This is a genomic window from Bradyrhizobium sp. HKCCYLRH2060 (assembly GCF_051168135.1).
Lineage (GTDB): Bacteria > Pseudomonadota > Alphaproteobacteria > Rhizobiales > Xanthobacteraceae > Bradyrhizobium.
Genome location: NZ_JBNPUK010000001.1, coordinates 680,656 through 793,068, shown reverse-complemented (window position 1 = coordinate 793,068; position 112,413 = coordinate 680,656). Strand labels below are relative to the sequence as shown.

Sequence of the window (112,413 nt, the reverse complement as noted above, 5' to 3'; positions counted from 1 at the left end):
CGCCGGGACCAGCTTCAAGCCGTCGCACCTGACCGCCATCCTGGCCGAGGCGCCGCAGCGCGGCTTCTTCGAGGTCCATGCCGAGAACTACATGGGCGCCGGCGGGCCGCCGCATCGTCAGCTCGAGGCGATCCGCAGGGATCATCCGCTGTCGATCCACGGCGTCTGCATGTCGATCGGCGGCCCGCAGCCGCTCGATCGCGACCACCTCGCGCGCTTCCGCAAGCTCGTCGCCCGCTATCAGCCAAGCCTGGTCTCCGAGCATCTGGCGTGGTCGACGCACGATACGACGTTCTTCAACGACCTGCTGCCGTTGCCCTACACGACCGCCACGCTGGCACGGGTCTGCGACCATATCGACGAGGTGCAGAGCGCGATCCGGCGGCCGATCCTGCTGGAAAATCCGTCGACCTACGTCGCCTTTCACGACTCGACGATGAGCGAGACCGACTTCATCCGCGCCATCGTCCGCGGCACCGGCTGCGGGCTCCTGCTCGACCTCAACAACGTGTTCGTCTCCGCGATCAATCATGGCTTCTCGCCACAGCACTATCTGGCCGACTTTCCGCTCGTCGCTGTCGGCGAGATCCATCTCGCCGGTCACGCCGTGCAGGCCGACGATGAAGGCGAGCCGCTGCTGATCGACAGCCATGACGGCCCCGTCGCCTACGATGTGTGGGCCCTGTTCGCCAGCGTGATCGCGCGCAACGGTCCGATGCCGACGCTGATCGAATGGGACAGCAACATTCCGGACTGGCCGGTGCTGAAGGCAGAGGCCGCGGCCGCGCAGACGATTCTCGATGACCACGCTCCCGGCTGCTCGCAGGAGGTGCGCGATGCCGCAGCCTGAGCAGGTTTCCGGCTACGCCGCCCAGTTCGCCGCGGCGCTGCTGACGCCGGATCGCGCGACGCCTGTCGCCGTCAGGGGTCCGCTGGCCAAGGCGGCCGGGCGTCGGTTCAACGTCTACCGCAACAACGTCACGGTCAGCCTGATCGAGTCGCTCATCGCGATCTATCCGGCGGTGCAGCGCATCACCGGCCCCGACTTCTTCCGCGCGATGGCGCGGGCGCATGTGCGCGAAACGCCGCCGGCGTCGCCGCTGCTCTTTGACTATGGACGCGACTTCCCCGCCTTCATTGCAGCGTACGAGCACGCCCGGACGATGCCGTTCCTGACGGACGTCGCACAGATCGAGCGGGCCTGGCTCGACGCCTATCACGCGGCGGACGCCGCGCCGCTCGACGGCGCCACGCTGGCGACGGTGCCGCCCGAGCGGCTGCCGATGCTGCGCTTCGCCGCTCATCCCGCCACCCGCATCGTGCGCTCGGATTTCGCGGCGGTCACGATCTTCTCGGCCAACCGCGGCGATGCCCCGGTGCCGCGCATTGATGGCTCGGTTCCGGAGGACGCGCTGATCACGCGGCCCGCGCTCGACGTCGTCGTGCGTCACCTGCCACGAGGCGGCGCGATCTTCGCGAGCCTGCTGGTCGCGCGGCAGCCGCTCGACGTCGCTGCGGAAGCCGCGTTCGAGGCCGCGCCGGAGTTCGATCTCGCCGCCAACGTAGCCGGCCTGATCGAGGCCGGCGCCTTCACGGACATCACTTTCGAGGACGCATGATGACGACGGACCACTCCATGGCGCCGACCCCGACGCTGTCGCTGCCTTCCCTCGTCGGCCAGGCCGTGCGGCTGCTGCAGAGCGCGACCCCGCTCACCCTGGTCCAGCTCGTCACTCGCATTGCGCTCGCCGTGCCGTTCTGGCGCTCGGGCATTCTCAAATGGGACGGCTTTCTCAGGCTGAGCGACACCGCCGTGACCCTGTTCAGCGACGAGTTCATGCTGCATCTACCCGGCGGGCCATATCACTTTCCCATGCCGACGGTGATGGCGTTCCTGTCGGGCTGCGGCGAGGTCGGCTTCCCCGTCCTGCTCATTCTCGGCCTCGGCACCCGCTTCGCGGCGCTCGGCCTGCTGTTCATGACGTGCATCGTCGAGCTCACAGTGCCCGACGGCTGGCCGATCCATCTGACCTGGGCGGCGATGGCGCTGGGCCTCATCGCCCATGGCGGCGGAAAGATCTCGCTCGATCACGTTCTCGGCGGGCTGTTCGGCGGCGCGCACCAGGGCAGCGCCAGCCGTGGCATGTAGTAGCCGCGCCACTCGCAGACCTCCTCGGGCCCCCTGCGCTTGAGCGCCATCTTGACCGGCTCGGCCTGGCTGATGCCGACATGGAGCGCGAGCAGCGCCGCGCCGATCGGATAGGCGAAGCGGGAGAAGCGCAGGTCCGACAGACGATCGAGCAGGACCATGCCGGCGATGATGATCAGGGGATCGGTGAAGACGAAGTACTCGACCTTCAGCCCGCGGCGGACGCCGAGCGTGTCGATGCCGATGGCCGCCAGCATCAGGAGGACGGCCTGGATGGCCGCCTGCCGCTCACCGCGGCGCCAGGCGATGACGATGCCGGGGATGACCAGCCAGGTCAGGAACACCGCGGGGCGGGCCGACGATTGCAGCACGAAGGTGTAGCGCCGGATGACCCCCAGCACCCCCGATAGCAGCAGGCCGACTGCCCCGGCGAGGCTGCCGGCGGCCTCGGGCGCGTCGACATAGGTGATCATCTTCTCGAGAGGATTGAGCACGACCACGACATCGTTGATGTCGTAGCTCAGCTTCAGTGCCAGCACGCCGAGGCTTGTGCCGGCCACCGCCGCCAGCAGTGCCGCGACAGTCTCGGCCGCGCTCACCCGCCACCGCCACGCGAAGCCGACCATGCAGGCCGCGACCACGCCGAGCAGCGCGAACTGATAGATGCCGAAGCGGCCGAACAGTATCGGCTTGAGCCCGGCAGCCGTTGCATTGACAGGATCGAAGCCGGCGGCGATCAGCGGCCAGGCGGCGATCGCGGCGACGATTGCCGCCACGGCTGCAACCATGACGGCCGCCCACGCGCGCGAGCTTTGCCAGAACGCCACGCTTGCGCTCGCCGCCGTCCCGAACGGCAACACCAGCACAGGAATGGCGGCGATCAGCAGGATCGCATGCACCTTGTTCTCCAGGCCGAGCATGCAGAGCAGCGCGGCGAGTCCGACGGCGAGCGGCCGCGCCAGGCTGGCGCGGCGCGCCACAGCGATCAGGATCATCAGCGCGAGGATGCAGAACGACGCCGCGATCATCTCGCTGCGCAGGATGCGCAGATGCATCTGCACGCCGCCGGAGAAGGCGAAGGCGGTGACGGCGAGCATGGCGATGCGCCAATCGGACACCAGCCGGCGCGCGGCCCAGGCAAAGGCGAGGATGATGCCGGCGGCCGTCAGCAGCGCGGCGACGCGTCCGGCATGGACGGCGCTGGTCATCGCCGCGTCGAAAGCGGCGCGGTCGGCGGGGATCGCCGACAACGTCCAGGCGTCGAGCAGGCCGAGCCGGTGCAGCAGCGCGAACCAGGTCTCGACCGAGAGGATGGTGAGATAGGCCGGGTGGTCGAAGAACACCTGCGCGCCGCCGTCGTTCATGGCGAGCGCGTTGTAGATCACCATGAAGTCCATGTCGGCATTGCGCCAATAGACGGTGAAATAGCCGGCGGTCAGGAACGACACGAGCGAGAGCAGCAGCGCGACCGCAACGCCGCCGCGCCAGCCGAACGGGGTGAGGCGGTCGAGCGCGTCGCGGCGCGGCATGTCCTTTGTCGCACAGTTCTGGCCGGCATCTTGGGAAGGGCCGTCACCGCGGATCACAAGCAGCTCCGGCGGGAACTCCAATGAAGCGCATCGGCCCACCTCGCAGGCGTGGTCCGCGCGCGCACGCCATCCTCAGATCGCCTTGATCTTGAAGAACGCGAACACGACCATCTTCAGCAGCATCCAGCCGTGGCGAAAGCGGGAGATCTGGGTTTCGCCATAGCTGCGCGCGGCGTAGCGGATCGGCAGGTCGATCGATTTCAGGTTCAGCTTCGAGGCGCCGAAGATCAGGTCGAAATCGCCGAACGGATCGAAATCGCCGAAATAGGCCTTGCCGGCCTTGAGCCTGACATAGTCGCTGCGGCGGAGCACCTTGGTGCCGCAGAGCGTATCGGTGTAGCGCTGATTCAGGAGCCACGAGAACAGGTAGGAGAAGGTCTTGTTGGCGATGAGGTTGAGGAAGCGCATCGCGCCCTCGTCCATCGGATAGACCAGGCGCGAGCCGTTGATGAACTCGCCCTTGCCGGAACGCAGCGCCTCGAAGAATTTCGGCAATTGCTCCGGCGGCATGGTGAGGTCGGCATCGAGGATCATCAGCACGTCGCCGCGCGCGGCGTCGAACGCGGTGAACACCGCGTCGGCCTTGCCCTTGCCAGGCTGGCGCATCAGCTTGATGTCGTGATCCGGGAACGCCGCGCGCACCCGCTCCATCTCCTCATAGGTGCCGTCCTGGCTGTGGCCCTCGATGAAGATGATCTCGATGTCGTTGCAGAACGTGGCGATGCGCCGGACCGCCGGCTCGATGTTGCCGCGCTCGTTGCGCGCCGGGATCACCACCGTCGCCGAGCGGACGTCGTCGCTGACGCAGCACATCGATCGCGATACCAGATAATGTCGCAGCGCCAGCGCGCGCAGGCCCGGCAGCACGCTGAGGAAGCGATTGGCGAAGCGGCCGAGGCCGTAGAGCCGGAGCGGCGACAGCACGCGCTGCTCCGATTTGACGGGATCGAAATCGGCCAGGTGCGCCAGGCTGCGCAGGTCGGCCGGCGACAGCACGTTCTGCTCCGGCTGCGGCATCCGCAGGCCCAGTGCTTCCGCAGCCTTCAGCAGCGGATACCAGAGGTGCGAGAAGTAGCCGATGACGAGTCGCGTCTCGCGCGTGCACAACGGGTGCAACTGCGCGATGAACTGCTGGCAGTCGTCGAGCGAGCCGATGGTGTCGAGCACCAGGATGACATCGAACGGGCCGGTGGCGGCGGCGAGCGTGGCCGGATCCTCCGCGTCGCCCAGAATGAAGGTCAGCTCGGGATGCCGGCTGCGAGCGATCGCGATCTGCTTTTCGCTGAAGTCGATGCCGACGCCGTAGGACGGCGCGAGCGAGGCCAGCGTATCGCCGAGGCCGCAGCCGATCTCCAGCACGCGGCTGCCCGGCGGAATCAGGAAGCGCAGATAGCACGCATCCTCGCCGTGAAAGAACGCCGCCTTGTCGCGCCAGTCGGCGCGCGCATCGGCGAAATGGTTGGCATGGTCGAGGATGGCCGCCTTGCGCGGCGACAGCGCCTTCGTTGCCGGCGACAGGGTTGCGGCAACCTGCGGCCGCTCGCGTTCGTCCTGCCGGACCGCCTCGTCCAACTCCGCCACCTGATACCACCCCCGCTAGGAACTACGTCCTTCTAGGCCAGCCCGGTTGGGCGGAGTCAAGGCGCTGGCAGAGAAGTCCTCCGCTCTGTTGGCATCGTGACGCCCCGGCTCTGACGCGCGACGGAAACGAGCAGACATCCGCCGGCCACAATGAGGCCCGCGCGATCGTTCGCGCCGCATGCGTCCGATCTTTGCTTCTCATTCGCGCTCGCAACTAAGCGGGCGCGGGAAGACCGGCGACGCGGGACCGTCGTCGCGAGATTGGCGCCGGCGCCAGCGGCTGGAGCGCCGGCGCGCCGGCCTGCGCGGGGGCACGGAAGCACCTGACGAGTCCGCAGTCGCGGCTCCCCCCTCCTATCAACACAGCGATGCACCGCGATCGAGACATGCCGCCGCGCTCACCGCCCGCAGCAGAACTTGTATTTCTTGCCGCTACCGCACGGGCATGGATCATTGCGGCCGACCTTCGCGGTGGCAGCCGCCCGCTTCGGCTCCGTGACGGCGGCGCGCGCGTCACCCTCGACGAAGCGCCAGGCGCCGTCGTCGTCGCGGCGAAACTGTGAGACCTCGTGGTGCTCGATGATCTTGCCGTCTTCGCGATAGCTGGCGATGAAGCTGACGACGCCATCGGCGTCGCCGGGCTGGCCGCGGACCGACGAGACGATGCGCAGGCCGAGCCAGGTCGCGCGCGTCGCCCAATTCTTCGCCGCGACAGGGTCGAACGCAGCACGCCTGTCGGACGCGAGCGTCGCTTCGATGTAGCCGATGTCGCCGCGCGTATAGGCCGTGTAGCGCGAGCGCATCAGCGCCTCGGCGGTGGGCGGCATCGCGTCGCCAAGCAGATAGGGACCGCAACAGCGGTCGAAGGGAAGCTGTGATCCGCAGGGACATGGCATGAGGTGACGTGGGTGCTCCGATCCCGAAATGACATCATAGTGCGATCGAGAAGCGCCGGCACCTCTTCGTTCGATCAGTGAACAGAAGTATGCCTCACGCGGCGGTTGTGACTCCAAAGACGCAGGTCGCCAGCGTTCACCACTGCCGCTGCCGCCACACGCGCCGCGCGGTTTCGAAACCGGCGAATCCGTGTTAACCATTGGTTTAGAACATGGGTGTTGGGCGCACGGCTGACCGGCCCGGCCCCGCGCGGACCAGAACCTTCCGGGCGCCGCCTCATTACGTGGCGCTTGTGACCGCAAGCCCTCCGCATCATCGGCGGACCAGGGCGCGGGAGACGCCAACGATTTCTTCGCGCGACGCCAGCCCGGCCGCAAGAACGAAGGCCCGCTTCGAGGCGGGCCGCTGCCCGATTCCCCATCAGACGTGCACCCGATGCCGGCGCGGTCAGCGCTGCGTGCAAACGCAGCGTCGCGCCCATCACCACCGATTGGAGCAGCCCCGATGGCTGATGAGTCCGTAGTCGCATCCATCATTCCCTGGCGAGAGCCGAAGACGGCCAAGCCGCGTCCGAAGCGCGCCAAGGTCGTCAAGCCACGCCCGCGGCCCCGAGCCGACAAGGCCGAGAAAGCCAAGATGGCGGCGCTCGACGACGAGATGCTCGCGTCCGAGACGCTGATCATGCCGGACTTCCTGGACTACGTGAACGAGCCGGCGAAAGCTCCGGCCGTTGCCGAGGCGTCGCGCACGGGGGCGGCTGCCAGCGCGGCCGCCGCGGCGATCCCGGCCGCAGCGCCGCCGGCCACGATACCGCCGCGCGATGCGCCGGCCGCGACCGAGGCCGAGGTCGTGCAGGCCGCCGCGCCGATCACGCCGACGAAGCCCGCGCGCGCTGGCATCACCGCCTCGTCGGTCCTGCTGCAACTGGCCGCACTGGCGCTGGCCGCGGTCGGCATGGCCATGAACGGCTGGTTCGCCCACTCGCTCGGCTCGAACAGCACCGCGGGCTATATGTTCCTTGCTGTCGGCGTGACCGCCGACCTCGTCGCGCTGGTGATGCCGACCTGCGCCGCTCGGCTGTGGCAGGCGCGCCACCGCGCCTCGGCACTGACCGGCTGGGCGGTGTGGCTGATGACCTTCGTGTTCGCGGTCACCGCCGGCATCGGCTTCGCCTCCACCAACATCAGCGACGTCACCTTGGCGCGCGCCTCGCGCGTGACGCCCGCGGTGCAGGCGGCGCAGACCGCGCTCGCCGACGCCATGACCGCGCGCGACCGCGAGTGCAAGGGCGGCGTCGGCAAGTTCTGCCGCGAGCGCGAGGCCGCCGTTGCCGAGCGCCGGCTGGCGCTGGACGCGGCGATGTCCACGGTCAGCCAGACCGCCGATCCGCAGACCGAGGCCGCGATCAAGCTGGTGGCGTGGGTGTCGCGCGGCGTGGTGAAGCCCTCCGCCGACGACTTCGTCATGCTCCGCCTGATCCTGCTGGCGCTCCTGCCGCAGATCGGCGGCATCCTGCTGATGGTCGGGCGAAGGGTGTGAGAGTTCTTGTCGCCGCCGGCGATTGTTTCGCCGGGATCGGCTCAGCGCCTGCTGCGGCCGCGTGAACGCGGCGGACGATGCGCGGCGCGCCACGCGCTCTCGAGCACGCTGCGCAGGCGAGCGGCGTCGACGTCGGCGAGCGACACGGTGGTCCAGCCCTGATCACCCCATTTGTTGGGGACCCGGCGAAACACGCCGGGCTGCAGGCCGGCATGGTGCTCCTGCTCGTCGGGCGAGAGCAGGACATTGGCGGATGCGCCATCGGCGGCGAGGGTCGCGAAGGTCCGGTGCAGCTTGAACGCGGTGCGATCGAAGTGAGGCGCCTCGGTCGCTCCGGCGAACGACAGAGCGAGGCTGCGAAATTCGTCACCGGTCATCTCGACGCGCCTCTTGCGATCGTATTCGAAGGATATGACTAGCACCGGCCAGCGCGGTCCGCCATGCGGTGTCCCCGCCGCCCTGCACGCGAACGTGAAGACCGCCACCCCAAGCCCTTGATGCACGTCAAAACTAAACGCCATCGTTTCTATATGGCTTGTCGCAGGATGCGATCAAAGGAGAGCAAGACATGGCGGCACAGAGCACGATGCAGGTTTACTTGAACTGGGCCAGGGAGCGCCTCCATGAGATGGATGCAGCGCTGGAGTCGCTCGGCGTCAAGGCAGCCGAGGCCGAAGCAGCATCCAAAGTGACGACCGGCGAGATCATGGCGGACCTGAAGAAGCGCCGCAGCGATCTCGAGGCCCTGCTCAACACGCAAGCCGAGGCCGGCGAAGCCGCGCTGGCCAGCGCGAAGACGGAACTGGACGCGCACTGGGCCGGATTCGAGGCGCAGATGAGTGCCTATTTCGAAGCGGCCGGCAGGCAGGCCGCGCAGCAGCAGGCGACCTTCAAGGACATTGCCGCCGCCCAGGCCAAGGCTTGGCGCGAGTCGGCCGACAGGTTTCGCGAGGCCGCGACCAAGGTGACGACGGCCGGCACCACCGACCTCGACGCCGTGCTGAAGCAGCTCAAATCCGACGCGTCGGCGGCCGGCGCCCATCTCGAGAAGCTGAAACAGACGGGCAGCGAGTCCTGGTCGGTGCTCAGTGCCGCCCTGAGCGAATCCCGCAAGGCGTTCGATCAGGCCAATCAGGCGGCCTGGAATGCGTTGAAGGGGCCGGGCGCGAAGAGCTGAGGGCAAGCCCGCAACAGCGACAAGGCAACGACCGTTGGGGACTGAGTTCAGTTCCCGTTCGGTCGATTCCGTTGCGGGGCGCCGCTCACGCCCGGACTGATCGCGAGCGTGGTGCCGGCGGCACCTCCGGCCTCATAGGCGGCCGTCGACACCATCCGGCTCGTGCTGCGCGCCGACCGCAGCTTCAGGTCGAGCTTGTCGAACTCGGCATCGACCACCGAGGTCTTGAGCACGACCAGGCCGCGGCCGGTGGTTTCGTTGGCCTGATCGCGGCTCGCCTTCATTGCCACGAGGCGGTCGGCGATCGACACCACCATGCCGAGGGCGAAGGAGGCATTGGCGAGATGCCGGTCCTGATGCCGGAACCGGCGGTAGTCGGCCGAGGTCTTGTAGCGGCCGAGCTCGGCGCGCACGGCGTTGTCGATCAATTCCGCCAGATAATGCGCAACCTCGACATCCGCCGGGAGGCCGAAGAACACATAGCTCGCCTCGCCGGCCGGGTTCTTCTCGCGCCAGACCCGGCAATCGCAGAAATGCGCGATCGCGCCGATGCAGTCGTCCAGCGGAATGCGCTTCTTGCGATGGGTCTCGTAGACCTTGCGCTCGCACGCCGACGCCCGCAGCTCGAGGTCGGACAGCGACAGGTCGTGGCGATCGAGCAGTTCGGCGACCTTGGCGGCCGCGGACAGTGCCTCGTCCTCGGTGCAGCCATTGGCGATGGTTTTCGCGCGCAATGCCTGGATGCGGGCCTTGAGCCTGTCGAGGGCGACAGGATCAGCGGCGGGACGATCGAATGTCTGGCTCACCGGTCAGGCTCCAAAGAAGGCGCGGCAGGATTGCGCCGTGGACACGAGCACCCACCACAGACGCCGACGATCGACGTCGTGTGATCCCTCGTTCTCATCAATGCGCAAAGCGTCGTGCGTCCCAGGCCAGTGACATCGCAGGCGTCATTCATGGTGCTGGTGAGCCGTTGGAGGACCGCAATCGACTTGGCTCGTCATTGGCAGATGGAGCAACCGGGGACATTCGCAGACAGCACTCATCGACTGTATCTCACGGGCCTCGCGCCTTGAAAAGCCTGGCGGGGGGATGCCGAGGACCGGCGTTACGGCCGGGATTGCAGTGCGCGCAGCGCGAGCATCCGACGCAGCAAATTGAGACTGGTGGTGAAACGCGGGGTGGTTCCGGCGTGGCGGACGCGCCGGCCCGATGGCACTATTGGTCAGCGAGCACGCGCGCATCCACGGGAGAAGGGAGCATGCGATGAAGCAGATCAAGGGTCCCGCCATCTTTCTCGCCCAATTCGCCGGAGATACGGCGCCTTTCAATTCGCTGGATTCGATTTGCGGATGGGCGGCCTCGCTCGGCTATGAGGGGGTTCAGATCCCCAGTTGGGACGGCCGGCTCTTCGATCTCGAAATGGCGTCCGAGTCGCAGGACTATGCCGACGAGGTGAAGGGCATTGCGGCGCGCCACGGATTGGCGATCACCGAGCTCTCGACGCATCTCCAAGGCCAGCTCGTTGCCGTTCACCCGGCCTATGATGCGGCCTTCGACGGGTTCGCGGCGCCGGAGGTTCGCGGCAATCCGCAAGCGCGGACCGATTGGGCCATAGATCAGGTCAAGCGGGCGATCCAGGCTTCACGGCGGCTCGGGCTCACCGCGCATGCGACGTTTTCCGGCGCCTTGGCGTGGCCCTACATCTATCCATGGCCGCAGCGTCCACCTGGACTCGTCGAAGCTGCGTTCGACGAACTCGCGCGGCGCTGGCGCCCCATCCTCGACCATGCGGAGGAACATGGGGTCGATCTCGCCTATGAGATCCATCCTGGCGAGGACCTGCACGACGGCGTCTCCTACGAGATGTTCCTGCAGCGGGTGGGCAATCACAAGCGCGCCAATCTGCTGTACGATCCCTCGCACTTCGTTCTGCAGCAGCTCGATTATCTCGCCTACATCGATATCTATCACGAGCGCATCAAGGCGTTTCACGTCAAGGACGCCGAGTTCAATCCGACCGGACGCCAGGGCGTCTATGGCGGATTCCAGAGCTGGGCCGATCGGGCCGGCCGCTTCCGCTCGCTCGGCGACGGCCAGGTCGATTTCGGCGCGATCTTCTCGAAGCTGACGCAATACGGTTATGGCAGCTGGGCCGTGCTGGAATGGGAGTGCGCCATCAAGCATCCCGAACAGGGTGCGCGCGAGGGCGCCGAGTTCATCAGGAGCCATATCATCGAGGTCACAGAGAAGGCCTTTGATGATTTCGCCGGCTCCGGCGCGGACGACATGGCGAACCGCAAGATGCTGGGCCTGTCCTGAGGGAGGAACAGATGGCCATCGACGCAAGCCATGAAGCCGGTCGCCATGCGCGCATCCGGCTGGGAATGGTCGGCGGCGGACAAGGGGCCTTCATCGGCGCCGTCCACCGCATCGCCGCACGCATCGACGACCAGTTCGAGCTGGTGGCCGGCGCGCTCGCATCCGATTCCACCCGCGCCAAGGCCTCGGCCAAGGAGATCGGGCTTGCCGACGATCGCGCCTATGGCTCGTTCGAAGAGATGGCCAGGGCCGAAGCGGCGCGCACTGACGGCATCGAGGCGGTCGCGATCGTCACGCCGAACCACGTGCACGCCCCGGTCGCGAAAGCCTTCCTTCAGGCCGGCATCCATGTGATATGCGACAAGCCGCTGACGACGACCTTGGCCGAGGCCGAAGAGCTGGTGGCCCTAGTCCGATCGACGGGCAAGGTGTTCGTGGTGACGCACAACTACACCGGATATCCGATGGTGCGGCAGGCGCGGGCGATGGTCGCGAGCGGCGAGCTCGGCGACATCAGGCTGGTGCACGCCGAATATCTCCAGGACTGGCTGACCGAGCGGCTGGAGCAGAGCGATCACAAGCAGGCGGCGTGGCGCACCGACCCCGCCCGCTCCGGCCCGGGCGGCTGCATCGGCGACATCGGGACGCACGCCTACAACCTCGCCTGCTTCGTCAGCGGGCTCGAGCTCGATGAGCTGCTCGCGCAGCTGTCGACCTTCGTCCCGGGGCGTCGTCTCGACGACGACGTCCAGATCCTCCTCAGATGGAAAGGCGGCGCGAGGGGCATGCTGTGGGCGAGCCAGGTGGCGGTCGGTCATGAGAACGGCCTGACCTTGCGCGTCTCCGGCAGCAAGGGCGGCCTCGAATGGGCGCAGGAGAATCCAAACCAGCTCTGGTTCACGCCTTACGGACGGCCCAAGCAGCTCCTGACCCGCGGCGGGGCGGGCACGCTCGGCGCGGCCGCGCGCGTCACCCGCATCCCCTCCGGCCACCCCGAGGGCTATCTCGAAGGCTTTGCCACCATCTACGCCGAGGCCGCCCACGCCATCCGCGCGGCCAGGGTCGGCGAGAAGCCGGATCGCGACGTGCTCTTCCCGACCATCGAGGACGGCCTGGCCGGCGCGAAGTTCATCGATGCAGCCGTCAGATCATCGGCCGCCAAGGGCGCGTGGATCCGGATGAGTTGACGCCGACACGCCGTCCCGAAGCTTCTGGCGTTATAGGCGCTCGAACGCCAGCCGGAAGACTGCAACGGACATCTGCGAACGTTTTGCTGGCGGAGAGGGAGGGATTCGAACCCCCGATAGGCTTGCACCTATGCCGCATTTCGAGTGCGGTGCATTCAACCACTCTGCCACCTCTCCAGGCGCAAATCAGGGGCGAGCCCCCGGGTCGGGCGCCGTTCTAGGGCACGATGCGGGGAGTGACAAGGCAGCCGGTCGAAATTTTCCGGGGGCTCGCGCAGGCGCGCCATTGCGGTCCGCTCGGGGAAGCGGACCGCACGCGGCGGCTGAACGGCTGCACCGCTCGCCCCGCGCTGCGACGGCCCCAGACTGACGCGGGCCGTCGAACCCGATGGTCTGCGCAGCGCCCGTCAGCGGAACAGGTCGAAATGGTAGTTCAAGCCGACCCGCACGGAGTGGATCTTGGCCGCCCGCCAGTCCGGCAGGTCGTCGTGCTTGAGATCTGTGTAGAGATATTCGAGCTTCGCCGACCATTTCGGCTGGAACGCCCATTCGGCGCCAGCGCCCGCGGCCCAGCCCATCTTCATCTTGTGGATCGGCCCGTCCTTCAACTCGCCCGCCGCAAGACCCGCCGTACCATACAGCCACAGGCGCTGGTCGAGCACCGCGATGCCGGCGCGCGCGCGGCCGGAGGTGAGCCAGGGCATGCTGACGGCCGGATCGACGACGTCGCCCTTGCGCGAGAGGCCGGTGAATTCGAGATCGTTCTCGATGCCGACCACGAACATCGGCGAGATCTGGTAGTTGTAGCCGGCCTGCCCGCCGCCGATCACGCCGGACAGCTTGCCGCCATTGCCGCCGGCGGCGTTCGTGAAGGAGTCGTTTCCGGTGAAGGCGCCGCCGACATTGGCGCCGGCATAGAAGCCGGTCCAGGAGAACGGCGCCGGTGCGGCCGCATAGGCCGGCGCCTTGTAGGAAGTCGCCGCCAGGTCCGCCGCCTCCGCCCCGCCGCAGCCCAGCGCCGCCAGCGCCATGGCGGCCATTCCGTATCTCGCGCGTCCGATCATCATGTCCTCACACTCCACCCGGCGCGAGATTGCGCCGTCAAAATCCCACCGCATTTGGGATGTTGATTTATAAACCGTCTAGGCGGTTTGTAAATAGATCTGCGTGATACCGACGGCGATTTCTGCCTGCGGTCGGCGCGGCGGCCGGCGACGGGAGGTCAGGGACAAAGGTGGGACCGCCGTACGCTGACACATACCGGCGGTCCCGTGTCGCTACATCTTGGGGAAACCGACGGAAGAGACGGGGGTCAATCCGGCCGGCCTGAGCGACACCGGCGACCCTGGGCCATCTGCGCGTGCATCGCAATGCGAACCGTTCCTTAACCTAACCAGTCAAGGTTACCGGGTTCCATCCCATCCGACTGGTTGTACGGCGGTTTTCCGCATGTCCTGGCGCCGGGAGACACCCCTGCTGCAGCGCAACATTGTCCTCCCGTCAGGCCCTGGCAGACACGGTGCGGCCGCGTCAATGCTCAATCCTTCTTCTTCTTGGCCGCCTTCTTGTCGTCGGCCTTGTCCTCCTTGGCCTTGTCGTCCTTGTCCTTGCGGCCGTTCTCCTTGCGGCGGTTGGTGAAGCGGGCATTGCCCAGGCCGGTGCCGATGGTCAGCACGCCCCAGCGCTCGAACTCCTGCATGAACGGCACCTCGGAGAGCCCCTGCACGACGCCGTCATTGTGCATCAGCACCGCGGTGTCGTGGTCGCCGATCATCGGGATCGTCTCGACCAGGCTGGCCGGCAGGTTGAACTTGCTGCTCTCCCAATTGCCCGGCAGGTTCTGCGCGCCCTTTTCGATCGAGCCGTCCTCGTTGATGACGCCGGGACAGGCGATGCCGATGAAAGGCGCAAGCTTGAGGCCCTCGGTGTCAGCCTCCTCGATCAGCCCCTTCAGCATCTTGGCGAGCCGCTTGACCGCACCTTCCCGCGTGGGCTCGTCATCGGCATGGCGCCAGAGATCGGACTTCCACACCGACGCTTTCGACAGATCCGGCGACTTCTTCCAGGCGGTCTCGACGACGCCGCAGCGGATGTTGGTGCCGCCGATGTCGACGGCGAGGATGCTGTCATGGGCCTCGAAGATCCACGACGGCGCCAGATGCAGTGCGCCGATCAGGCCGGCATCGTCGGGATGATAGCGGATCGGCTCCAGCTCGACGCCAAAGCCCTCGTCCTTGAGGATAATCTCGGTGCGCGCGATCGCCAGCTCGCCGAGCCGGGAATCGCGAAAACCGCCGCCGACCACGATGCATTCGGTCTTGGCCCAGGCCTTGGTGCGCAGGAAGCGGCGGGTGACATGGGCAAGCTCCTGGGCGAACTCCTCGATCGCGGAATGCACGACGGCCGAGGCCTCGGTGTCGTCGCCGACCAGGATCGCATCCAGAGTCTTCTTGCTGATGGTCTCGCTGTCCTCGTCGCCGAACGGGTCCTTGCCGGACTTGCGCAACGGCTTGCGCCAGCGCTCCAGGATCTTGCGGAAGGCGCCCTTGGAGGCGCGGTCGCCGAGGAAGCCGTCCTCGTCCTTGAGCTCGATGTTGAAGCTGTCGATCTCGACCGACGGCAGCCGCGCGGCGCCGTGGCGGGCGATACCCGTGGTGATCATGACGTCGTCGGCCATATGATCCTGCCCTGTTGTGCGTTGGGCTCGGACAACGGCGGAGGGAACAGTTGGTTGCGGGTCCGGTGCGCCGGGTCGAGCGAATAGCGGCCGGGGGGCCGGGCATCCGTCCGGCCGGCAACCGTCCATTCACCTTGACTCGCCGGCTCACCCCGCTATAAGCGCCCGATCGACCGGCGCGGGCGTTCCTGCGCCGTTTGTCGTTGCGCTCTTTTCGGAGGCGTCAAAGCCTCGGGCGTAACTGCCGGCCCCGATCGGGCCGGACTCCATGAACCATAACGACTGAACAAGAAGCCGACCCGGGGCCATCGCGCTCTGAGGCCGGGATCGAACACGAAGGATGAGAACGATGTTCGCAGTCATCAAAACCGGCGGCAAGCAATACCGCGTCGCCCCGGATGATGTGCTCGAGATTGGCAAGATCGACGGTGAGCCCGGAACGATCGTGCAGCTGAACGAGGTGCTGGTGGTCGGCGGCGATACGCCGGTGCTGGGCATCCCTGCGGTGGCCGGCGCGTCCGTGGCCGTCGAGGTGCTGGACCACAAGCGCGGCCCCAAGGTGATCGCGTTCAAGAAGCGCCGCCGCAAGAATTCCCGCCGCAAGCGCGGCTACCGTGACGAGCTGACCTTGATCCGCGTCTCGGAGATCCTGACCGACAACGCCAAGCCGACCAAGGGCCCGCGCCCGAAGAAGGCCAAGGCGGAAGCCCCGGCGGCCGACGCCGCGGAGTAAGCGTGCCGGCGCGCGTCTCGCGCGCCGCACCGGCTTGAACCCTCATCGCGCGTGGATTTTTTGTCCGCGCAGGTTGCAAATGTGAATGATCCCTTAGCGGAATCGCGCTAAAGGTGATCGCAAGAGATCGGAGACGAGCGATGGCTCACAAAAAGGCAGGCGGTTCATCCCGCAACGGACGCGACTCCAAGGGCAAGCGCCTCGGCATCAAGGCGTTCGGCGGCGAGCGCGTGATTCCCGGCAACATCATTGCGCGTCAGCGCGGCACCACCTGGCATCCCGGCCTCAACGTCGGCATGGGCACGGATCACACGATCTTCGCGAAAATCGACGGCGTCGTCGAATTCCATGCCCGCGCCAACCGCACGTTCATTTCGGTGCGTCCGGTAGCCGCCGAGGCTGCTGAATAGAATACGGTGGAACGATACGCGTCCGCCGGGTCCTGATGAACCGGCGGAGCGCCAGATGGCTCCAGGGGAGGCGGGACAACCGGCCTCCCCTTTTCATTTTCGCTGATCCGAAACTGATCCCGAAGCGTCGATGGAGCCCGACATGCTGCAGGACATCACCACCCCCACCTTGCGCGAGGCGAGACCTTGCGTCCTCGAGACCCCACGGCTGACGCTGCGGGCGCCGGTGCTCGCGGACGTGACAGCCATCGCCCGGCTCGCCGACGACCGTGTTATCGCCGAGAATACCCGCCGCCTGCCGCATCCCTATTCGGAGGTCGATGCCGCTCGCTTCGTTCGCGGGCTGGAGCAGACGGGTGAGACCGCCTTCCTGATCGAGCACCTCGACACGCCGATCGGGATGGTCGGGATCAATCGACCAGCAACAGGCCGCGCCGAGCTCGGCTACTGGCTCGGCGTTGCGCATCGGGGCCGCGGCTTCGGCACCGAAGCCGCGCGCGCCGCGATCGACCATTTCTTCGAGACGAGCGAGGACAATGTGCTGATCGGGCACGCCCGCGTCAGCAACCCAGCCTCGCGCAACATCCTCGAAAAGTGCGGCTTCCAATGGACCGGCGTCGAGCTGCACCGCTTCGAGGTGATCGGCTCCTCGGCGCCCATCGACGCCTTCCGCCTGACCCGTGGGGTCTGGTCGTCGCTGAAAGCCTGGGCCAATGCGGGGCGGCGGATTTAGCCGAGGCGACCGCTCCATCACTCGTGTCGTCCCGGCCTCGAGCCGGGACCCATAGCCACCGAAATCGGTGGTGGGATCACGCTGGAGCCACAGCCTTCTCCACCACAGGCCGCACGGAGTCTGGGTCCCGGCTCAAGGCCGGGACGACGGCGGTGAACGCCGCTACACTGGGGGATTCACCGCACCCTGTCCCTGCCCCAGGCTGCGTTCGCGCAAGTAGATGTACAGCCCCGCGCCGATGATGATGATGGCGCCGATGATGGTCGCCGGGTGCGGCACATCGCCGAACACGACGAAGCCGAACAGCACGGCCCAGACGATCATCGTGTACTGATAAGGCACGACGACCGAAGCCGGGGCCAGCTTCAGCGAGCGGTTGACGCAGAAGAGAGCGGTCACCGAGATGAGACCGGCGGCGGCAAACAGCACCAGGCTGCCGGGTGTCGGCGTCACCCAGCCGAACGAGGACATCGCGGCGCCGAGCAGGAAGGTCCCGACGAACTGCGACGACGCCATCACGATGTCGGGCGTCGAGCGCAGCGAACGCGTGATCAGCATCAGCACCGCGAACGACAGACTGCCGCCGAGCGCGATCAAGGCCGGCAGGCTGAAGGTCTGCGCCGAGGGCCGCAGCGCGATCAGCACGCCGCAGAAGCCGATCAGGATCGCGGTCCAGCGCCGCCAGCCGACATGCTCGCGCAGCACCAGCGCAGACAGCGCGGTGACGAAGATGGGGCCGGCGAGATAGTAGGTGATGACGTCGGCGAGCGGCAGATAGACGGTGGCGAGGAAGAACGCCGCCACCTCCAACGTCGACAGGATCACGCGCACCAGCTGCAGCCAGGGACGCTCGAGCTGCAGGAACGCGGCGCGGTTGCGCCAGATGAACGGTGCGAGCAAGAGCAGGGCCGCACAGGCGCGCAGCCACAGCAGCTGGCCGACGGCATAGGTCGAGACCAGGAACTTGCCCAAGGCATCGCCGAACGAGAACATCGCGATCGACAGCAGCATCAGGCCGATGCCGGCCAGCCGCGCCGAGCGCTCATCGTTGGCGGTGGAGATTCGGGACAGCACGCTCATGACGAGGCTGCCTTATCAGCCCGACCGCGGTGGCTCCAGCCCTTCCGCCGAAAGCGTGACGCAGCCCTGCCGCAACCCCTGCGCAACGCTTGTCCAAGTCGTGCGCAGCGCGGCTTTACCGCTCGAAATTAAGGCTTCGGGCCGAATTAAACCCATTCCGCGGTTGCCGTGGGGACCCGCCTCGCCTACGTAGGGCGCATCATGAAATTCCTCGATGAAGCCAAGGTCTATGTGCGCTCCGGCGACGGCGGCAACGGTTGCGTTGCGTTCCGGCGCGAGAAGTTCATCGAGTTCGGTGGGCCGAACGGCGGCAATGGCGGCCGCGGCGGCGACGTGATCATCGAGGCTGTCGATGGACTCAACACCCTGATCGACTACCGCTACCAGCAGCATTTCAAGGCCCAGAAGGGCGAGAACGGCATGGGCAAGGACCGCCATGGCGCCGGCGGCAAGTCCGTGGTGCTCAAGGTTCCCGTCGGCACCCAGATCTTCGACGAGGACCGCGAGACGCTGATCCACGACTTTACCGCGGTCGGCGAACGGTTCGTGCTGGCCGAGGGCGGCAATGGCGGCTTCGGCAACGCGCACTTCAAGTCGCCGACCAACCGGGCGCCGCGCAACGCCAATCCCGGCCAGCCCGGCGAGGAGCGCTGGATCTGGCTGCGCATGAAGCTGATCGCCGATGCCGGCCTGGTCGGGCTGCCGAATGCCGGCAAGTCGACCTTCCTGTCCAAGGTCTCGGCCGCCAAGCCGAAGATCGCCGATTATCCGTTCACCACCCTGCATCCGCAGCTCGGCGTCGTGAATTCCGACGGCCGCGAATTCGTGCTGGCCGACATTCCCGGCCTGATCGAGGGCGCGCATGAGGGCGCGGGCCTCGGCGACCGTTTCCTCGGCCATGTCGAGCGCTGCCGTGTGCTGCTGCATCTGGTCGATGCCACCTGCGAGCACGCCGGCAAGGCCTACAAGACCGTGCGGCACGAGCTCGAGGCCTATGGCGGCGAGCTGACCGACAAGATCGAGATCGTCGCGCTGAACAAGATCGACGCAGTCAACCCGGACGAGCTGAAGAAGCAGAGAGACCGGCTGAAGCGCGCCGCCAAGAAGACGCCGCTGCTGATCTCCGGCGCCACGGGCGAAGGCGTCAAGGAAGCCCTGCGCAAGCTCGCCGACGTCGTTGGGGAGTCGCCGGTCTCCAACAAGGCCAAGAACGCGGTCGAGAATGCTGCGACCGAGGAGCCGTGGGCGGCCCCGGTGCCACCGCAGGGCTGAGGCTCGAACCGAACCTTGCGCTGCGGACTGAGCCCGGCGCATATGTCGCAGCACCAAATTCGTATCTTACCTCTGAAGGACTGCCGACCGGCATTCGCTCAAGGTTGTTTGCAAGCGATCGCCTAGAGATCGGTGCACTCCCTCCCCCCTTGTGGGGGAGGGTTGGGGAGGGGGGTGCCCCGGCGGCGGTCTTGCCGTGTGGACCCCCACCCCCGACCCCTCCCCGCAAAAGGGAGGGGAGCGCACCACCTTTCGTGGCGCCAGCTCCACTCGATCTTGAGAGTCCGCCCATGGCAGCTGACTTGACCGAATTCACCATGGCACCCCGTCTCGAAAATTTCCGCCGCATCGTCGTCAAGGTCGGCTCGTCGCTGCTGGTCGATTCTGAGGCCGGCGAAGTCCGCGCCTCCTGGCTGACGGCGCTGGCCGCCGACATCGCCCGGCTGCATGGCCGCGGCTGCGAGCTGCTGGTGGTGTCGTCGGGCTCGATCGCGCTCGGCCGCAGCCGGCTGAAGCTGCCGCGGGGACCATTGAAGCTGGAGGAGAGCCAGGCGGCGGCCGCGGTCGGCCAGATCGCGCTGGCGCGGATCTGGTCGGAGGTGCTCGGCGCCCATGGCATCGGCGCCGGCCAGATCCTGGTGACCCTGCAGGACACCGAGGAGCGCCGCCGCTATCTCAACGCGCGCTCGACCATCGCCAAGCTCCTGGAATGGCGCGCGGTGCCTGTCATCAACGAGAACGATACGGTCGCCACCGCCGAAATCCGCTACGGGGACAATGACCGTCTCGCCGCCCGCGTCGCCACCATGGCCAGCGCCGACCTGCTGGTGCTGCTGTCGGACATCGACGGCCTCTACACCGCGCCGCCCGCGCAGGATCCCAACGCCCGGCTGATCCCCGTGGTCGAGAGCATCACCGCCGACATCGAGGCGATGGCCGGCAGCGCGGCATCCGAACTGTCCCGCGGCGGCATGAAGACCAAGATCGAGGCCGCGAAGATCGCGACCACCGGCGGCACCCACATGCTGATCGCCTCCGGCAAGATCGAGCATCCGCTGGCGGCGATCGCCAATGGCGGCCGCTGCACCTGGTTCCTGACGCCGGCCAATCCGGTCACCTCGCGAAAACGCTGGATCGCCGGCTCGCTGGAGCCGAAGGGCACGCTGACGATCGACGCCGGTGCGGTCAACGCCCTGCGCGCCGGCAAGAGCCTGCTGCCGGCCGGCGTGATCAAGGTCGAGGGACAGTTTGCCCGCGGCGACGCGGTGGTGGTGCGCGGGCCCGACACCCACGAGATCGGCCGCGGCCTCATCGCCTACGACGCCGATGACGCCGAGCGCATCAAGGGCCGCTCCTCGCCTGACGTCGCAATCATTCTCGGCGTGTCGGGACGAGCGGAGATGATCCATCGCGACGATCTGGTGATCGGCCCGGCGGGCGTGGGGCCGGCCTAGAGCCCCGCCGCCGACGTTCGCAAATGGCCGCTTTCCGTGCTACTGGAGAGCCTTAATTCAAGGTTGAACCGCCCATGACCGCGCCTCTCAAGGCTATCGACGGCAGCGCCGATCTGCCCCAGCTGATGAACGATCTCGCCAAGCGCGCCCGTGCGGCGGCGCGTGTGCTGTCGCTGGCGCCGGCCGAGCAGAAGAACCGCGCGCTGGAGGCGATGGAGCGGCGGATCCGCGCCCGCGCCGACGCCATCATCGCCGCCAATGCCGAGGACGTCGCCGACGCCAAAGCGGCCGGCATGACCTCGTCCTTCCTTGATCGCCTGACATTGACCCCGGCCCGCGTCGCCGCGATGGCCGACGGCATCGCCGTGGTACGTGGCGTCGCCGATCCGGTCGGCGTGGTCACCGAGAGCTGGCAGCGGCCGAACGGCATGACCATCGAGCGCGTGCGGGTGCCGCTGGGCGTGATCGCCGTGATCTTCGAGAGCCGCCCCAACGTCGCGGCCGACGCCGGCGTGCTCTGCCTGAAGTCCGGCAATGCCGTGATCCTGCGCGGCGGCTCGGACTCGTTCCGCTCCTGCCGCGCCATCCATGAATGCCTGGTGGAGGGCCTGCGCGAGGCGGGCCTGCCGGAGGCCGCGATCACGCTGGTGCCGACGCGCGACCGCGCGGCCGTCGGGCTGCTGCTGTCGGGCCTGAACGGCGGTGTCGACGTGATCGTGCCGCGTGGCGGCAAGAGCCTGGTCGCGCGCGTCGAGGCCGAGGCGCGCGTGCCGGTGTTCGCGCATCTCGAAGGCGTGAACCACGTCTATGTCGATGGCGCCGCCGACCTGGAGATGGCCAAGTCGATCGTGCTGAACGCCAAGATGCGCCGCACCGGCGTGTGCGGCGCGGCCGAGACCTTGCTGATCGATCGCGCCTCGCAGGACAAGATCAAGCCGCTGGTCGACCTGCTGATCGGCGCCGGCTGCGAGGTGCGTGGCGACGATGCCGTGCGCGCGGCCGATGTGCGGGTGAAGCCGGCCAGCAACGAGGATTGGGACACCGAATATCTCGACGCCATCATCGCCGCGAGGGTCGTCGACGGCGTCGATGGCGCGATCGCTCACATCCACGCGCATGGCTCGCATCATACCGATGCGATCGTCACCGACGACAATGCGGCCGCCGACAAGTTCCTCAACGAGGTCGACTCGGCAATCGTGCTGCACAACGCCTCGACCCAGTTCGCCGACGGCGGCGAATTTGGTTTTGGCGCCGAGATCGGCATCGCCACGGGCAAATTCCATGCGCGCGGCCCAGTCGGCGTCGAGCAGCTCACCAGCTTCAAATACCGGATCCACGGCACCGGGCAGACGCGGCCATGACGGCCGCATCTTGTGGTTGAGTCGCACGAGCAGCAGGGGGCAGCCGTGACCGACACCACAGCCATGCGCCGTGCGATCCGCCAGGCGCTGCCGCCCTACAGTGACGGCATGCGCATCGGCCTGCTCGGCGGCTCGTTCAATCCGCCGCACCAGGCGCACCGCGCGATCAGCCTGTTCGCGCTGAAGCGGCTGCAGCTCGACCGTGTCTGGTGGCTGGTCACGCCGGGGAATCCGCTCAAGAACAATGGCGGGCTGCATGCGCTGGCCGAACGCGCCGAAGCGGCGCGCAAGGTCGCCGCCGATCCCCGCATCGAGATCAGCTGTCTCGAATCCGTCATCGGCACCCGCTACACTGCCGACACGATCGATTATCTGCGCCGGCGTGCTTCCCGCCTGCGCTTCGTGTGGATCATGGGCGCCGACAATCTCGCGCAGTTCCATCGCTGGCAGAAGTGGCAGCACATCGCGGCCCAGGTGCCGATGGCCGTGGTCGATCGTCCGCCCCGCAGCTTCCGCGCCCTGAACGCGCCCGCCGCACGCGCCCTGGCGCGGTATCGCATACCGGAAGCGCAAGCCAGCCGTCTGGCCGACCGCGCCGCTCCAGCCTGGGTCTACCTCACCGGTCTGAAGCTTAGCCTGTCCTCGACGGGGCTGAGGAACCCGGACGGCAGTTGGAAGTCGTTCTGAATGGCCACGCGTTCGCCATCACGCGGCATCGGATATGCATGGAACTTTCCGTCCCCGCTACGGTCCGAAGCGGGACGGCGTCGACGCTGTCGGGCCGGACGACCGGGGTACTGGATTGTTGAAACCATTAACCCCACATGCCTAGTATGGTCAGCAGGCCGGGTTGGATTCGGCCTGCGATACAGTGAAAGGAATGGTCCCTGACCACATCTGTATTGTCCCAGTCGGCCTTACCCAAGACGAAGGCAACGACTACCAAGTCGGCGACAGCCAAGTCAGCGCGTAAGACGTCGACCCAAGATGCGGCCTTGCAGGCGCAACCCGACGCCGACAAGACCCTGCGCACGATCCTCTCCCGCCTCGAAGACATGAAGGCGGAGGAGACGATCACGATCGATCTTCGCGGCAAATCGGCGTATTCGGACTACATGGTCATCACCACGGGCCGCTCGAACCGGCACGTCGGGTCGATCGCGGAAAACGTCGCCAAGGGCCTGAAGGAAGCCGGCACCAAGAAGCTCCACATCGAGGGCCTGCCCAATTGCGATTGGGTGCTGATCGATTCCGGCGACGTGATCGTGCACGTGTTCCGACCCGAGGTTCGCGAGTTCTACAATCTCGAGCGATTGTGGACTCAAGGGCCGAACCCGGCCAAGGCGGTCTAGGCGGCCCCACGCCGCAGCGGATGCGAATCGTGGCGCGCACGTGCTAGTCCGTGCGCATGCGCCTGATCGTGGTCGCCATCGGCCGGTTGAAGCAGGGTCCCGAGCGAGAGCTCGCGGAGCGCTACCGCGAGCGTTTCGACGACATCGGCCGAAAGCTCGGCTTTCGCGGCCTCGACATCCATGAAATCCCGGAAAGCCGCGCGCGCGATGCGGCGACACGCATGACCGAGGAGGCCGCCGCGATATCGGCGGCGGTCCCGGACAAGTCCGTGCTCGTCTGCCTCGACGAGCGTGGCCGGAATGTCGACAGCACAACCTTTGCGGGTTATCTTGGGCGCTGGCGGGACGAAGGCATTCCGGCTGCCGTCTTCGCAATCGGCGGCGCCGACGGACTTTCGCCCGATTTGCGGCGCAGAGCCAAGCTCGGGGTTGCGTTTGGCGCCGCCACTTGGCCGCACCAGATCGTCCGCGTCCTGCTGCTCGAGCAGATTTACCGTACTGCTACGATCCTTGCCGGTCACCCCTATCACCGCGCTTGAACAAGGGACGATGGGAGCACAATAAGGACCTCGATGTTCGCTGCGCGGCCCCTCTCCTGCTCCCCAAGACCTGTCCGCGGCGGCCAGTCCTGCCGTGCGTCGCTCATCGCGCTCGTTGTGGTGTTCTCCGGATGTCCGGCGCTGGCGCAGAGCGGACTCCGGCCATCCATCCCCGGTACGGCATCACCGACGCCGGCCACCCCGGAGCAGTTGAAGCAGCGCGAACAGGAGCTCGAGGCCGCCCGCGCGGCCCAGAAGGCCGCCGCTGAGGCCCAGGAGCGGCTGAAGGCCGACATCGCCGCGCTCGGCGAGGATCGCGGCAAGCTCAACCAGCAACTGATCGACGTCGCGGCGCAGGTGCGGAGCGTCGAAGTGCGCGTTGCCGAGGCCGAAACGCGGCTGCGCGGGCTCGACGGCCGCGAGCAGGATCTGCGGACGTCGCTGGAAACGCGGCGGACCGAGATCATCGAGGTTCTTGCCGCACTGCAGCGCGCCGGCCGCCGCACCCCGCCGGCCCTGCTCGTCCGTCCCGAGGATGCGCTGCAATCCCTGCGGACCGCGATGCTGCTGGGCTCGGTGATCCCCGAGATGCGAAGCCGAGCCGAAAAGCTCTCGACCGATCTCGGCGAGCTCGTCGCCATCCGCAAGACGATCGCCAGCGAACGCGACAAGCTCGCCGGCGACCGCGACAGGCTGCGCACCGATCAGACCCGTCTCGCGGCCCTGGTGGAGGAACGCCAGCGCAAGCAGAGCTCGGCCGAGAAGGACATGGAAGCCGAAAGCGCGCGCGCCGCCGTGCTGGCCCAGCAGATCGACTCGCTGCAGGGGCTGATCACGACGATGGAGCTGGACCTCAAGAGCGCGGCCAAGGCTGCCTCGACGGCGAGCCTGCAGGGGGTGCCGGTCAACAGCAAGCCGGACGCGAATGCGCTGCGCAACCCAGGCCGCAAGGCGCCCGCGATCGCGTTCGCCTCGACCAAGGGCATGCTGGCGTTTCCGGTCAACGGCACCAAGATCCGCGAATTTGGCGCATCGGACGGTGCCGGCGGCTCGGATAAAGGCATTTCTTTGGCAACCCGGCCAGGGGCTCAGGTCACAACCCCGTGTGATGGCTGGGTTGTGTATGCGGGTCCCTTCCGTAGCTACGGACAACTCTTGATCCTCAACGCCGGTGGCGGGTATCATGTCCTGATCGCCGGGATGGAGCGCATTTCCGTCAACATCGGGCAGTTTGTTCAGACGGGAGAGCCGGTCGCGATCATGGGTAACAGCTCCCAGGTTGCCTCCATTCTCGCTACCAACGCGAGTCAACCAGTGCTCTATGTCGAGTTCCGTAAGGACGGCACTCCAATCGATCCAGGCCCATGGTGGGCCGCAAATGAAGGCGAAAAGGTACGCGGATGATGCGTAAGACTTCGGTAATTCTCCTGAGCGCGGCCACCGGTGCGGCATTGACCCTGTTCGTCTCGCAACCGCGCGCGGTGTTGATGGGATCGACGGCGCGCGCCGCGACCGCCGATACCTATCGCCAGCTCAACCTGTTCGGCGACGTGTTCGAGCGGGTGCGCAGCGATTATGTCGAGAAGCCCGACGATTCGAAGCTGGTCGAGTCCGCGATCAGCGGCATGCTCTCGGGCCTCGATCCGCATTCGAGCTACATGGATGCGAAGAGCTTCCGCGACATGCAGGTGCAGACCCGCGGCGAGTTCGGCGGCCTCGGCATCGAGGTGACGATGGAAGACGGCCTGATCAAGGTGGTGTCGCCGATCGACGATACGCCGGCCTCGAAGGCAGGCATCCAGGCCAACGACATCATCACCAATCTCGACGACGAAGCCGTGCAGGGCCTGACCCTCAACCAGGCGGTCGAGAAGATGCGCGGCCCGGTCGGCACCAAGATCAAGCTGAAGGTCGTGCGCAAGGGCGCCGACAATCCGCTGGACGTGACGCTGACCCGCGACAACATCCGCGTCCGTTCGGTGCGCTCGCGCACCGAGAGCGACGACATCGCCTATATCCGCATCACCACCTTCAACGAGCAGACCACCGAGGGCCTGAAGAAGAGCATCGCCGACCTGCAGAACCAGATCGGTGACAAGCTGAAGGGCTACATCATCGACCTGCGCAACAACCCGGGCGGCCTGCTCGAGGAGGCGGTCACCGTCTCCGACGCGTTCCTGGAGCGCGGCGAGATCGTCTCGACCCGCGGCCGCAATGCCGAGGAGACGCAGCGCCGCGCGGCACATGCCGGCGACCTCACCAAGGGCAAGCCGGTCATCGTGCTGATCAATGGCGGCTCGGCGTCGGCGTCGGAGATCGTGGCCGGCGCGCTGCAGGACCACAAGCGCGCGACGCTGGTCGGCACCCGCTCGTTCGGCAAGGGCTCGGTGCAGACCATCATCCCGCTCGGCGCCGGCAACGGCGCGCTGCGGCTGACCACCGCGCGCTACTACACGCCGTCGGGCAAATCGATCCAGGCCAAGGGCATCGTGCCCGACATCGAGGTGCTGCAGGACGTGCCGGATGAGCTGAAATCGCGCACCGACACCAAGGGCGAGGCGTCGCTGCGCGGCCATCTCAAGAACGACGGCGACGAGAAGACCGGCTCGCAGTCCTACGTGCCGCCGGACACCAAGGACGACAAGGCGCTCAAAATGGCTGCCGACCTGCTCCATGGCATCAAGAACAGCGCCAACACCCCGGCGCCGACCGAAAAGGCCGCGGCCGACAAGCCGGCCAAGGCGGCGAACTGAGGCCGCCGCCGGAGCGGCAGCCGACAGACGCGAAGTGGGTTTGAAGGGCGGCCTCCAGGCCGCCCTTTGTTTTTTGGACGGCTTCTCGTTTGCGGCTCCGCCGATCTACGGGCTTTCGGACACTGGCCCTGCGTCCGAATCCTTGCCGTGGTATCGTCGACCCGATTGATTCGGGAATTTCGATGACAGAGACGGCCGACGAACTGAGCGCCCCGCTCGGACAGACGGAAAAGCGTCGCAGGCGCCGCGTTCGGCTTCCCTTCACGGCCCTGCAGGCCCTCGCGATGCTGCTGGGGCTGTTTCTGGTCGTGTTTGCCGGCTTTGCGATGTTCAACGACAATCCACTCGGTGGCGAGCCGGTCGCCCGCGTCGCGATCAACGAGGGCGCAAAGCCCGCCGACGACAAGGCTGCCGCCAAGCCGGATGGCAAGCCAGACGCAAAGGCCGACCACGGCGCGGCCCCCGCGGCCAAGCAGGAGGGCGGCGAGCGCAAGACGGTCACCATCATCGACGGCTCCAGCGGCGCCCGCCAGGAGGTCGCGATCGGTGCCGGTGGCGAGACGGCAGAGCCTGGATCGGCCACGCCGGCTGCGAGCCAGATGCCCGGCGTCGACCCGCGGCTGCTGGAGAAGTCGCGCTACGGCATGATCCCAGTGATGGCCGACGGGCTGAAGCCGTTCACCGCCTATGCGGCCGAGGCCGACCGCGCCAAGGCGGCGCGCATGCCGGCCGTCGCGATCGTGATCGGCGGCCTCGGCGTCGGCGCCGCCAAGACGGCGGACGCGATCATGAAGCTGCCGCCCGCGGTCACCCTGGCCTTCACGCCCTATGGCTCCGATCCGACCAAACTCGCCGAGCGCGCCCGGGCGCAGCGCCACGAGATCCTGCTGCAGGTCCCGATGGAGCCCTACGACTATCCCGACAACGATCCGGGTCCGCAGACGCTGCTCGCCACACTCGGACCGGACCAGAACATCGACCGGTTGTTCTGGCACATGAGCCGGCTGCAGGGTTACGTCGGCATCGGCAACTTCATGGGTGCGCGCTTCGTCGCAACGGAAGCGGCGATGCAGCCGATCGTGAACGAGGCCGCCAAGCGCGGCCTGGCCCTGTTCGACGATGGCGCAGCCCCGCGCAGCGTGGCGGCGTCACTCGCCACGGGGCTCGCGATGCCGTTCGCGAAGGGCGACGTCACCATCGACGCGGTGCCGACCCCGGTCGAGATCGACAATGCGCTCGCCAAGCTCGAAAGCCTGGCCAAGGAACGTGGCGTCGCCGTCGGGACCGCCTCGGCGCTGCCAGTCTCGATCGACCGCATCGCCACCTGGATCAAGGGGCTCGACCGCAAGGGCATTCTGCTGGTGCCATTGACAACCGCGATGCTGAAATCAAAATCGAACTGAACGAACGTGCGCCGGCCCGACTGGCGACGTGACAGCGTGAGGCCTGCGCAGCGAGGCGCAGGGTCCCCGCAGGAAGGCCGAGACCGGAATGACGCGCTACGAGGACCTGCCTTACCGCACCTGCGTCGGCATTATGCTGATCAATTCGGAGGGGCTGGTTTTCATCGGTCGCCGCGCCGGCGGGATCGAGCATGTCGACGACACCCATGTCTGGCAGATGCCGCAGGGCGGCGTCGATCCCGGCGAGGATGCCTGGGAGGCGGCCAAGCGCGAGCTGTATGAAGAGACCAGCGTGCGCTCCGTCGAGAAGCTGGCCGAGGTCGGCGACTGGCTGACCTACGACATTCCGCGCACGGTCGCGGGCCGCGCCTGGAAGGGGCGCTATCGCGGCCAGCGCCAGAAATGGTTCGCGCTGCGCTTCACCGGGTCCGATGCCGAGATCGACGTCGAGCGGCCCGGCGGCGGCCACCACAAGGCGGAATTCGTCAGCTGGCGCTGGGAGCCGATGAAGAACCTGCCGGGGCTGATCGTGCCCTTCAAGCGACCGGTCTATGAGCGCGTGGTCAAGGAATTCGCTCCGCTCGCCGGCGATTGAATCACGACCCGCGCCCTCGACGCGATACCCGACATCCGCTAGTCCGCATCTGCGCACGGGCTGCAGGGAATCTCTGCAGATGCGTCGCGACGATGCCGCCATGGTGCGCTGCTATGCGAACGACAGCTCATGGATTCGAGGATGACCGAGACCAGACCCTATCGTCCGAACGTCGGGATCGCCCTGCTCAATGCCGAAGGGCTCGTGTTCCTGGGGCGCCGATTCCGCGACGACGGACCGGAGATCGTCCTTCCCGGCCTCGAATGGCAAATGCCGCAGGGCGGCGTCGACCCCGGCGAGGATCTGCAGGCGGCGGCGCGGCGCGAGCTGTGGGAGGAGACCGGCATCCGCGACGCCGATATCCTGGCCGAGACCGACTGGCTGACCTACGAATTTCCGCCATTCGAGGATCCCAACCACCGGCTCGCGCGCTTTCGCGGCCAGCGCCAGAAGTGGTTCGCGATGCGCTTCACCGGCCGGGAGGCCGACATCGATCCGGTGACGCCGCGCAACGGCCAGCCGGCCGAGTTCGACGCCTGGCGCTGGGAGCAGCTCGCGCGCGTGCCGGACTTGGTGGTGCCGTTCCGCCGCGAGGTCTATCGTGCGGTGGCGGAGGCCTTTGCGCATCTCACTGAAGCTGGCGACTGATCCACGTCGAAGAGTGAGGCTCTGCGTCATTCCGATCTCGCGCTCAGCGCGCCTCGGAACAGCGATGTCGAGAGAGTTCGCCGGCTCAATTGTCCTCGACCGTGAACGGCCCGATCGCAATCACCCGGCAGTCGCTGTCGCGCGTGGCGCAGTCGGCCAGCGCGCCGCCGATCGCCGTCTCCTCACGGTCGCCATTGAGGCTGAAGCCGGGGTGGCCGGCCGTTCCGACCGCGACTGCATTCCAGCCCGACGTCGCGGCCTCAAGGCGCCGCGCCACCTCCTCGCGCGCCTCCGGGGCGATCGCCTGATGGATGGCCGCGTGGAAGAAGCCGGTGGCTTTCATCACGGTCGGTATCGGCACCACGAAGGCATCGTCGAGCGCAACGATGATGCAGGCGGTTCCCGCCTGAGCGCCGCAGGCTTCCAGATTGCGCCGAACCACGTCGTCGACGAGGTCGCCGCCGACGCTGTAGAAGAACTGGCCACCGGGCCCGAGCGCGATCGCCTTGGTCCGTCGCGCCGTCCCGTAGTTCGCTTCGAGCCGGGCGCGGCCGGTATCACGCACCAGCGGCATCTCGGCCGCGCTGAAGGCGCGTTCGGTCAGCGGGTCGTGGCGCACCCAGGGCTGCGGCGGCAACGGCGGCTTGCTGTGCACGTAGACGACATTGTCACCAACGGCGTAGAGCTCGCATTTGCGCGGTCCGTTCGCGTTGTCCGCGCGCTGCTGGCACTGCTCCAGCGCGGCCGACTTCGCCGCGTCGTCGCTCGCCTGCCCGGTGACGTAGGCGCTGACGCCGTTGATCGTGGTCGCGAACGCCTTGTGCTCGGGCGCCGGCACGTAGTCGCGCGCCAGCGCAATGCGAGTCCGCTCGCTCACGAACGGCACGGCTTCAGGTGCAAACTTCTCGGCAGCGACAGAGGATGAAGGCGAGGGCGACTGTTGCGGCTGCGGCGAGTCGGCCGGCTGCATGGCGACGGATGACTGCGTCGGCGCGGGGGATGGAGATGAAGACGGGACCGAGGACGGCGAAGCCGGCGTGGCCGACAGCCGGGCCAACGCTTCCGCCGCCGCCTTGGCGGCATCGCGCTGCGCGGGATGCGGATCGCGATAATCCAGGTAGAGCTCGGTCCCGACCCCGACCGCGCCGAGCGCAACCAGGGCGGCCGTAATTCGCCAGATCATGCGGAGCCCGCCGCCGCGGGCGGCTTTCTTTTCTTCCGGCGGCGCGTAGGTGCCGTCCTCGCGGCGCATCGCCACGCGAAAGGCGTGCACCGGGGTGGGGATGTTCTTGACCTCCCGCGCGCCCATGTCGGCGAACTGCACCGACAGCTTGTTGGCAACCTGCTCATGGACGGCGCGCGAGATGCAGATGCCGCCGACGTCGGCGAGGCCCTCGAGGCGCGCTGCAATGTTGACGCCGTCGCCGAGCAGATCGCCGTCGCGCTCGACGACGTCGCCGATGGTGATGCCGATGCGATAGCTCATCTGCCGGCTCGGCGGATAGGCCATGTTGCGCGTGCGCAGGCTCTCCTGGATGTCGATCGCGCAACGCACCGCTTCGACCGCGCTGGGGAATTCCGCGAGCACCGCATCGCCGGCGGTGTTGAAGATGCGGCCGCCGGCGCGCGCGATGAAGTCGTCAACGACCTCGCGATAGGTCGCCAGTCGCCGTAGCGTTTCTTCTTCATCCTCCGCGACCAGGCGCGAATAGCCGGCGATATCGGCGGCGAAAATCGCCGCGATCTTGCGTTTCAAGACGATCTGTCCTGCCATGTCACCGCGCCCGCTGGATCGGCCGGGAGCATGCCGTCAGATCGGTGAGCATGCAACCGGCCCCTTGAAGTAGTCATCGACCGGCGCACGTCGTTCGAGCCCCAAACGAAAATGGCCGGGCAGAGCCCGGCCATGAACGTTCATTCATACGTCGTGCGGTTGGATCAATGCAGCGCGGTCGTATTGAGCTGCTGCTGGATCGTCTTGAAGTGATCGAGCCGCTCGATCGCGCGATCGAGCTCGTTGCCCTGCTTCTCGTTCAGCTTGGATTCCATGCCGGCGATCTCGGCCGCGAAGGCGGTCTGGTCGAGCTCCTTCAGCGACGTGGCGACGTCGGCGAGAACCGTCAGACCTTTGTCCGAGATCTCGGCAAGACCGCCGAGCACGATGATCTTCTGCTGCGATCCGCCTGATGTCACTGTCAGGATGCCCGGCCGCAGCGTCGCCACGAACGGCGCGTGGCCCGCGAGCACGCCGAAATCACCCTCCTGGCCGGGAACGTCGACCTGGTCGACCTCACCCGAGAAGGCGATCTTTTCCGGCGAGACGAGATCGAAATGGAAAGTAGCCATGAGGAAACCTGCGAGTAGCGAATAGCGAATGGCGAGTAGTGAATGGAGAAGGGAGCAGCGGATAACCCTATTCGCTACTCCCTATTCGCCATTCGCCCTTAGGCGGCTTCCGCCGCCAGCTTCTTGCCCTTCTCGACCGCCTCGTCGATGTTGCCGACCATGTAGAAGGCGGCCTCCGGCAGGTGGTCGTACTTGCCTTCACACAGGCCCTTGAAGCCCTTGATGGTGTCGGCGAGGTCGACGAACTTGCCCGGCGATCCCGTGAAGATTTCGGCGACGTGGAACGGCTGCGACAGGAAGCGCTCGATCTTGCGGGCGCGGGCCACCGTCAGCTTGTCCTCTTCCGAGAGCTCGTCCATGCCCAGGATGGCGATGATGTCCTGCAGCGACTTGTAGCGCTGGAGGATCTGCTGGACCATGCGCGCGGTTTGATAGTGCTCCTCGCCGACGACCAGCGGGGACAGCATACGCGACGTGGAGTCGAGCGGGTCCACCGCCGGGTAGATGCCCTTTTCCGAGATCGCGCGGTTGAGCACGGTGGTCGCGTCCAAGTGCGCGAACGACGTCGCCGGCGCCGGGTCGGTCAAGTCGTCGGCCGGCACGTAGATCGCCTGCACCGAGGTGATCGAGCCCTTGTTGGTGGTGGTGATACGCTCCTGCAGCGCGCCCATGTCGGTGGCGAGCGTCGGCTGATAACCCACCGCCGACGGGATACGGCCGAGCAGCGCCGACACTTCCGAGCCCGCCTGCGTGAAGCGGAAGATGTTGTCGACGAAGAACAGCACGTCCTGGCCCTGGTCGCGGAAGTGCTCGGCGACGGTGAGGCCGGTCAGGCCGACGCGGGCGCGGGCGCCGGGCGGCTCGTTCATCTGACCGAACACCAGCGCGCACTTCGACTTGACGCTCGGATCCGGATTGTGCGGATCGGCGTTGACCTTGGACTCGATGAACTCGTGATAGAGGTCGTTGCCCTCTCGCGTACGCTCGCCGACGCCGGCGAACACCGAGTAACCGCCGTGCGCCTTGGCGACGTTGTTGATCAGCTCCTGGATCAGCACGGTCTTGCCGACGCCGGCGCCGCCGAACAGGCCGATCTTGCCGCCCTTGGCATAGGGCGCCAGGAGGTCGACGACCTTGATGCCGGTGACGAGAATTTCAGCTTCCGTCGACTGGTCGGTGTAGCTCGGCGCGTCCGCGTGGATCGGGCGCAGGCCTTCCGCCTTGACGGGGCCGGCTTCGTCGATCGGCTCGCCGATCACGTTCATGATGCGGCCGAGCGTGCCCTCGCCGACCGGCACCCGGATCGGCGAGCCGGTGTCGGTCACCTCCTGGCCGCGCACCAGACCTTCGGTGGTGTCCATCGCGATCGTGCGGACGGTGGATTCACCGAGATGCTGGGCGACCTCGAGCACAAGGCGGTTGCCGGCGTTCTTGGTTTCGAGCGAATTGAGAATGGCCGGCAGGTGACCTTCGAACTGCACGTCGACGACGGCGCCGATGACCTGGGTGATGCGACCGATCTGGTTGGCTGCGGTAGCCATTGAGTGTCTCTCCTTACGATCCGTATACGAAACCACGGTCGGCTCGACCGGGATATGTTCCTGGGTTGCGCTTCAAAGAGGCGCGACGCGATCTGGCTAGACCGCCTCGGCGCCCGAAATGATTTCGATCAGTTCCTTGGTGATCATCGCCTGACGCGTGCGGTTGTAGATCAGCGTCTGCTTGCGGATCATCTCGCCGGCGTTGCGCGTGGCATTGTCCATCGCCGACATCTGCGCACCGTAGAACGAGGCGTTGTTTTCGAGCAGCGCGCGGAAGATCTGCACGGCGAGATTGCGCGGCAGCAGCCCGGCGAGGATCTCGTCCTCCTCCGGCTCGTATTCGTAAGGCGCCAGCGGCGCAGCATTGGCAGGCCGCGCCTCGACCACCAGCGGAATGATCTGCTGTGCCGTCGGGATCTGCGCGATCACCGAGCGGAAGCGCGAATAGAACAGCGTGCAGACGTCGAACTCGCCGGCCTCGAAGCGGGCGATCACCTTCTTGGCGATCTCGTCGGCATTGGCAAAACCGATCTGGCGAACCGAGCGCAGATCCATGTGCTCGACGATCTGCTTGTCGAACTGACGGCGCAGTTGCTCGTAGCCCTTGCGGCCGACGCAGAAGAATTTCACTTCCTTGCCCTGGTTCATCAGGGCTAGCGCACGCTCGCGCGCCAGACGCACGATCGAGGAGTTGAACGCGCCGGACAGGCCGCGCTCGCCGGTGCAGACCAGCAGCAGATGCACCTGGTCGCGCCCGGTGCCCGCGAGCAGGCTCGGGCCGCCGGCGGAGGCGATGGTGGCGCTCGCGATGTTGGAGATCACGGCGTCCATCTTCTCGGCATAGGGACGCGCCGCTTCGGCCGCCTGCTGCGCGCGGCGCAGCTTGGAGGCGGCGACCATCTGCATGGCCTTGGTGATCTTCTGCGTCGCCTTGGTCGAGGCGATGCGGACCCGCATGTCTTTCAGTGACGCCATTGTTCGTCTAGCTCACCCCGGCGGCCGATCCCCTGGAGACCCGACCGCTCAACCCTGAGATTGGTCATGCCCGGCCTGATGCTGGGCATGAGATGTCACGTTGTCCACCCCGAAGGCGTGGATGGCCGGCCGGAGCCGGCCACGACCTCTAGCGATCAGGCGAAGGTCTTGGCGAAGCCTTCGACCACCGCCTTCAGCTTGGCGGCGCTGTCGTCGGACAGATCCTTGCTGTCGCGGATCGCGTTCAGGAGGTCGGCATTCTTGCCGCGCAGCAGCGACAGGAGGCCGTCCTCGAAGGCGCGCACCTTGCCGAGCGGAAGCGCGTCGAGATAGCCGTTGGTGCCGGCCCAGATCACGCAGACCTGCTCTTCCATCTTCAGCGGCGAGAACTGCGGCTGCTTCAGGAGCTCGGTCAGGCGCGAACCACGGTTCAGCAGGCGCTGGGTCGAGGCGTCGAGGTCGGAGCCGAACTGCGCGAACGCGGCCATCTCGCGGTACTGCGCCAGCTCGCCCTTGATCTTGCCGGCGACCTTCTTCATCGCCTTGGTCTGCGCCGAGGAGCCGACGCGCGACACCGACAGACCGACGTTCACCGCAGGACGAATGCCCTGGAAGAACAAATCGGTCTCCAGGAAGATCTGGCCGTCGGTGATCGAGATGACGTTGGTCGGAATGTAGGCCGACACGTCGTTGGCCTGCGTCTCGATGACCGGCAGCGCGGTCAGCGAGCCCAGACCATGGTCCTTGCCGAGCTTCGCAGCGCGCTCCAGCAGGCGGGAGTGCAGGTAGAACACGTCGCCCGGATAGGCTTCGCGGCCCGGCGGGCGGCGCAGCAGCAGCGACATCTGGCGGTAGGCGACGGCCTGCTTGGACAGGTCGTCATAGATGATGACGGCGTGCATGCCGTTGTCGCGGAAGTACTCGCCCATGGTGCAGCCGGTGAACGGCGCGAGATACTGCATCGGCGCCGGATCGGAGGCGGTCGCGGCGATGACGATCGAGTATTCCAGCGCGCCCTGCTCTTCGAGCACCTTGACGAACTGGGCGACGGTCGAACGCTTCTGGCCGACGGCGACGTAGACGCAGTACAGCTTCTGGCTCTCGGGAGCGCCGGCGACGTTCAGCGGCTTCTGGTTCAGGATGGTGTCGAGCGCGATCGCAGTCTTGCCTGTCTGGCGGTCACCGATGATCAGCTCACGCTGGCCGCGGCCGACCGGGATCAGGGCGTCGATCGCCTTCAGGCCGGTGGCCATCGGCTCGTTGACCGACTTGCGCGGAATGATGCCCGGCGCCTTGACGTCGACGCGCTTGCGCTCGGTGAACTGGATCGGACCCTTGCCGTCGATCGGGTTGCCGAGCGCGTCGACGACACGGCCGAGCAGGCCCTTGCCGACCGGCGCGTCCACGATGGCGCGGGTGCGCTTGACGGTCTGGCCTTCCTTGATCTCGCGGTCGGCGCCGAAGATGACGACGCCGACGTTGTCGGTCTCGAGGTTCAGCGCCATGCCGCGGGTGCCGTTCTCGAACTCGACCATCTCACCGGCCTGGACGTTGTCGAGACCGTAGACGCGGGCGATACCGTCGCCGACGGACAGCACCTGTCCGACTTCGGTGACTTCGGCTTCCTGCCCGAAATTCTTGATCTGGTCCTTGAGGATCGCGGAAATTTCCGCGGCGCGGATGTCCATCAGCCTGCCTCTTTCATCGCGTGCTTGATCGAGTTGAGTTTGGTGCGAAGCGAACTATCGATCATGCGGCTGCCGAGCTTGACGACGAGCCCGCCGATAATCGCTGGATCGACTTTCACGTTGAGCGCGACGTCCTTGCCGGTCACCGTCTTCAGTGAGGCCTTCAAGGCGTCGAGATTCTTGTCCGAGAGCGGCTCGGCGACGACGACGTCGGCCGTGGCCTCTCCCTTATACTTGGCGACCAGCGCGTTGAAGGCGCGGATCACGTCGGCGACCGCGAACAGGCGGCGGTTGGTGGTCAGCACACGCAGCACGTTGGCGGCGACGCCGGCGATGCCGGCCTTGTCCAGCACCGCATTGAGCGCCTTGAGCTGCACGTCCGCGCCGAACACCGGGCTGCGGACCAGGCGCTTGAGGTCGGCGCTCTCATCGAGAAGGGCATTGAACTTGTCGAGATCGGCCTTGACCGCATCGACGGACTTTTCGTCACGGGCCAGTTCAAACAGGGCCGTCGCGTAACGACCGGACACACCGGATACGGAGGGATCTTCAGCAGCCACAGACGTGCTCTTTTTATATGCGCCCAACCCACAAGAGGAACACCGGCGCGCCGCTGCGGCGCAAACCAGTTAAGCCCTTGGAATTCAAGCAGGACTTTGATTTTCGATCGCCGCAAGAGCAGCTTGATCACGAAAAGCGGCGCTTTGCTAACATAGCGTACGCGCAGCCGCAACAAGCGGTGGCCCGCTATTCGGCACCTTGTTGCCGCGCTGCGGTCGGAGCCCGGGACGGACCCGGAAGCGGCGCGATCGCCGCCGGCGGTGCACCCCGAACCCAGTACCGACGATCCGCGTATTCGTTCCGCCTGTTGCTGCATGGCCGCTATGTCCGTTTGGCCTTGACTGCCGCCTTGGCGGCTCCAGCGGCGATCGGCCGGATCGATATCAATTACTTGGCAACATCTTCACAACCTCAATGACGACTTAACACGACAGTACTTGAAAGTATTAATTAGTTAATGAAGCGTTAAGCGGGCGGATTACGGAATTTTCGGTGATGAAGATCACCAGTCCCAAGATATTCCGATCCGAGCGGAACAATTTCTACTGCCCCATTCGTGCCTCATTGCGACATCAAACGGCGCGCGCCTCAACACCTGACGGGGGTCCACTGGCTGCAGAACGCAGCAATACTGTTTCGAGGGACAGATCCAGATGCTGAAACTGAAGAACCTCTCGGCTGGCAAGATCGCCGGCTCGCGCACCGCGCTCGCTGTTGCCGTGACGCTGATCGTCGGCGGCAGCGCCACCGAAGCCTCGGCCCGGTCCAGGCACCACCATCACCACGCGCGCCACCACCATCATCATATGGCGCGCCAGGCCGCCCAGCCCGCGGCAGACTCGTTTTCGAACGGCTGGTCGAACAACTCGTCCTGGATGAATGCCAACGCATCGGTCGCGCCGTCGTCCGGAACGGGCCGCACCTTCTCCGGCATGGCATCGTACTACGGCAACGAGTCCGGCAGCCGCACCGCATCCGGCCAGCGCATGAACGCCAACGCCATGACCTGCGCCCACCGCTCGCTGCCGTTCGGCACCAAGCTGCGCGTCACTCATGGCGGCCAGAGCGTCATCGTCACTGTCAACGACCGTGGCCCATTCATCCGCGGCCGTGTGCTCGACCTTTCGACGGGCGCCGCCCGCGCCATCGGCCTGACCCGCGCCGGCGTCGGCCGCGTCACCGCCGAGGTCGTGTCGTAAGTCACCCATCTATCCGCGCGTCATTGCGAGCGCAGCGAAGCAATCCAGGGCTCCTTTGGGACTCTGGATTGCTTCGTCGCTTCGCTCCTCGCAATGACGGCGGTGATGGCGTGCCTTGTGCTACAAGAAGCTCTGCGGGTCGACGTCGACCTCGAGCTTGAGATTGCCCCTGGGCTTCTCCGCATGCGCCAGCCAATGGCGCAGATAATCCGACAGATCGAAATTGCGCGCCGACTTGAGCAGCAGCCGGAAGCGGTAGCGGCCCTTGATGACGGCGAGCGGCGCCTCGGCCGGTCCGAGCAGCAGCACGCCCTCCTCTGAAGGCGCTGACGCCACCAGCCGGCGCGCGAAGCCCTCCGCGGTCGGCCTGTCCCCTGCCGAAATGATCAGGCTCGCCAGCCGGCCGAACGGCGGGTAACCCGTGCGCTCGCGGACGTCGATTTCGCTGGTGTAGAACGCCTCGCGGTCGCAGGCGATCAGCGCCTTCATGACCGGATGCTCGGGCTGGTGCGTCTGCAGATAGCCCCTCCCCCTGCCCTGCTCGCGGCCGGCACGGCCGATCACCTGGTTGAGGAGCTGCCAGGTGCGCTCGGCGGCGCGCGGATCGCCGTTGCCGAGGCCGAGATCGGCGTCGACCACGCCGACCAGATTGAGCCGAGGGAAGTTGTGGCCCTTGGCCACGAGCTGGGTGCCGATGATGAGGTCGACGCGGCCTTCCGCGATCTCCGTGAGTTCGGCGCGCATGGTCTCGATCGAGGTGATCAGGTCGCTCGACAGCACCATGCTGCGCGCGTCGGGAAACAGCGCGGCCGCCTCCTCCTGCAGCCGCTCGACGCCCGGGCCGACCGCGACCAGCGATTCCTCGGCGGCGCAATGCGGACAGGCCGGCGGCCGGGCCATCGAGAACCCGCAATGGTGGCAGACCAGGCGCTGGCGAAAACGATGGTCGACCAGCCAAGCGTCGCAGATGGTGCAAGCAAAACGGTGGCCGCAGGCGCGGCACAAGGTCAGCGGCGCATAGCCGCGGCGATTGAGAAACAGCAGCGCCTGCTCGCCGCGCTCGATCGCGGTGCGGATCTCGCCCGCCAACCGCGGCGAGATGTAGCGGCCGCGCGGCGGCGGCTCGCGCCTGAGATCGATCGCCTCGATGTGCGGCATGTGCTGGCCGCCGAAGCGCGACGGCAGCGCGACGCGCTGGTAGCGGCCCTTGCGCGCATTGACCTCGGTCTCGACCGAGGGCGTCGCTGACGCCAGCACGACCGGGAATTTGGCGATGTGGCCGCGCACCACCGCCATGTCGCGGGCGTGGTAGTGCGCGCCCTCGTCCTGCTTGTAGGCCTGGTCGTGCTCCTCATCGACGACGATCAGGCCGAGATCGGCGTAGGGCAGAAACAGCGCCGAGCGCGCGCCGACCACGACCGGCGCCTCGCCGGCGGCGATCGCCGCCCAGTTGCGCTGGCGCGTGCGCGGCGTCAGCTCGGAATGCCATTCCAGCGGGCGCACACCGAAACGGCGCGAGAAGCGGTCGAGGAACTGCCCGGTCAGCGCGATCTCCGGCATCAGGATCAGCGACTGCCGGCCGCGGCGGACGGTCTCGGCCACCGCCTCGAAATACACCTCGGTCTTGCCGGAGCCGGTGACGCCATCGAGCAGCGCGACCTGAAAGCCGCCATTGGCAGCCAGCGCCCGCATCGCCTCGACGCCGGCCAGCTGTGCATCGAAGAACTCGGGCTGGGCGAAGGACGGGTCCGGCGTCGGCGGCGGCAAGGCCCGCGGCATCGCCTCGACCGTCAGCGTCCCCTCGTCGACCAGGCCGTCGATCACGCTGCTGGAGACGCCGATCTCGCGGACGAGGTCGGACTTTCCGTGCAGCAGGCCATCCGACACCGCCTCGATCACCCGCCGCCGCGCCGGCGTCAGCCGCTTTGGCGGCTCGCCGACCAGCCGGACGCCGAGGCGAACGCGCTCCGGCCCGAGATGCTCGCCCATGCGAAGGCACATCCGCAGCACCATGCCGCGCGGCGACAGCGTGTAATTGGCGACCCAGTCGACCAGCGACCGCAGCTCCGGCTTGAGCGGCGGCACGTCGAGCTTCTCGCTGACGTCCTTCAGCCTGTTGTGCAGTCGCGGATCGGGATTGGCGTTCTCCGCCCACACCACCGCCAGCACCTCGCGCGGCCCCAGCGGCACGCCGACGACATCGCCGGGCTTCAGCGCCATGCCGCGCGGCACGCGGTAGGAATACGTGTGGTCGAGCGCGACCGGAACCAGCACGTCGACCACGCCGGCCGTGCTGACTGCACCTGGAAAGAGATCGGTCGGGCGGTCCATGAGGGCGGAGATAGCCTTGCTCGGGCTGAAGCGAAAGCCGCCCGGCAAAGTTAGCGAACGGTAAAGGACGAGGATGCGATATATATAGATGAACCGACGGGTTGAGACCGAGCTTCTCGCCGCGAGCGCCGCTGCGCTCCCTCGCCCCACTCTTGCGGGGAGAGGGCTGGGGTGAGGGGCAGACGCACGGGACGTGTTCGCCGTGAGACCTGTACCCCCTCACCCGGATTGCATCTGACGATGCAATCCGACCTCCCCCCGCAGGCGGGGAGAGGCGCAGACCGCATTCGCGGCGGCCGACAAGCTCGCAGGACCTCGTCCCATCGCTGGGTACGCACGCATGGCAAAGCAGACGCGACCACCTGAAACGGATGCCGACGATGCGCCGGAGCTCTCCGACCTGATCGGCGCCGATGACGGCGTGGTGCGCGCGATGATGCAGTGGCTGGCGCATCTGCGCAGCGAGCGCCGGCTGTCCCCGAAGACGGTCGAGGCCTATGCCCGCGACCTGCGGCAATGCCTGCAATTCCTCTGCACCCATTGGGGTGAGCCGGTGACATTGGCGCGCTTTGCAGTGCTGGAAGCCGCCGACATCCGGGCCTTCATGGCGATGCGGCGCGCCGACGACATCGCCGGACGCTCCCTGATGCGGACGCTGGCAGGCTTGCGCTCGTTCGGTCGTTTCCTGGAGCGCGAGGGCAAAGGCAAGGTCGGCGCCCTCTCGGGAATCCGCGCGCCAAAGATCGCCAAGAGCCTGCCGAAGCCGCTGCCGATGGACGCCGCCAAGCGCCTCGCCGATGCCGACGAGCGTGCCGGCGAGACCCGCGAGACCTGGGTGCTGGCGCGCGACGCCGCTGTCATGGCGCTGCTGTATGGCTCCGGCCTGCGCATCTCAGAGGCGCTGGGATTGAAACGCCGCGAGGTGCCGCGGCCGGGCGAAGGCGACGTGCTGGTCGTGACCGGCAAGGGCAACAAGACGCGCATGGTGCCGGTGCTGCAGAACGTGCTGCAGCTGATCGACGAGTACGCCAGGCTCTGCCCCTACCCGCTTCCGGGAGCTGGGCCGATGTTCGTCGGCGCCAAGGGCGGTCCGTTGAGCCCGCGCATCATTCAGCTCGCGATGGAGCGGCTGCGCGGCGCGCTCGGCCTGCCCGACAGCGCCACGCCGCACGCGCTGCGCCACTCCTTCGCCACGCACCTGCTGTCGCGCGGCGGCGATCTGCGCGCGATCCAGGAGCTGCTCGGCCACGCCTCGTTGTCGACCACGCAGATCTATACCGGCATCGATTCTGAACGGCTGCTGCAGGTCTACGCGTCGGCGCATCCGCGGCGCTGACACCGTTCCGTCACATCGTTTCCCTTGCGCGACCACCGTGGTTCCGGCAATCGTCTCCCTCGCTTGATCCGGAGGGGAACAGATGAGCGCACATGAGAGCATGGAGCATGCGGAGCACGCCGAGCATGCCTCCGGCGAGAACAAGAAGATCGCGCTGCTGATCGCCGTCATCGCGCTGTTCCTGGCGCTGTCGGAAACGCTCGGCAAGGGCGCGCAGACCGAATCGATCAGCAAGAACGTCGAGGCATCCAACCTCTGGGCCTTCTTCCAGGCCAAGACCGTGCGCCGCACCGTGGTGCAGACCGCGGCCGAGCAGGGCAAGCTGAACCTGCCGGCGCTGCCGGACGAGGCGGCCAAGGCGGCGTTGCAGAAGCAGATCGATGACTGGCAGAAGAATGCCGCGCGCTATCGTTCGGAGCCGGAGACCGGCGAAGGCAGCGAACAATTGGCCGAACGCGCCAAGCATGCCGAGCACGAGCGCGACGAGGCGACGGCGAAATATCACCACTACGAATTGGCGTCGGCCGCTTTCCAGATCGGCATCGTGCTGGCGTCGGCGACGATCATTACGGGAATGATCGTGCTGGCCTGGGCCTCCGGTGGGCTCGCGCTGATCGGGATCGCCATGACGCTGCTCGGCCTGTTTCAGCCGCATCTGCTGCATCTGCATTAGCCACGAAAGCCGTCATTCCGGGGCAAGGCCACAGGCCTTGAACCCGGAATCTCGAGCTCGGCTTGCGTTCATTCTCAACAATCTCGAGATTCCGGGCTCAATCGCCGGCACGCTGCCGCTTTGCGGCCGCACACGGAGGATTGCCCCGGAATGACGCGGGTGGTGAGCAGGCGAATGAAGCCGCCCAATGGCTCTTCTTGATCAGCGCGCCTGCACGCTGCGGCGGAAGCGCAGGATCTGGCGAACCACGCGGGCCGACCAGCCGCGGGTATTGCCCCGAAGCAACTCGCCGACGACCTCACGGACACGCTGCTTGATCGGCTCGACGAGGGCCGAGGCTTTGCTGCGCAGCGTGAGCACGGCCTCATACAGCCAGGCGAACCAGCCCATCTGCAGCAGCTTGCTGCGCGTGACGTCGAAGATGAATGCGGTGACACCGACACCGACGATCTTGCCGGACACGATCGTGGCCAGCGCGAGCTTCCACTGATGGTGCATCAGCAGCCACATGCCGAGCAGCTTGAGCGGAAACAGCAGCACGACCGGCACGACGAAGACGATCAAGGTCAGCGCCGGAGACAGCGTCTCGATCCGCGCGGCAAGCCAGTGCTTCAAGCTCCGCAGCGGAATCGCGGCGACGATGCGCGCCACGACCGGCTCGAGATGGTCCCACAACCAAGCTTCGATCAGGAAGATGATCGCAAGCAGAACCCAGAACGGCTGAAGCAGGCGGCGCAGCATCGGACTCCATCTCCGCCGGGCCTCGAGGGTTGAGGCCGCTATGACGATAGGACCTCGCGCCTTGCCGTTCGGTTCAGCGTCATAAGCGGGGCGTTTTGTCGCACCCACCTAAGGCGCCTCCGGGCGTCCGTCACATATGGATGGCCCGCTTACCCACCGCAAGCGCGGCTTCCTTGACGGCCTCCGAGCGCGTCGGATGCGCGTGGCAGGTGCGCGCAAGATCCTCGGCAGAGCCACCGAACTCCATCAATACGGCGGCCTCGTGAATTATTTCCCCGGCCTCGCGGCCGATGATATGGGCGCCGAGCACGCGATCGGTCTTCGCATCGGCGAGGATCTTCACGAAACCGTCAGTGGTCTGGTTGACCTTGGAACGGCCGTTCGCGGTAAACGGAAACTTGCCGACGGTATAGGCGACGCCGGCCTGCTTCAGCTCGTCCTCGGTCTTGCCGACGGAGGCCACTTCGGGCGTGGTATAGACCACGCCCGGAATGACGTCGTAGTTCACGTGGCCGGCCTGGCCCGCGAGAATCTCCGCGACAGCGACGCCCTCGTCTTCGGCCTTGTGCGCGAGCATCGGGCCCGCGACGACGTCGCCGATGGCGTAGACGCCGGGCACGCTGGTCGCGAAATGATGATCGATCTGGACGCGGCCGCGATTATCGAGCGCGACGCCCGCTTCCTGCAGACCGAGTCCCTCGGTGTAGGGCACGCGGCCGATCGCCACCAGCACGACATCGGCTTCGATCTTTTCAGCCGCTCCGCCCGCTGCGGGCTCGATAGTCGCCGACAGCGTCGCGCCCGACGTGTCGACGCCGGTGACCTTGGCGCCGAGCTTGAACGCAAAGCCCTGCTTCTCGAGGATGCGCTGGAACTGCTTGGCAATCTCGCCATCCATGCCGGGCAGGATGCGGTCGAGGAATTCGACCACGGTGACCTTGGCGCCGAGGCGGCGCCACACCGAGCCGAGCTCAAGGCCGATCACGCCGGCGCCGACGACGAGCAGGCTCGACGGCACCTTGTCCAGCGACAGCGCGCCGGTCGAGGACACGATGCGCTTCTCGTCGATCTCGATGCCCTTGAGGCGCGCGATGTCCGAGCCGGTGGCGATGACGATGTTCTTGGTCTCGACGGTCTGCGCAGCACCGTCATTGCCGGTGACCTGCAGCTTGCCGGTGCCGAGGATCTTGCCCTTGCCCACGAGCACGTCGATCTTGTTCTTCTTCATCAGGAACTCGACGCCCTTGACGTTGCCGTCGATGCCCTGCTGCTTGAAGTTCATCATCGCCGGCAGATCGATCTCCGGCGCCGGCACCTTGATGCCCATCTTGGCGAAGGAGTGCCCGGCCTCCTCGAACAATTCAGACGCGTGCAGCAGCGCCTTCGACGGCATGCAGCCGACATTGAGACAGGTGCCGCCGAGGGTGGCGTTCTTCTCGACCACGGCCACCTTCATGCCGAGCTGCGCCGCGCGGATGGCGCAGACATAACCACCGGGGCCGGTGCCGATGACGACGAGATCGTAGTTAGCCATGATCGAATGTTCCGTAAGCTTTGTAGTCAGAGATGATGACGGTCGTCAGCGTCCGCCCGACACGTCGAGAATGGCCGAAGTGACATAGGAAGCCTCGTCCGACAGCAGCCAGACGATGGCATTGGCGATTTCCTCCGCGGTGCCGACGCGCTTCATCGGCACCATCGGCGCGAGGCGATGGGCGCGATCGGGCTCGCCGCCGGAGGCGTGAATGTCGGTGTCGATCAGGCCGGGGCGAATGGCGGCGACGCGGATGCCCTCGCTCGCGACCTCGTGGGCCAGACCGATGGTGAAGGAATCGATCGCCCCCTTCGAGGCGGCGTAGTCGACATAGGTGTTCGGCGAGCCGAGCTTGGCGGCGACCGACGACAGGTTGATGATGACACCACCCTGGCCGCCATGCCGCGTCGACATCCGCTTCACGGCCTCGCGGGCGCACAGGATGCTGCCGGTGACGTTGACCGCCATCAGCCGCTCGATGCGCTCCGCGCTCATCTCGTCGACGCGCGAGGTCGGGCCGACGATGCCGGCATTGTTGATCAGCGCGCCGAGCGTGCCGAACTTGTCGGCCGCCTTGAACAGCGCGAGGATGTCGTGCTCGCGGCCGACGTCGCATTTCACCGCGATCGCCTTGCCGTTCTTGGCCTCGATCGCGGCGACCGTGCTCTGCGCTGCCGCCTCGTTCGAGGCGTAGCCGACCACGATCTTGAAGCCGCGCGCCGCCGCGGCAAGGGCAGTGGCGCGGCCGATGCCGCGGCTGCCGCCGGTGATCACTGCAACCCTGTCGGTCATGCTGGCCCCCGTTAGGTGTGAGGCGCGCTGCCAGGCGCGCCTCAATTCGTCAAGTCGTCGTTCGCCTCAGAGATCCAGCACCAGCCGCGCCGGATCTTCCAGGCTCTCCTTGACGCGCACCAGGAAGGTCACGGCTTCCTTGCCGTCAATGACACGATGGTCGTAGGACAGCGCCAGATACATCATCGGCCGGACCTCTATCTTGCCGCCGACCACCACCGGCCGTTCCTGGATCTTGTGCATGCCGAGAATGCCGGACTGCGGCGCGTTCAGGATCGGGGTCGACATCAGCGAGCCGTAGATGCCGCCATTGGTGATCGTGAAGGTGCCGCCCTGCATCTCGTCGATCTTGAGCTGACCGTCGCGGGCGCGGCGGCCGAAATCGGCGATGCCCTTCTCGATGTCGGCGATCGACTTGTGGTCGCAGTCGCGCACGACCGGCACGACCAGTCCCTTGTCGGTGCCGACGGCGACGCCGATGTGGTAGTAGTTCTTGTAGATGAGATCGCTGCCGTCGATCTCGGCGTTCACGGCCGGGATGTCCTTCAGCGCCTGCACGACGGCCTTGGTGAAGAAGCCCATGAAGCCGAGCTTCGAGCCGTGCTTCTTCTCGAACACATCCTTGTACTGGCTGCGCAGCGCCATGACGTTGGTCATGTCGACCTCGTTGAAGGTCGTCAGCATCGCTGCGGTGTTCTGCACGTCCTTGAGGCGGCGCGCGATGGTCTGGCGCAGCCGGGTCATCTTCACGCGCTCCTCGCGCGCGGCGTCATCCGCCGGCGACGGCGCACGCACTTGCACGGAAGCCGCCGGCTGATTGACCGGGGTCGGGGCGGAGGCGGCGCGCTCGATCGCCGCCAGCATGTCGCCCTTGGTGACGCGGCCATCCTTGCCAGAGCCCGGCACGGTGGTGGCATCGACGCCGCTCTCGGCGGAGAGCTTGCGCACCGACGGGGCCTGCGGCGTATCGGCGGGCAGCGCCTTGGCCGGCGCTGGAGCGGCAGCAGGGGCAGCCGCGGCGGGCTTCGCCGGAGCCGCGGCCGGAGCCGCGGCGGGAGCAGCAGCGGCCGACTTCGCAGCGGCCGCGCCATCGGTGATCTGGCCGAGCAGCGCGCCGACGGCGACGGTCTCGCCATCCTTGGCGATGATCTCACCCAAGGTGCCGGCCGACGGCGCGGGCACCTCGATCGTCACCTTGTCGGTCTCGAGCTCGACGAGGGGCTCGTCGACCGCCACGGCGTCGCCGGCCTTCTTGAACCAGCGGCCGATGGTGGCTTCGGTGACGGATTCACCCAGCGTCGGAACGCGAATTTCAGTCATGGTCTTTGTCCTCAATAACCCGTGCGGTCATAAAGCCGGTCCGCCATCGCCTTGCGGCGGGCAAGCGATGCGGGACGGACGATCAACGCGATGTACTTGCGCCCCGCAGGTTGCGGGGCGCGTCAAAAAGGCAGGTTCAGTTCAAGGCTTCGTCGAGCAGCGCCTTCAGCTGGGCGAGATGCTTCGACATCAGGCCCGTCGCGGTCGCTGCAGAGGCGGCACGGCCGGCATAGCGCGGACGCTTGCTCTTGCCGCCGGTCTGGTTCATCACCCATTCCAGATAGGGCTCGATGAAGTGCCAGGCGCCCATGTTGCGCGGCTCTTCCTGGCACCACACCACTTCGGCGTTCTTGAAGCGGCCGAGCTCGGCGACCAGCGCCTTGAGCGGCACCGGATAGAGCTGCTCGACGCGCATCAGGTAGACGTCGTTCAGCCCGCGCTTCTCGCGCTCGTCATAGAGGTCGTAATAGACCTTGCCCGAGCACAGCACGATGCGGCGGATCTGCTCGTCCGGCACCAGCCTGGTCTTGTCGTCCGCCTGCATCTGCGCGTCATCGTACAGGATGCGGTGGAACGTCGTGCCCTTGGCGAGCTCCTCGAGCCGCGACACCGCGCGCTTGTGGCGCAGCAGCGATTTCGGCGTCATCACGATCAGCGGCTTGCGGATCTCGCGATGCAACTGTCGCCGCAGCACGTGGAAGTAGTTCGCCGGCGTGGTCGGATAGACCACCTGCATGTTGTCCTCGGCGCACATCTGCAGATAGCGCTCGAGGCGTGCCGACGAATGCTCGGGGCCCTGGCCCTCGTAGCCGTGCGGCAGCAGGCAGACCAAGCCGGACATGCGCAACCATTTACGCTCACCCGACGAGATGAACTGGTCGAACAACACCTGGGCGCCGTTGGCGAAGTCGCCGAACTGTGCCTCCCAGAGGGTCAGCGCGGTCGGCTCTGCGAGCGAGTAGCCGTATTCGAAGCCGAGCACGGCTTCTTCCGAGAGCAGCGAGTTGATGACCTCGAAGTGGCCCTGCTCCGGCGCCAGATGGTTGAACGGCGTGTAGCGGCTCTCGTCCTCCTGGTCGATCAGCACCGAATGGCGCTGCGAGAAGGTGCCGCGCTCGCTATCCTGACCGGAGAGACGAACCTTGTGGCCTTCGAGCAGCAGCGAGCAGTACGCCAGCGCTTCGCCGGTCGCCCAGTCGAGCCCGATGCCGCTGTCGATCGCCTTGGCGCGGTTCTCGAGGAAGCGCTGGATCGTCCGGTGCACGCGGAAGCCGTCCGGCACCTTGGTGATCTTGCGGCCGATCTCCTTGAGGCGGTCGATCTCGACGCCGGTAACGCCGCGGCGCGCCTCCTCCTCCTGGTCGGCGGATTTGAAGCCTGCCCACTTGCCGTCGAGCCAGTCGGCCTTGTTCGGACGATAGGACGTACCGGCCTCGAACTCGGCGTCGAGACGGGCGCGCCAGTCGGCCTTGGCCTTCTCGACCTCGCCCTCGGTCATGACGCCTTCGGCGACCAGGCGCTTGGAGTAGATCTCCAGGGTCGACGCATGGGCGCCGATCTTCTTGTACATCACCGGCTGGGTGAAGGCCGGCTCGTCGCCCTCGTTGTGGCCATGCCTGCGATAGCAGAACATGTCGATCACGACCGGCTTGTGGAATTTCTGCCGGAACTCGATCGCGACCTTGGCCGCGAACACCACGGCTTCCGGATCGTCGCCGTTCACGTGGAAGATCGGCGCATCGATCATCTTGGCGACGTCGGACGGATAGGGCGACGACCGCGAATAGCGCGGATAGGTCGTGAAACCGATCTGGTTGTTGACGATGAAATGAATCGAGCCACCGGTCCGGTAGCCTTTCAGGTCGGACAGCGCGAAGCACTCCGCCACGACGCCTTGGCCGGCGAAGGCGGCATCGCCATGCATCAAGAGCGGCAGCACCGAGATGCGCATGTCCGGCGGATCGCCATGCTGGTCCTGCTTGGCGCGGACCTTGCCGAGCACGACGGGATCGACGATCTCCAGATGCGACGGATTGGCAGTCAGCGACAGATGGATGCGGTTGCCGTCGAACTCGCGGTCCGAGGAGGCGCCGAGGTGGTACTTGACGTCGCCGGAGCCTTCGACCGCGTCGGGATTGGCCGAGCCGCCCTTGAACTCGTGAAACAGCGCGCGGTGCGGCTTGCCCATCACCTGGGTCAGCACGTTGAGGCGGCCGCGATGCGGCATGCCCAGCACGATCTCCTTCACGCCGAGATTGCCGCCGCGCTTGATGATCTGCTCCAGCGCCGGAATCAGCGACTCGCCGCCGTCGAGGCCGAAGCGCTTGGTACCGGTGAACTTGACGTCGCAGAACTTCTCGAAGCCCTCGGCCTCGATCAGCTTGGTCAGGATGGCGCGACGGCCCTCGCGGGTGAACGAGATTTCCTTGTCCGGTCCCTCGATGCGCTCCTGAATCCAGGCCTTCTGCGCGGCGTTCGTGATGTGCATGAACTCGACGCCGAGCGTCTGGCAGTAGGTGCGCTCGCAGATCGCGACGATCTCACGCAGGCTGCCGTATTCGAGGCCGAGCACGTGATCGAGGAAGATCTTGCGGTCGTAGTCGGCCTCGGTGAAGCCGTAGGAGCGCGGATCGAGTTCCTCACGGTTGCGCGGCGCCTCGATGCCGAGGGGATCGAGCTTGGCGTGGAAGTGGCCGCGCATGCGGTAGGCGCGGATCAGCATCAACGCGCGGACAGAGTCGCGGGTGGCCTGATTGACGTCGGCCACCGACAGTTCGACGCCCTTCGTCTGGGCCTTGGCGGCGAGCTTCTCGCCGACCTTCTTTTCGACGACGGCCCAGTTGCCGTCCAGCGCCGAGGTCAAGTCGTCGCGGGGGGAGACCGGCCAGTTGCTGCGCGCCCAGGAGGGGCCCGACGCATTCTTCTGCACGTCGGCCGGCGCGTCCTTCAGGCTCTTGAAGAACTCCTGCCACTCCGGGTCGACCGAAGCGGGGTCCTTCTCGTAGCGGGCGTAGATCTCATCGATGTAGGTGGCATTGGTGCCCTGCAGAAAAGACGACAGGGCGAAGGCGGCGTTCGCATCTTGGCGAGACATGGTGGCGTCCTGGTAATTTCGATGCGCCCAATCAAAACGGCGCAATGCCTGACCCGCGGGGGACGCGGATCAGGCTCGGGTTAGGACCGTTTACCTTATTTATTGTAAATATTCGCGCCGAAAAGCACTAAGTCCTGAATCAGGATTTCAACTTTTCGACAAGCGTCTTGCCAAGCCGCGCCGGAGACGGAGAGACTGTAATACCAGCAGCTTCCATCGCAGCGGTCTTCGAGCCGGCATCGCCCTTGCCGCCCGAGATGATCGCGCCGGCATGGCCCATACGGCGGCCGGGAGGGGCGGTGACGCCGGCGATGAATCCGACCATCGGTTTCTTGCGGCCGCGCTTCGCCTCGTCCTTGATGAACTGCGCCGCGTCCTCCTCGGCCGAGCCGCCGATCTCACCGATCATGATGATCGAGGTCGTCTTGGGGTCGGCCAAGAACATCTCGAGCATGTCGATGAACTCGGTGCCCTTGACCGGGTCGCCGCCGATGCCGACCGCCGTGGTCTGGCCCAGGCCCTCGGACGTCGTCTGGAACACCGCTTCATAGGTCAGGGTGCCCGAGCGCGACACGATGCCGACCGAGCCGGGCTTGAAGATGTTAGCCGGCATGATGCCGATCTTGCACTCGCCGGCGGTCATGACGCCCGGGCAGTTCGGCCCGATCAGGCGCGACTTGGAGCCCTGCAGCGAGCGCTTTACCCGGACCATGTCGAGCACCGGGATGCCCTCGGTGATGCAGACGATCAGCGGGACCTCGGCGTCGATCGCCTCGCAGATCGCATCGGCTGCGCCCGGCGGCGGCACGTAGATCACCGAGGCGTCGGCGCCGGTGGCCTCGCGGGCCTCCTTGACGGTGTCGAACACCGGCAGGCCGAGATGGGTCGAGCCGCCTTTGCCCGGCGAGGTGCCGCCGACCATCTTGGTGCCGTAGGCGATCGCCGCCTCGGAGTGGAAGGTGCCGTTCTTGCCGGTGAAGCCCTGGCAGATGACCTTGGTGTTCTTGTCGATGAGGATGGACATCGTGCTTTCTCTAAAAGCGTTGCGGTGAGGAATGAGCGAGCGCCTGAAACGGCGCTCAGCCTCCCTTGACGGCCTTGACGATCTTCTGCGCGGCGTCGTCGAGATTGTCGGCGGGCAGCACGTTCAGACCGGACTCGCTGATGATCTTCTTGCCGAGATCGACATTGGTGCCCTCGAGGCGCACCACCAGCGGCACCTTCAGGCCCACTTCCTTGACCGCGGCCACGACGCCCTCGGCGATGACATCGCACTTCATGATGCCGCCGAAGATGTTGACCAGGATGCCCTTCACGTTCGGGTCGGCGGTGATGATCTTGAACGCCGCCGCGACCTTCTCCTTGCTGGCGCCGCCGCCGACGTCGAGGAAGTTGGCGGGCTCCATGCCGTACAGCTTGATGATGTCCATCGTCGCCATGGCGAGGCCGGCGCCGTTGACCATGCAGCCGATGGTGCCGTCGAGCGCGACGTAGTTGAGGTCGTACTTCGATGCCTCGATCTCCTTGGCGTCCTCCTCGGTCTCGTCGCGCAGCGCGACGACTTCCGGGTGCTTGAACAGCGCGTTGGAGTCGAACGAGACCTTGGCGTCGAGCACGCGCAGCTGGCCCTGCTTGGTGACGACCAGCGGGTTGATCTCGAGCATCGCCATGTCCTTGGCGACGAAGGCGTTGTAGAGCTGGGTGGTCAGCTTCTCGGCCTGCTTGGCGAGGTCGCCGGAGAGCTTCAGCGCCTTGGCGACGGCGCGGCCGTGATGGCCCATGACGCCGGTGGCCGGATCGACCGAGAAGGTGATGATCTTCTCAGGCGTGCTGTGGGCGACGTCCTCGATGTTGACGCCACCTTCGGTCGACACCACGAAGGCGACCTTCGAGGTCTCGCGGTCGACCAGCAGCGACAGATAGAATTCCTTGTCGATGTCCGAGCCGTCCTCGATGTAGAGGCGGTTGACCTGCTTGCCGTCCGGACCGGTCTGCACGGTCACCAGCGTGGCGCCCAGCATCTGCTTGGCGAACTCGTTGACCTCCTGGATCGACTTGGCGAGGCGGACGCCGCCCTTGTCGCCGGCAGAGGCCTCCTTGAACTTGCCCTTGCCGCGACCGCCGGCGTGGATCTGGCTCTTCACGACCCAGACCGGGCCACCTAGCGTCTTCGCCGCCGCATCCGCGTCCTCCGGACGGAGAACCGGCACGCCCTTGGAAATCGGCACGCCGAACTCGTGCAGCAGTGCCTTGGCCTGATATTCGTGAATGTTCATAAGCGCTTGCTCCCCGAACCCGCGATGGGGTGACGACCAGAATTGTTGTTAGGATGTCTGGTATACCATATACCAAACATCCTGCAACTCGATGTGGGCGAGACTACGCCCCGTGAATGACCCCTGATCAGCGGCCGAGCAGGTCGGGCGCGATCTTCTTGCAGGCGTCGACCAGGCCCTGGACGGCGGCGACCGACTTGTCGAACGCCTCGCGGTCCTTCCCGGCCAGCTCGATCTCGACGATGCGCTCGACACCCTTGGAGCCGATCACGACGGGCACGCCGACATACATGTCCTTGACGCCGAACTCGCCGTTGAGATGCGCCGCGCAGGGCAGCACGCGCTTCTTGTCGCGCAGATAGCTCTCGGCCATCGCGATCGCCGACGCCGCCGGGGCGTAGTAGGCGGAGCCCGTCTTGAGCAGGTTGACGATCTCGGCGCCGCCATTGCGGGTGCGGTCGACGATCTCGTCGATGCGCGCCTGCGAGGTCCAGCCCATCTTGACGAGATCCGGCAGCGGAATGCCGGCGACGGTCGAGTACTTGGTCAGCGGCACCATGGTGTCGCCATGGCCGCCGAGCACGAAGGCAGTGACGTCCTCGACCGAGACGTTGAACTCATCGGCCAGGAAGTAGCGGAAGCGCGCGGAGTCGAGCACGCCGGCCATGCCGACGACCTTCTTCGCCGGAAGGTTCGAGGCCTTCTGCAGCGCCCAGACCATCGCGTCGAGCGGATTGGTGATGCAGATGACGAACGCATCGGGGGCGTACTTCTTGATGCCGGCGCCGACCTGCTCCATCACCTTCAGGTTGATCGACAGCAGATCATCGCGGCTCATGCCCGGCTTGCGCGGCACGCCGGCGGTGACGATGCACACCTTGGCGTTGTCGAGCGCCTCGTAAGAGTTGGCGCCGGTGAAGTGCGCGTCGAAGCCATCGACCGGCGAGGACTGCGCGATGTCGAGCGCCTTGCCCTGCGGAACGCCTTCGGCAATGTCGAACATCACGACGTCGCCGAGCTCCTTGAGGCCGACGAGGTGAGCCAGCGTTCCGCCGATCTGACCGGAGCCAATCAAAGCAATCTTGTCGCGCGCCATGGCAAATTTTCCTTTGAACCCGAAGGGGTGAGGGAGGTTGAAAAGTCGAGTGGGTGGTTATCCCTTTCGCCCGGGCCGTTCAAGTCACGCTATGGCCAATTGGCGGGCGTGCCTTGATTTCGATCAGGACCGGGCGACGGCTGCTGATGATCCTTTCAGCATGATTGGCGTGGCCTTTTCGCGGCTGTGTGCCCGGCGGCAGGCGCTCGCCAAAACTCCGGTATTTGTCAGGTTTCGACCAACCCCGTGGAAGTCCCGGATGCCGCCGAGTCCTTCCGCCCGTGCGGCAGGGCCAGGTAGGAGTCCGAGCCCATCTCGATCAGGCGCGAGGTGGTCCGCTTGAACTCCATGGCCTCGATGCCCTCGGTCGCGACGTAGAGCGAAATCGGGTCGGCTTCGGCGGAGGCGATCAGCTTCACGGCGTTGTCGTAGAGCGTATCGATCAGGGTGATGAACCGCTTGGCGGCATTGCGCTCGGCCAGATCCATGACCGGAACGTGATCGATCAGGATCGTATGATAGTCGTGCGCGAGCCGCAGATAGTCCGAGGCTGCCAGCGGCTTCTCGCAGAGATCGGTAAAACCGAAGCGGGCGACGCCGTTGGCGGAGCACGGGACATGCAGGATACGCCCCTTGATCGTCATGTCGCGCGGCTTGCACTTGGCATGCCCCGTGAGCCGCGCCCAGGCCTTGTCGAGCGCCGCTCGCGCGTCGACGTCGGCCGGCACCAGCCACATCTTCACGCCGGCCAGCTTCTCCAGCCGGAAATCGGTGCGCGCATCCAGCCGCATCACGTCCATATGGTCGGCGATCTGCTTGATGAAGGGCAGGAACAGCGCGCGGTTGAGGCCGCCTTTGTAGAGGTCTTCGGGCGCGACGTTCGAGGTCGCCACCACCACGGTGCCGAGCTCGAACAGCCTGGCGAACAGACGCCCGAGGATCATCGCGTCGGCGATGTCGGTGACATGGAATTCGTCGAAGCAGAGCAGCCAGGCCTGATCGAAGATCGCCTGTGCCGTGAGCCCGATCACGTCGGCATCGGCAAGCTCGCCGCGCGCGATGTTCTGGCGGTAGCCGTAGATGCGCTCGTGCACCTCGGCCATGAATTCGTGAAAATGCGCGCGGCGCTTGTGCTCGACGGGACAGTTCTGGAAGAACAGGTCCATCAGCATGGTCTTGCCGCGCCCGACCTCGCCGTGGACATAGAGGCCGTTCGGCGGCTCGCTCTTGTCGGCAAAAAGGCGGCCGAACAAGCCTTGCTTGCGTGTCGGCTTGTAGGTCGAGAGGCGGCGCTCCAGCGCCGCCAGGGCGTCGGCGACCTCGGCCTGGGCGAGGTCGGCCTCGATCGCACCGGTATCGACCAAAGACTGATATTGCGCGCGGAACGCGTCTGACGGAGTGGACAGCATGAGCCCACTCTAGGTCACGAGACTTACGGAAAATGCAATCCGCAAATGGTGGAAGCCGCCATGCGTCGGAGCCGTGAGGTCGTGGTATATGGCACGCAAACGCCGCCGTGACCGTTAGTCCGGGGCTAACGACGTTAGTCTTCGCTCCTGGCCTCAGCGAGCGGCTGGCTTGAACGACCGCGCTCCAGACCTCACCCCGGGGAAAGGTCGTAGGCGTCCTCGACCACGTAGGGGCCACCGCCGGTCGAGGCGCGCGACGAGAACAGCACGAAGCGCTCGGCCGTGAACACGCGGCTCGGGAAATAGCCGCGGACGGAGAGATAGTCGGCAACGTCCTGGCTCGACGCATCGTGCAGCCGCGCCAGCGTGACGTGGGGCACGAATTTGCGACCTTCCGGATCGAGCCCGATCCGCTGCATGAGCCGCTCGAGCTCGGCCTGCAGCTCGATCAGGGGGCGGCTCGGCGCGACGTTGGCAACGACGGCGCGCGGCTTGCGGCCGCCGAAGCTGGAGAGACCCTGCACCGTCACTTCGAACGGCTTGCGGTTCACCCGCCACAGCATCGAGGCGATCTCGTTGGCGGAGGCGCCGTCGATGTCACCGATGAAGCGCAACGTCACATGGTAATTTTCGGGATCGATCCAGCGGGCGCCTGGGAGGCCACCCCGCAAACCGGAAAGCGTGTGGCCAACCTCGGCCGGGATTTCCAGTCCAGTAAACAGACGCGGCATCGTTTCAGGACTCCCGATGCTGGAGGCTGATCTCGAAAATTGACGAGATCATGCCTTCGAGAAATGATCGACGACGAATCGCCAATGCATCATTCCTACCGAACTTATATGACTCCGCGACGGAAGGCGGGTTAACGCCGGTAAAAGCTGCGGAAAACCCGGCCCTTAAGGTTATCGCAAATGATCGACGCGGCGCTTCGTTCCGTCATTGCCCACGAAGTGGACGCAGGAATGCTTCCGCCGTAGGCAACATCCGGGACACGATGATGTCGACGCCCGCCGCAGTGGGGTGGATGCCATCGGCCTGGTTCAGCTTGGCGTCGGCGGCGACGCCATCGAGGAAGAATGGGTACAGCGGCACGTCGAACTGCTTGGCGAGATCGGGATAGATCGCGTTGAATTTCGCGGCATAGTCGCTGCCGTAGTTCGGCGGCGCCAGCATGCCGCACAGCATGACGGCGATGCCCCGCGCCTTCAGCCGGGTCACGATCTCGGTCAAGGCCTTGCGCGTCACCGCGGGATCGATGCCGCGCAGCGCATCGTTGGCGCCGAGCTCGACGATGACGGCCTCGGTCCCGTCAGGCACCGACCAGTCGAGCCGATCGCGGCCGCCGGACGAAGTATCCCCGGATACGCCGGCATTGGTGAGGTCGATCGGCAGGCCCTGGGCCTGCAACGCCTTCTGCAGCTTGGCTGGAAACGCATCCGAGGCGGACAGGCCAAGACCCGCGCTCAAGGAATCGCCGAGCACGACCAGCTTGATCGGCTTGACGTCGTCAGCGCCCGCAAACGCGGGCCCGACTGTCATCAAGGCGAGCATCAACACGAGTATGTGCACGAAGATATGTCCGCGCCTCTCGACCCGGCTTGCGGAGTTGCCATATGACCGAGCCATGGACAGTCTCATCGAAACCTCGCGTTTGGCCGGCCTTGCGCCGGACACCATTACCATCTCCAACGTCAACCTCTCGCTCGGCACCGGAGCGGCACGTGTTCATATCCTCAAGGACATCAGCCTGCGGGTGGGACAGGGCGAGACGATCGGCCTGATCGGCCCCTCGGGATCGGGGAAGTCCACGCTGCTGATGGTGATGGCGGGGTTGGAACGTCCTGACAGTGGTGAGGTGGTGGTCGGCGGCACCGCTTTCAATGCCCTGGACGAGGACGCCCTGGCCCGGTTCCGGGGTCGCCAGGTCGGCATCGTCTTCCAGTCCTTCCACCTGATCCCGACCATGACCGCGCTGGAGAATGTGGCAGTGCCGCTCGAGCTGGCCGGCCATGCCGGCGCCGCGGAGCGTGCCGCCCGCGAGCTCGAGCAGGTCGGGCTCGGCCACCGTCTGCATCACTATCCGACGCAGCTCTCCGGCGGTGAGCAGCAGCGCGTGGCATTGGCCCGCGCTCTCGCTCCCGACCCCGCAATTCTCGTGGCCGACGAGCCGACCGGCAATCTCGACGAGACCACCGGCCAGCAGATCGTCGACCTGCTGTTCACCAAGCATGCCGAGCGCGGCATGACGCTGGTGCTGGTGACCCATGACAGCGGCCTCGCGCATCGGTGCGACCGGGTGGTGCGGCTGCGCTCGGGACGGATCGAAGCCGAGAGCGACGCACACGAGCAAGCCGACGCATGAGCACGGTGTCCGAACCGATCGCGGGCGGCCGCATGGCCGCGTTGCCGGTGCGCTACGCGCTGCGCGAGCTGCGCGGCGGCTTGCGCGGCTTCTACGTCTTCATCGCCTGCATCGCGCTCGGCGTGCTCGCCATCGCCGGTGTCGGCTCGGTGGCGGCCAGCCTCAATGACGGGCTGGTCCGCGAGGGCCGGACCTTGCTCGGCGGCGACGTCGCTTTCTCGCTGTTTCAGCGCGAGGCCAAGCCCGAGGAGATCGCCTTCCTGCGGACGCGCGGCCAGGTCTCGCTGGCGGCAACCTTGCGGGCGATGGTGCGCGCCGGTGACGCCAAGCTGGCCTTGGTCGAGCTCAAGGCGGTCGACGGCGCCTATCCGCTGCTGGGCAAGGCCGAGCTGCAGCCCGACCTGCCGCTACCGGACATTCTCGCCGAACGCGACGGCGTGTTCGGCGCGGCGGCCGATCCGGCACTGCTGGCGCGGCTCGACCTCAAGGTCGGCGACACCGTCAGCATCGACACCGTCCGCTTCCAGATCCGCAGCGCGCTCCAGGCCGAGCCGGACAAATTGTCCGGCGGCATCGGCCTTGGGCCGCGTTTCCTGATCAGCGAGGCCGGCCTGCGCGCCACGTCGCTGCTGCAGCCGGGCAGCCTGGTGCGCTGGACCTACCGGGTCCGGCTGCCCGACAATGCCAAGGACGACCACGCCGCAGCGTCCTTCATCGCCGACACCCGCCTGACCTTGCCGTCGGCCGGGTGGGAGATCCGCAGCCGCAGCAATGCCTCGCCGCAGCTTGAGCGGACGATCGGCCGCTTCACCCAGTTCCTCACCCTGGTCGGTCTCGCCGCGCTGCTGGTCGGCGGCGTCGGCGTCGCCAACGCGGTCAAGAGCCATGTCGACCGCCGCACCGAGGTGATCGCGGCGTTCAAGGCCCTCGGCGCCACCAGCCGCGACGTGTTCGGCATCTACCTCGTGCAGGTGATGGTGCTCGCCACGATCGGTTCGATCATCGGCCTCTGCGCCGGCGCGGCCCTGCCCTTTGCCATCGTCGGGCTGTTCGGCAACATCCTGCCGCTGCCCGTGATCCCGGCTATTCATTCCGACGAGCTGGCGCTCTCCTTCGTCTATGGCCTGCTCACCGCACTGGCGTTCGGTCTGTGGCCGCTCGGGCGCGTACGCGACGTGCCGGTGGCGGCGTTGTTCCGCGAGGCGATCATCGCCGAATGGCACCGGCCGCGCTGGAGCTATCTGGTGCTGATCGCAGGCACCGTCGCGCTGCTGATCGCGGTCGTGATCGGCCTGTCCTACGACAAGCGCATCGCCGCGGTGTTCGTCGTCGCCGCCGCGCTGGTGTTCGTGCTGTTGCGCGGCATTGCCGCCGCGGTGATGGCAATTGCGCGCGCCCTGCCGCGCAGTCGCTTCCCGATGCTGCGGCTGGCGGTCAGCAACATCTACCGCCCGGGCGCGCTGACACCGTCCGTGGTGCTGTCGCTCGGACTGGGCCTCGCGGTGCTGGTCACGATCACCCAGATCGACGGCAATCTGCGGCGGCAATTTCTGGCGCAACTGCCGGAGCAGGCGCCGTCGTTTTTCTTCATCGACGTCCCCTCCGGCGAGGCCGACCGCTTCCGCGGCTTCCTCAAGGACCTCGCCCCTCAATCCGCTGTCGAAGACGTGCCGATGCTGCGCGGGCGCATCGTCTCCGCCCGCGGCGTCCGCGCCGAGGACCTCAAGGCGACGACGGACACCGAATGGGTGCTGCAGAGCGATCGCGGCCTGACCTATACCGCCGAGATTCCCAAGGGCTCGAAGGTGGTCGAGGGCAAGTGGTGGAGCGAGACCTACAGCGGACCGCCGCTGGTCTCGATCGAGAAGCGCATCGCCGACGGCCTCGGCCTCAAGCTCGGTGACGACATCGTCGTCAACGTGCTCGGACGCGATATCACGGCGCGGATCGGCAACATGCGCACCATCGACTGGCAGGGGCTCGGCATCAACTTCGTGCTGGTGTTCTCCCCGAATGCCTTCAAGGGCGCGCCGCACACCCATGTCGCGACCCTGACCGAAGCGCGCTCCGATGCCGCCGAGGATGCCCGTGTCATCCGCAAGGTGGCCGACGCCTTCCCGATGGTGACCAGCGTGCGGGTCCGAGAGGTGATGGAGACCGTGGGCTCGGTGGTCTCCAACCTCGCGCTCGCCATCCGCGGCGCCAGCGCGGTGACCTTGATCTCGGCCATCCTGGTGCTCGGCGGCGCGCTGGCCGCCGGCCACCGCCACCGGGTCTACGACGCGGTCATCCTGAAGACCCTGGGCGCGACGCGGCTGCGGCTGCTCGGCGCCTACGCGCTCGAATATCTGATGATCGGGTTTGCCACCGCCGCGTTCGGCGTCATCGCCGGCTCGGTCTCCGCTTGGCTGATCGTGACCCGGCTGATGACCTTGAGCTTCGCCTGGCAGGCGGGCAGCGCCGCGCTGGTCGTCTTGGCGGCGCTGATCGTGACCGTCGGCCTCGGACTGGCCGGCACCCTGCTCGCGCTGAACCAGAAGCCGGCGACGGTTCTTCGGAATCTCTAGCGGCTTGATCGAGCGGCTTGCGCGCTCATGCCGCACGGTTAACGCGATTTATACGGCTGGGACGCGTTCGGAGCGACATTCAGCCGCGCGTGGAAGCTTGCGGCGGATATGCTAGTTTCCCATCTAGGGAATGGGCTCAGAGACCTGCCAAAGATGGCGAATTTGCCGATGACGCAAATTTAATATCGATGGCAGCGGGTATGAGATAGGGTTTTTCGAGAACCGGCTGAAGGTCCTGCCAGGATCGGGCTGCCGGGCAACCAACGGGAATTCGACCATGTCGGACCTCAACCGCAACTATGCTTCACCCTTTGGCCGGGTGGCCGGGCGCGCCGATGCCGCGACCGTCGACGCCGGTCTGCGCGCCTACATGCTGCGCATCTACAATTACATGAGCATCGGCCTGGCCATTACCGGCCTCGCGGCGCTCGGCGTCTACATGGCGTCGGTGACCGGCGATCCGGCGGCCGGCGTGTTCAAGTTCGGCAACGCCTATCTGACGCAGTTCGGCTACGCGATGTTCGTGAGCCCGCTGAAGTGGCTGTTCATCCTGGCCCCTCTGGTCATGGTGTTCGCGATCTCGGCCGGCATCAACCGCCTCGCGCCGTCGACCGCGCAACTCCTGTTCTGGGTGTTTTCGGCCTTGATGGGCATCTCGCTGTCGTCGATCTTTCTGGTGTACACCCACACCTCGATCGTGCGGGTGTTCTTCATCACCGCGGCGACGTTCGGCGCGCTGAGCCTCTACGGCTACACGACCAAGCGTGACATGACGGGCATGGGCTCGTTCCTGTTCATGGGCCTGATCGGCATCGTGCTGGCGAGCCTGGTGAACCTGTTCCTGGCGAGCTCGATGCTGCAGTTCATCGTCTCGGTGATCGGCGTGTTCGTGTTCGCCGGCCTGACCGCCTGGGATACGCAGCGCCTGAAGAACGAGTACATCTACGGCTACGCCTCCGCGGGCGGCGACATCGCCGAGCGCGCAGCGATCACCGGCGCGCTGTCACTGTACCTGAACTTCATCAACCTGTTCACGCTGCTGCTGCAGCTGCTCGGACAGCGCGACTGATCCAACCGCTCGAACGAGCGACCTTCGAAGCCCCGGCCTCACCGCCGGGGCTTTTCGTTTGCACAAACCCCGATTGCGACCGGCGCAAAGCCGCAGCGGCAGCCATGCCGCGAGGCCGGATTGATCGCCGCGTCCGCATGGGTATGCTTGCACCCCATGTCGAACATCGAAATCCGGCCCACCCAGGAGGCCGACCTCCCGGCCATCACCGCCATCTACGGCCAGGCCGTCCGCGAGGGCACGGCCACCTTCGAGCTCGACCCTCCGGATCTGGCGGAGATGACGCGCCGCTTCCGGGCGCTCCGCGACGGCGGCTTCCCCTATTTCGCCGCCCTGCTGGACGGAGAGGTGGTAGGCTATGCCTATGCCGGGCCCTACCGGCCTCGCCCTGCCTATCGCTTCACGGTGGAGAACTCGGTCTATCTCGCTCCCGCCAGCCAGCGTCGCGGCATCGGGATGCGACTGATGCGGCAGCTGATCGACGCCTGTGAGGAGGGAGGCTTTCGCCAGATGATCGCCGTCATCGGCGACTCCGCCAATGCCGGCTCGGTCGGGCTGCATACCGCCTGCGGCTTCCAGATGATCGGCACCCACCCGAGCGTCGGCCTGAAATTCGGCCGCTGGCTCGATACTGTGATGATGCAGCGCCCGCTCGGGGCCGGGAGCAGCGACGTCCCCGCGTAAGCGACGCCGGTCGAAATGTCGTGATCACCCGGCGGGTCGGATCAGACCAGCGCCGGCTTCGGCGCGATCGCCAGCAACACGCGCTCAAGCTCGTGGCCGCGGCGCAGGATCAGCCCGGTGGCCGAGATCACGCTGTACATGCCCTGCTTGCGTGCGAGACGCGGATCCTTCTCGATGCGGTAGATCGGCACCTCGGACGCCCGGCGAAACACGGAGAAGACGGCCCGGTCACGCAGGAAGTCGATCGAATAGTCGCGCCACTCACCGTCGGCGACCATGCGACCGTAGAGGTTCAGGATGCGGTTCAGCTCCAGGCGGTCGAACGTCACCCGGTTCGGCGCTGCGGCCGCACTGCGCGCCGCCGCGCGGTTCTCGCTGGGGTCGGCGTCCTCCGGCGTGAGGTTCATTGGCGTCCTCCTGTCATCTGTGTGACATGATCGCGCCATCCGGCAGAAGCCGCAAGGGGCCGTTTTCGTTGTCGAAGTTCGACCGAGCCTGCGAGGTCATCAGTTCCGCGAACACGCAAGCGTCACGGGATCGTTAGCGGAATCATAATCGCGCCGTCTTTCCGCCCACCGACCGCCCCCGACCTTCGGCATAAGATTCGTGTGCGTTGGCCCGGTCCTTTCGGTTCCGGATTCCTCAGCCCCCAGCCCCCCGGGGTCGTCAGGATCGGGTCTATTCACAAGTAAGGCAAAGGGCCAACGCAAGTTGGTCCTTTTGCTTTTCTGGCGTGAGCTGCCGGAAGATGTCGCGGCGCGCCGTCGCACGGACGTGACGCGCCTCACGCAGGTCAGCGAAAACGAAGATCGGGACGACGGAAGATCAGCGCTCGGGACCACGCGCCGTTGCTGAAGCCCGTCCGCCCAACGGCAACTCGGAAAAGGCGGCGCCGAGCATCGGCCCAGGGCGGTCGCGACTGCCGTCCTGCACATAGACGACGGTGCCATCGACGCCCTCGCGGGCGATCTTCTCCAGCGGCACGCTCCAGCTGACCGGCGACCCGTTCCAGTCACCCAGCTTCTGGAGACCGCGAACGACGTTGTAATAGGTCAGGTCGCGGCCGCTGTTCTCGCCGCGCCCGACCGAGATCGGGACCACCCGCGAGATCGAGCAGACCCAGACCTCGCCGTGCCGGCGCGGCGCATGCTCGCTGGCCGCGGCGACCGAGACGGCGAGCTCCTGGCCGTCGACCGACAGCCTCACCGGCACCGACATCACCGCGCCGCCCTGGACGGTTTCCTCGATCGCGCCTTCGATCGCCTCGCGGTCGCTGCCGATCACATGCACCGAGCCGTTGATCACCGCCTGCGGCGTATAGACCTCGCGGTCCCCGCGCGCACGAGAATAGGCCCGCTGCCGGGCCGTGAAGCGGGAGTCGGCCAGCGTGTCCTTCCAGCCGAGATAGTCCCAGTAGTCGATCGGCAGCGACAACGCGATGACCGAAGGATCTCTGGCGAGCTCGCCGAGGATCTTGTCAGCCGGCGGGCAGGACGAACAGCCTTGAGAGGTGAAGAGTTCGATCACCGCACGGGGATCGGATGCGGCTGGCCGGACGAAAGCGATGACCGCACAGACACTCAGCGCTGCGCGCGACCACCACGACATCTGTCCACTCATCGCCACTGTCCCGTCTGGACCACCGTCCGCTGCGCCCTGCGCATCACTGCATCCGCGATGCCGTCCTCGTAGTTAACAAACCGAAAATGCAAAGGAGGCGGCCTTTGTCATAGGCCGCCTCCTTCATCACCCGCTACTCACTTCAGAGTGAGCCAAACTGTCGCATCGCGCTTTGGTTAAGCGGCGAGCTTGCGCAGCACGTAGTGCAGGATGCCGCCGTTGCGGTAGTAGTCGAGCTCGTCGAGCGTATCGATCCGGCAGAGCAGCGGCACCTGTTGCGCCGCACCGTCGGCCGAGACGATCTCGGCGGTCAGGGTTTGGCGCGGCTTCAGGTCGCCCTGCAGGCCCTTGATGGTAACCTTCTCGTCGCCCTTGAGGCCGAGCGAGGACCAGGACGTGCCTTCCTGGAAGGTGAGCGGCAGCACGCCCATACCGACCAGGTTGGAGCGATGGATGCGCTCGAAGCTCTGGCAGATCACGGCGCGGACGCCGAGCAGCCGGGTACCTTTGGCGGCCCAGTCGCGCGATGAGCCGTTGCCGTATTCGGCGCCGGCGAACACCACCAGCGGCACACCCTCTTCCTGATACTTCATCGCGGCGTCGTAGATCGACATCTGCTCGCCGTCGGGCCAGTGCTTGGTCAGACCGCCCTCTGGGATGTTGCCGTCGGCGCCCTTGAGCATGAAGTTCTTGATGCGGATGTTGGCGAAGGTGCCGCGCATCATGATCTCGTGATTGCCGCGGCGGGTGCCGTACTGGTTGAAGTCGGCCGGGCGAACCTGGTGCTCGCTGAGGAACTTGCCGGCGGGCGAGGTCAGCTTGATCGAACCGGCCGGCGAGATGTGGTCGGTCGTGATCTTGTCGCCGAACAGCGCCAGCACGCGGGCCTCGACGATGTCCTTGATCGGCTCCGGCTCCTTCTTCATGCCTTCGAAATACGGCGGGTTCTGCACGTAGGTCGACGACATGTTCCAGCGATAGGTTTCGCTCTCGACGGTCTTGATCTTGCGCCAGTTGGTGTCGCCCTTGAACACGTCGGCATAGCGCTTCTTGAAGATCGACGCCTTGACGAACTTCTTGACGAAGTCGTTGACCTCCTTCGTCGTCGGCCAGATGTCCTTCAGGTAGACCGGCTTCTTGTCCTTGCCGATACCGATCGGCTCGACGGCGAGGTCCTTGGTCACAGTGCCGGCGAGCGCATAGGCGACGACCAGCGGCGGCGAGGCCAGGTAGTTGGCCTGCACGTCCGGCGAGACGCGGCCTTCGAAGTTGCGGTTGCCCGACAGCACCGCCGCCGCGACGACGCCATTGTCGTTGATCGACTTCGAGATCTCTTCCGGCAGCGGGCCTGAGTTGCCGATGCAGGTGGTGCAGCCGAAGCCGACCAGGTTGAAGCCGACCTTGTCGAGATCCTTCTGCAGGCCGGAGTTCGCGAGGTATTCAGCAACCACCTGACTGCCCGGGGCGAGCGAGGTCTTCACCCACGGCTTGGCCTTGAGGCCCTTGGCGGCGGCGTTGCGGGCCAAGAGGCCGGCGCCGATCAGCACGCTCGGGTTCGAGGTGTTGGTGCAGGAGGTGATGGCGGCGATGACGACGTCGCCATGGCCGATATCGAAGTCTTTGCCCTCGACCGGGAAGCGCTGCTCGGCCGCATCGGGCTTCTTGTACTCGCCGGCCAGCGCGGTCGCGAAGCCTTCGGCGACTGCGGGGAGCGCGATGCGGCCCTCGGGACGCTTCGGACCGGCCATCGACGGCACGACGTCGGCGAGATCGAGGGTCAGCGTCTGTGTGAACACCGGGTCGGCCGACTTGGCGGTGCGGAACAGGCCCTGCGCCTTGGCATAGGCCTCGACCAGCGCGACGCGCGGCGCCTTGCGGCCGGAGGTCTTGAGATAATCGATCGTCGCGGTGTCGACCGGGAAGAAGCCGCAGGTCGCGCCGTATTCTGGAGCCATGTTGGCGATGGTCGACTTGTCGGCGACCGAGAGATGGTCGAGGCCGGGGCCGAAGAACTCGACGAACTTGCCGACCACGCCGAGCTTGCGCAGCATCTGGGTGACGGTCAGCACGAGGTCGGTCGCGGTGACGCCTTCCTTCAGCGCGCCGGTCAGCTTGAAGCCGACGACGTCGGGCAGCAGCATCGACAGCGGCTGGCCGAGCATGCAGGCCTCGGCCTCGATGCCGCCGACGCCCCAGCCGAGCACGGCCAGACCGTTGACCATGGTGGTGTGCGAATCGGTGCCGACCAGCGAATCCGGATAGGCGACCTCGAAGGTGCCCTTGGTGCGGCCGATCGTCATCTTCTCCTTCTTGGTCCAGACCGTCTGCGCCAGATACTCGAGATTGACCTGGTGGCAGATGCCGGTGCCGGGCGGCACGACGGAGAAGTTCGAGAAGGCCTTCTGGCCCCACTTCAGGAATTCGTAGCGCTCCTGGTTCTGCTTGTACTCCTCGGCGACGTTCTTGCCGAACGCCTTGTTGTCACCGAAGTAGTTCACGATCACCGAATGGTCGATGACGAGATCGACCGGCACCAGCGGGTTGATCTTCTCGGCATCGCCGCCGAGCGCCTGCATCGCGTTGCGCATCGCCGCGAGGTCGACGACAGCCGGGACGCCGGTGAAATCCTGCATCAGCACGCGCGCCGGGCGGAAGGCGATCTCGTGCTCCAGCGACTTCTTGCGCAGCCATTTCGACACCGCGACGATGTCGTCCTTGGTGACGGTACGGCCATCCTCGTTGCGCAGCAGATTCTCGAGCAGCACCTTCATCGAGTACGGCAGCTTCGAGATGTCCTTGAGACCGTTCTTCTCGGCTGTGGGCAAGCTGTAATAGATGTAGCTCTTCGTTCCGACCTTGAGGGTCTTGCGACACTTGAAGCTGTCGAGCGAGGTCATGCGTGGAAATCCCAATTGATCTGCATACCCGGAGGGGGTATTTAAGAACCGTCAGCGCGAGGCGCCGGATGGCTTGCAGCGGACGATTGTGTGCTGCATCAAGGTCGGGCTTATAGAAGCTTTCTAACTGCGCCGCCACAGAGACAAGCAAGTCCCGACGTGGCATCACCCACAAATTCTCACGCGCTAGCCATCAATTTCGTAAGGGCGCTCACGACAGGCCATGCAGGCGACTTCAACACTGTCTCCGAAGCTGTTCGGCCGCGACGTCAGATGCGTGCGCGGCGGCCGCGAGGTGTTCGCAGGACTGGCCTTCGAAGCAGTCGCGGGCGAGGCGCTGGCAGTGACCGGACACAATGGTGCGGGCAAGACATCGCTGCTGCGGCTGATTGCCGGCCTGCTGCTCCCGGCGGGCGGCTCCATCGCCATCGAGGGCGGTGAGAGCGAGCTGACGGTGCCCGAGCAGGCGCATTATCTCGGCCACCGCGACGCGCTGAAGCCGGCGCTCAGCGTGCGCGAAAACCTGACCTTCTGGGCCGAATTCCTCGGCGGCGGGGTCACGCGGCCGATCTCCGACTGCCTCGCGGCCGTCGGCATCGCCCACGCCATTGACCTGCCCGCCGCCTATCTGTCGGCCGGCCAGCGCCGCCGTCTGTCGCTGGCCCGCCTGCTCGCGGTGCCCCGCCTGCTGTGGCTGCTCGATGAACCCACCGCGGCGCTCGACGTCGCTGGACAGGCGATGTTCGCGGGGCTGATGCGGGAGCATCTCGCCGGGGGTGGGCTGATCGTCGCGGCGACGCACGGCCCGCTCGGCATCGACACGCGCGAGTTGCGGATCGGAACGATCGGATGATGCCCCCCTTCTTCACGACGCCCGCCGGCCCCTCCATTCCCTCCCCCCTTGTGGGGGAGGGTCAGGGAGGGGGGTGCCACACGACGTGGCCTATCGAACTGAGCGCACCCCCATCGCTCCATATCCCATCCTATCGATGCTCGCCCCCCTCCCCCTTGCAGGGAGGGGTCGGGGGTGGGGGTCCCCACGGGCGGTCTCGCCCGGAGCCACCCCCCTCCCCAGCCCTCCCCCACAAGGGGGGAGGGAGCGAAGTGTGCCGGCGGTCGGAGCACGGCTCACTCCCGCGCAATGCGCCATCAGCGCAGGCCCTCCCCGCATGACCGCGCTCGGTGCCCTCATCCGCCGCGACATCAAGATCGCGCTGCGCATCGGCGGCGGCGCGTTGATCGGCGTGCTGTTCTTTCTCACCGTCGTGGTGCTGATGCCGTTCGCGGTAGGGCCCGACCTGGCGCTGCTGACCCGGCTCGGCCCCGCCATCCTCTGGCTCGGTGCCCTGCTCTCCAGCCTGCTCACCCTGGACCGGCTGTTCACCGCCGACCACGAGGACGGCTCGCTCGACCTGGTCGTGATGAGCCGGACACCGCTGGAGCTGGCCTGCGCCGCCAAGGCGCTGGCGCACTGGCTCGCCGCCGGCCTGCCGCTGGTGATCGCGACGCCCGTGCTCGGCCTGCTGCTCAACCTCGACGCCACGGCGACTGGCGCCGTCGCGCTGACGTTATTGGCGGGCACGCCTGCCCTGACCTTCATCGGCATGATCGGTGCCGCGCTGGCGGTGACCATGCACCGTGGCGGGCTGCTGCTGGCGGTCTTGGTGCTGCCACTTTCGATCCCCGTGCTGATCTTCGGCGTCGCGGCGTCGCAGGCGGCCATCGTCGGCCCGCTGCCGTTCGGGGCGCCGTTCTCGATCCTGTGCGCATTGTCGCTGGTGAGTTTCGTGATCGGCCCGTTCGCCGCTGCGACAAGCTTGCGGAACGGGCTGGATTGACCCACCGCCCGCCGGGGTTTGACCATGATCAACTCTTACCTAGCGACGCCGTGCTGATTGCCTGCAACCGCGTCCGCCTTTAACAAGGGTCTCATGTCGCTGATCGACCTCGCCAATCCCACCCGGTTCCTTGCGCTGGCGGCGCGGCTGCTGCCGTGGCTGGCGCTGGTCACGGCCGCGCTGCTGGCTGCCGGCCTGTACCTCTCCGCAGTGGCGCCCGACGACTATCAGCAGGGCGCGACCGTCAAGATCATGTTCATCCACGTGCCCAATGCCTGGCTGTCGATGTTCGTCTGGAGTATCATGAGCATCGCCTCGCTCGGCACCCTGGTGTGGCGGCATCCCCTGGCCGACGTCGCCGCCAAGGCCGCCGCCCCGATCGGCGCCAGCTTCACGTTCCTCGCGCTCCTCACCGGGTCGCTGTGGGGCCGGCCGATGTGGGGCACCTATTGGGAATGGGACGCGCGGCTGACCTCGGTGCTGATCCTGTTCCTGATGTATCTCGGCCTGATGGCGCTGTGGCGCGCGGTCGAGGATCCCACGCGCGCGGCACGCGCCGCCGCGGTGCTGACGCTGGTCGGCGCGATCAATCTGCCGATCATCAAGTTCTCGGTCGACTGGTGGAACACGCTGCATCAACCGGCGTCGGTGATGCGGATGGGCGGTCCGGCGCTCGACAAGGCCTTCCTGATCCCGCTGCTGGTGATGGCCGTCGGCTTCACCTTCCTGTTCGTGACGCTGCACGTCGCCGCGATGCGCAACGAGATCCTGCGCCGGCGTGTCCGCAGCCTGCAGATGATGCAGGCCCGCGCCTACACGGCGGCTGCGCCGGCCGCCGATGCCGCAGGCCGGATCGCGGGAGCGGCTTGACATGGACCTTGGCCCCTATACCTCCTTCATCGCCACCTCCTATCTTGCCGCGGCGCTGGTCGTGATGCTGCTGATCGGCTGGATCGTCATCGACTACCGCACTCAGAAGGCGCGCTTGCGCGCGCTCGAGGACAGCGGCATCAGCCGCCGTTCCGGCCGCGCCGCGACGGATATCCAATGACCGAACAGGCTGCGACAGAGCCGGCGCCGCGGCGCCGCTCATTCCTCATGCTGCTGCCGCTGGCGGTGTTCCTCGGGCTGGCGGCGCTGTTCTGGTCGCGCCTCGGCAACGGCGATCCGTCGCAGATTCCCTCCGCGCTGATCGGCCGCCCTGCGCCGGCCACACCGCTGCCGGCGCTGCCAGAGCTGGCGAAGGACGGCACGCCGGTGCCGGGCCTCGACCCGGCTGCGCTCAAGGGCAAGGTCAGCATCGTCAACGTCTGGGCATCGTGGTGCGTGCCCTGCCACGACGAGGCGCCGCTGCTGGTCGAACTGGGCCGCGACAAGCGCTTCCAGATCATCGGCATCAACTACAAGGACGGCGCCGACAACGCCCGCCGCTTCCTCGGCCGCTACGGCAACCCTTACGACGTCGTCGGCGTCGACGGCAACGGCCGCGCCGGCATCGAATGGGGCGTCTACGGCGTGCCCGAGACCTTTGTCGTCGGCCGCGAAGGCACCATCGTCTACAAGCTGGTCGGCCCGATCACGGCGCAGAACATCGACGCCGTGCTGAAGCCGGAAATCGAGAAGGCGCTGAAGGCAGGGAGTTAGTTCGCGGTCGGCAAGTCGTTAGTTTCTCGTCGTTGCAAGTGGACGTGACTGCCGAGCTCGCGCAACGACCCACGGTGTCGTCCCGGCCTTGAGCCGGGACCCATACTCCGCGGCCGTCGTGGTGGGCAAGATGTTAACGACGCGCCTGCCCCAAACTCAAGCCTGTGGTTCTGGGTCCCGGCTCAAGGCCGGGACGACAGCAGAGTTTGCCGCAACTACCCCTTGCTCACATCCCCTTCCGCGGCGTCGCTGGCTTCCAACGAGGCCGGGTCGAGGTGGTAGCGCTTGATCAGCGGCATCTGGGCGATGGCGAAGATCATGGTCAGCGGCACCACGCCGAACGCCTTGAAGCCGACCCAGAAATCGGTGCTCTGCGTGCGCCAGATAATCTCGTTCAGCACCGCCATCGCGGCGAAGAACAGCGCCCAGCGAAACGTCAGGATGCGCCAGCCCGCGGGCGTCAGATTGAACATCTGATCGAACATGATCGCGATGAAGGAGCGATTGAACAAGAGCCCGCCACCGAGCACGGCCGCGAACAGCCCGTAGATGATGGTCGGCTTGACCTTGATGAAGGTCTCGTCGTGCAGCACCAGGGTCAGCGTGCCGAACACGATGACGACGACGGCGGTCACCAGCGCCATCAGCGGGACGTGCCGCGTCACCACGTAGGACGCGATCAGCGCGGCAATGATCGCGACCATGAACGCGCCGGTCGCCGCGAACAGGTTGAACTTGGCATTGACCACGAAGAAGATGATCAGCGGACCGAGCTCGGTCGCGAGCTTGAACAGCGGGTGCGGCTGGGTCTTGTCCATTCCATATCCTGTTGGCTGCAGCCACGGCAGCGGTTGATCCGGTCGTCTCGATCTGGCGGTGGGCCGGAGCCCGGGCGTGGCGACGTCAATCCTCGATGCCGGCGATCGCCCGCGCAAAATCTCTCGCGGCGAACGGTGAGAGATCCTCGACCCCCTCGCCGACGCCGATGAAGTGCACCGGCAGCTTGAACTTCTCCGACAGCGCCACGAGGATGCCGCCGCGCGCCGTGCCGTCGAGCTTGGTCATCACGAGGCCTGTGACGCCTGCCGTACGATGAAACGCCTCGACCTGCGACAGCGCATTTTGTCCCACCGTCGCGTCGAGCACGAGCAGCACCGCATGCGGCGCCGAGGTGTCGACCTTGCGAATGACACGCACCACCTTCTCGAGCTCGTTCATCAGCTCGGCCTTGTTCTGCAGCCGGCCGGCGGTGTCGATCAGCAGGATGTCGCGGCCCTGCTCCTTGGCCGCGGTGATGGCGTTGAACGCCAGGCTCGCGGAATCAGAGCCTTGCGCGCCGGCGACGACCGGCGCTCTGGTGCGCTCGCCCCACACCTTGAGCTGCTCGATCGCGGCGGCGCGGAAGGTATCGCCCGCGGCCAGCATCACCTGCTTGCCTTCGGAGGCAAATTTCTGCGCCAGCTTGCCGATCGTGGTCGTCTTGCCGGAGCCGTTGACGCCGACGACGAGAATGACGAACGGCTTGTGGCCAGCGTCGATCGTGAGCGGCTTCGCCACCGGCGACAGCACCTTCTCGACCTCGGTCGCGACCACCGCCTTGACCTCGTCGGCACTGATCGCCTTGTCGTAGCGGCCGTGGCCTACGGCTTCGGCGATCCGCGCCGCCACCTGGGTGCCGAGATCGGCGCGCAGCAGCACGTCCTCGATGTCGTCGAGCATCGCGCGGTCGAGCTTGCGCTTGGTGACGAGATCGGCGACGGCGGTGCCGAGCGCGCCGGAGGTGCGCTTCAGGCCGGCCGACAGACGCCGCCACCACGACAGCTTGGGTGTTTCGGAGGTGGTATCGTTCATGGCGTGGTGTTAGCCCTTTCCATTCGCAAACGAAAGCTCACACCCGCGTTACGGTTTCCATGGACATTAACCAACCCACCGATGAGGAGATGCTCGCCCGCGTGCTCCACCGCGACGGGCTGATGCTGGTGATCGACAAGCCGGCCGGCATTCCCGTGCACAAGGGGCCGAAGGGCGGGCCGAACCTCGAAGCCTCGTTCGACGCGCTGCGCTTCGGCCTGCCGCGCCCGCCGGTGCTCGCGCATCGGCTCGACAAGGAAACCTCCGGATGTCTGGTGCTCGGCCGTCATCGCAAGGCAACGGCGTCGCTCGGGCTTTTGTTCAAGCATGGCAAGATTTCGAAAACCTATTGGGCTGTCGTCGAAGGCGGGCCCGACGCTGACGAGGGCGTGATCGAGCTCCCGCTCGGCAAGCTCAACGCCGAACGCGGCTGGTGGCAGAAACCGGATCCGCAGGGGCAGCCGGCGGTGACGAAATGGCGGGTGTTGGGGAGGTCGTATTCTCTCACTCCCCCACCTCAGATCTCGATCTCGACTTGCGACACCGACTCCCCTCCCCCTCGCGGGGAGGGGTCGGGGGCGGGGGTCCCCACGGGCAGTGTCGCCCGGAGCCACCCCCCTCCCCAACCCTCCCCCACAAGGGGGGAGGGAGCGCAGGGTGCCGGGGGAGAGAGCGAACCTCAATCCACCAAGACACCCAAGCTCACTTGGCTCGCCATGGAACCGGTCACCGGCCGCACGCATCAACTGCGCGTGCACTCCGCCGCATCCGGCTGGCCGATCGTCGGCGACAACATCTACGGCAACGGGCCGCGCTTCGGCGAGCCGCGGCTGCATCTGCATGCGCGGGAGATTTCGATCCCGCTGTCGAAGAACAAGCCCCCGGTGCAGGTCGTCGCACCGGCGCCGCTGCACATGCATGAGCGGCTGCGACTGTGCGGGTGGAACGGGGAGTGAGCCCGTCTCTCTCCACTCGTCGTGGCCGGGCTTGTCCCGGCCATCCACGTCTCAGTTGCCCAAGGCGGCGTGGATGTTCGGGCCTTCGCCGCCCCGAAGCGGCTACGGCCGCGCAGGCGGGTCAAGCCCGGGCATGACGGAGTCCTGAACTAACAGCCTCGCGCCATCATGCGCGGCGATCATCAACCGCTGCACCGTCCCCGGCACAGCGCCGCGGACGGCCGCCGGCAGATAGTGCTCCGTCCGCCCCTGCGTCTCGCTCTCGATCAGCACCTCGCGCTCGCTGCCGATCTCGGCATCCAGACGCCGCAGCAACGCCGCCTCTCCCGCGGCCCGCAGCCTCTTGGCGCGATCGCGGATGACGGCGCCATCCACCTGCGGCATGCGCGCCGCCGGCGTGCCCGGGCGCAGCGAATACGGAAACACGTGCAGAAACGTCAGGCCACATTCCTCGACCAGGTCGATCGAGCGCGAGAACATCTCCTCGGTCTCGGTCGGAAATCCCGCAATCAGATCGGCGCCGAGCGAGATATCCGGACGCAGCCGCCGCACTTGGTCACAGAACGCGATCGCGTCGGCGCGCGAATGTCGCCGCTTCATGCGCTTCAGGAGCAGATCGTCGCCGGCCTGCAGCGACAGATGCAGATGCGGCATCAGCCTGGCGTCATCTGCGAGCGCATCGAGCAGGTCGGCATCGGCCTCGATCGAATCGATCGAGGAGATGCGTAGACGCTGCAGCTCGGGCACGTGGCGCAAGATCTGCTTGACCAATCTGCCGAGCTTCGGCGTCGCCGGCAGATCCGCGCCGTAGCTCGTCAGGTCGACGCCGGTGAGCACGATCTCGGCATGGCCGCGCTCGACAAGCGTCCGCACCTGATCCACCACGGCGCCCATCGGCACCGAGCGCGAATTGCCGCGGCCGAACGGGATGATGCAGAAGGTGCAGCGATGGTCGCAGCCGTTCTGCACCTGGACGAACACCCGCGGCAGGCCGCGCTGGAAGCCGTCGACCAGATGCGGCGCCATCTCCGTCACCGCCATGATGTCGGAGACAGCGACCTTCTCGAAAGCCTCGATGCCGAATCGTGGCGAGGCCAGCGCCTGCGCCGTCGCGCGCCACGCATCGGGCCGCAGCTTGTCGTCATTGCCGATGACGCGGTCGACCTCGGGCATGGCAGCGAACATGCCAGCCTGCGTCTGCGCCGCACAGCCGGTCACGACGATGCGCGCCGCGGGGCGCTCGCGCTTCAGCTTGCGGATGGATTGTCGCGCCTGCGCCACGGCTTCGTTGGTGACGGCGCAGCTGTTGACGACGATGGTGTCGTCGGCGCCGGCCGCTTCGGCATGCTTCGCGATCAGCTCGGATTCGAACGCGTTGAGCCGGCAGCCGAAGGTGACGACATCGACGCTCATGCGACGCTGGCGAACAGCTCTGGCTCGAACCGCCCCTCATATTCGAAGGTCGCGGTCCCGGTCATCAGCACGTGATCGTCGCGCTCGCGCCACTCGATCGTCAGCTCGCCGCCGGGCAGCGTCATCTGCACGATCCGGTTGGCGCGCTTCAGACGGGCCGCCGCGACCGCGGTCGCGCACGCCGCCGAGCCGCAGGCCCTGGTCAGCCCGGCGCCGCGCTCCCAGGTCCGCATCGTGATGTGGTCGCGGTCGACGATGTGGGCCAGCGTGATGTTGGCACGCTCGGGGAAGATCGGGTGGTTTTCCAGCAGCGGCCCGAAGCGCTCCAGATCATAGGCGTTGATGTCCTCGACCCAGAACACCGCGTGCGGGTTGCCCATGTTGACGACCGACGGCGAATGCAGGATCGGGGCGTCGATCGGGCCGATCTGCAGCTCGATGTAGCGGGTGTCGCGGAATTCCTCGGCGAGAGGAATCTCCTGCCAGCCGAACTTCGGCACGCCCATGTCGACGGTGTAGAGGTCGGGCGCCGGGCCCTGCCAGCAGTTCAGCAGTCCGGCGCGGGTCTCGAACGTCGCGCTGGTCTGGCCGGTCTTGCCGAACACCTGGCGCACCACGCAGCGCATGCCGTTGCCGCAGGCGCCGGACTCCGAGCCGTCATTGTTGTAGATGCGGATGAACGCTTCGGTGCCGTCGAGCCGCGGCGGCTGCAGCACCATCAGCTGATCGTAAGGCACCCGGGATGCCACCGCCCGCGCCTCGTCCGGCGTGACGACATGCTTCACGTCGCGAAGATCGACCACGACGATCTCGTTGCCGATCCCGTTCATCTTGACGAAGCTGTGGTTGGCCAGCGCGCTCATGAAAATATCCAAATTGTGTCCGCCTTATATGGCGAATGGCGCGGCATTGACCAGCCTGCAGAGCGACATGACGCATCTGTCATGGGACGCCGCGCCGCCGAGCATGTTAGGACCGGTTCATTCGCCGGCACGAACCGGGCAAAGCAGCACGGCCACTGGAGAATAGTCGAATGAATCTCAGCACTTTCCGCCTTGTTCTGGCCGTGAGCTCGGTCGCGCTCCTGCTCGGCGGCACGCCCGCCCGGGCCCAGGCGCCGTCGGCCTCGCCGGCTCCGGCGGCATCGGCCACGCCTGCGCCAGCCCCGAGCGTGCTACCGGCTCCCTCGGCACCGGCCTCTCCTGCACCTGCCGCGTCGGCCAGTCCCGCGCCCGCGACCAGCCCAACGCCGGCCGCCAGCGCGAGCCCCGCGCCGTCGTCATCTCCGACCGCGGCCCAGTCCCCCGCCACGCCGCCGCCGGCCGCGGCGCCGGCCCAGGCGGGCGACGCCTTCGGTGACGAGATCAAGCTCGAGGCGAAGAAGGTTGTCCTCGTCAAGGGCACCGCCAATTGGGACAACGCATTCGATACGCTGATCGACTCCTTCAAGTCGCTGTCGGCCACGCTGGACAAGCAGGGCATCAAGCCCGCCGGCAACGGCATGATCGTCTACACCTCGACCGACGACACCGGCTTCACCTTCCTGGCCGAGATGCCGATCGAGCAGGAGCCGAAGACGCTCGGCAAGGGCATGAGCATCGGCCAGTCGCCCGAGGGCAAAGCGCTGAAGTTCGTCCATCGCGGCTCCTACGACAACATGGACAACACCTACGAGGCGATCACCAACCACCTTGATGAGCGCCGGCTGGAGGCCAAGGACACCTTCATCGAGGAGTATTTGACCGACCCCTTGAAGACGGCCGAGGACAAGCTCGTCATCAACGTCTACGTGCCGCTGAAGTGAGCACCATGATGATCAGATCGATGTTTGTTGCCGCACTGGCGGCCGCTACGACACTGCCGGCGCTGGCGGACGATATCGCCCGCCAGGACACCCCGGCGATCACCGTCAGCGGCGAGGCCAGCGTGACGGCGCCGCCGGATCTGGCGCAGATCGACGCCGGGGTGGCGTCGGATGCGAAGACCGCGCGCGAGGCCGCCGAGGCCAACAATGCCGCGATGGCCAAGGTGCTCCAGGCACTGAAGGGCGCGGGGATCGCCGACAAGGACTATCAGACGTCGCGGCTGTCGATTCAGCCGCAATATGCGCAGAACCGACCGGGCCAGCCGACCGTGACCGGCTATCGCGCCAGCAATCGCGTCACCATCAAGGTGCACGATGTCAGCAAGGTCGCCAGCGTCATCGACACGCTGGTCGGCGCCGGCGCCAACGACGTCGGCAACATCTATTTCAGCGTCGCCGAGCCGTCCAAGCTGCTCGACCAGGCGCGCGAGAAAGCCGTCGCCGACGCGCGCCGCAAGGCCGAGATCTACGCCAAGGCCGCTGGCGTGACGCTCGGCCAGCCGCTCAACATCGCCGAGGACGGCGCTCCGGCGCCGGTGTTCCGCGCCAAGACCTTCGCCGCGCCGATGGCCGCGACGCCGACACCGGTGGCACAGGGCGAGGAGACGCTGTCGATCACGGTCAACGTGACCTGGGCGATCAAGCCGGCGCAGTAGGTATAAGTCTGTCTCATACTGTGAGACGCGGCGGCCACGACAAACTCAGTGTCGTCCCGGCCTTGAGCCGGGACCCATACGCCGCGGCGGATGTTATCGCGCGAGATGGAGCTGCCGGCCTTCGCAAAACTTGATTCGGTGGTTATGGGTCCCGGCTCAAGGCCGGGACGATACCATTGTTGTTGCGGCAGCGGACTAAATCTCCACCACTTGCCCCGGCTTCAACACGCCAAAACGCTCGCGTGGGATGCCGGCCTGGTCGAGCGCCGTGTGCAGCGCGTGCACCGGCGCATCGATCGCCTCATCGGTCAGCTGGAACGTGCCGTGGTGATGCGCCAGCGCGGCCTCCGCGCCGCAATCCTGCAGCGCCTGCACGGCATCCTCCGGGTTCATGTGCTGGTCGCGCATGAACCAGCGCGGCTCGTAGGCGCCGATCGGCAGGATCGCCAGCCTGATCGGCGCGTGCTGCTCCGCAACGCGGCGGAAATGCTTGCCCGTGCCGTAACCGGAATCGCAGACGATGTAGAGCCGGCCGCGCGGCGTCTCCAGCACGAAGCTTGCCCACAATGCCTTGTTGCGGTCGAACAGGCCGCGCGCCGTCCAGTGCCGCGTCGGCACCAGCGTCACCGCGACCTCCTCGTTCAAGGTCACGCGATCGTGCCAATCATAGGCCTCTGCGCGGATCTTGGAGTCGGCGTCGATCATCGTGAGGTCGTTGCCGAGCGGTGTGACCACCCGCGGCGAAAATCGCGCGGTCAGCTTCGACAAGGTCCGGATATCGAGATGGTCGTAGTGCCCATGCGAGACCAGCACGACATCGATGTGCGGCAACGCCTCGAAGGCGATGCCGGGATCATTGTGGCGTCGCGGGCCGGCGAAGGACAACGGCGAGACCCGCTCCGACCAGACAGGATCGACCAGGATGTTGAGCCCGCCCGTCTGGACCAGCCAGCTGGCATGGCCGATGAAGGACAGCCGCACCGCCTCGCCGTCGATCCGGTGCGGCGGCGCGTCGGCATGCGGGCTCGGCGCCCAGGCCGGCCAGCGGGAACGCTTGCCGTTGCGGTCGAACTGCCAGCGCAGCACCTGGGAGAGGGATTTGGGCGGAACGCCGTCGGGATCGTAGAAGCGCTTGCCGTCGAAATGGTCGGTGACGGGGCCGGAATAGGTCCTGGAACGGCGCAACAAGGTCGTCCTCGCGAAGGCAAAGCTGAACTGGCTGAAGAGGTAAGCGGCCGCACAGGGTCCGGCAACGGGACGGCGCGAAGCAAGTTTCCTTGACTTTTGCGGCTGCGGAGGGTTTAACCCGGCCGAATTTCGGAAAGTTTCGTCTTTTCGAGCCACCGCCCGGCCCTGGAGGCCGGAGGTCACCGCCCGACAGCGCTGTGCGCCCTCGGGCGCAAACGTGTTTGGACTGACGGTTTCGGCCGATCTGCCGAGGCCTATATGGTCGTCATAGGCCGCAGCACGCGGCGATGACGGGCGGCAATGAAGCGAGCGCCCTGCAAGGGCAAAGGATACGGCATTGTTCGACAATCTGTCGGAAAGGCTTGGCGGCATTCTCGATCGGCTGACGGGGCGTGGTTCGCTCTCGGAAGCCGATGTCGACGCCGCGATGCGCGAGGTCCGCCGGGCGCTGCTCGAGGCCGACGTCGCACTGGAGGTTGTCCGCAGCTTCACCGAGCGCGTGCGCGAGCAGGCGATCGGCGCCACCGTGGTCAAGTCGGTCACCCCCGGCCAGATGGTCGTCAAGATCGTCCATGACGAGCTGGTCAAGACGCTCGGCGACGACGGCCAGACCATCGACCTCAACGCCGTGCCGCCGGTGCCGATCATGATGGTCGGCCTGCAGGGCTCGGGCAAGACCACCACCACCGCCAAGCTCGCGCGCCGCATGGTCCAGCGCGACAAGCGCAAGGTGCTGATGGCCTCGCTCGACGTCTACCGTCCGGCCGCCATGGAGCAGCTCGCGGTGCTCGGCCGCGACCTCGACATTCCCACCCTGCCGATCGTCGCCGGCCAGATGCCGCCGCAGATCGCGCGCCGCGCCATCGAGGCCGCCAAGCTCGGCGGCTATGACGTGGTGCTGCTCGACACCGCCGGCCGCACCACTCTCGACGAGGACATGATGAAGGAGGCCGCCGAGATCAAGGCGGTCGCCAACCCGCACGAGATCCTGCTGGTCGCGGATTCGCTGACCGGCCAGGACGCCGTCAATCTCGCCCGCTCGTTCGACCAGCGCGTCGGCCTCACCGGCATCGCGCTGACCCGTATCGACGGCGACGGCCGCGGCGGCGCCGCGCTGTCGATGCGCGCGGTCACCGGCAAGCCGATCAAGCTGCTCGGCACCGGCGAAAAGACCGACGCGCTGGAGGACTTCTATCCCTCGCGCATCGCCGGCCGCATCCTCGGCATGGGCGACATCGTCTCGCTGGTCGAGAAAGCCGCGGCGAACATCGACGCCGAGAAGGCCGCGCGCGCCGCCGAGAAGATGCGCAAGGGTCAGTTCGACCTCAACGACATGCGCGAGCAGCTCTTGCATATGTCGCAGATGGGCGGCATCAGCGGGCTCATGGGCATGATGCCCGGCATCTCCAAGATGAAGAACCAGATCGCGGCCGCCGGGATCGACGACAAGATCCTCAAGCGGCAGGTCGCGATCATCGATTCGATGACCCGCGAGGAACGCAAGCATCCCGACCTGCTGAAGGCGAGCCGCAAGAAGCGCATCGCCGCGGGCTCCGGCCAGAGCGTCGAGCACGTCAACAAGCTCCTGAAGATGCACCGGAACATGGCCGACGTGATGAAGGCTATGGGCTCCGGCAAGCGCGGCCCGCTCGCCGGCATCGCCCAGGCGATGGGTTTTGGCGGCGGTGGCGGCATGCCCTCGCCGGAGCAGCTCAAGGCGATGGCCGAGAAGATGCCGGGCGGCATGCCCGGCGGCCTGCCGAATTTGCCGAAGGATCTTCCCGCTGGCCTGCGCGGCGGCTTGCCCAATCTTCCGGGCCTCACCGGTCTCAGCGGCAAGCCGACCCTGCCGGGTCTCGGCCTGCCTCCGGGGAAGAAGAAATGACCTCACTCCCGTCATTGCGAGGAGCGAAGCGATGAAGCAATCCAGAGTCGCGCACGCCGCTCTGGATTGCTTCGCTTCGCTCGCAATGACGACCCATCCAACTTCGTATCAAGACATCGACACCTAAGGAGAACTTTCATGTCCGTCGTCATTCGTCTCGCCCGTGCCGGCACCAAGAAGCGCCCGGTCTATCACGTCGTCGTCGCCGACTCGCGCTTCCCGCGTGACGGCCGTTTCATCGAGCGCCTCGGCTACTTCAATCCGCTGATGCCGAAGGACAACGAGGCGCGCCTCAAGCTCGACATGGAGAAGGTAAAGGGCTGGCTCGCCAAGGGCGCGCAGCCGTCCGACCGCGTCGCCCGCTTCCTCGATGCCGCCGGCGTCAAGAAGCGCGAAGCCCGCCAGAACCCGATCAAGGCCGTGCCGCGCAAGGAGCGCAAGGCCCAGGCCGAAGCCGCCGCCAAGGGCTAAGGTCCCTTGACGAGCGAGGCCTCATGCTTCGAGACGCACGGCTTGCGCCGTGCTCTTCAGCATGAGGTGATCGCTCCTCGTCCTGAGGAGCGCGCCGTTGCGCGCGTCTCGAAGGACGAGGCCCGCTGATGTCCAAGCTGATCTGTGTCGCCAGGATCGGCGCCGCGCACGGCGTGCGCGGCGAGGTCCGCTTATGGACCTTCACCGAGGATCCGCTGGCCGTGCTGCACTACGGCCCGCTGACGACCAAGGACGGCAGTCGTTCGCTCGAAGTCGCGAAGGCGCGCGAGGCGAAGGATCACCTCGTCGCCAGCTTCAAGGGCGTCACCGACCGCAACGCCGCCGAGCGGCTCAACGGGCTCGAGCTCTACGTGCCGCGCGACCGCCTGCCCGAGACGGATGACGACGAATACTACCACGCCGACCTGATCGGGCTTGCCGCCGAGACTACGGCGGGCGCACCCCTCGGCTGTGTGCTCGCCATCCATAATTTCGGCGCCGGCGACATCATCGAGATCGCCCCGCCCTCCGGCAGCACCTTGATGCTGCCGTTCACCAATGCCGTGGTGCCGACGGTCGATCTGGCAGGCGGCCGGGTGATCATCGAGTTGCCGGCCGAGATTGACGGCGAGGATCGAGCTTCGGCCGATGAAACGGCGTCGGCTGAGGACGATGCTGCCGCCCAAAACTCAGCTCGTCATCCCCGCGAAAGCGGGGATCCATAGCCACCGCAGCCGATTGGCTTGCGCGGAACTGGCCGCGTGCCACTTTCCAACATCACGCGGTATGGGTCCCGGATCGGCGCCGCGACGCGCTGATGCGCGTCACGGCTTGTCCGGGACGACACCGGTGGTGGAGCATCAGCCGCGAGATGACGGCGCCGCATTGAGCGATCGGGGCTCGATCTTGCTTCGCCGCTGCCGTAACAGAGCGCCATGACCACTTCGCCCTCTCCGACCGCGCCCTGGCGCGCGACTGTGCTGACGCTGTTTCCGGAGATGTTTCCCGGGCCGCTGGGCGTGAGCCTCGCCGGCCGGGCGCTGGCATCAGGCATTTGGGCGCTGGAGGCGCGCGACATCCGGGCCTCGGCGACCGACAAGCACCGGAGTGTCGATGATACGCCGGCTGGAGGCGGCCCGGGAATGGTGCTGCGCGCGGACGTGCTGGCCGCCGCGATCGATGCCGCCGCCGTTGCACCCGAACGGCCGAAGCTGCTGATGAGCCCGCGCGGTCGGCCCTTGACCCAGGCCTTCGTCCGCGAGCTTGCCGACGGTCCCGGCCCGCTGATCGTTTGCGGCCGTTTCGAAGGCATCGACCAGCGCGTCATCGACGCGCGCGAGCTGATCGAGGTCTCGATCGGAGATTATGTGCTGTCGGGCGGCGAGATCGCCGCGCTGGTGCTGATCGACGCCTGCGTGCGACTGCTGCCCGGTGTGATGGGCAAGCTCGAATCCGCCACTGACGAGAGCTTCTCCGACGGCCTACTGGAGTACCCGCAATACACTCGCCCGCAGCTGTTCGAGGGCCGTCCCATTCCGGATGTGCTCACCTCGGGCGATCACGCCAAGGTCGCGGCGTGGCGGCGCGCGCAGGCCGAGGCGCTCACGCAAGCGCGGCGGCCGGATCTGTGGGCCGAATGGCAGGTGCGCCAGACCCTGGAACAAAGCAGGACCAGCCAAAAAGCGCCAAAAAGCACGACAGACGGGTGACAAGCCTCGCGCTTTGGCTTATAGGAGCGCCCAATTCCGCAAGTGACGGCAGGAACAAGCGCAGCCCCCGCGTGACCCGGCTGGGCGCGCCGCCGATGGAGATTTACCCGTGAACCTGATTCAGCAGCTCGAAAAAGAGCAGTTCGACAAGCTGTCCGCCAACAAGACCATTCCGGAGTTCGGCCCGGGCGACACCGTGATCGTCAACGTGAAGGTGGTCGAAGGCGAGCGCACGCGCGTGCAGGCCTATGAAGGCGTCTGCATCGGCCGGTCCGGCGGCGGCATCAACGAGAGCTTCACCGTCCGCAAGATCTCCTACGGCGAGGGCGTGGAGCGCGTGTTCCCGATCCTCTCCCCGATGATCGACTCGATCAAGGTCGTGCGCCGCGGCAAGGTGCGTCGCGCCAAGCTGTATTACCTGCGCCAGCTGCGCGGCAAGTCGGCCCGCATCGTCGAGAAGCAGGACCGCCAGCAGGCCGCGGTGAACGAGTAATCGTTGCTTCGATTGGATTGACGAAAAGCGCGGGCTGGTCCCGCGCTTTTTTGTTTTGGGCACCGTCATTGCGAGGAGCGGAGCGACGAAGCAATCCAGAGTCCTCGCTCAGCCCTGGATTGCTTCGCTTCGCTCGCAATGACGGCGGGCGCAAACGCATCTCGCACTCCCTTGCCCGCGTGCTATATATCGCCCTGAAATGGTTCTAGATCGCACCAGCATGGCCTGCCGCCGCGTCGTCATCGACGATCATAGCCGGCTGCCCGGGCGGTTCTTCGGAAGGTTCGCGACGTCTGCGACGTCCGAGCTTAGGCGCGCGCTGTAAGCCGCAGCGCCTCTTCCTGATTGTTCGCGCGTGCCCGTCACGCGTCGTGTCTCAAACCTTAAATTCCCGGGAGCATTCGCTCATGTCGAAGCCGACCACCCTGTACGACAAGATCTGGAACGACCATCTGGTGCACGAAGCCGAGGACGGTACCTGCCTGCTCTACATCGACCGCCACCTGGTGCACGAGGTGACGTCGCCGCAAGCGTTCGAAGGCCTGCGCGCCACCGGGCGCAAGGTGCATGCGCCGGAGAAGACGCTGGCCGTGGTTGATCACAACGTGCCGACCACCGACCGTTCCAAGCCGAATCCGGATCCGGAGAGCATCGAGCAGATCAAGGCGCTGGCCGAGAACGCCAAGGAATTCGGCATCGAATATTACAACGAATTCGACCGCCGCCAGGGCATCGTCCACGTCATCGGCCCCGAGCAGGGTTTTACGCTGCCCGGCACCACGATCGTCTGCGGTGACAGCCACACCTCGACGCATGGCGCGTTCGGCGCGCTGGCGCACGGCATCGGCACCTCCGAGGTCGAGCACGTGCTGGCGACGCAGACGCTGATCCAGAAGAAGGCGAAGAACATGCGCGTCACGGTCGACGGCGTGCTGCCGGACGGCGTGACGGGCAAGGACATCATCCTCGCCATCATCGGCGAGATCGGCACCGCGGGAGGTACCGGCTACGTGCTGGAATATGCCGGCGAGGCGATCCGCGCGCTGTCGATGGAAGGCCGCATGACCGTCTGCAACATGTCGATCGAGGGCGGCGCGCGCGCCGGTCTGGTCGCGCCCGACCAGAAGGCGTTCGACTTCCTGCGCGGCCGTCCCAAGGCGCCGCAGGGCGCCGCCTGGGACGCAGCGATGCGCTACTGGGAGACCCTGCGCTCCGACGACGGCGCGCATTTCGACCACGAGCTCCGGCTCGACGCCGCCAAGCTGCCGCCGATCGTGACCTGGGGCACCTCGCCCGAGGACGTGATCTCGGTGACCGGCGTGGTGCCCGATCCGGACAAGATCGCAGACGAGGCCAAGCGCATCTCCAAGCATCGCGCGCTGAAGTACATGGGCCTGACCGCGGGCACGAAGATCACCGACATCAAGCTCGACCGCGTTTTCATCGGCTCCTGCACCAACGGCCGCATCGAGGATCTCCGCGCCGCAGCCAAGATCGCCGAAGGCAAGACCGTCAGCGGCCACGTCAACGCGATGGTCGTCCCGGGCTCGGGCATCGTCAAGGAGCAGGCCGAGGCCGAGGGCCTCGACAAGATCTTCATCAAGGCCGGCTTCGAATGGCGCGAGCCGGGCTGCTCGATGTGCCTTGCCATGAACCCGGACAAGCTGGCGCCGGAAGAGCGCTGCGCCTCGACCTCGAACCGCAACTTCGAAGGCCGCCAGGGCTTCAAGGGCCGCACCCACCTGGTGTCACCCGCGATGGCCGCGGCGGCTGCGATCGCCGGACACTTCGTCGACGTGCGCGACTGGCGCTGATCAAGCCGCCCGGTCATCGCTTTCTGCGTTGCTCGACTTCAAAAGGCGACGTTCGTGTCAACGAACGTCGCCTTTGTTATGCCTGCCGACGCCTTCAACTTTGCGCCGGAAACGTCGGGATGTCCGGCCATTTATTTCGAACTGATCATCGACCTGCTGCAGTGCGAGCGGTTTACTGACTGCACTCTTCAAGGTTGCAATTCGAAGACAGGTCTCTTATGATTTGATCGGTTAGGCGCCGTCGAGCGGGAGAATCGTATGATTCATCCATTCAATGTCGATCCTCAAAATCCTTACGACGGCCCTGACTTCGACGAGTTCTGCATCGCAGAGAAGAGCTATTTGAGCGCGCGACGGGATCGCAGCGATTGCATCACCTGCGCGCTTTCCAAGCTCTGCCAGGCTGGCTTTGAACATCAAGTCGACCTTGCTGCACAAGGCAAGGACCCCAGCCTTACCAAGGATTGCCAACTCACGGCCGAAGACCTGACCGCCGAACGTCTTTTCGATGGGCTTACGGATGAACAAGTCGACTTCGTAAAAATTCATATCCCCGGACTTGCGAAGGAGCACGACAATGTCTGATCCCGCATCAATGCAACTTGAGGCCAAGAAGCAGCTTGCGAGCAAAGCCGAAGCCGTTGCGAAACATCAGTTGGAAGCCAAGCGCCAACTCAGCGAGAAGGCAGCGCTCGCGAGCAGGACTCAATTGGAAGCCAAGAAGCAGCTGATGGAGAAAGCCGATCTGACCAGCCGGATGCAACTGGCCTCGAAGAAAGCAAAGTCCTGACATTCGCAGTGATCGTGAGGTCGGTTGCTCCTGACGATGCGCTCCGGCGCACGACGTGATGATCGGTACGAATCTTCAGTGAAGTCTTGGCAGTTCGGCAATACTTTCTTAGGACCGCGGGCGCAAAATCCTACCACCGGACGCGCCGCGTCTGCAGAGGAACGTGCCGAGGAGCCTGACATGGCCGACAAGCCGGAATACGTCGACCTCATCCGCGATGCGACGCGCCAGCGCCGCAAGACACCGCCCGCCAAGATCATCGCCCAGCCGGAGGCTCCGAAGGAGGAGCGGCGGTTGTCGAACTGGCCGCCCGGCCGCTTTGCCAAATGGCGCATCGAGACGCTGGTGCCGTGGAAGCTGAGCGTGAAGAACTGGCAGTTCAAGGACTGGCTCTGATTGTCGCGCCTCACTCCATCCCCCTGAAATGAGAGAAGGGCGCCGTTGGGCGCCCTTCCTGTTTTGACGAACTTCAAGCACGATCAGTAGTAGCGCCAATGGTGGCGGTGCCGATGATGCCATCGGTGATGATGGCGCCAATGATGACCCCGCCAATGCCGGTAGTGGCAGATGCGGCGTGGCCCGTAATGGGTCCAGACGACGCGGCAGCGACGGTAGGGATAGTAGTAGCCCGTCGTATAAATCGGCGTGTAGTAGCTGCGGTAGCCGTAGAAATGACGGCGGTGATGGTGGAAGTACGGCCGGTAGGCGTAGTGCGGGCGATAATGATAGCCGCCGCCATGGAACACCGGCCGCGGACCGAATCCGCCGTGGAATGCCGGGCCACCACCGTGGAAGGCCGGACGCGGGCCACCACCGCCGAAGGCATGTCCTCCCCCATGAAACGCGGGACTGCCGCCGCCCCTGAACATGGCGCCGCCGCCATGGAACGCCGGGCCACCGCCTCCGCCGTGGAACGCCGGACCGCCGTGGAAGCCGCCACCGCCCCCACCGTGGAATCCACCACCGCCGGGATGCCCGCCGCCACCGCCACCGGGGCCTCGGACCTGAACGGCCAACACGTCCGAAGGTGTCTGCGTGGCGGAGCCGGCACCGAGACTCACCGGCGACATCGCAAGCGCAGGCCGTCCGGACGCGCCCGCCAAGACAAACAGTGTGGCCGCCGCAAGACTGAGGCGACGAGCAAGACCAGCACGCTGGTCCTTCATCCTCATCATGGTCCCTTCTCCCTGAATGCTGTGCAACGATGGACCCATGCAGCGCCGATGCTGGTCGTCCGATCGGTGGATTCGCGCACCCCCATCATGAACGTAGAGATAGCGACGTGAATGCGGCATGAATGATGCACGTTGCACGCGCATCTGCGGCGTGGCGTCGCGGCGAAGGAGATGCACGGGAGCCTCTACGTCGTCCTGCAACTCAGGATCACGGATGACGGCACAACGGCTCACGTGCTGCTCGTGCGGGGACTTCGCAACTAACCACACGCAGGAAACGCAACGCGCCTTGCGGACACGGCCTCAATCGTAGAACGGCGTGAACAGAACCAAGGGTCCCGGCGGATAGGCTGGCGTGTAGTCCGTGGGACGGTCGAGATAATGCGGCACCTCTGCCGTCGCCACCACAGGCTTCGATCGGCGACCCTGCCGGCGCGGGCCAGCATCCGTGACGGTCTGACGCGCCTGCGTAACGGCGGGAGCTGCGGCGACAGGAGAGGTGGCGGCGGAACTTGCGAGCAGCATCGCCACCGTGACAATGCCGATCCCGAACCAGGTTCTGTCGACTGATGGTTTCACGGCGAATCTCGTTGCCAGCCCCCATCATCATGCAGGCCCGCAAAGCGGGCCTGCATGATTTCGGTCATTGTCTCGATCGGACGGAAAGCGCGACTTACCAGCGGCCGTGATGGCGATGTCCGTAGTGATGCGGCCGCCAGTGATGACGCGGATGGTAGTAATGCCGAGGATAATAGTGGCGCCGGGGATGCCAATGCCGGCGGCCGTGCCAATGCGCCTGAGTGGTCTCCTGCGCCGTGCCCTGCTGCACCGCGGTCGCGGCGCCCGGATTGATCAGCGACAGCGCCTGCGCGCGTTCGGCGGGGGCAGCCATCACGAGAACGGCGCCAACCGCCGCGATGCCCAACAGTTTCATCACAGTCATGAACTTCTCCCTCGATCGCCTGACATCACGTCCGGCTCCGTACATTCCGCCTTGTCAGTTGCCTGAATGGCGGCCGCAGCAGCGCGACGCAGATCAGTCTCGAACGAGCGACGTGAATGGGACATGAAGACCTGCGCAGGAGCAGAATGCCGAATGTCGCGCGTGGTTCCGCCGCAGTGCGCGACATATCGGCACTGTGTCCGGACGGTAACATCAGGGCAACGTCGCGATCGATCGCGACCAGATCATGTGCGCGCCTGCCGAGCCGATCAGTGCGGGGGACCCAGGAGTCAGCCGCGTCGCCAGATGCAACTCATATGCGGGACGATCACGGTGCCGCTCGGCCGATGCTCCGGAACATAGGTGGCATCGCATACCCGAACTGCGTTCGGCCCCGGATTGAAGCGCGGCACCACGTCGGGCTGCCAATGACCCTCGTAGCGCGGATAGATCTGGATTCGTCGTTGCCGGCGCTGCGCGGAGAGATCGGTGCTCACCTCACTCTGCACGGCGCCGCGCGCGCCGGCGGCCTGCTCCGCTTGCGCTGCCGCCGAGATCGAGACCACGACCGCCGCAGCCAGCGCCGCTCCGGCCAGCACCATCGACATCTGCCTCATCTGTCCCCCACCCCCCAGTTCGCGCGTCACGGTCGCCGGTTTCATCCCCTGCGTCAACCAGCTCCGCCACACATGTCATAGAACCAAGATGCAAGATGATCAAAGCCGGGCTAGAAGGCGGCAATGTGGACAGATCTGAAAGCCCCCTCGCTCGCCGACATGGAAGTCATGGCGCACGAGATGTTCGAGCGTCTGCCCGAGCATTTTCGCAGGATGTGCGAGGGCGTCGTCATCCGGGTCGACGACTTTCCGACCGAGGAGGTGCTCGACGAGATGCAGGCCGAAAGCGAGTTCGACCTGCTCGGCCTGTTTCAGGGCACGGGACTGCCGTTTCGCAGCAATGACGACCTGCCGCGCCTGCCCAACATGATCTGGCTCTATCGCCGACCGATCCTCGACTACTGGGCCGAGCACGACGAGAGCCTCGGCCACATCGTCCGCCATGTCCTGATCCACGAGATCGGCCATCATTTCGGAATGTCCGACGACGACATGGAGGCGATCGAGGCGTCCGTCGACTGACGATCCCGCCGATAGCACCGGGATTTTGACTTTATCCGTCCCGCCGTTCGGGCTAAACAGCGGCCTGCCCGTATTCTCGAAGGTGCCCCGATGGACAAGTTCACCACGCTGGAAGGCGTCGCCGCGCCGCTGAAGATCATCAATGTCGACACCGACATGATCATCCCCAAGCAGTACCTGAAGACCATCAAGCGCACCGGCCTCGGCAAGGGCCTGTTCTCGGAGCAGCGCTACAAGGACGACGGCAGCGAGAACCCGGATTTCGTGCTCAACCAGCCGGCGTACCGCAACGCCAAGATCCTGGTCGCCGGCGACAATTTCGGCTGCGGCTCGAGCCGTGAGCACGCCCCCTGGGCGCTGCTCGATTTCGGCATCCGCTGCGTGATCTCGACCTCGTTCGGCGACATCTTCTACAACAACTGCTTCAAGAACGGCATTCTGCCGATCCGCGTGTCGCAGGCCGATCTCGACAAGCTGTTCGACGACGCCGAGCGTGGTGCCAACGCGACCCTGACGGTCGATCTCGCCAAGCAGGAGATCCGCGGCCCCGACGGCGGCACCGTCAAGTTTGACATCGACCCGTTCCGCAAGCATTGCCTGCTCAACGGGCTCGACGACATCGGCCTGACGCTGGAAAAGAAGGCCTCGATCGACAGCTATGAGGCCAAGCTGGCCGAGCGCGCCTGGGCCTGAGCCCCGCCTGACAGCCGAGAGTTCACGGGCCCCGGACCTCGTCCGGGGCCTTGTTTCGAGAGCAGCCCAGCAGGTCCGCCGTTGACGCGTGTAGTGCCCGAGGTCGTGACCTTCTGGCGGGGGCCGCTCGACCGGCTGCGCCAGACCTGCCTGCGGTCGCAGCTCGCGGCCGGCCACAAGGTCACGGTCTACAGCTTCGATCCGCTGCCCGGCCTGCCCGACGGGGTCGGCAATGCCGAGGCCGAGGCGATCCTTCCTTACGCATTCTCCGAACGTCTCAGGCCGCCGCAGCCCGACGGCAGCTGGCGCGATTGGACCACCTTGCAGTTCAGCGACTTCTTCCGGATGCGGCTGATGGCACAACGCGCCGGCCTCTGGCTCGATGCCGACGTGCTGCTGCTCAGGCCGGTCGAGATTGATCCGGCTCTGCCCTACTTCGCCTGGGAGCGGCCGCGGCAGCTCGGCAATTCCGTGCTCTACCTGCCGCCGGAGGATCCGATCGTCGCCGAATTCACCGCGCTGATGGCCCAGGACGCGCTGACGCCGAACTGGCTGTCGCTGCGTCACCGCCTCACCTATGCGCTGCGCCGCCTGCGCGGCGGCTCCGACCGCCTGTCGGACATCCGCGTCGCCATCTTCGGCCCGGCCGCGCTGACGGCGCTCGGCCGCCGCCATGGCTCGCTACGCCATGCGCTGCCGAAGCGCAGCTTCTACGCGGTGCATGCCGAGCCGAAGGCGTTCTTCGATCCGTCCGACTTCTCCGGGTTGATCGCTGATCCCCAGATCATCGGCCTGCACATCTCGCCGAAGGGTCGCGGCGGCGAGGCGCCGATCCCCGGCAGCCTCTATGCGTGGGCGGCCGAGCGATTTGCCTCGCGCTGACCGTCGCCGGGCAGCTTTGCGGCCGGCGCAGAGCCGATTTGCTGCTTGATCTACCGCAACGTCCACGCGTCCACCCGGTGATTGATTGCGGTCAATCATCGGAGACGTGTCATGACCGTAGACGCCAAGCCCTATCCGCGGGTTCAGTTCCTGATCGATACGTTCGCGCAATGGCTCCGGCACCGGCGTGAGCTGAGCGAGCTCCGGCAGCTCGACCGCGACGATTTCGAGCGCATCGCGATGGACCTGCAGGTCACGCCGGCCGATCTCGACGAGCTGGTCCGCCAAGGCGAGCACGCCGCCGACGAGCTGCCGCAGATGCTGAAGGCGCTCGGCATCGACGAGGCCGCGCTGGGGCGCGCCGAGCCGCTGGTGCTGCGCGACATGGAGCGCGTCTGCGCCATGTGCAAGGACAAGCCGCGCTGCCATCGCGATCTCGCCGCCGGCACGAGCGCCGAGCACTACGAGGAGTACTGCCTCAACGCCCCGACCATCGACCGCCTGGGCAGCGCCGCGGTCAAGCACTGATCGCCGTCTCCCTCCCATCCAGCGGAGCAATGCGATGAGCCTGCCGAATCTGCACCGCAACACCTGGCTCCATGTCGGCGCCGCGATCCTGCTCGCGCTCGGCGCGATGCTGCTGATCCGGCTGCACAATGCCGGCGGGGTGACGCCGGCCGCCGACAGCGTGCAGGCGGGACGCAAGCTGGCGGAGGCCTGGTGCAGCACCTGCCACGCCATCGACGCCAGCGGGGCGAGAGCCCAGACCACGACCGCCCCCGATTTCGTGGCGGTCGCCAACATGCCGTCGACGACCGAGCTGTCGCTCAAGGTGTTCCTGCAGAGCAGCCACCCGACGATGCCGAACGTCATCCTGACAGCCGAGCAGCGCGGCGACCTCGTCAACTACATCCTCAGCCTCCGCCGCATCTGACGCCTCACTTCGCCGCCGCCGCGATCGCGTCGGCGATCGCGATCGTGCGCCGCGCCATCTCGGCATGCAGCCGCTCGACCATGCGGCCCTCGATCTGGATCGCGCCGCGCGAGGCATTCTCCGGCAACTCGAACGCGGCGATGATCTTGCGTGCCGCAGCGACCTCGTCGGCCGGCGGGGTGAAGATCGCGTTGCAGGCGTCGATCTGGCCGGGATGGATCAGTGTCTTGCCGTCGAAGCCGAGATCGCGAGCCTGGATGCATTCCTGCGCGAAGCCGTCGGTGTTGGCGAAATCGCTGTAAGGCCCGTCCAGGATCTCCAGCCCATGGGCGCGCGTCGCCAGGATGCAATGGCTGATCATCGGCAGCATCGTGGAGCGGCCCGGCAGCATGCGGATGCGGGTCTCACGCGAGATGTCGTTGGGCCCGAATACGAAGCCGGCGAGTCGCGAGCCGTCCTCGTGCACGGTGGCCGCGAGCAGATCGGCATCGAGCACGGCACGCGCCGTCTCGATCATCGCCCATACCTTCAGCGCCGGATCAGCCCCGACCTCGGCCAGACGATCCGTGACCAGGCGGAGGTCCTGGACGGTCGACACCTTGGGAACCAGGATGCCGTCGGTCGCCGCCTGTCCGGCCATGGCGACGTCGTCGCTCCACCACGCCGTATCCAGGCTGTTGATCCGGATCAGCAGTTCCCGCTTGCCGTAGCCGTCGGCCGCCACCGCTTTGGCGATCTGGTCGCGGGCGGCGGCCTTGGCGTCCGGCGCCACCGAATCCTCGAGATCGAGGATCAGCCCGTCGGCCGGCAGGTTCCGCCCCTTCTCCAGCGCGCGCGCATTGGAGCCGGGCATGAACAAAAGACTGCGGCGCGGGCGGATCATTTCGGCGTTTCCCTTGGTTTATCGGCGCGGCCCGCGATACCATTTCGGGAGCCGGCCCGAAAGGCTTGTTCCCGGAAGCCGCATGTGTTTAGGCAGGATCCATGATCTCGTTTCCGCAACGCCTGCTCGAAGGCTACCGCGCCTTCACCACCCAACGCCTGCCGACCGAACAGAGCCGTTACCTCGAGCTCTCGGAGCGCGGCCAGTCGCCCGAAGTGATGGTGATCGGCTGCTGCGACTCGCGCGTCTCGCCCGAAGTGATCTTCGACGTCGGCCCCGGCGAACTGTTCGTGCTGCGCAACATCGCCAACCTGGTGCCGATCTATCAGCCGGACGCCAACGCGCACGGCGTGTCGGCGGCGCTGGAATATGCCGTCACCGTGCTGAAGGTGAAGCACATCGTCATCCTGGGCCATGCCCAGTGCGGCGGCATCCGCGCCTTCGTCGACAAGGCCGCGCCGCTGTCGCCCGGCGACTTCATCGGCCGCTGGATGTCGATGTTCATCAAGCCCGGCGAGGTCGTCGAGCAGCGCACGCATGAGAGTTTCCAGGACTTCGTCACCCGGATCGAGAAGGCCGCGGTGTTCCGCAGCCTCGAGAACCTGATGACCTTCCCGTTCGTGCGCAGCCGCGTCGAGGCGGGAGACCTTCAGCTCCATGGCGCCTATTTCGGCGTCGCCGAGGGCTCGCTGTTCGTGCTCGACAAGTCCACCAAGGAATTCAAGAGCGCGCGCGCTGGCGAATAGCGAATGGGAAACAGCGAGTAGCTCACCTGCCCTATTCGCCATTCGCGCCTCGCTATTCGCCGCCCATCAATGGTCGCCCGACCAGCGGTCCGACAGCGCCAGCATCAGGGTCGACACCACGAAGGTCATGTGCACGCCGACCAGCCAGGCGAGCTTGGTCGAGTCGTAGCCGGCGTCGAGATTCATGAACGCCTTCAAGAGCTGGATCGCCGAGATCGCGACGATCGAGGCGAGCAGCTTCTGCTTCAGGCCGGCGAAGTCGACCTTGGTCATCCATTCCGGCCAGTCGGGATGGCCGCCGGGATCGATGCGCGAGACGAAGTTCTCATAGCCGGAGAACACCACGATCAGCACCAGATTGCCGGTGAGGCAGACGTCGATCAGGCTGAGCACGCCGAGGATGATGTCGCTCTCCTTGGCGTAGGGCAGATGGACGATGTTCTCCCACAGCAGCAGGACGAACTTGAACAACAGCACCGCGAGGCTGACGACGAGGCCGACATAGAACGGCGCCATCAGCCAGCGGCTCTTGAACAGGAAGCCTTCAAGCCCGCGCTCGAGCGGACCCGGCGCGTGCTTGGCAGGCACGGGCGCTTGCGCCGCTGACTCGGTCTTGCTGCTCTCAGCCAATTTCGACCCCACCCCGAATCCGCTCGGTCATCCCACCAGGTCTCGCCCGCGAACGACCCTTCTGATTAGTGACTCCGTCATGCCCGGGCTTGTCCCGGGCATCCACGTGGTCCTCAACATGCCGAACGACGTGGATGGCCGGGACAAGCCCGGCCATGACGACTTAGAGACAGACGATCCCCAGACTTCCATTGTCATATGCGACGGCCATGACGCTTACCGGGGCGACGGCGCACCGTGCGTCTATTAGGCCGCCTTCTTCTTGGCGGTGATCAGCTTGCGGTTGATCAGCACTTCCGCGATCTGGATCGCGTTCAGCGCCGCACCCTTGCGCAGATTGTCGGACACGCACCAGAAGGCGAGGCCGTTCTCGACCGTGCCGTCCTCGCGGATGCGGCTGATATAGGTCGCGTCCTCGCCGGCCGCCTCATAAGGCGTCACGTAGCCGCCCGGCTCGTGCTTGTCGATCACGAGACAGCCCGGCGCGTTGCGCAGGATGTTGCGGGCCTCGTCCGCCGTGATCGGATTCTCGAACTCGACGTTGACGGCTTCGGAGTGGCCGACGAACACCGGCACGCGCACGCAGGTCGCGGTCAGCTTGATCTTCGGATCCAGGATCTTCTTGGTCTCCGCCATCATCTTCCACTCTTCCTTGGTGAAGCCGTCTTCCATGAAGACGTCGATCTGCGGAATGACGTTGAAGGCGATGCGTTTGGGGAACTTGTTGTTGATCAGCTCGTCGTTGGTATAGACGGCCTTGGTCTGCGAGAACAATTCGTCCATCGCATCCTTGCCGGCGCCGGACACCGACTGATAGGTCGACACCACGACGCGCGTGATCTTCGCCTTGTCATGCAGCGGCTTCAACGCGACCACGAGCTGGGCGGTCGAGCAGTTCGGATTGGCGATGATGTTCTTCTTGTTGAAGCCGGCGGCGGCGTCGGCATTCACCTCCGGCACGATCAGCGGCACGTCGGGATCCATGCGCCAGGCCGACGAGTTGTCGATGACGACCGCGCCGGCGGCGCCGATCTTAGGCGACCACTCCTTCGACACCGAGCCACCGGCCGACATCAGGCAGATGTCGACATCGGCAAAATCGTAGTGCTCGAGCGCTTTGACCTTCAGCGTGCGGTCGCCATAGGACACCTCGACGCCGACGCTGCGGCGTGAGGCCAGCGCCACGACCTCGTCGGCGGGGAATTGGCGCTCGTCGAGAATATTGAGCATTTCCCGTCCGACATTGCCGGTCGCGCCGACCACTGCGACTTTGTAACCCATCGTTCACTCTCCGAAGAAATAAGGCCGGCCGCGTATGTCAGCGGAAACCGAAGCGGCAGCGCTTCTATGCGAGAAACGTCCCTGACACAACGTTACCACGACGTCTCGCATTCGATGCAGTCCAATTCGGCCAGAACAGCCGCAGTGCCCCGATCCGGGTCCGTCCTGCAAGGGCTCAAGAGCTTCGCGGACGAGGTCTGCGGCACGTTTGCGCGCCTGTTCGCCTATGTGGGGGCTCTGGCGCTGATCGCCATGCTCGGCGTGGCCGGCTGGAACCATCTCGACCGCGGCGATGACACGCCCGGCCGCGCCGGCTGGACCTTGGCCGACGCGGCAGTGCCGGCGTTCTCGCTCCGCCTCACCGACCAGCCCGACAGGACCGCCACCTATACCGTGCTCACCCACCCCGAAGGCGGCCGCAAGGACGTGCTGCGCTGGGGCGAGCCCGCCGATCGGCCGACTGCCGAGCTCGAGGTCTACCGGTTCGGATCGGAGCGCGATGCCAGGCGTGATCCGCGGGCCGATCTCGCGGTCCGGATGGGGCGCAGCACCGCCTCCGAACTCGAGACCGCGGGCGTGATCGACAGCCGGTTCGGCCCAGTCGGCCTGGTGCGCCGGGCCGGGGCGCCCGAGGGCGCCGGGGCCTGCCTCGGCTTTCTCAAGACCATCGCCGAGCCGAGCTTGCGGATCTCCGGCTGGTCGTGCCAGGGCGTGACGATGCCGGCGCGCCGCGCCATGGTCGGCTGCATGCTCAACCGGCTGACCCTGCTGGCGCCCGACCGGCACCGGGCCCTGAGCCAGCTGTTCACGGGGTCCGATCAGCGGCGCGGCGGCTGCGACGAACCCGCCGTCGCCACCGGCAGCCCCGATTGGGTGACGTCGACCGCCAATCCGAGGCTGCGCGGCGCGCTGTGAATGTCCGCCTGCGTCCGGATGTTGCTGGGCGTGACCGCGCCCCATTCGGGCGTCCGCATCGGCAGCCAAGTGACGGATTTTGATGCAACTTTCCCGCCACAGCGGGAATTTATCTTCGGTGCGGCCGCGGGAATGACCTTGTGATGCCACAGCCGACCCAGATATTGTGCGAGCCAAATCATGCGCATGGCGAGCGCCCGCCCCTTTTGGCGCGAGGAAGAGGACGTGATGATTGAATTTTCTGCTGCGACCCGGGTCAAGGCCTTGGCGGTGATCGTCGCGACCGGTCTTGCCGTCACGTCTCTTGCCGTCACCTCGGCCGATGCCGCTCCCGCCAAGCGCCGCGTCACGACCACCTATAGCAGCGGCAATCCGAACTATTCCTACCAGTCCGGCCCGCGCACCCGCATCTACATCACCCGCCGCTCCTTCCTCGACGGCGGCACCGAGGTGCTTCCGGGCGACCGCAAGTTCTCCGACTATGCGTTCCCGCCGGCCGTCGGCTATCCCTCCTTCGCGCGCGAGAACCTGAACCGGCCGATCGACCGCCAGCCGCTGATGGCGCCGTCCGATCTCGGCGGCTACCCGACCCGGATTCCGATCCCCTACTGAGGACGGCCGCGTCATCTGATCACCGAGGCCGGGCTCTGCCCGGCCTTTTTGGTTTCTGGGGTGGTCGCCATGAACCTCTCTCCGTCATGCGCCGCTGGCGACCGTTCGGACAGATGGCTCACGGGCGTTCGGGGACATGGCTGACACATCGAACGCCATCCGCGAGCCCGCATCTACCACCTCCCGTTCAGTGTCATCCCGGCGAACGCCGGGATCCATAGCCACCGCGGGATCCATCGCCACCGGCGGCCGTTGGCGCATCATCGCGTCGCTCCAGCGTGCCTCGCATCGGCGTCGACAAGGATGGCTCCCCGCCTTCGCGCGGACGACAACCGAATTTTTGGCACGATGATTCATCCTCGCGCCCGCTTTCGCGTCCGAGCGTTGCGATCAATTCCGCCCTCTTCCGAAGCGAGGGCGCAGGGAAGGCCGAGCCTCGGCTGAGGCCCGTGGCCCCCGTGCGGAAAGAATGCACGGGGCAGGAACCACAGGTACAGCCGGACCGACCCGGCCTTCCCTGCGCGATGGATTACGACTTATACGCAGTCTCCTCGGTGTGCCGGGCTTGTTAGCCACCGTCGCCGCGCGGATCATCTTCCGCACAGCTTGGCATCAGCATCGGGATGCCGGGACCCTGCGATTTCGTCGTCCTGCCGGAACCGTTCGTCCGCGCGCTCAGAGCACGCTGCGATTCCAACAGGCCACCGCATCCCCGCCTCACGCCTCGTGACGATCGCGAAACGCCCCTTGCAGCGAAGCAGGATGCCACTAGAGAAGCACGAATTCTGAAAAAGCGAAAGCTGAAATTTGCGGCAGAGCGGACTGCTCCAAGCGATCGAATTGAACGCACAAGCGAAACTTGACTTTTGCCGCCGCGGACTTTGAGCGATATGGCACGTGGTGCCGTTGGCTCCTTGAAGCGGATCCCGCACCTCCGCTGATCTGATTTGCCCGGCGGGCAGCGGGATCACCCTTCCGAGCCTGTGGGAGCAGGCCTCTAGTAGTACGGTTCTTCACGAGACGTTGGTGTGGCTCCCATCCCCCTTGCAACGGAAGGTGATTGCCTTGAGCTCAACTAGCTATCAAACTAGCACAATATCGTCCTCACGCAGCGGACCGCAGCAAAGGTAAGCACGATTTTGCGCGCTACTGCCACATCACATTGCAACGCAGAGAAAACAATCATTCTCAGAGAAAAAAATGCCCCAAGACAGCGATCAGGGTTCCCAAACCAATTTGGACGACAAACCATCTACCTCGCAGAATGAAATCATTGCTGCCATAACCGCTTTTGCGGAGCGATACGAAGCCCTCCAACAAGAACGTTCCGAACACGAGCACAGCATATTTTTGTGGACTAGAGGCGCCACCATAGGTGTTGGCATCTACACTCTCCTGACCCTCGGAGCCGTCACGCTAACTTATTGCGCCCTGCGCACCTCTCAGCAGGCCAACGAGATCCAAACCCGTCCGTATATCAAGGTCGACTTCGAACCCGACACTTTCACCGTACGGTCGGCCAACGATAAGCGTGGAGATTCAAGGGTTGTGAAGTTCAGGCTAACCAATATTGGAAAGCTCCCAAGACTCGTTCTTGCTCTCAGCGCCACTGACTGGGATGGACCAGGCCATGCGAGGAGCACTAATTGGCCGTCTATCGGAGAATCTGGGCGTGCATTTTTGTTTCCGGATGCCAGGGGTGTCGAATTTGACTCCCAAGGAATGTCCATAACGCCTGGACAAATAGCTGACCTGGCCAACGGTACTGGTCGATTATTTGTAATGGTCGACGCTCTCTACGGGCCGCTCGATAGTTCGGCAATTCCATCGCGAGAATATGAGACGCGCATATGTACCAGCTTCGCGATTGTAAGCACTGCCGGTGAGCTTCGGTTGGGGGAAGGCCGACCCTGCAACGAAGCAGACAGCAATTACGCAAAATAGCAGCAAGACTTGGACAACACGCGGAAAAGCGAACGACGGTGCGAGCGCGCGCTTACCCTCCTGGCATGGAGGAGCGATCTCAGATCAGATCACGAGACGCGCGACGACGAGAAATGTTGGTTCGGAGAGATAGGGCCTTGCCATGAGCTGAGCTCACTGGGTGTGGACCCCCACCCCCGACCCCTCCCCGCAAGGGGGAGGGGAGTGCAGTGTCAGCGCGGCGAAGGCTCGTCCGACAACGAAAGCCGTCAGCTCCCGACTACGCCGCGAGCTTCTCCAGCTCCTTGATGATCGCCTCGCCCATCTGCGTGGTCGAAGCGGGCGTCGAGCCCTCGGCCTTGATGTCGGCGGTGCGCAGACCCGAGGCCAGCACGGCGGCGATGGCGGCGTCGAGCTTGTCGGCGAGCGCGCCCATGTCGAAGGAGTAGCGCAGCGCCATGCCGAACGAGGCCAGCATCGCGATCGGGTTGGCGAGACCCTTGCCGGCGATATCCGGCGCCGAGCCATGCACCGGCTCGTACAGCGCGCGGCGCTTGTGGGTCTTGGCGTCGACCTCGCCGAGCGAGGCGGACGGCAGCATGCCGAGCGATCCGGTCAGCATCGCCGCGATGTCCGACAGCATGTCGCCGAACAGATTGTCGGTGACGATGACGTCGAACATCTTCGGGTATTTCACCAGGTTCATGCCGCCGGAATCGGCGAGCTGGTGCTCGAGCGTGACGTCCTTGTACTCGCGATTGTGGACCGCGGTGACGACCTCGTTCCAGAGCACGCCCGACTTCATGACGTTGCGCTTCTCCATCGACGTCACCTTGTTCTTGCGCTTGCGCGCGAGGTCGAAGGCGACGCGGGCGATGCGCTCGATCTCATAGGTGTCGTAGACCTGAGTATCGATCGCGCGCTTCTGGCCGTTTCCGAGATCGGTGATGGTCTTTGGCTCGCCGAAATACACGCCGCCGGTGAGCTCCCGCACGATCATGATGTCGAGGCCCTCGACGATCTCGCGCTTCAGGCTGGAGGCATCGGCGAGCGCCGGATAGCACACGGCGGGACGCAGATTGGCGAACAGGCCGAGATCCTTGCGCAGGCGGAGCAGGCCCGCCTCGGGACGCACCTCGTAGGGAACGCCATCCCATTTCGGACCGCCGACGGCGCCGAAGATGATGGCGTCGGCCGCCTTGGCCTTGTCCATGTCGGCTTCGGAGATCGAGGCGCCATGAGCGTCATAGGCGGCGCCGCCGACCAGGCCGTCCTCGGTCTCGAACGAGGCCAGTCCCTTGGCGTTGAGCCAGCCGATCAGGCGCTTCACCTCGGCCATCACTTCGGGGCCGATGCCGTCGCCGGGCAGCAAAAGGAGCTTCTGGGTCGCCATGGTCGTTGTCCTCACGGGGCTTGTCATGCCGGGGCATTGCGCGGGCATCCATCCTTGGGATGGCTGGATTGCCGGTCTGCCTCGAGCGGATCGAAAGCAGGCGCCCGGCAATGACGGGATCTCTCAAAACGGCGGAGTGCTAAAGCCCTCCTGCGCCGTTGGCAAGCCACCATTGCCGGCGCACCACTTCTGTCGCGGCGAGGTGGGCGGTAATGTGCGCGAAAATCGCGGCCGAATAGCATGAATTGCCGGCCGATCGCCGCGCCGGAGCATGTCTTGCCAGCCTCCCCATCCGACCCGACACCGGCCCACCCGGCGTTGACCAACCTCACGCTGTCGCTGGGTCCGATCATCGGTCTCGGCATCGGCCGCTTCGCCTACGCGCTCGTGCTGCCGGACATGCGGGACAGCCTGCATTGGTCATACTCGGCGGCCGGCTTCATGAACACGGTCAACGCCGCCGGCTATCTCATCGGCGCGCTGATCGCCGCGCAGCTGGCCCGGCGCTACGGCGGCCTGGCCGCAGTGCGCGGCGGAACGCTGGCGGCGCTGGCCTCGCTCGTGGTGTGCGCCATGACCGGTGACTTCATCGCGCTCAGCCTGGCGCGGCTCGTGACCGGCATCGGCGCCGGCGTCGCGCTGGTGGCCGGCGGCGCGCTGGCGGCGCGGGTCGCCCTGGCGCGGCCGGCGCAGGCGAGCTTCGTGCTGAGCCTGTTCTATGCCGGGCCGCCGCTCGGCATCGTCATCTCCGGCCTGATCGCCCCCTTCGTGCTGCAGGCCTTCGGGCCCGGCTCATGGTGGATCGTATGGGCCGTGCTCGCCGCGGTCGGCGCGGTGCTGATCGGGCCGCTGCTCGCGATGCGGCTCCCGGCGAACGCCGCCACGGCGGAGACCCGCACCGACCGCGTCTCGCTGCGGCCGATGGCGATCTATCTGTTCTGCTACTTCCTCTACGGCGCCGGCTATATCGCCTATCTCACCTTCATGATCGCGTATGTGCGCGATCTCGGCGGCGGCGCCGCGGCGCAATCAGGCTTCTGGTGTCTCATTGGCCTCGCCGGCTTCACCACGCCCTGGGTGTGGCGGCGCGTGCTGGCGCTCGACCGCGGCGGCTGGCCCACCGCCCTCATCCTCACCATCAACGCGATCGGCGCCGCCCTGCCCTCGCTCAGCCATTCGCCTGTCATGCTGACGCTGTCGGCCGCTGTGTTCGGCATCGCCTTTTCGACCGTGACCACGGCCACCACCGCCTTCGTGCGCTTCAACCTGCCACAGAGCGCCTGGCCGGGCGCGATCGCCGCGCTGACCATCTCGTTCGGCGTCGGCCAGACGCTCGGACCCTTCGCCGTCGGCGCGATCACCGATGCGATGGGAAGCCTGACCTACGCGTTGAACGTTTCAGCCGCGCTGCTGCTGCTGGGCGCGGTGATGGCGGCGATGCAAGGCAAGCTGAAGCGCTCCGACCGCACCTAGCTCACGGTGTCGTCCCGGCGAACGCCGGGACCCATACCGCGGAAGCTATCGAGGGATGCGGCTGCCAGTTGCCTGCCTCATAACCCCCTGTGGTTATGGGTCCCGGCGTTCGCCGGGACGACAGCGAAGTGTGTCGCGCGCAGCTCGGCCTCAAGCGGACCGACGCTCAGCTCCCGCTGAACGAATTGTACCCCTGATCCTCCCAATAGCCACCCTTGTAGTCGTTGGTGACCTCCATCGCGACGACGTATTTCGGGTTCTTGAAGCCGAGCTTGGTGGGGACGCGGATCTTCATCGGGTAGCCGTAGGCGCGCGGCAGGATCTGGTCGGCGTATTTGAAGGTCATCTGGGTCTGCGGATGCAGCGCGGTGCGCATGTCCAAGGGCGAATTGTAGCCGTCCTTGTCAGCGCAGTTGAACCAGACATATTTCGCGCTGATATCCGCGCCGATCAGCTTGAGGAAGTCGCGCAAGGGCGTGCCGGTCCAGGAGCCGATCGCGCTCCAGCCCTCGACGCAGATGTGGCGGGTGATCTGCGTGACCTGCGGCAGCGCATGCAGCTCGTCCAGCGTCCACGACTTCTTGTTGTCGACGAGGCCGCGCACCTCGAGCTTCCAGTCAGCGGCATCGATCTCCGGCGCCTCGTCGAGCGTGTAGTAGGCATTGAACGGGAACGGCTTGGTGATCGCACTCTCCGGAAAGGTCGGCGCCAGCGCGTCCGGATTGAACATCCAGGCCTGCACGGCGTCGTTGAACTTCGACACCTTCTTGAGCAGCTCCTCCGCCGTGTCGCCGTCGACGACGTCGCAGCCGGTGAGCAGGGTCAGCGCGCCCAGGCTGGCGCCGCCGGTAAGGAAGCGGCGCCGGGTGAGGTCGGGCATCACCTTCAACGAGTCCTTGATCAGGAGCCGCTTGTCGACGCCGGGAATGAGGAACGGACGCTTGGCCATGATACTCTCTCCTCTCAGCGGCCGATGATCATCGCGCGCAGGCTCTTCGGCACCAGCAGCGCGAGCAGGATGTGGATCACCAGGAAGGCGCAGATCAGCGCCATGCAGACGAAATGGACGTAGCGCGCCGCCGGATAGTCGCCGAACAGGCTGACCAGCCAGTGCAGCTGGACCGGCTTCCACATCGACAGGCCGGTGAGCACGACGACGATGCCGACGCCGATGATGCCGAGATAGAGCAGCTTCTGCACCGCGTTGTAGGCGGTGAGGTCGTCATGGGCGAGCTTGAAGGTCAGCGCGGCCTTGAGGTCGGCGATGACGGACGCCGGCGAGACCGGCAGCAGCTTGCGGCGGAACCGGCCGGTGGCGAGACCGGTGACGAGATAAGCGAGCCCGTTCAGCATCAGCAGCCACATCGCCGCGAAGTGCCACAGCAGCGCGCCGCCGAGCCAGCCGCCGAGCGTGAAGCTGCGGTCGAAGCGGAAGTCGAACAGCGGCGAGGCGTTGTAGATCTGCCAGCCCGACATGATCATCATGATCATCGCGACGGCGTTGATCCAATGCATGACGCGCACCCAGGCCGGCTGAATGACCTTGGTCGCGACTCCAGTTGCAGGTCCCCCGGTCGCCGCGAGGGTCGAGGGGGCGCTGGTGGTGGCGCTCGTCATGGCGGTCGGCTCCGTCGCTTGCATTCGTCACGGTCATTATACGCCGGCTCGGCGGGCCCCGTTACGCTCTGGCGCCGATCAAATCGATACGTGAAAACTATGGCGTTCACAAAAAAGCGAGCCGGGGGTGGGCCCGGCTCGCTCCTGGTCACATCCGCGAGGAGGAGGAAGAAACGGATGTGTCCGGTGTCGCGCCGGGCCTCACGACGCCGGCATCAGCACGGTGTCGACCACGTGGATGACGCCGTTCGACTGGTTGACGTTGGGGATCGTGACCATCGAGGTGCCGCCCTTGGCGTCGACGATCATGACGTTCTTGCCCTCGCGCTTGACGGTGAGCTGCTCGCCCTCGACCGTCTTCAGCATCTGGCCGTCCTTCAGGTCGGACGCCTCGAGCTTGCCGGGCACGACGTGATAGGTGAGGATCTTGGTCAGCGTCGCCTTGTTCTCCGGCTTGACGAGGCTGTCGACGGTGCCGGCCGGCAGCTTGCCGAACGCGGTGTTGGTCGGCGCGAACACCGTGAACGGTCCCTTGCCTTCCAGCGTCTGCACGAGGCCCGCGGCCTTCACCGCGGCGACCAGCGTCGTATGATCCTTCGAGTTGACCGCGTTCTGCACGATGTTCTTCGACGGGTACATCGCCGCGCCTCCGACCATCACGGTCTTCTCCTCGGCGTGCGCGGGTGCGACGACGATCGAGGTCAGCGACAGCGCGCTGAAGGCGGCGGCAGCGAGGAAGGCAATGCGCTTGGACATGGGTAGCTCCCTAATGAAGACGGCGGCAGAGCCGCACGATGAGTTCGACTGCGACATCGATGCGTTGGAGAGCGCTGTTGCTCTCGCGTCGTGTCGGGCCGAGCTACGCCGCGTTCGGAAGCGAGTTTCGGCGCATAATTTAACGTGATCCGTGAAACCTGCGGCGATCGAGATCGTCTCGCCGACTCATTGAACGAGAACTGCGCCGCAATGTCGCAGCCTGCTGCGAACTGATCAGCTCTCTGTCGGTCATTGGCCGAGGCCGATGACCGATCACCGTCGCCATTAACTACAATGCGAGCCGAGCCCGGCCGAACCTGCCGAAAATATTGCGAGTAAGACTTTCTTAAGGTTGATTGGTCGGCACGGCGCCGGCTGCGGGAAGGGGATGTCCCGCACTGTCCGGCGCGATCGGCGGGGGTTTCCTACAGTGAACAGAACGATCTGGATTGCGGGGTTCTGCCTCGTGATAATCTGCTGCTTGCTTGCAACGAAGATGGTGCTCGCCGCGGCGACGCCCGGCGACATGAGCGACACGACCTCGTCGCTGATCCGCGAGCCCATTCCGGGCGTTGATACGCTGAGCGAGACGGATCGCAGCTTCGCGACACAGCCGATCGAGTACAACGAGGACGTCTATCTGCCACTGGTCTCGCGGGCCGTGCGGGCGGAAGGGCGTAGCGCGTCGCCGGCGCGCCGGGCGAAGGCGTCCGGCAAAGCCGCTGTGCTGCGGCCGGTCAAGCGCAATCCGCAGCCCGTGAAGACGTCGGCGGCGTCGTGCAAGCAGCTCGACCCGATCGCGCGCTTCCTCGCCTCGGCGAAGATCGGGCCGCGGTGCCAGGCTTGATCGTTTGAGGCGTCAGGCCGAGACCGCCGTCACCACTTGCGCCAGCAACTGCTCGCGCCGCGTCTGCGAGCGCTGGCCCTTCATGGTGGCGGCGAAGCGTTCGAGGATGCCGTCCTCGAACGCCGTGACGATGGTGTCGTGCACGTAGCTCTTGCGGCAGATCGCCGGCGTGTTGGTGAGCTCGTCGGCGGCGGCGCGGATCGCTTCCAGGATCTGCTTCTTGCGGCCGCGCGCGCTCGCCGCGGGCGTGATTCGCGACAAGGTCTCCAGGGCGACGGCCGAGGCCATCAGCGTGCGGAAATCCTTCAGCGAGATCTTGATGCCGGCGATCTCGCGCAGGAACGCGTTGACCTGGGTGGTCGAGACCGCGCGCACCACGCGCTGGGCGTCGCGGTATTGGAACATGCGGCGGCCGGGGACGCCGCGCAGGATGCCGACGGCCCGCACCAGCTTGGCGGCGTCGCATTCCTTGCGCACCGCCTTGCCGCCCTTGGCCTTGAAGGTCAGCACCAGGGAGTCATCCTCGAGCGTGACGTTCGACTTCAACAATGTGGTGGCGCCGCGCGTGCCGTTCAGCCGCGCATAGGACTCGTTGCCGGGACGGATCGCGGTGCGCGCGATCAGCTCGATCACGGCGGACAGCGCGAACTCGCGCGTCGGCTCGTCGCCGGCGAGATGTTTCGACACCGCGCGGCGGATGCGCGGCAGCGCGCCGACCAGCTTGGCGAGACGATGCGCCTTGCGATGCTCGCGCACCTTCTCCCAATCGGCGTGATAGCGATATTGCAGCCGGCCGGCGGCGTCGACACCCACCGCCTGCAGATGCAGGTTCGGATCGGGGGCGTAGCGCACCTCGCGATAGGCCGGCGGCACCGCCATCGCATGCAGGCGGCGAATGGTGCCGGCGTGGCGGATCGGGGTGCCGTTGGCGCGGATGAAGGTGTAGCTCTTGCCCCGCCTGATGCGGCGGATGGTCAGCGCGGTCTGGTCGCCGAGCTTCAGCCCGATGCGCTTGGCGAGTTCCTCGACCGAGGTCTTGGCGTTGCCTTGCGCGTCGGCGGTCTTGGCGTGGGCGAGATCCTTCAAGGTCAGCTTGCGGCGCGGCGGCTTGGGCGGCCACTGGCCCAGCGCCTTCGCGAGCGCGACATCGGCATCGGCCGGGCCGACCCGCGGGCTCTCGAAATTCTGCTGGTCCATCATTGCTTTAGACGCCCTGCCGTCGTTTTCATCCGCTCAATGCCCCGGAGTCCGGTTTGGTTCCGGCCGGGTTATCCACAGCTTCAAGGCGATTTAGGGCGTGACGGGCCGGATAGCGAGTCCCTAATTTTGGGCAGAACGGTTGCAAAATACCGGTGCGCGCCCCGATTCCGGGTAACCTTGATGCTGCAGACTGTAGCGACCTCCGAAGTGTGACCGGCGCGCTCAACCTCCGCGCACAATTCTTTGATCCTGCGCAGACCGCCTCCCCGCCGAAGGTCCTACTTGTCTTGCCTTGTCGCCGCCGGTTACGCGGACGCATAGTGGGAACAACGATGGCCTGCGCCGGACCACGGCGGGCCGCATGTGGAGGGTGTGAAATGTCCGAGAAGATCTACGACGTTCCGGCCGAGTGGGCGAAACGCGCCTTCGTCGACGACGCGAAGTACCAGGAGATGTACGCGCGCTCGATCAAGGACCCCAACGGCTTCTGGGCCGAGCAGGCCAGGCGCGTCGACTGGGTCAAGGCACCGACGAAGATCGAGAACGTCTCCTACGCACCCGGCAACATCTCGATCAAATGGTTCGAGGACGGCGTCCTCAACGCCGCCTACAACTGCGTCGACCGCCATCTCGCCACCCGCGGCGACCAGACCGCGATCATCTGGGAGGGCGACGACCCCTCGCAGTCCAAGCACATCACCTATCGCGAGCTGCACGACGAGGTGTGCCGGATGGCCAACATCCTGCGCAACCGCAACGTCAAGAAGGGCGACCGCGTCACCATCTACCTGCCGATGATCCCGGAGGCGGCTTACGCGATGCTGGCCTGCGCCCGCATCGGCGCCATCCATTCGGTGGTGTTCGCCGGGTTCTCGCCGGACTCGCTCGCCCAGCGCATCAAGGACTGCGATTCCAAGATCATCATCACCGCCGACGAGGGCCTGCGCGGCGGCCGCAAGGTGCCGCTCAAGGCCAATGTCGACGCGGCGCTGAACAAGGTCGACAATGTCGACTGGGTCGTCGTGGTCAAGCGCACCGGCGGCAAGATCGAGATGAATCCGAGCCGCGACCTCTGGTATCACGAGGCCGCGGAGATGGTGACGACCGAATGCCCGTGCGAGCCGATGCATGCGGAGGATCCGCTGTTCATCCTCTACACTTCGGGCTCGACCGGCCAGCCCAAGGGCGTGCTGCACACCACCGGCGGCTATCTCGTCTACGCCGCGATGACGCATCAATACGTGTTCGACTATCACGAGGGCGACGTCTACTGGTGCACCGCCGACGTCGGCTGGGTCACCGGCCACAGCTACATCCTCTATGGACCGCTGGCCAACGGCGCCATCTCGCTGATGTTCGAAGGCGTGCCGAACTATCCGGACAATTCGCGGTTCTGGAACGTCATCGACAAACACAAGGTCAACATCTTCTACACCGCGCCGACCGCGATCCGCGCGCTGATGCAGGGCGGCGACGCGCCGGTGAAGAAGACCTCGCGCGCGTCTCTGCGCCTGCTCGGCTCGGTCGGCGAGCCGATCAATCCGGAAGCCTGGGAGTGGTATCACCGCGTCGTCGGCGACGACCGCTGCCCGATCGTCGACACCTGGTGGCAGACCGAGACCGGCGGCATCCTGATCACGCCGCTGCCGGGCGCGACCAAGCTCAAGCCGGGCTCGGCGACGCGGCCGTTCTTCGGCGTCGTGCCCGAGATCGTCGATGCCGACGGCAAGACGCTGGAAGGCGCGACCGAGGGCAATCTCTGCCTCACCCGCTCCTGGCCGGGCCAGATGCGCACCGTCTACGGCGATCACGCCCGGTTCGAGATGACCTACTTCTCGACCTACAAGGGCAAGTACTTCACCGGCGACGGCTGTCGCCGCGACGCCGATGGCTATTACTGGATCACCGGCCGCGTCGATGACGTCATCAACGTCTCCGGCCACCGCATGGGCACCGCCGAGGTGGAGAGCGCGCTGGTCGCGCACGCCAAGGTCTCGGAAGCGGCCGTGGTCGGCTATCCGCACGACATCAAGGGCCAGGGCATCTACGCCTATGTCACCCTGATGGCCGGCGAGCAGCCGAGCGAGGAGCTGCGCAAGGAGCTCGTCGCCTGGGTGCGCAAGGAGATCGGCCCGATCGCCTCGCCCGACCAGATCCAGTTCGCCCCCGGCCTGCCCAAGACCCGCTCTGGCAAGATCATGCGCCGCATCCTGCGCAAGATCGCCGAGGACGAGCCGGGCGCGCTCGGCGACACCTCGACCCTTGCCGATCCCGGCGTGGTCGATGATCTCGTCCAGCACCGGCAGAACCGCAAGGAGAAGCAGGCCTAGCGCATGTCCGCTGGACCTCTCAGGAGACGGTTGGAGAACGCGGCCCGGCTGGGCTGCGTTCTCCTCGCTCTGGCGGGCGGGATCGGTCCTTCGACGGCGCAGCTCATGCCGCAGTCGCCGGAACTGAAGACCTCGGTCGCGTTCTTCTACCGGGATCCGCGCATCGAGGGCCTGGTCCATGTGTTCGCGACCCTGAAGTCGGAAGGGCGGGATTGGACCGCCTACCCGCCGGTGACCGGGCTGTTGGCGCGGTCCTTCGCGCTGCATCCGGACTGGATCGATCGGCTGGCGCCGCCGGAGGGAGACGGCAAGGCGGCTTCGGCCTTCCTGGCCGCGGTCCGGCTCTCGGGACATGTCGCTGAGGCTGGCAGGTTTCGCGGCCGTTTCGGCGCCAGCGCCCTCGACGCCACGCTGGAGGATCAGTTCGGCAGCGCTCCCGCCCGGCTCGAGGACATCACGATCAGGACCCCGACCGACCTGGACCTGCTGTGGGGCGCCTCGTTCGCTGAAGGCGACGGCCGCTATGTGCGCATGATCCTCGACTTCTTCGCCTCCATCACCAATCAGTCCGAGCTCATCGCGCTCGACACCGCCCGTCTCACGGTGGCCATGGTCGGCGGTCCGAAGGACATCTACGACACGCTGGAGCAGCGCTACGACGCGGCCCAGCGCGGCCGGATGGTGGTTGCGGCCGCAGCCCTGTGGGCCATCGGATCGAACGTGCGCCAGCACGACTACGTCCGCCAGGCGACGTCCGACTACATCCACGATCATCCGCGCACATTCGCCGTCCGGGCGCTGTCGGCGATCACCCGCCTCAAATAGATTGCACGTGCCCGGCCGGGTTCGCTCCGCTGGCCCCGCCGGCGAATCCGTGTTGCGGGCCGGATTCCGGCCGAGTGTTGTTTTCAGGTCATTTACTTGCAGAGGAAGTTTTCATTTCCTCCAGCCATCCGAGTGCTCCCGCAAGAGCGGAGGTCGCAGCGATGGGGCGAAGAGGAATGGCAAGGCCGAATGGAGCGATCGGGCCGGCCGTGAAGGCGGCGATGATGGCCGCGTCGGTGGTCGGAGCCACGGTCACGACGGCCGACTCTGCGTCCGCCCGTCCCGAGCTGGTCAGCATCGCCGGCGACTATTCGCCCGGCACGATCGTGGTGAGGACCGGCGAGCGCAAGCTCTACCTCGTGCTCGATGGCAGCCACGCCATGCGCTACACGGTCGGCGTCGGCAAGGCCGGCCGGCAATGGGCCGGCACCACCAAGATCGACGGCAAGTACAAGAATCCGGCCTGGGCGCCGCCGGCCGACGTCAAGCGCGACAAGCCCAACATCCCCGACGTGATCCCCGGCGGCTCGCCGCAGAATCCGATGGGCGTCGCGGCCATGACGCTCGCGGGCGGCGAATATGCCATCCACGGCACCAACGTGCCGAACTCGGTCGGCGGCTACGTCTCCTACGGCTGCATCCGCATGCTCAACAGCGACATCACCGACCTCTACGAGCGCGTGTCGATCGGCACCACGGTGGTCGTGACCCGCTGAAGCCGAAGCGGCCGAACTGATTCTCCGTCACCCGCGCCATCACCATGCCTGACGGCGCGCGCCCGGCGGATGCATCAGAAGTCCGAGATGATTCCCTTTTTCTCCCAGTCGCCGTAACGGGTCGGCTCCGGTCCTTTCGGACCCTGCAGCTCCTTCGGCATCAGCGTCGTCTGCTCCGCCGCGAGACGACGCCGCTCCTCCGCCTCGGCCAGCGCACGCTGCGCGGCCGGAGTGAGCGGCTTGCGCGGATTGTCGTTGCTGGCGACCACCGACAATGCGGGCTTGCGCTCGTTGTTGGGTTCGTTGCTCATCGTACCATTCCACCGTTGCACCGGATCCTTCCCGACATCATCAGATCGTGTGAGCACGCCGGGGAAAACAGGTCTAAAAAAAGCGGAGCCGATTCTTACATTTGGCATATTCCGGTGACAGAGGACCCGCAAGCTGATGGCATGCACCCGATGGTCGCGGAACTGCCTTTCTTCTTTCGCGAGTAATTCCCAGGCATGCCTCCGCCGCGTTTTGCGACCCCTTCCGAAGTCCCAGGCCTGGCGGCACGACGCATCGCCGCCGACGTGGTCGACGGCGTGCTGCACAAGCATCGCACCCTCGACGATCAGCTCGACGGAACCGGCGCGCATCCCGGACTGAAGCATCTCGCCGATCGCGACCGCGCGCTGATGCGCCGGCTGGTCGCCACGACCTTGCGGCGGCTCGGAACGCTCGGCCACGTGCTGTCGCGGCTGCTGGATCGTGGCGTGCCGACCGACGCGCCGCGGGCGCAGAGCGCGCTGCTGATCGGCGCCGCCCAGATCCTCTGGATGGACGTTCCCGACCACGCCGCCGTCGACCTCTCCGTCCGCCTGGTGCAGGCCGACCGTCGCGCCGCGAAATATGCCGGACTCGTCAACGCGGTGCTGCGGCGCTGCGCCCGCGAGGGCGCGAGCCTGCTCGACGATGCCACCGGTCAGCCGCTTGATATCGCGCCCTGGCTGCTCAAGCGCTGGATCGATCATTACGGCGAAGCGACCGCCAGGGACATCGCCGCGGCGCTCGGCCAGGAGCCGTCGCTCGACCTCACGGTGAAGTCGGACCCCGGGCAATGGGCAACGCGACTGCATGGCGAGGTGCTGCCGACCGGCACCGTGCGCACCGTGCTGCATGGCTCGGTGACGGTGCTGCCGGGCTTTGCCGAGGGACAATGGTGGGTCCAGGACGCCGCTGCCGCCCTGCCTGCGCACCTGCTCGGCAACGTCAGCGGCAAGGCCGTCGCCGACCTCTGCGCAGCGCCGGGCGGCAAGACCGCCCAGCTCGCCCATGCCGGCGCCCGCGTCACCGCGGTCGACCGGTCGCCGGCCCGGATGAACCGGCTGAAGGACAACATGACCCGGCTGCAGCTCGCGGCCGAGACGGTCGTGGCCGATGCCGCCGAATGGCAGCCGGCCGAGAGCGGCGGCTTCGACGGCCTGCTGCTCGATGCGCCCTGCACCTCGACCGGCACGATCCGGCGCCATCCCGACGTCGGCTGGTTGCGCAGCGAGGCCGACATCACCGCATTGTCGGGCCTGCAGACGCGGCTGCTGACCAGGGCGGCCAGCCTGCTCAAGCCGGGCGGAACCCTGGTCTACTGCACCTGTTCGCTGGAGCCCGAGGAGGGCGAGCAGGTGGTCGAGCGCGTGCTCGCCGAAACCACCGAGCTGCGCCGCATCCCCGTGACCTCCGGCGAGGTGGCAGGACTGGCCGAGCTGGTCACGCCGGCCGGCGACCTGCGCACCCTGCCCTGTCATTTGCCGCACCAGGACCCCCGGCTTGGCGGTCTCGACGGTTTTTATGCGGCGAGACTGGAGCGGCGGCCGTGAGCGTGTCATCGTGTGCGCTCTGCGCCGGCCCTGCGTCGGCCGCGCTTTGAGGGCGTCGGCGTTGCGTTAGTCCGTTTATATCCTGATTTTGCACCAGATTCTGGTCCCGCGATGGTGCTGCACCGGGGCCAAAAATGGTGTATCGGCGGCAGTTGCGATCTATGAAGGATGCGCAACCGAATCCCCCTCTGAATCCAAGGCTTGGCGTGTCCGCCGCTCAACGCAGACGCATATCGACGCTGGTGATGGGCCGCTTTGCGCGCAGCCTGATGTCCAACGTCAGCGGTGTATCGGTATCCGTGTCCGGGCTGTGGCCAGGACGCGCGGACCGGCTCATCATTGCGCCGCATGACCTGCGCACGTCGGACGCGACGCGGGCGGCCGAGATCTATGCCGGACGCTTCGTCTTCGCCGGCAAGATCGTGACCTGCCACGGCCGTTCGATCTTCGACCTGGAGCCGCCGTCCGAGGACTGGGAGGTGGCCCTGCTCGGCTTCGGCTGGCTGCGACATCTGCGCGCAGCCGATACCGCGCTGACCCGCGCCAACGCCCGCGCTTTGGTCGACGACTGGATCACCAACCAGATCGGCCGCCATCCCTTGAGCCGGCGCGCCGACGTGCTGGCGCGGCGGGTGATCTCGCTGTTGTCGCAGGCCCCGCTGGTGCTGGCCGATTCCGACGGCAAGTTCTACCGCCGCTACCTGCGCGGGCTGACCCGCGAGATCCGCTATCTGCGCTATTCGACCATCGACATTCCCGATGGCGCGCCGCGGCTGCAGGTGCTGATTGCGCTGTGCTACGCGGCGCTATGCCTCGCCAACCAGGCCAAGCACATCCGCAGCGCGACCCGGAAACTCTCGGACGAATTGCAGCGGCAGATCCTGCCCGATGGCGGCCACGTCTCGCGCAATCCGGGCGCGCTGATCGAGCTCTTGATCGACCTGCTGCCGCTGCGGCAGACGTTTGCGGCCCGCAACATCGCCCCGCCGCCGGCGCTGCTCAATGCCATCGACCGCATGATGCCGATGCTGCGCTTCTTCCGGCACGGCGACGGCAACATGGCGCTGTTCAACGGCATGGGCGGCACCCCGTCCGACCTGCTGGCGACCCTGCTCGCCTATGACGACACCCACGGCACGCCGATGGCGAGCATGCCGCATTCCGGCTTCCAGCGGCTCGACGCCGGACCGATGACGGTCATCGTCGACACCGGTCCGCCGCCGCCACCGCATCTGAGCCATGAGGCCCATGCCGGCTGCCTCGCCTTCGAGATGTCCTCCGGACCGTGCCGCATCGTGATCAATTGCGGCATGCCGTCGACTGGCCGCGACAATTGGCGTGCCTTCGCGCGCAGCACGGTGGCGCATTCGACGCTGACCTATCACAACACCTCGTCCTGCACCTTCGTCGAGATGTCGGCGATGAAGCGCCTGCTGCACGGCGCGCCGATCGTGTCGGGTCCGACGCGGGTCGAGAACTTCCGCGAGATCGTGCCCGACGGCACCGTGCTGTCGACCTCGCACAACGGCTACGCGGCGAAATTCGGCCTGATCCATCGCCGCGTGCTGGTGGCGGCCGAGGATGGCTCGCGGCTCGACGGCGAGGACACTGTGACGCCGGCGCAGGGCGCGCGGCTTCGCGGCGGCGGCTCGGACTACGCGCTGCGCTTCCACCTGCACCCGGCCGTCAAGGCCAGCCGGCTCAGCGACGGCCGCGGCGCCATGCTCGTGCTGCCCAATCGCGAGGTCTGGACGTTCGAGACGTTCGACGACCGCGTCGATCTCGAGGACAGCGTGTTTCTCGCCGGCAATGACGGTCCGCGCCGCACCACCCAACTGGTGATCCGGCAGGACGCGCAGCAGGCCCCGTCGATCCGCTGGAGCTTCGTCCGCTCGTCAGTGTCGCCGACCGAGACCAACGGGCGCCGCAACGCGCGGAAAGAGCCGGAACTGCCGCTGTGATCGGTACGGCGCCAAGGAATGAGCCGACGAATCGTGCTGCGAGATGCACGCCATATCTGCACGGACAGTAGGCTCCCTCTCCCCGTTCTTACGGGGAGAGGGTCGGGGTGAGGTGCAGATGCACGGGGAGTGTACGTGGCGAGGCCTGTACCCCCTCACCCGGATTGCATCTGGCGATGCAATCCGACCTCTCCCCGCAAGCGGGGCGAGGTAAGGGCACCGCCTGCGACGCGCGTTCGAGCCAACATGAGCGCTCAATCGAGCCCGAGCACACACACCTCCCCGTTGTCGCCATCGGCAAAAGCTGATATGAGGCCGGCTCTCGCGCGACTGGCGACTTTGGATGGAGCACCATCGGGGAGCGCGGGATCGACCGCCGTGCGCCTGGGCAAATTGAACTCCTGCAACAGGACTCTTTGCCATGACAAACCAGCTTCGTCGCGTTCGCCGTGCTCTGCTCTCTGTTTCCGACAAGACCCGCCTCGCCGACTTCGCGCTGGCGCTCGCCGCGCGCGGCGTCGAACTGATCTCCACCGGCGGCAC

Annotated in this window: 110 protein-coding genes, 1 tRNA gene and 1 riboswitch (2 of these 112 cut by a window edge); of the genes, 63 read left to right on the top strand and 48 right to left on the bottom strand. The window is 66.2% G+C overall.

Going from position 1 to position 112,413, the window contains the following annotated elements:
• The 3 genes in view from bufB to ACQR10_RS03530 are tightly spaced (each overlapping or abutting the next) and all read left to right on the top strand, a layout consistent with a single transcriptional unit that may run on beyond the window.
• Positions 1-850, top strand: partial view of an MNIO family bufferin maturase gene (gene bufB, locus ACQR10_RS03540; protein ID WP_316215539.1) — the 3' portion only. The gene continues 71 nt to the left of window position 1, outside the view; only the last 850 of its 921 coding nucleotides appear in the window; its start codon lies off the left edge, out of view; the stop codon is at positions 848-850.
• On the top strand, positions 837-1,619 hold the full coding sequence (locus ACQR10_RS03535) for a DNA-binding domain-containing protein (protein WP_316215538.1): 783 nt from the start codon (positions 837-839) through the stop codon (positions 1,617-1,619). Before bufB ends, ACQR10_RS03535 begins: the two co-directional genes overlap by 14 nt.
• Positions 1,619-2,149, top strand: coding sequence for a DoxX family protein (locus ACQR10_RS03530; protein ID WP_409997873.1), 531 nt, complete (start codon positions 1,619-1,621; stop codon positions 2,147-2,149). Before ACQR10_RS03535 ends, ACQR10_RS03530 begins: the two co-directional genes overlap by 1 nt.
• Here the strand turns inward: ACQR10_RS03530 and ACQR10_RS03525 are convergent.
• From ACQR10_RS03525 to ACQR10_RS03515, 3 genes are all read right to left on the bottom strand, one after another.
• Complete coding sequence (locus ACQR10_RS03525; protein WP_315800669.1) at positions 2,089-3,678, bottom strand: hypothetical protein; 1,590 nt, start codon at positions 3,676-3,678, stop codon at positions 2,089-2,091. The genes ACQR10_RS03530 and ACQR10_RS03525 overlap by 61 nt on opposite strands.
• Before the next feature lie 132 nt (positions 3,679-3,810).
• On the bottom strand, positions 3,811-5,319 hold the full coding sequence (locus tag ACQR10_RS03520) for a bifunctional class I SAM-dependent methyltransferase/glycosyltransferase family 2 protein (protein ID WP_316215537.1): 1,509 nt from the start codon (positions 5,317-5,319) through the stop codon (positions 3,811-3,813).
• Positions 5,320-5,717: 398 nt separating this feature from the next.
• Positions 5,718-6,215, bottom strand: coding sequence for a YchJ family protein (locus ACQR10_RS03515; RefSeq protein WP_315800671.1), 498 nt, complete (start codon positions 6,213-6,215; stop codon positions 5,718-5,720).
• 505 nt (positions 6,216-6,720) lie between these two features.
• Between ACQR10_RS03515 and ACQR10_RS03510 the strand changes: the two genes are divergently transcribed.
• Positions 6,721-7,755 carry a hypothetical protein gene (locus tag ACQR10_RS03510; protein ID WP_315800672.1) on the top strand — a complete coding sequence of 345 codons (1,035 nt, stop codon included), beginning with the start codon at positions 6,721-6,723 and terminating at the stop codon, positions 7,753-7,755.
• Positions 7,756-7,796: 41 nt separating this feature from the next.
• Here ACQR10_RS03510 and ACQR10_RS03505 read toward each other — a convergent pair whose 3' ends face one another.
• A complete protein-coding gene (locus ACQR10_RS03505; protein WP_316180365.1) occupies positions 7,797-8,132 on the bottom strand; it encodes an MmcQ/YjbR family DNA-binding protein in 336 nt (111 codons plus the stop codon).
• Between the two features lie 191 nt (positions 8,133-8,323).
• Here ACQR10_RS03505 and ACQR10_RS03500 point away from each other — a divergent pair, with 191 nt between their 5' ends.
• Positions 8,324-8,932 carry a hypothetical protein gene (locus ACQR10_RS03500; protein ID WP_316215576.1) on the top strand — a complete coding sequence of 203 codons (609 nt, stop codon included), beginning with the start codon at positions 8,324-8,326 and terminating at the stop codon, positions 8,930-8,932.
• A 47-nt stretch (positions 8,933-8,979) separates the two neighbouring features.
• Here ACQR10_RS03500 and ACQR10_RS03495 read toward each other — a convergent pair whose 3' ends face one another.
• Positions 8,980-9,738: a DUF7168 domain-containing protein gene (locus tag ACQR10_RS03495; RefSeq protein WP_316215536.1), complete on the bottom strand. Its 759-nt coding sequence runs from the start codon at positions 9,736-9,738 to the stop codon at positions 8,980-8,982.
• 460 nt (positions 9,739-10,198) lie between these two features.
• Here ACQR10_RS03495 and ACQR10_RS03490 point away from each other — a divergent pair, with 460 nt between their 5' ends.
• Together ACQR10_RS03490 and ACQR10_RS03485 are read left to right on the top strand one after the other, a co-directional pair.
• The gene (locus tag ACQR10_RS03490) at positions 10,199-11,254 is read left to right on the top strand and encodes a sugar phosphate isomerase/epimerase family protein (protein WP_316215535.1); all 1,056 of its coding nucleotides are present in this window, start codon (positions 10,199-10,201) and stop codon (positions 11,252-11,254) included.
• A gap of 11 nt (positions 11,255-11,265) precedes the next feature.
• The gene (locus tag ACQR10_RS03485) at positions 11,266-12,441 is read left to right on the top strand and encodes a Gfo/Idh/MocA family protein (protein ID WP_316215534.1); all 1,176 of its coding nucleotides are present in this window, start codon (positions 11,266-11,268) and stop codon (positions 12,439-12,441) included.
• Positions 12,442-12,528: 87 nt separating this feature from the next.
• Here ACQR10_RS03485 and ACQR10_RS03480 read toward each other — a convergent pair.
• The 3 genes from ACQR10_RS03480 to ACQR10_RS03470 all read right to left on the bottom strand — a co-directional run bounded on the left by ACQR10_RS03480 (position 12,529) and on the right by ACQR10_RS03470 (position 15,118).
• Positions 12,529-12,618 (bottom strand) — tRNA-Ser (locus ACQR10_RS03480).
• 230 nt (positions 12,619-12,848) lie between these two features.
• The gene (locus ACQR10_RS03475; protein WP_410051390.1) at positions 12,849-13,505 is read right to left on the bottom strand and encodes an outer membrane protein; all 657 of its coding nucleotides are present in this window, start codon (positions 13,503-13,505) and stop codon (positions 12,849-12,851) included.
• Positions 13,506-13,978: 473 nt separating this feature from the next.
• On the bottom strand, positions 13,979-15,118 hold the full coding sequence (locus ACQR10_RS03470) for an ROK family protein (RefSeq protein ID WP_316215532.1): 1,140 nt from the start codon (positions 15,116-15,118) through the stop codon (positions 13,979-13,981).
• Between the two features lie 349 nt (positions 15,119-15,467).
• On the opposite strand from ACQR10_RS03470, the gene rplU reads away from it, so the two are divergent.
• The 3 genes from rplU to ACQR10_RS03455 all read left to right on the top strand — a co-directional run bounded on the left by rplU (position 15,468) and on the right by ACQR10_RS03455 (position 16,994).
• Complete coding sequence (gene rplU / locus ACQR10_RS03465) at positions 15,468-15,851, top strand: 50S ribosomal protein L21 (RefSeq protein WP_035648644.1); 384 nt, start codon at positions 15,468-15,470, stop codon at positions 15,849-15,851.
• A gap of 140 nt (positions 15,852-15,991) precedes the next feature.
• Positions 15,992-16,261 (top strand): 50S ribosomal protein L27, encoded by a 270-nt coding sequence (rpmA, locus tag ACQR10_RS03460; RefSeq protein ID WP_315715952.1) that lies wholly within the window; start codon positions 15,992-15,994, stop codon positions 16,259-16,261.
• A gap of 142 nt (positions 16,262-16,403) precedes the next feature.
• The gene (locus ACQR10_RS03455) at positions 16,404-16,994 is read left to right on the top strand and encodes a GNAT family N-acetyltransferase (RefSeq protein ID WP_316215531.1); all 591 of its coding nucleotides are present in this window, start codon (positions 16,404-16,406) and stop codon (positions 16,992-16,994) included.
• Positions 16,995-17,156: 162 nt separating this feature from the next.
• On the opposite strand, the gene ACQR10_RS03450 is transcribed toward ACQR10_RS03455, so the two are convergent.
• Positions 17,157-18,074: a DMT family transporter gene (locus ACQR10_RS03450; RefSeq protein WP_315800680.1), complete on the bottom strand. Its 918-nt coding sequence runs from the start codon at positions 18,072-18,074 to the stop codon at positions 17,157-17,159.
• Between the two features lie 201 nt (positions 18,075-18,275).
• On the opposite strand from ACQR10_RS03450, the gene obgE reads away from it, so the two are divergent.
• The 11 genes from obgE to ACQR10_RS03395 all read left to right on the top strand — a co-directional run bounded on the left by obgE (position 18,276) and on the right by ACQR10_RS03395 (position 29,454).
• Positions 18,276-19,346, top strand: coding sequence for a GTPase ObgE (obgE, locus tag ACQR10_RS03445; protein WP_316215530.1), 1,071 nt, complete (start codon positions 18,276-18,278; stop codon positions 19,344-19,346).
• A gap of 317 nt (positions 19,347-19,663) precedes the next feature.
• Entirely contained in the window at positions 19,664-20,800 is a 1,137-nt protein-coding gene (gene proB, locus ACQR10_RS03440) for a glutamate 5-kinase (protein ID WP_315800923.1), read from the top strand.
• Between the two features lie 74 nt (positions 20,801-20,874).
• A complete protein-coding gene (locus tag ACQR10_RS03435; RefSeq protein ID WP_316180345.1) occupies positions 20,875-22,164 on the top strand; it encodes a glutamate-5-semialdehyde dehydrogenase in 1,290 nt (429 codons plus the stop codon).
• A 63-nt stretch (positions 22,165-22,227) separates the two neighbouring features.
• Entirely contained in the window at positions 22,228-22,851 is a 624-nt protein-coding gene (locus ACQR10_RS03430) for a nicotinate-nucleotide adenylyltransferase (RefSeq protein WP_316215575.1), read from the top strand.
• A 308-nt stretch (positions 22,852-23,159) separates the two neighbouring features.
• Entirely contained in the window at positions 23,160-23,516 is a 357-nt protein-coding gene (gene rsfS, locus ACQR10_RS03425) for a ribosome silencing factor (RefSeq protein WP_316215529.1), read from the top strand.
• A 56-nt stretch (positions 23,517-23,572) separates the two neighbouring features.
• Positions 23,573-24,055: a 23S rRNA (pseudouridine(1915)-N(3))-methyltransferase RlmH gene (gene rlmH / locus ACQR10_RS03420; protein ID WP_315800684.1), complete on the top strand. Its 483-nt coding sequence runs from the start codon at positions 23,573-23,575 to the stop codon at positions 24,053-24,055.
• Positions 24,056-24,088: 33 nt separating this feature from the next.
• Positions 24,089-25,459: a murein hydrolase activator EnvC family protein gene (locus tag ACQR10_RS03415; RefSeq protein WP_316180342.1), complete on the top strand. Its 1,371-nt coding sequence runs from the start codon at positions 24,089-24,091 to the stop codon at positions 25,457-25,459.
• A complete protein-coding gene (locus ACQR10_RS03410; protein WP_315715943.1) occupies positions 25,456-26,808 on the top strand; it encodes a S41 family peptidase in 1,353 nt (450 codons plus the stop codon). Before ACQR10_RS03415 ends, ACQR10_RS03410 begins: the two co-directional genes overlap by 4 nt.
• Before the next feature lie 182 nt (positions 26,809-26,990).
• Positions 26,991-28,211, top strand: a complete 1,221-nt coding sequence (locus ACQR10_RS03405) for a divergent polysaccharide deacetylase family protein (RefSeq protein WP_316215528.1) — start codon at positions 26,991-26,993, stop codon at positions 28,209-28,211.
• 88 nt (positions 28,212-28,299) lie between these two features.
• On the top strand, positions 28,300-28,806 hold the full coding sequence (locus ACQR10_RS03400) for an RNA pyrophosphohydrolase (protein WP_316215527.1): 507 nt from the start codon (positions 28,300-28,302) through the stop codon (positions 28,804-28,806).
• Between the two features lie 141 nt (positions 28,807-28,947).
• A complete protein-coding gene (locus ACQR10_RS03395; protein ID WP_316180337.1) occupies positions 28,948-29,454 on the top strand; it encodes an RNA pyrophosphohydrolase in 507 nt (168 codons plus the stop codon).
• An 85-nt stretch (positions 29,455-29,539) separates the two neighbouring features.
• On the opposite strand, the gene ACQR10_RS03390 is transcribed toward ACQR10_RS03395, so the two are convergent.
• The 6 genes from ACQR10_RS03390 to ACQR10_RS03365 form a co-directional block, all read right to left on the bottom strand.
• Positions 29,540-31,228: an adenylate/guanylate cyclase domain-containing protein gene (locus ACQR10_RS03390; protein WP_316215526.1), complete on the bottom strand. Its 1,689-nt coding sequence runs from the start codon at positions 31,226-31,228 to the stop codon at positions 29,540-29,542.
• A 164-nt stretch (positions 31,229-31,392) separates the two neighbouring features.
• Entirely contained in the window at positions 31,393-31,800 is a 408-nt protein-coding gene (locus ACQR10_RS03385) for a F0F1 ATP synthase subunit epsilon (protein WP_315715938.1), read from the bottom strand.
• A gap of 98 nt (positions 31,801-31,898) precedes the next feature.
• Complete coding sequence (gene atpD, locus ACQR10_RS03380; RefSeq protein WP_172112903.1) at positions 31,899-33,341, bottom strand: F0F1 ATP synthase subunit beta; 1,443 nt, start codon at positions 33,339-33,341, stop codon at positions 31,899-31,901.
• A gap of 96 nt (positions 33,342-33,437) precedes the next feature.
• The gene (locus ACQR10_RS03375) at positions 33,438-34,316 is read right to left on the bottom strand and encodes a F0F1 ATP synthase subunit gamma (protein ID WP_315800690.1); all 879 of its coding nucleotides are present in this window, start codon (positions 34,314-34,316) and stop codon (positions 33,438-33,440) included.
• A 155-nt stretch (positions 34,317-34,471) separates the two neighbouring features.
• Complete coding sequence (atpA, locus tag ACQR10_RS03370; protein WP_316215525.1) at positions 34,472-36,004, bottom strand: F0F1 ATP synthase subunit alpha; 1,533 nt, start codon at positions 36,002-36,004, stop codon at positions 34,472-34,474.
• Positions 36,004-36,564, bottom strand: coding sequence for a F0F1 ATP synthase subunit delta (locus ACQR10_RS03365; RefSeq protein ID WP_315800691.1), 561 nt, complete (start codon positions 36,562-36,564; stop codon positions 36,004-36,006). Before ACQR10_RS03365 ends, atpA begins: the two co-directional genes overlap by 1 nt.
• A 77-nt stretch (positions 36,565-36,641) precedes the next feature.
• On the opposite strand from ACQR10_RS03365, the gene ACQR10_RS03360 reads away from it, so the two are divergent.
• A complete protein-coding gene (locus tag ACQR10_RS03360) occupies positions 36,642-36,983 on the top strand; it encodes a hypothetical protein (RefSeq protein WP_316215524.1) in 342 nt (113 codons plus the stop codon).
• Between the two features lie 235 nt (positions 36,984-37,218).
• A complete protein-coding gene (locus tag ACQR10_RS03355) occupies positions 37,219-37,764 on the top strand; it encodes a septal ring lytic transglycosylase RlpA family protein (RefSeq protein ID WP_316215523.1) in 546 nt (181 codons plus the stop codon).
• Positions 37,765-37,884: 120 nt separating this feature from the next.
• On the opposite strand, the gene ACQR10_RS03350 is transcribed toward ACQR10_RS03355, so the two are convergent.
• Positions 37,885-40,095 (bottom strand): primosomal protein N', encoded by a 2,211-nt coding sequence (locus ACQR10_RS03350; protein ID WP_316215522.1) that lies wholly within the window; start codon positions 40,093-40,095, stop codon positions 37,885-37,887.
• 433 nt (positions 40,096-40,528) lie between these two features.
• Here ACQR10_RS03350 and ACQR10_RS03345 point away from each other — a divergent pair, with 433 nt between their 5' ends.
• Together ACQR10_RS03345 and ACQR10_RS03340 are read left to right on the top strand one after the other, a co-directional pair.
• A complete protein-coding gene (locus ACQR10_RS03345) occupies positions 40,529-41,431 on the top strand; it encodes a tyrosine recombinase XerC (protein WP_410051389.1) in 903 nt (300 codons plus the stop codon).
• Between the two features lie 82 nt (positions 41,432-41,513).
• Positions 41,514-42,104, top strand: coding sequence for a DUF4337 domain-containing protein (locus ACQR10_RS03340; RefSeq protein ID WP_315800696.1), 591 nt, complete (start codon positions 41,514-41,516; stop codon positions 42,102-42,104).
• Positions 42,105-42,305: 201 nt separating this feature from the next.
• On the opposite strand, the gene ACQR10_RS03335 is transcribed toward ACQR10_RS03340, so the two are convergent.
• The 11 genes from ACQR10_RS03335 to ACQR10_RS03285 all read right to left on the bottom strand — a co-directional run bounded on the left by ACQR10_RS03335 (position 42,306) and on the right by ACQR10_RS03285 (position 55,935).
• Positions 42,306-42,845, bottom strand: coding sequence for a hypothetical protein (locus ACQR10_RS03335; protein WP_316180326.1), 540 nt, complete (start codon positions 42,843-42,845; stop codon positions 42,306-42,308).
• Positions 42,846-42,975: 130 nt separating this feature from the next.
• Complete coding sequence (gene lpdA, locus ACQR10_RS03330; RefSeq protein WP_316215521.1) at positions 42,976-44,379, bottom strand: dihydrolipoyl dehydrogenase; 1,404 nt, start codon at positions 44,377-44,379, stop codon at positions 42,976-42,978.
• 45 nt (positions 44,380-44,424) lie between these two features.
• A complete protein-coding gene (locus ACQR10_RS03325; protein ID WP_315800699.1) occupies positions 44,425-45,171 on the bottom strand; it encodes an SDR family oxidoreductase in 747 nt (248 codons plus the stop codon).
• A gap of 66 nt (positions 45,172-45,237) precedes the next feature.
• Positions 45,238-46,491, bottom strand: a complete 1,254-nt coding sequence (gene odhB / locus ACQR10_RS03320; protein ID WP_316215520.1) for a 2-oxoglutarate dehydrogenase complex dihydrolipoyllysine-residue succinyltransferase — start codon at positions 46,489-46,491, stop codon at positions 45,238-45,240.
• Positions 46,492-46,627: 136 nt separating this feature from the next.
• A complete protein-coding gene (locus ACQR10_RS03315; protein WP_316215519.1) occupies positions 46,628-49,585 on the bottom strand; it encodes a 2-oxoglutarate dehydrogenase E1 component in 2,958 nt (985 codons plus the stop codon).
• A gap of 139 nt (positions 49,586-49,724) precedes the next feature.
• The gene (gene sucD / locus ACQR10_RS03310) at positions 49,725-50,609 is read right to left on the bottom strand and encodes a succinate--CoA ligase subunit alpha (RefSeq protein WP_172184319.1); all 885 of its coding nucleotides are present in this window, start codon (positions 50,607-50,609) and stop codon (positions 49,725-49,727) included.
• A 55-nt stretch (positions 50,610-50,664) separates the two neighbouring features.
• Positions 50,665-51,861: an ADP-forming succinate--CoA ligase subunit beta gene (gene sucC, locus ACQR10_RS03305; protein ID WP_315800702.1), complete on the bottom strand. Its 1,197-nt coding sequence runs from the start codon at positions 51,859-51,861 to the stop codon at positions 50,665-50,667.
• A 127-nt stretch (positions 51,862-51,988) separates the two neighbouring features.
• The gene (gene mdh, locus ACQR10_RS03300; RefSeq protein ID WP_315800703.1) at positions 51,989-52,957 is read right to left on the bottom strand and encodes a malate dehydrogenase; all 969 of its coding nucleotides are present in this window, start codon (positions 52,955-52,957) and stop codon (positions 51,989-51,991) included.
• Between the two features lie 227 nt (positions 52,958-53,184).
• Entirely contained in the window at positions 53,185-54,366 is a 1,182-nt protein-coding gene (zapE, locus tag ACQR10_RS03295; protein WP_316215518.1) for a cell division protein ZapE, read from the bottom strand.
• 191 nt (positions 54,367-54,557) lie between these two features.
• Positions 54,558-55,097 (bottom strand): RNA 2',3'-cyclic phosphodiesterase, encoded by a 540-nt coding sequence (thpR, locus tag ACQR10_RS03290; protein ID WP_315800705.1) that lies wholly within the window; start codon positions 55,095-55,097, stop codon positions 54,558-54,560.
• Between the two features lie 205 nt (positions 55,098-55,302).
• Positions 55,303-55,935, bottom strand: coding sequence for an arylesterase (locus ACQR10_RS03285; protein ID WP_316215517.1), 633 nt, complete (start codon positions 55,933-55,935; stop codon positions 55,303-55,305).
• Positions 55,936-55,990: 55 nt separating this feature from the next.
• Between ACQR10_RS03285 and ACQR10_RS03280 the strand changes: the two genes are divergently transcribed.
• The 4 genes from ACQR10_RS03280 to ACQR10_RS03265 all read left to right on the top strand — a co-directional run bounded on the left by ACQR10_RS03280 (position 55,991) and on the right by ACQR10_RS03265 (position 61,048).
• Positions 55,991-56,728, top strand: coding sequence for an ABC transporter ATP-binding protein (locus tag ACQR10_RS03280; RefSeq protein WP_315800707.1), 738 nt, complete (start codon positions 55,991-55,993; stop codon positions 56,726-56,728).
• Entirely contained in the window at positions 56,725-59,295 is a 2,571-nt protein-coding gene (locus ACQR10_RS03275) for an ABC transporter permease (RefSeq protein WP_316215516.1), read from the top strand. The genes ACQR10_RS03280 and ACQR10_RS03275 overlap by 4 nt, the downstream gene beginning before the upstream one ends.
• Positions 59,296-59,572: 277 nt before the next feature.
• Positions 59,573-60,364, top strand: a complete 792-nt coding sequence (locus ACQR10_RS03270) for a Bax inhibitor-1/YccA family protein (RefSeq protein ID WP_315800709.1) — start codon at positions 59,573-59,575, stop codon at positions 60,362-60,364.
• Between the two features lie 156 nt (positions 60,365-60,520).
• Complete coding sequence (locus tag ACQR10_RS03265) at positions 60,521-61,048, top strand: GNAT family N-acetyltransferase (protein ID WP_315800710.1); 528 nt, start codon at positions 60,521-60,523, stop codon at positions 61,046-61,048.
• 41 nt (positions 61,049-61,089) lie between these two features.
• Here the strand turns inward: ACQR10_RS03265 and ACQR10_RS03260 are convergent, their stop codons facing one another.
• The 3 genes from ACQR10_RS03260 to acnA form a co-directional block, all read right to left on the bottom strand.
• Positions 61,090-61,455 (bottom strand): DUF2794 domain-containing protein, encoded by a 366-nt coding sequence (locus tag ACQR10_RS03260; protein ID WP_315800711.1) that lies wholly within the window; start codon positions 61,453-61,455, stop codon positions 61,090-61,092.
• Between the two features lie 418 nt (positions 61,456-61,873).
• Positions 61,874-62,656, bottom strand: coding sequence for a DUF1223 domain-containing protein (locus ACQR10_RS03255; protein WP_316215574.1), 783 nt, complete (start codon positions 62,654-62,656; stop codon positions 61,874-61,876).
• Between the two features lie 188 nt (positions 62,657-62,844).
• Positions 62,845-65,565, bottom strand: a complete 2,721-nt coding sequence (gene acnA / locus ACQR10_RS03250; RefSeq protein WP_316215515.1) for an aconitate hydratase AcnA — start codon at positions 65,563-65,565, stop codon at positions 62,845-62,847.
• 223 nt (positions 65,566-65,788) lie between these two features.
• Between acnA and ccmA the strand changes: the two genes are divergently transcribed.
• The 5 genes from ccmA to ACQR10_RS03225 all read left to right on the top strand — a co-directional run bounded on the left by ccmA (position 65,789) and on the right by ACQR10_RS03225 (position 69,047).
• The gene (gene ccmA, locus ACQR10_RS03245) at positions 65,789-66,418 is read left to right on the top strand and encodes a heme ABC exporter ATP-binding protein CcmA (RefSeq protein ID WP_316215514.1); all 630 of its coding nucleotides are present in this window, start codon (positions 65,789-65,791) and stop codon (positions 66,416-66,418) included.
• Positions 66,419-66,734: 316 nt separating this feature from the next.
• Positions 66,735-67,403 (top strand): heme exporter protein CcmB, encoded by a 669-nt coding sequence (gene ccmB / locus ACQR10_RS03240; RefSeq protein ID WP_315715915.1) that lies wholly within the window; start codon positions 66,735-66,737, stop codon positions 67,401-67,403.
• 93 nt (positions 67,404-67,496) lie between these two features.
• Entirely contained in the window at positions 67,497-68,273 is a 777-nt protein-coding gene (locus tag ACQR10_RS03235; protein ID WP_316215513.1) for a heme ABC transporter permease, read from the top strand.
• Position 68,274: 1 nt separating this feature from the next.
• The gene (gene ccmD, locus ACQR10_RS03230) at positions 68,275-68,454 is read left to right on the top strand and encodes a heme exporter protein CcmD (RefSeq protein WP_316215512.1); all 180 of its coding nucleotides are present in this window, start codon (positions 68,275-68,277) and stop codon (positions 68,452-68,454) included.
• Positions 68,451-69,047, top strand: a complete 597-nt coding sequence (locus tag ACQR10_RS03225; RefSeq protein ID WP_316215511.1) for a DsbE family thiol:disulfide interchange protein — start codon at positions 68,451-68,453, stop codon at positions 69,045-69,047. Before ccmD ends, ACQR10_RS03225 begins: the two co-directional genes overlap by 4 nt.
• A 215-nt stretch (positions 69,048-69,262) precedes the next feature.
• On the opposite strand, the gene ACQR10_RS03220 is transcribed toward ACQR10_RS03225, so the two are convergent.
• Together ACQR10_RS03220 and ftsY are read right to left on the bottom strand one after the other, a co-directional pair.
• Positions 69,263-69,865 carry a septation protein A gene (locus tag ACQR10_RS03220; protein WP_316215510.1) on the bottom strand — a complete coding sequence of 201 codons (603 nt, stop codon included), beginning with the start codon at positions 69,863-69,865 and terminating at the stop codon, positions 69,263-69,265.
• 85 nt (positions 69,866-69,950) lie between these two features.
• Positions 69,951-70,898 carry a signal recognition particle-docking protein FtsY gene (gene ftsY / locus ACQR10_RS03215; RefSeq protein ID WP_315800717.1) on the bottom strand — a complete coding sequence of 316 codons (948 nt, stop codon included), beginning with the start codon at positions 70,896-70,898 and terminating at the stop codon, positions 69,951-69,953.
• Between the two features lie 59 nt (positions 70,899-70,957).
• Between ftsY and ACQR10_RS03210 the strand changes: the two genes are divergently transcribed.
• Positions 70,958-71,854 carry an RluA family pseudouridine synthase gene (locus ACQR10_RS03210; protein WP_316180306.1) on the top strand — a complete coding sequence of 299 codons (897 nt, stop codon included), beginning with the start codon at positions 70,958-70,960 and terminating at the stop codon, positions 71,852-71,854.
• Positions 71,855-71,956: 102 nt separating this feature from the next.
• Here the strand turns inward: ACQR10_RS03210 and mtaB are convergent, their stop codons facing one another.
• A complete protein-coding gene (gene mtaB, locus ACQR10_RS03205) occupies positions 71,957-73,267 on the bottom strand; it encodes a tRNA (N(6)-L-threonylcarbamoyladenosine(37)-C(2))-methylthiotransferase MtaB (protein WP_316215509.1) in 1,311 nt (436 codons plus the stop codon).
• Entirely contained in the window at positions 73,264-74,130 is an 867-nt protein-coding gene (dapF, locus tag ACQR10_RS03200; protein ID WP_316215508.1) for a diaminopimelate epimerase, read from the bottom strand. The genes mtaB and dapF overlap by 4 nt, the downstream gene beginning before the upstream one ends.
• 170 nt (positions 74,131-74,300) lie before the next feature.
• Between dapF and ACQR10_RS03195 the strand changes: the two genes are divergently transcribed.
• Both ACQR10_RS03195 and ACQR10_RS03190 read left to right on the top strand, forming a co-directional pair.
• Positions 74,301-75,071, top strand: a complete 771-nt coding sequence (locus ACQR10_RS03195) for a GyrI-like domain-containing protein (protein WP_315800721.1) — start codon at positions 74,301-74,303, stop codon at positions 75,069-75,071.
• Positions 75,072-75,076: 5 nt separating this feature from the next.
• Complete coding sequence (locus ACQR10_RS03190; RefSeq protein ID WP_316180299.1) at positions 75,077-75,787, top strand: SIMPL domain-containing protein; 711 nt, start codon at positions 75,077-75,079, stop codon at positions 75,785-75,787.
• A 195-nt stretch (positions 75,788-75,982) separates the two neighbouring features.
• On the opposite strand, the gene ACQR10_RS03185 is transcribed toward ACQR10_RS03190, so the two are convergent.
• Positions 75,983-76,975 carry an MBL fold metallo-hydrolase gene (locus ACQR10_RS03185; protein ID WP_315800723.1) on the bottom strand — a complete coding sequence of 331 codons (993 nt, stop codon included), beginning with the start codon at positions 76,973-76,975 and terminating at the stop codon, positions 75,983-75,985.
• Positions 76,976-77,312: 337 nt separating this feature from the next.
• Between ACQR10_RS03185 and ffh the strand changes: the two genes are divergently transcribed.
• From ffh to ACQR10_RS03140, 9 genes are all read left to right on the top strand, one after another.
• Positions 77,313-78,860, top strand: coding sequence for a signal recognition particle protein (ffh, locus tag ACQR10_RS03180; RefSeq protein WP_316215507.1), 1,548 nt, complete (start codon positions 77,313-77,315; stop codon positions 78,858-78,860).
• Positions 78,861-78,998: 138 nt separating this feature from the next.
• Entirely contained in the window at positions 78,999-79,331 is a 333-nt protein-coding gene (rpsP, locus tag ACQR10_RS03175; protein ID WP_008964221.1) for a 30S ribosomal protein S16, read from the top strand.
• A gap of 128 nt (positions 79,332-79,459) precedes the next feature.
• Positions 79,460-80,056 carry a ribosome maturation factor RimM gene (gene rimM / locus ACQR10_RS03170; protein WP_316215506.1) on the top strand — a complete coding sequence of 199 codons (597 nt, stop codon included), beginning with the start codon at positions 79,460-79,462 and terminating at the stop codon, positions 80,054-80,056.
• Positions 80,057-80,266: 210 nt separating this feature from the next.
• Complete coding sequence (trmD, locus tag ACQR10_RS03165; RefSeq protein WP_316180295.1) at positions 80,267-81,040, top strand: tRNA (guanosine(37)-N1)-methyltransferase TrmD; 774 nt, start codon at positions 80,267-80,269, stop codon at positions 81,038-81,040.
• 109 nt (positions 81,041-81,149) lie between these two features.
• Complete coding sequence (gene rplS / locus ACQR10_RS03160; RefSeq protein WP_315800727.1) at positions 81,150-81,533, top strand: 50S ribosomal protein L19; 384 nt, start codon at positions 81,150-81,152, stop codon at positions 81,531-81,533.
• 407 nt (positions 81,534-81,940) lie between these two features.
• The gene (gene leuC / locus ACQR10_RS03155) at positions 81,941-83,347 is read left to right on the top strand and encodes a 3-isopropylmalate dehydratase large subunit (RefSeq protein WP_315800728.1); all 1,407 of its coding nucleotides are present in this window, start codon (positions 81,941-81,943) and stop codon (positions 83,345-83,347) included.
• A gap of 258 nt (positions 83,348-83,605) precedes the next feature.
• Positions 83,606-83,932, top strand: coding sequence for a hypothetical protein (locus ACQR10_RS03150; protein WP_315800729.1), 327 nt, complete (start codon positions 83,606-83,608; stop codon positions 83,930-83,932).
• Positions 83,925-84,137 carry a hypothetical protein gene (locus tag ACQR10_RS03145; protein ID WP_315800730.1) on the top strand — a complete coding sequence of 71 codons (213 nt, stop codon included), beginning with the start codon at positions 83,925-83,927 and terminating at the stop codon, positions 84,135-84,137. The genes ACQR10_RS03150 and ACQR10_RS03145 overlap by 8 nt, the downstream gene beginning before the upstream one ends.
• Positions 84,138-84,317: 180 nt before the next feature.
• Positions 84,318-84,533: a hypothetical protein gene (locus ACQR10_RS03140; RefSeq protein WP_315800731.1), complete on the top strand. Its 216-nt coding sequence runs from the start codon at positions 84,318-84,320 to the stop codon at positions 84,531-84,533.
• Between the two features lie 83 nt (positions 84,534-84,616).
• Here ACQR10_RS03140 and ACQR10_RS03135 read toward each other — a convergent pair whose 3' ends face one another.
• The 4 genes from ACQR10_RS03135 to ACQR10_RS03120 all read right to left on the bottom strand — a co-directional run bounded on the left by ACQR10_RS03135 (position 84,617) and on the right by ACQR10_RS03120 (position 86,854).
• Positions 84,617-85,312, bottom strand: a complete 696-nt coding sequence (locus tag ACQR10_RS03135) for a hypothetical protein (RefSeq protein WP_316215505.1) — start codon at positions 85,310-85,312, stop codon at positions 84,617-84,619.
• Positions 85,313-85,615: 303 nt separating this feature from the next.
• Entirely contained in the window at positions 85,616-85,891 is a 276-nt protein-coding gene (locus ACQR10_RS03130) for a hypothetical protein (protein WP_315800733.1), read from the bottom strand.
• Positions 85,892-85,985: 94 nt separating this feature from the next.
• Positions 85,986-86,255: a hypothetical protein gene (locus ACQR10_RS03125; protein WP_315800734.1), complete on the bottom strand. Its 270-nt coding sequence runs from the start codon at positions 86,253-86,255 to the stop codon at positions 85,986-85,988.
• Between the two features lie 290 nt (positions 86,256-86,545).
• Positions 86,546-86,854 (bottom strand): hypothetical protein, encoded by a 309-nt coding sequence (locus ACQR10_RS03120; protein ID WP_410051388.1) that lies wholly within the window; start codon positions 86,852-86,854, stop codon positions 86,546-86,548.
• Positions 86,855-86,995: 141 nt separating this feature from the next.
• Here ACQR10_RS03120 and ACQR10_RS03115 point away from each other — a divergent pair, with 141 nt between their 5' ends.
• The 5 genes from ACQR10_RS03115 (at position 86,996) to ACQR10_RS03095 (ending at position 89,903) form a co-directional block, all read left to right on the top strand.
• A complete protein-coding gene (locus ACQR10_RS03115; protein WP_315800736.1) occupies positions 86,996-87,394 on the top strand; it encodes a metallopeptidase family protein in 399 nt (132 codons plus the stop codon).
• Between the two features lie 90 nt (positions 87,395-87,484).
• A complete protein-coding gene (gene leuD / locus ACQR10_RS03110; RefSeq protein WP_315800737.1) occupies positions 87,485-88,087 on the top strand; it encodes a 3-isopropylmalate dehydratase small subunit in 603 nt (200 codons plus the stop codon).
• 81 nt (positions 88,088-88,168) lie between these two features.
• The gene (locus ACQR10_RS03105) at positions 88,169-88,969 is read left to right on the top strand and encodes a hypothetical protein (RefSeq protein ID WP_316215504.1); all 801 of its coding nucleotides are present in this window, start codon (positions 88,169-88,171) and stop codon (positions 88,967-88,969) included.
• A 111-nt stretch (positions 88,970-89,080) separates the two neighbouring features.
• Positions 89,081-89,497 carry a DUF6455 family protein gene (locus ACQR10_RS03100; RefSeq protein ID WP_434881653.1) on the top strand — a complete coding sequence of 139 codons (417 nt, stop codon included), beginning with the start codon at positions 89,081-89,083 and terminating at the stop codon, positions 89,495-89,497.
• Between the two features lie 34 nt (positions 89,498-89,531).
• Entirely contained in the window at positions 89,532-89,903 is a 372-nt protein-coding gene (locus ACQR10_RS03095; protein ID WP_315800740.1) for a c-type cytochrome, read from the top strand.
• 4 nt (positions 89,904-89,907) lie between these two features.
• Here ACQR10_RS03095 and ACQR10_RS03090 read toward each other — a convergent pair whose 3' ends face one another.
• Positions 89,908-90,786, bottom strand: a complete 879-nt coding sequence (locus tag ACQR10_RS03090) for an HpcH/HpaI aldolase/citrate lyase family protein (RefSeq protein ID WP_434911785.1) — start codon at positions 90,784-90,786, stop codon at positions 89,908-89,910.
• Positions 90,787-90,887: 101 nt separating this feature from the next.
• On the opposite strand from ACQR10_RS03090, the gene ACQR10_RS03085 reads away from it, so the two are divergent.
• Positions 90,888-91,532, top strand: a complete 645-nt coding sequence (locus tag ACQR10_RS03085) for a carbonic anhydrase (RefSeq protein WP_316238543.1) — start codon at positions 90,888-90,890, stop codon at positions 91,530-91,532.
• A 66-nt stretch (positions 91,533-91,598) separates the two neighbouring features.
• Here ACQR10_RS03085 and ACQR10_RS03080 read toward each other — a convergent pair whose 3' ends face one another.
• Both ACQR10_RS03080 and ACQR10_RS03075 read right to left on the bottom strand, forming a co-directional pair.
• Complete coding sequence (locus tag ACQR10_RS03080) at positions 91,599-92,120, bottom strand: TIGR00645 family protein (RefSeq protein ID WP_434846046.1); 522 nt, start codon at positions 92,118-92,120, stop codon at positions 91,599-91,601.
• Between the two features lie 288 nt (positions 92,121-92,408).
• Positions 92,409-93,443, bottom strand: a complete 1,035-nt coding sequence (locus ACQR10_RS03075; protein ID WP_316238545.1) for an aspartate-semialdehyde dehydrogenase — start codon at positions 93,441-93,443, stop codon at positions 92,409-92,411.
• 114 nt (positions 93,444-93,557) lie between these two features.
• Here ACQR10_RS03075 and ACQR10_RS03070 point away from each other — a divergent pair, with 114 nt between their 5' ends.
• The 3 genes from ACQR10_RS03070 (at position 93,558) to ACQR10_RS03060 (ending at position 96,914) form a co-directional block, all read left to right on the top strand.
• Positions 93,558-94,358 carry a hypothetical protein gene (locus ACQR10_RS03070; RefSeq protein WP_434911784.1) on the top strand — a complete coding sequence of 267 codons (801 nt, stop codon included), beginning with the start codon at positions 93,558-93,560 and terminating at the stop codon, positions 94,356-94,358.
• A gap of 228 nt (positions 94,359-94,586) precedes the next feature.
• Positions 94,587-94,970, top strand: a complete 384-nt coding sequence (locus ACQR10_RS03065) for a hypothetical protein (RefSeq protein ID WP_434911783.1) — start codon at positions 94,587-94,589, stop codon at positions 94,968-94,970.
• 1,200 nt (positions 94,971-96,170) lie between these two features.
• Positions 96,171-96,914: a hypothetical protein gene (locus tag ACQR10_RS03060; protein WP_434891449.1), complete on the top strand. Its 744-nt coding sequence runs from the start codon at positions 96,171-96,173 to the stop codon at positions 96,912-96,914.
• A gap of 259 nt (positions 96,915-97,173) precedes the next feature.
• Here the strand turns inward: ACQR10_RS03060 and leuB are convergent, their stop codons facing one another.
• Positions 97,174-98,286, bottom strand: a complete 1,113-nt coding sequence (gene leuB / locus ACQR10_RS03055) for a 3-isopropylmalate dehydrogenase (RefSeq protein ID WP_434911782.1) — start codon at positions 98,284-98,286, stop codon at positions 97,174-97,176.
• A 276-nt stretch (positions 98,287-98,562) separates the two neighbouring features.
• Here leuB and ACQR10_RS03050 point away from each other — a divergent pair, with 276 nt between their 5' ends.
• On the top strand, positions 98,563-99,759 hold the full coding sequence (locus ACQR10_RS03050) for a YbfB/YjiJ family MFS transporter (protein WP_434911781.1): 1,197 nt from the start codon (positions 98,563-98,565) through the stop codon (positions 99,757-99,759).
• A gap of 166 nt (positions 99,760-99,925) precedes the next feature.
• Here the strand turns inward: ACQR10_RS03050 and ACQR10_RS03045 are convergent, their stop codons facing one another.
• The 3 genes from ACQR10_RS03045 to ACQR10_RS03035 form a co-directional block, all read right to left on the bottom strand.
• The gene (locus tag ACQR10_RS03045) at positions 99,926-100,708 is read right to left on the bottom strand and encodes a molybdopterin-dependent oxidoreductase (protein ID WP_315800749.1); all 783 of its coding nucleotides are present in this window, start codon (positions 100,706-100,708) and stop codon (positions 99,926-99,928) included.
• A gap of 14 nt (positions 100,709-100,722) precedes the next feature.
• The gene (locus ACQR10_RS03040) at positions 100,723-101,376 is read right to left on the bottom strand and encodes a cytochrome b/b6 domain-containing protein (protein WP_316180275.1); all 654 of its coding nucleotides are present in this window, start codon (positions 101,374-101,376) and stop codon (positions 100,723-100,725) included.
• 201 nt (positions 101,377-101,577) lie between these two features.
• Positions 101,578-102,132: a fasciclin domain-containing protein gene (locus ACQR10_RS03035; RefSeq protein ID WP_316180273.1), complete on the bottom strand. Its 555-nt coding sequence runs from the start codon at positions 102,130-102,132 to the stop codon at positions 101,578-101,580.
• A gap of 481 nt (positions 102,133-102,613) precedes the next feature.
• On the opposite strand from ACQR10_RS03035, the gene ACQR10_RS03030 reads away from it, so the two are divergent.
• Positions 102,614-102,979: a hypothetical protein gene (locus ACQR10_RS03030; protein WP_434911780.1), complete on the top strand. Its 366-nt coding sequence runs from the start codon at positions 102,614-102,616 to the stop codon at positions 102,977-102,979.
• Positions 102,980-102,991: 12 nt separating this feature from the next.
• Here the strand turns inward: ACQR10_RS03030 and ACQR10_RS03025 are convergent, their stop codons facing one another.
• Positions 102,992-104,179: a DNA topoisomerase IB gene (locus ACQR10_RS03025; RefSeq protein WP_434911779.1), complete on the bottom strand. Its 1,188-nt coding sequence runs from the start codon at positions 104,177-104,179 to the stop codon at positions 102,992-102,994.
• A 377-nt stretch (positions 104,180-104,556) separates the two neighbouring features.
• On the opposite strand from ACQR10_RS03025, the gene acs reads away from it, so the two are divergent.
• From acs to ACQR10_RS03010, 3 genes are all read left to right on the top strand, one after another.
• Positions 104,557-106,509 carry an acetate--CoA ligase gene (gene acs, locus ACQR10_RS03020; RefSeq protein ID WP_434908055.1) on the top strand — a complete coding sequence of 651 codons (1,953 nt, stop codon included), beginning with the start codon at positions 104,557-104,559 and terminating at the stop codon, positions 106,507-106,509.
• A 105-nt stretch (positions 106,510-106,614) separates the two neighbouring features.
• A complete protein-coding gene (locus ACQR10_RS03015) occupies positions 106,615-107,334 on the top strand; it encodes a hypothetical protein (RefSeq protein WP_434911778.1) in 720 nt (239 codons plus the stop codon).
• Positions 107,335-107,555: 221 nt separating this feature from the next.
• Positions 107,556-108,050: a L,D-transpeptidase gene (locus ACQR10_RS03010; RefSeq protein ID WP_434838894.1), complete on the top strand. Its 495-nt coding sequence runs from the start codon at positions 107,556-107,558 to the stop codon at positions 108,048-108,050.
• A 74-nt stretch (positions 108,051-108,124) separates the two neighbouring features.
• On the opposite strand, the gene ACQR10_RS03005 is transcribed toward ACQR10_RS03010, so the two are convergent.
• A complete protein-coding gene (locus ACQR10_RS03005) occupies positions 108,125-108,361 on the bottom strand; it encodes a DUF1674 domain-containing protein (RefSeq protein ID WP_434838824.1) in 237 nt (78 codons plus the stop codon).
• Between the two features lie 195 nt (positions 108,362-108,556).
• Between ACQR10_RS03005 and ACQR10_RS03000 the strand changes: the two genes are divergently transcribed.
• From ACQR10_RS03000 to purH, 3 genes are all read left to right on the top strand, one after another.
• Entirely contained in the window at positions 108,557-109,909 is a 1,353-nt protein-coding gene (locus ACQR10_RS03000) for an RsmB/NOP family class I SAM-dependent RNA methyltransferase (RefSeq protein ID WP_434838823.1), read from the top strand.
• 245 nt (positions 109,910-110,154) lie between these two features.
• Positions 110,155-111,870, top strand: coding sequence for a heparinase II/III family protein (locus ACQR10_RS02995; protein ID WP_434838822.1), 1,716 nt, complete (start codon positions 110,155-110,157; stop codon positions 111,868-111,870).
• A 316-nt stretch (positions 111,871-112,186) separates the two neighbouring features.
• Positions 112,187-112,267, top strand: a riboswitch (ZMP/ZTP riboswitch).
• Between the two features lie 24 nt (positions 112,268-112,291).
• A protein-coding gene (gene purH, locus ACQR10_RS02990; RefSeq protein ID WP_315800759.1) for a bifunctional phosphoribosylaminoimidazolecarboxamide formyltransferase/IMP cyclohydrolase crosses the window boundary here: on the top strand, positions 112,292-112,413 show its start. 1,471 nt of this gene lie beyond the right edge of the window; 122 of the gene's 1,593 nt are visible here — the first part of the coding sequence; it begins with the start codon at positions 112,292-112,294; its stop codon lies beyond the right edge, outside the window.

Coding starts and splice junctions, on each gene's coding strand:
- ACQR10_RS03535 (WP_316215538.1), top strand. CDS start 837: ATGCCGCAGCCTGAGCAGGTTTCCGGCTACGCCGCCCAGTTCGCCGCG.
- ACQR10_RS03530 (WP_409997873.1), top strand. CDS start 1,619: ATGACGACGGACCACTCCATGGCGCCGACCCCGACGCTGTCGCTGCCT.
- ACQR10_RS03525 (WP_315800669.1), bottom strand. CDS start 3,678: ATGCCGCGCCGCGACGCGCTCGACCGCCTCACCCCGTTCGGCTGGCGC.
- ACQR10_RS03515 (WP_315800671.1), bottom strand. CDS start 6,215: ATGCCATGTCCCTGCGGATCACAGCTTCCCTTCGACCGCTGTTGCGGT.
- ACQR10_RS03510 (WP_315800672.1), top strand. CDS start 6,721: ATGGCTGATGAGTCCGTAGTCGCATCCATCATTCCCTGGCGAGAGCCG.
- ACQR10_RS03505 (WP_316180365.1), bottom strand. CDS start 8,132: ATGACCGGTGACGAATTTCGCAGCCTCGCTCTGTCGTTCGCCGGAGCG.
- ACQR10_RS03500 (WP_316215576.1), top strand. CDS start 8,324: ATGGCGGCACAGAGCACGATGCAGGTTTACTTGAACTGGGCCAGGGAG.
- ACQR10_RS03490 (WP_316215535.1), top strand. CDS start 10,199: ATGAAGCAGATCAAGGGTCCCGCCATCTTTCTCGCCCAATTCGCCGGA.
- ACQR10_RS03485 (WP_316215534.1), top strand. CDS start 11,266: ATGGCCATCGACGCAAGCCATGAAGCCGGTCGCCATGCGCGCATCCGG.
- ACQR10_RS03475 (WP_410051390.1), bottom strand. CDS start 13,505: ATGATCGGACGCGCGAGATACGGAATGGCCGCCATGGCGCTGGCGGCG.
- ACQR10_RS03470 (WP_316215532.1), bottom strand. CDS start 15,118: ATGGCCGACGACGTCATGATCACCACGGGTATCGCCCGCCACGGCGCC.
- rplU (WP_035648644.1), top strand. CDS start 15,468: ATGTTCGCAGTCATCAAAACCGGCGGCAAGCAATACCGCGTCGCCCCG.
- rpmA (WP_315715952.1), top strand. CDS start 15,992: ATGGCTCACAAAAAGGCAGGCGGTTCATCCCGCAACGGACGCGACTCC.
- ACQR10_RS03455 (WP_316215531.1), top strand. CDS start 16,404: ATGCTGCAGGACATCACCACCCCCACCTTGCGCGAGGCGAGACCTTGC.
- ACQR10_RS03450 (WP_315800680.1), bottom strand. CDS start 18,074: ATGAGCGTGCTGTCCCGAATCTCCACCGCCAACGATGAGCGCTCGGCG.
- obgE (WP_316215530.1), top strand. CDS start 18,276: ATGAAATTCCTCGATGAAGCCAAGGTCTATGTGCGCTCCGGCGACGGC.
- proB (WP_315800923.1), top strand. CDS start 19,664: ATGGCACCCCGTCTCGAAAATTTCCGCCGCATCGTCGTCAAGGTCGGC.
- ACQR10_RS03435 (WP_316180345.1), top strand. CDS start 20,875: ATGACCGCGCCTCTCAAGGCTATCGACGGCAGCGCCGATCTGCCCCAG.
- ACQR10_RS03430 (WP_316215575.1), top strand. CDS start 22,228: ATGCGCCGTGCGATCCGCCAGGCGCTGCCGCCCTACAGTGACGGCATG.
- rlmH (WP_315800684.1), top strand. CDS start 23,573: ATGCGCCTGATCGTGGTCGCCATCGGCCGGTTGAAGCAGGGTCCCGAG.
- ACQR10_RS03415 (WP_316180342.1), top strand. CDS start 24,089: ATGTTCGCTGCGCGGCCCCTCTCCTGCTCCCCAAGACCTGTCCGCGGC.
- ACQR10_RS03410 (WP_315715943.1), top strand. CDS start 25,456: ATGATGCGTAAGACTTCGGTAATTCTCCTGAGCGCGGCCACCGGTGCG.
- ACQR10_RS03405 (WP_316215528.1), top strand. CDS start 26,991: ATGACAGAGACGGCCGACGAACTGAGCGCCCCGCTCGGACAGACGGAA.
- ACQR10_RS03400 (WP_316215527.1), top strand. CDS start 28,300: ATGACGCGCTACGAGGACCTGCCTTACCGCACCTGCGTCGGCATTATG.
- ACQR10_RS03395 (WP_316180337.1), top strand. CDS start 28,948: ATGACCGAGACCAGACCCTATCGTCCGAACGTCGGGATCGCCCTGCTC.
- ACQR10_RS03390 (WP_316215526.1), bottom strand. CDS start 31,228: ATGGCAGGACAGATCGTCTTGAAACGCAAGATCGCGGCGATTTTCGCC.
- ACQR10_RS03385 (WP_315715938.1), bottom strand. CDS start 31,800: ATGGCTACTTTCCATTTCGATCTCGTCTCGCCGGAAAAGATCGCCTTC.
- atpD (WP_172112903.1), bottom strand. CDS start 33,341: ATGGCTACCGCAGCCAACCAGATCGGTCGCATCACCCAGGTCATCGGC.
- ACQR10_RS03375 (WP_315800690.1), bottom strand. CDS start 34,316: ATGGCGTCACTGAAAGACATGCGGGTCCGCATCGCCTCGACCAAGGCG.
- atpA (WP_316215525.1), bottom strand. CDS start 36,004: ATGGACATCCGCGCCGCGGAAATTTCCGCGATCCTCAAGGACCAGATC.
- ACQR10_RS03355 (WP_316215523.1), top strand. CDS start 37,219: ATGCTGAAACTGAAGAACCTCTCGGCTGGCAAGATCGCCGGCTCGCGC.
- ACQR10_RS03350 (WP_316215522.1), bottom strand. CDS start 40,095: ATGGACCGCCCGACCGATCTCTTTCCAGGTGCAGTCAGCACGGCCGGC.
- ACQR10_RS03345 (WP_410051389.1), top strand. CDS start 40,529: ATGATGCAGTGGCTGGCGCATCTGCGCAGCGAGCGCCGGCTGTCCCCG.
- ACQR10_RS03340 (WP_315800696.1), top strand. CDS start 41,514: ATGAGCGCACATGAGAGCATGGAGCATGCGGAGCACGCCGAGCATGCC.
- ACQR10_RS03335 (WP_316180326.1), bottom strand. CDS start 42,845: ATGCTGCGCCGCCTGCTTCAGCCGTTCTGGGTTCTGCTTGCGATCATC.
- lpdA (WP_316215521.1), bottom strand. CDS start 44,379: ATGGCTAACTACGATCTCGTCGTCATCGGCACCGGCCCCGGTGGTTAT.
- ACQR10_RS03325 (WP_315800699.1), bottom strand. CDS start 45,171: ATGACCGACAGGGTTGCAGTGATCACCGGCGGCAGCCGCGGCATCGGC.
- odhB (WP_316215520.1), bottom strand. CDS start 46,491: ATGACTGAAATTCGCGTTCCGACGCTGGGTGAATCCGTCACCGAAGCC.
- ACQR10_RS03315 (WP_316215519.1), bottom strand. CDS start 49,585: ATGTCTCGCCAAGATGCGAACGCCGCCTTCGCCCTGTCGTCTTTTCTG.
- sucD (WP_172184319.1), bottom strand. CDS start 50,609: ATGTCCATCCTCATCGACAAGAACACCAAGGTCATCTGCCAGGGCTTC.
- sucC (WP_315800702.1), bottom strand. CDS start 51,861: ATGAACATTCACGAATATCAGGCCAAGGCACTGCTGCACGAGTTCGGC.
- mdh (WP_315800703.1), bottom strand. CDS start 52,957: ATGGCGCGCGACAAGATTGCTTTGATTGGCTCCGGTCAGATCGGCGGA.
- zapE (WP_316215518.1), bottom strand. CDS start 54,366: ATGCTGTCCACTCCGTCAGACGCGTTCCGCGCGCAATATCAGTCTTTG.
- thpR (WP_315800705.1), bottom strand. CDS start 55,097: ATGCCGCGTCTGTTTACTGGACTGGAAATCCCGGCCGAGGTTGGCCAC.
- ACQR10_RS03280 (WP_315800707.1), top strand. CDS start 55,991: ATGGACAGTCTCATCGAAACCTCGCGTTTGGCCGGCCTTGCGCCGGAC.
- ACQR10_RS03275 (WP_316215516.1), top strand. CDS start 56,725: ATGAGCACGGTGTCCGAACCGATCGCGGGCGGCCGCATGGCCGCGTTG.
- ACQR10_RS03270 (WP_315800709.1), top strand. CDS start 59,573: ATGTCGGACCTCAACCGCAACTATGCTTCACCCTTTGGCCGGGTGGCC.
- ACQR10_RS03265 (WP_315800710.1), top strand. CDS start 60,521: ATGTCGAACATCGAAATCCGGCCCACCCAGGAGGCCGACCTCCCGGCC.
- ACQR10_RS03260 (WP_315800711.1), bottom strand. CDS start 61,455: ATGAACCTCACGCCGGAGGACGCCGACCCCAGCGAGAACCGCGCGGCG.
- ACQR10_RS03255 (WP_316215574.1), bottom strand. CDS start 62,656: ATGTCGTGGTGGTCGCGCGCAGCGCTGAGTGTCTGTGCGGTCATCGCT.
- acnA (WP_316215515.1), bottom strand. CDS start 65,565: ATGACCTCGCTCGACAGCTTCAAGTGTCGCAAGACCCTCAAGGTCGGA.
- ccmA (WP_316215514.1), top strand. CDS start 65,789: ATGCAGGCGACTTCAACACTGTCTCCGAAGCTGTTCGGCCGCGACGTC.
- ccmB (WP_315715915.1), top strand. CDS start 66,735: ATGACCGCGCTCGGTGCCCTCATCCGCCGCGACATCAAGATCGCGCTG.
- ACQR10_RS03235 (WP_316215513.1), top strand. CDS start 67,497: ATGTCGCTGATCGACCTCGCCAATCCCACCCGGTTCCTTGCGCTGGCG.
- ccmD (WP_316215512.1), top strand. CDS start 68,275: ATGGACCTTGGCCCCTATACCTCCTTCATCGCCACCTCCTATCTTGCC.
- ACQR10_RS03225 (WP_316215511.1), top strand. CDS start 68,451: ATGACCGAACAGGCTGCGACAGAGCCGGCGCCGCGGCGCCGCTCATTC.
- ACQR10_RS03220 (WP_316215510.1), bottom strand. CDS start 69,865: ATGGACAAGACCCAGCCGCACCCGCTGTTCAAGCTCGCGACCGAGCTC.
- ftsY (WP_315800717.1), bottom strand. CDS start 70,898: ATGAACGATACCACCTCCGAAACACCCAAGCTGTCGTGGTGGCGGCGT.
- ACQR10_RS03210 (WP_316180306.1), top strand. CDS start 70,958: ATGGACATTAACCAACCCACCGATGAGGAGATGCTCGCCCGCGTGCTC.
- mtaB (WP_316215509.1), bottom strand. CDS start 73,267: ATGAGCGTCGATGTCGTCACCTTCGGCTGCCGGCTCAACGCGTTCGAA.
- dapF (WP_316215508.1), bottom strand. CDS start 74,130: ATGAGCGCGCTGGCCAACCACAGCTTCGTCAAGATGAACGGGATCGGC.
- ACQR10_RS03195 (WP_315800721.1), top strand. CDS start 74,301: ATGAATCTCAGCACTTTCCGCCTTGTTCTGGCCGTGAGCTCGGTCGCG.
- ACQR10_RS03190 (WP_316180299.1), top strand. CDS start 75,077: ATGATGATCAGATCGATGTTTGTTGCCGCACTGGCGGCCGCTACGACA.
- rpsP (WP_008964221.1), top strand. CDS start 78,999: ATGTCCGTCGTCATTCGTCTCGCCCGTGCCGGCACCAAGAAGCGCCCG.
- rimM (WP_316215506.1), top strand. CDS start 79,460: ATGTCCAAGCTGATCTGTGTCGCCAGGATCGGCGCCGCGCACGGCGTG.
- trmD (WP_316180295.1), top strand. CDS start 80,267: ATGACCACTTCGCCCTCTCCGACCGCGCCCTGGCGCGCGACTGTGCTG.
- leuC (WP_315800728.1), top strand. CDS start 81,941: ATGTCGAAGCCGACCACCCTGTACGACAAGATCTGGAACGACCATCTG.
- ACQR10_RS03150 (WP_315800729.1), top strand. CDS start 83,606: ATGATTCATCCATTCAATGTCGATCCTCAAAATCCTTACGACGGCCCT.
- ACQR10_RS03145 (WP_315800730.1), top strand. CDS start 83,925: ATGTCTGATCCCGCATCAATGCAACTTGAGGCCAAGAAGCAGCTTGCG.
- ACQR10_RS03140 (WP_315800731.1), top strand. CDS start 84,318: ATGGCCGACAAGCCGGAATACGTCGACCTCATCCGCGATGCGACGCGC.
- ACQR10_RS03135 (WP_316215505.1), bottom strand. CDS start 85,312: ATGATGAGGATGAAGGACCAGCGTGCTGGTCTTGCTCGTCGCCTCAGT.
- ACQR10_RS03125 (WP_315800734.1), bottom strand. CDS start 86,255: ATGACTGTGATGAAACTGTTGGGCATCGCGGCGGTTGGCGCCGTTCTC.
- ACQR10_RS03115 (WP_315800736.1), top strand. CDS start 86,996: ATGTGGACAGATCTGAAAGCCCCCTCGCTCGCCGACATGGAAGTCATG.
- leuD (WP_315800737.1), top strand. CDS start 87,485: ATGGACAAGTTCACCACGCTGGAAGGCGTCGCCGCGCCGCTGAAGATC.
- ACQR10_RS03100 (WP_434881653.1), top strand. CDS start 89,081: ATGACCGTAGACGCCAAGCCCTATCCGCGGGTTCAGTTCCTGATCGAT.
- ACQR10_RS03095 (WP_315800740.1), top strand. CDS start 89,532: ATGAGCCTGCCGAATCTGCACCGCAACACCTGGCTCCATGTCGGCGCC.
- ACQR10_RS03090 (WP_434911785.1), bottom strand. CDS start 90,786: ATGATCCGCCCGCGCCGCAGTCTTTTGTTCATGCCCGGCTCCAATGCG.
- ACQR10_RS03085 (WP_316238543.1), top strand. CDS start 90,888: ATGATCTCGTTTCCGCAACGCCTGCTCGAAGGCTACCGCGCCTTCACC.
- ACQR10_RS03075 (WP_316238545.1), bottom strand. CDS start 93,443: ATGGGTTACAAAGTCGCAGTGGTCGGCGCGACCGGCAATGTCGGACGG.
- ACQR10_RS03070 (WP_434911784.1), top strand. CDS start 93,558: ATGCAGTCCAATTCGGCCAGAACAGCCGCAGTGCCCCGATCCGGGTCC.
- ACQR10_RS03065 (WP_434911783.1), top strand. CDS start 94,587: ATGATTGAATTTTCTGCTGCGACCCGGGTCAAGGCCTTGGCGGTGATC.
- ACQR10_RS03060 (WP_434891449.1), top strand. CDS start 96,171: ATGCCCCAAGACAGCGATCAGGGTTCCCAAACCAATTTGGACGACAAA.
- leuB (WP_434911782.1), bottom strand. CDS start 98,286: ATGGCGACCCAGAAGCTCCTTTTGCTGCCCGGCGACGGCATCGGCCCC.
- ACQR10_RS03045 (WP_315800749.1), bottom strand. CDS start 100,708: ATGGCCAAGCGTCCGTTCCTCATTCCCGGCGTCGACAAGCGGCTCCTG.
- ACQR10_RS03040 (WP_316180275.1), bottom strand. CDS start 101,376: ATGACGAGCGCCACCACCAGCGCCCCCTCGACCCTCGCGGCGACCGGG.
- ACQR10_RS03035 (WP_316180273.1), bottom strand. CDS start 102,132: ATGTCCAAGCGCATTGCCTTCCTCGCTGCCGCCGCCTTCAGCGCGCTG.
- ACQR10_RS03025 (WP_434911779.1), bottom strand. CDS start 104,179: ATGATGGACCAGCAGAATTTCGAGAGCCCGCGGGTCGGCCCGGCCGAT.
- acs (WP_434908055.1), top strand. CDS start 104,557: ATGTCCGAGAAGATCTACGACGTTCCGGCCGAGTGGGCGAAACGCGCC.
- ACQR10_RS03015 (WP_434911778.1), top strand. CDS start 106,615: ATGCCGCAGTCGCCGGAACTGAAGACCTCGGTCGCGTTCTTCTACCGG.
- ACQR10_RS03010 (WP_434838894.1), top strand. CDS start 107,556: ATGATGGCCGCGTCGGTGGTCGGAGCCACGGTCACGACGGCCGACTCT.
- ACQR10_RS03005 (WP_434838824.1), bottom strand. CDS start 108,361: ATGAGCAACGAACCCAACAACGAGCGCAAGCCCGCATTGTCGGTGGTC.
- ACQR10_RS03000 (WP_434838823.1), top strand. CDS start 108,557: ATGCCTCCGCCGCGTTTTGCGACCCCTTCCGAAGTCCCAGGCCTGGCG.
- ACQR10_RS02995 (WP_434838822.1), top strand. CDS start 110,155: ATGGGCCGCTTTGCGCGCAGCCTGATGTCCAACGTCAGCGGTGTATCG.